Source organism: Arthrobacter sp. MOO21 (genome assembly GCF_057369995.2).
The window spans coordinates 3002599-3116314 of sequence record NZ_CM170671.2 but is presented as its reverse complement, the minus strand read 5'-3'; the positions used below and the strand labels follow the sequence as shown (position 1 = coordinate 3116314).

The 113716-nt window shown below is 66.9% G+C and carries 101 protein-coding genes, 1 tRNA gene and 2 pseudogenes (2 of these 104 running past the window's edge); 35 read left to right on the top strand and 69 right to left on the bottom strand.

Translation table 11 applies throughout. The annotated features are described in order from the left end of the window. Positions 1-819, bottom strand: partial view of an anti-sigma factor gene (locus AC2JAJ_RS14515; protein WP_486415373.1) — the 5' portion only. 48 nt of this gene lie to the left of the window's left edge; 819 of the gene's 867 nt are visible here — the first part of the coding sequence; its start codon is at positions 817-819; the stop codon falls past the left edge of the window. A gap of 7 nt (positions 820-826) precedes the next feature. Next, on the bottom strand, positions 827-1441 hold the full coding sequence (gene sigE, locus AC2JAJ_RS14510; RefSeq protein WP_486415374.1) for an RNA polymerase sigma factor SigE: 615 nt from the start codon (positions 1439-1441) through the stop codon (positions 827-829). 229 nt (positions 1442-1670) lie between these two features. Here sigE and AC2JAJ_RS14505 point away from each other — a divergent pair, with 229 nt between their 5' ends. Then, positions 1671-2303 (top strand): O-methyltransferase, encoded by a 633-nt coding sequence (locus AC2JAJ_RS14505; protein ID WP_221386595.1) that lies wholly within the window; start codon positions 1671-1673, stop codon positions 2301-2303. A gap of 57 nt (positions 2304-2360) precedes the next feature. Here the strand turns inward: AC2JAJ_RS14505 and AC2JAJ_RS14500 are convergent, their stop codons facing one another. From AC2JAJ_RS14500 to AC2JAJ_RS14485, 4 genes are all read right to left on the bottom strand, one after another. Beyond that, on the bottom strand, positions 2361-2528 hold the full coding sequence (locus AC2JAJ_RS14500) for a DUF3117 domain-containing protein (protein WP_102973820.1): 168 nt from the start codon (positions 2526-2528) through the stop codon (positions 2361-2363). Between the two features lie 232 nt (positions 2529-2760). Continuing rightward, positions 2761-4020 (bottom strand): putative hexosyltransferase, encoded by a 1260-nt coding sequence (locus tag AC2JAJ_RS14495; protein ID WP_486415375.1) that lies wholly within the window; start codon positions 4018-4020, stop codon positions 2761-2763. After that, entirely contained in the window at positions 4017-4403 is a 387-nt protein-coding gene (locus AC2JAJ_RS14490; RefSeq protein WP_501053172.1) for a DivIVA domain-containing protein, read from the bottom strand. The genes AC2JAJ_RS14495 and AC2JAJ_RS14490 overlap by 4 nt, the downstream gene beginning before the upstream one ends. An 81-nt stretch (positions 4404-4484) precedes the next feature. Continuing rightward, on the bottom strand, positions 4485-5267 hold the full coding sequence (locus AC2JAJ_RS14485; protein ID WP_486415377.1) for an LOG family protein: 783 nt from the start codon (positions 5265-5267) through the stop codon (positions 4485-4487). Positions 5268-5372: 105 nt separating this feature from the next. Here AC2JAJ_RS14485 and AC2JAJ_RS14480 point away from each other — a divergent pair, with 105 nt between their 5' ends. The 4 genes from AC2JAJ_RS14480 to AC2JAJ_RS14465 all read left to right on the top strand — a co-directional run bounded on the left by AC2JAJ_RS14480 (position 5373) and on the right by AC2JAJ_RS14465 (position 8656). Then, positions 5373-6128, top strand: coding sequence for an amino acid ABC transporter ATP-binding protein (locus tag AC2JAJ_RS14480; protein ID WP_026265670.1), 756 nt, complete (start codon positions 5373-5375; stop codon positions 6126-6128). A 68-nt stretch (positions 6129-6196) separates the two neighbouring features. Continuing rightward, positions 6197-7087 (top strand): glutamate ABC transporter substrate-binding protein, encoded by an 891-nt coding sequence (locus AC2JAJ_RS14475; RefSeq protein ID WP_486415378.1) that lies wholly within the window; start codon positions 6197-6199, stop codon positions 7085-7087. An 82-nt stretch (positions 7088-7169) separates the two neighbouring features. Further along, positions 7170-7820, top strand: coding sequence for an amino acid ABC transporter permease (locus AC2JAJ_RS14470; protein WP_486415379.1), 651 nt, complete (start codon positions 7170-7172; stop codon positions 7818-7820). Beyond that, entirely contained in the window at positions 7817-8656 is an 840-nt protein-coding gene (locus AC2JAJ_RS14465) for an amino acid ABC transporter permease (protein WP_486415380.1), read from the top strand. Before AC2JAJ_RS14470 ends, AC2JAJ_RS14465 begins: the two co-directional genes overlap by 4 nt. Positions 8657-8720: 64 nt before the next feature. On the opposite strand, the gene dapE is transcribed toward AC2JAJ_RS14465, so the two are convergent. After that, entirely contained in the window at positions 8721-9857 is a 1137-nt protein-coding gene (gene dapE, locus AC2JAJ_RS14460) for a succinyl-diaminopimelate desuccinylase (protein ID WP_486415381.1), read from the bottom strand. A 51-nt stretch (positions 9858-9908) separates the two neighbouring features. On the opposite strand from dapE, the gene dapD reads away from it, so the two are divergent. Beyond that, complete coding sequence (gene dapD, locus AC2JAJ_RS14455; protein ID WP_221386587.1) at positions 9909-10937, top strand: 2,3,4,5-tetrahydropyridine-2,6-dicarboxylate N-succinyltransferase; 1029 nt, start codon at positions 9909-9911, stop codon at positions 10935-10937. Between the two features lie 8 nt (positions 10938-10945). Then, entirely contained in the window at positions 10946-11803 is an 858-nt protein-coding gene (locus AC2JAJ_RS14450; RefSeq protein WP_486415382.1) for a transglycosylase SLT domain-containing protein, read from the top strand. Positions 11804-11832: 29 nt separating this feature from the next. On the opposite strand, the gene AC2JAJ_RS14445 is transcribed toward AC2JAJ_RS14450, so the two are convergent. Together AC2JAJ_RS14445 and AC2JAJ_RS14440 are read right to left on the bottom strand one after the other, a co-directional pair. After that, positions 11833-12444, bottom strand: coding sequence for a hypothetical protein (locus AC2JAJ_RS14445; RefSeq protein ID WP_221386585.1), 612 nt, complete (start codon positions 12442-12444; stop codon positions 11833-11835). A 123-nt stretch (positions 12445-12567) separates the two neighbouring features. Then, a pseudogene (locus AC2JAJ_RS14440) lies at positions 12568-13175 on the bottom strand (TetR/AcrR family transcriptional regulator). A gap of 102 nt (positions 13176-13277) precedes the next feature. Between AC2JAJ_RS14440 and galE the strand changes: the two are divergent. Further along, positions 13278-14291, top strand: a complete 1014-nt coding sequence (gene galE, locus AC2JAJ_RS14435) for a UDP-glucose 4-epimerase GalE (RefSeq protein ID WP_486415383.1) — start codon at positions 13278-13280, stop codon at positions 14289-14291. A gap of 90 nt (positions 14292-14381) precedes the next feature. Here the strand turns inward: galE and AC2JAJ_RS14430 are convergent, their stop codons facing one another. From AC2JAJ_RS14430 to fdxA, 3 genes are all read right to left on the bottom strand, one after another. Next, positions 14382-15668, bottom strand: a complete 1287-nt coding sequence (locus tag AC2JAJ_RS14430; RefSeq protein ID WP_056334606.1) for a citrate synthase — start codon at positions 15666-15668, stop codon at positions 14382-14384. A 225-nt stretch (positions 15669-15893) separates the two neighbouring features. After that, positions 15894-17048, bottom strand: coding sequence for a succinyldiaminopimelate transaminase (dapC, locus tag AC2JAJ_RS14425; protein ID WP_486415384.1), 1155 nt, complete (start codon positions 17046-17048; stop codon positions 15894-15896). A gap of 13 nt (positions 17049-17061) precedes the next feature. Further along, positions 17062-17388: a ferredoxin gene (fdxA, locus tag AC2JAJ_RS14420; protein WP_009356972.1), complete on the bottom strand. Its 327-nt coding sequence runs from the start codon at positions 17386-17388 to the stop codon at positions 17062-17064. 136 nt (positions 17389-17524) lie between these two features. Here fdxA and AC2JAJ_RS14415 point away from each other — a divergent pair, with 136 nt between their 5' ends. After that, positions 17525-17764 carry a putative acetyltransferase gene (locus tag AC2JAJ_RS14415; RefSeq protein WP_486415385.1) on the top strand — a complete coding sequence of 80 codons (240 nt, stop codon included), beginning with the start codon at positions 17525-17527 and terminating at the stop codon, positions 17762-17764. A gap of 52 nt (positions 17765-17816) precedes the next feature. On the opposite strand, the gene AC2JAJ_RS14410 is transcribed toward AC2JAJ_RS14415, so the two are convergent. Together AC2JAJ_RS14410 and typA are read right to left on the bottom strand one after the other, a co-directional pair. After that, positions 17817-18623, bottom strand: a complete 807-nt coding sequence (locus AC2JAJ_RS14410; protein WP_473696756.1) for a hypothetical protein — start codon at positions 18621-18623, stop codon at positions 17817-17819. 198 nt (positions 18624-18821) lie between these two features. Continuing rightward, entirely contained in the window at positions 18822-20750 is a 1929-nt protein-coding gene (gene typA, locus AC2JAJ_RS14405) for a translational GTPase TypA (protein WP_221386578.1), read from the bottom strand. A 261-nt stretch (positions 20751-21011) separates the two neighbouring features. Here typA and AC2JAJ_RS14400 point away from each other — a divergent pair, with 261 nt between their 5' ends. Then, positions 21012-21905 carry an SGNH/GDSL hydrolase family protein gene (locus tag AC2JAJ_RS14400; protein WP_486415386.1) on the top strand — a complete coding sequence of 298 codons (894 nt, stop codon included), beginning with the start codon at positions 21012-21014 and terminating at the stop codon, positions 21903-21905. 101 nt (positions 21906-22006) lie between these two features. On the opposite strand, the gene AC2JAJ_RS14395 is transcribed toward AC2JAJ_RS14400, so the two are convergent. From AC2JAJ_RS14395 to ychF, 6 genes are all read right to left on the bottom strand, one after another. Beyond that, a complete protein-coding gene (locus AC2JAJ_RS14395; protein ID WP_221386576.1) occupies positions 22007-23713 on the bottom strand; it encodes a dipeptide ABC transporter ATP-binding protein in 1707 nt (568 codons plus the stop codon). Positions 23714-23724: 11 nt separating this feature from the next. After that, on the bottom strand, positions 23725-24669 hold the full coding sequence (locus tag AC2JAJ_RS14390) for an ABC transporter permease (RefSeq protein ID WP_221386575.1): 945 nt from the start codon (positions 24667-24669) through the stop codon (positions 23725-23727). Beyond that, complete coding sequence (locus AC2JAJ_RS14385) at positions 24659-25588, bottom strand: ABC transporter permease (protein ID WP_221386574.1); 930 nt, start codon at positions 25586-25588, stop codon at positions 24659-24661. Before AC2JAJ_RS14385 ends, AC2JAJ_RS14390 begins: the two co-directional genes overlap by 11 nt. Positions 25589-25712: 124 nt before the next feature. Continuing rightward, the gene (locus tag AC2JAJ_RS14380) at positions 25713-27401 is read right to left on the bottom strand and encodes a peptide ABC transporter substrate-binding protein (protein WP_486415387.1); all 1689 of its coding nucleotides are present in this window, start codon (positions 27399-27401) and stop codon (positions 25713-25715) included. 288 nt (positions 27402-27689) lie between these two features. Continuing rightward, the gene (locus tag AC2JAJ_RS14375) at positions 27690-29450 is read right to left on the bottom strand and encodes an ABC transporter family substrate-binding protein (protein WP_486415388.1); all 1761 of its coding nucleotides are present in this window, start codon (positions 29448-29450) and stop codon (positions 27690-27692) included. An 86-nt stretch (positions 29451-29536) separates the two neighbouring features. Then, entirely contained in the window at positions 29537-30622 is a 1086-nt protein-coding gene (gene ychF / locus AC2JAJ_RS14370) for a redox-regulated ATPase YchF (RefSeq protein ID WP_221386571.1), read from the bottom strand. Between the two features lie 90 nt (positions 30623-30712). Here ychF and AC2JAJ_RS14365 point away from each other — a divergent pair, with 90 nt between their 5' ends. Next, entirely contained in the window at positions 30713-31957 is a 1245-nt protein-coding gene (locus AC2JAJ_RS14365) for a DNA recombination protein RmuC (protein ID WP_486415389.1), read from the top strand. 76 nt (positions 31958-32033) lie between these two features. Here AC2JAJ_RS14365 and AC2JAJ_RS14360 read toward each other — a convergent pair whose 3' ends face one another. Then, a complete protein-coding gene (locus tag AC2JAJ_RS14360) occupies positions 32034-33113 on the bottom strand; it encodes a 4-hydroxy-3-methylbut-2-enyl diphosphate reductase (RefSeq protein ID WP_221386569.1) in 1080 nt (359 codons plus the stop codon). A gap of 9 nt (positions 33114-33122) precedes the next feature. Then, a complete protein-coding gene (locus tag AC2JAJ_RS14355) occupies positions 33123-33974 on the bottom strand; it encodes a hypothetical protein (RefSeq protein ID WP_486415390.1) in 852 nt (283 codons plus the stop codon). Between the two features lie 162 nt (positions 33975-34136). Here AC2JAJ_RS14355 and xseA point away from each other — a divergent pair, with 162 nt between their 5' ends. Both xseA and AC2JAJ_RS14345 read left to right on the top strand, forming a co-directional pair. After that, positions 34137-35471, top strand: coding sequence for an exodeoxyribonuclease VII large subunit (xseA, locus tag AC2JAJ_RS14350; protein WP_501053171.1), 1335 nt, complete (start codon positions 34137-34139; stop codon positions 35469-35471). Then, a complete protein-coding gene (locus AC2JAJ_RS14345; RefSeq protein ID WP_221386566.1) occupies positions 35468-35686 on the top strand; it encodes an exodeoxyribonuclease VII small subunit in 219 nt (72 codons plus the stop codon). The genes xseA and AC2JAJ_RS14345 overlap by 4 nt, the downstream gene beginning before the upstream one ends. Positions 35687-35720: 34 nt before the next feature. Here the strand turns inward: AC2JAJ_RS14345 and AC2JAJ_RS14340 are convergent, their stop codons facing one another. The 6 genes from AC2JAJ_RS14340 to AC2JAJ_RS14315 all read right to left on the bottom strand — a co-directional run bounded on the left by AC2JAJ_RS14340 (position 35721) and on the right by AC2JAJ_RS14315 (position 41520). Then, positions 35721-36575: a polyphosphate kinase 2 family protein gene (locus AC2JAJ_RS14340; RefSeq protein WP_473696740.1), complete on the bottom strand. Its 855-nt coding sequence runs from the start codon at positions 36573-36575 to the stop codon at positions 35721-35723. 52 nt (positions 36576-36627) lie between these two features. Then, complete coding sequence (locus tag AC2JAJ_RS14335) at positions 36628-37848, bottom strand: pyridoxal phosphate-dependent aminotransferase (protein ID WP_221386564.1); 1221 nt, start codon at positions 37846-37848, stop codon at positions 36628-36630. 144 nt (positions 37849-37992) lie between these two features. Then, positions 37993-38955 carry an ABC transporter substrate-binding protein gene (locus AC2JAJ_RS14330; RefSeq protein ID WP_486415391.1) on the bottom strand — a complete coding sequence of 321 codons (963 nt, stop codon included), beginning with the start codon at positions 38953-38955 and terminating at the stop codon, positions 37993-37995. Then, positions 38952-39698 (bottom strand): ABC transporter permease, encoded by a 747-nt coding sequence (locus AC2JAJ_RS14325; RefSeq protein ID WP_486415392.1) that lies wholly within the window; start codon positions 39696-39698, stop codon positions 38952-38954. Before AC2JAJ_RS14325 ends, AC2JAJ_RS14330 begins: the two co-directional genes overlap by 4 nt. Further along, positions 39695-40420 carry an ABC transporter permease gene (locus tag AC2JAJ_RS14320; protein WP_486415393.1) on the bottom strand — a complete coding sequence of 242 codons (726 nt, stop codon included), beginning with the start codon at positions 40418-40420 and terminating at the stop codon, positions 39695-39697. The genes AC2JAJ_RS14325 and AC2JAJ_RS14320 overlap by 4 nt, the downstream gene beginning before the upstream one ends. Beyond that, entirely contained in the window at positions 40420-41520 is a 1101-nt protein-coding gene (locus AC2JAJ_RS14315; RefSeq protein WP_486415394.1) for an ABC transporter ATP-binding protein, read from the bottom strand. The genes AC2JAJ_RS14320 and AC2JAJ_RS14315 overlap by 1 nt, the downstream gene beginning before the upstream one ends. A gap of 215 nt (positions 41521-41735) precedes the next feature. Between AC2JAJ_RS14315 and AC2JAJ_RS14310 the strand changes: the two genes are divergently transcribed. Next, the gene (locus AC2JAJ_RS14310) at positions 41736-42755 is read left to right on the top strand and encodes a pirin family protein (protein WP_486415395.1); all 1020 of its coding nucleotides are present in this window, start codon (positions 41736-41738) and stop codon (positions 42753-42755) included. A gap of 40 nt (positions 42756-42795) precedes the next feature. On the opposite strand, the gene AC2JAJ_RS14305 is transcribed toward AC2JAJ_RS14310, so the two are convergent. Together AC2JAJ_RS14305 and AC2JAJ_RS14300 are read right to left on the bottom strand one after the other, a co-directional pair. Then, the gene (locus tag AC2JAJ_RS14305) at positions 42796-43671 is read right to left on the bottom strand and encodes a BadF/BadG/BcrA/BcrD ATPase family protein (protein ID WP_501053479.1); all 876 of its coding nucleotides are present in this window, start codon (positions 43669-43671) and stop codon (positions 42796-42798) included. A 158-nt stretch (positions 43672-43829) separates the two neighbouring features. Next, complete coding sequence (locus tag AC2JAJ_RS14300) at positions 43830-44813, bottom strand: LysR family transcriptional regulator (RefSeq protein ID WP_221386949.1); 984 nt, start codon at positions 44811-44813, stop codon at positions 43830-43832. A gap of 98 nt (positions 44814-44911) precedes the next feature. On the opposite strand from AC2JAJ_RS14300, the gene AC2JAJ_RS14295 reads away from it, so the two are divergent. After that, a complete protein-coding gene (locus AC2JAJ_RS14295) occupies positions 44912-46153 on the top strand; it encodes an MFS transporter (protein ID WP_486415396.1) in 1242 nt (413 codons plus the stop codon). Between the two features lie 138 nt (positions 46154-46291). After that, on the top strand, positions 46292-46795 hold the full coding sequence (locus tag AC2JAJ_RS14290; protein ID WP_221386558.1) for an Lrp/AsnC family transcriptional regulator: 504 nt from the start codon (positions 46292-46294) through the stop codon (positions 46793-46795). A gap of 22 nt (positions 46796-46817) precedes the next feature. Here the strand turns inward: AC2JAJ_RS14290 and AC2JAJ_RS14285 are convergent, their stop codons facing one another. Next, positions 46818-48062 (bottom strand): MFS transporter, encoded by a 1245-nt coding sequence (locus AC2JAJ_RS14285; RefSeq protein ID WP_486415397.1) that lies wholly within the window; start codon positions 48060-48062, stop codon positions 46818-46820. Positions 48063-48231: 169 nt separating this feature from the next. Here AC2JAJ_RS14285 and AC2JAJ_RS14280 point away from each other — a divergent pair, with 169 nt between their 5' ends. Together AC2JAJ_RS14280 and corA are read left to right on the top strand one after the other, a co-directional pair. Continuing rightward, a complete protein-coding gene (locus AC2JAJ_RS14280) occupies positions 48232-48708 on the top strand; it encodes an Lrp/AsnC family transcriptional regulator (protein WP_486416684.1) in 477 nt (158 codons plus the stop codon). Between the two features lie 10 nt (positions 48709-48718). Next, complete coding sequence (gene corA, locus AC2JAJ_RS14275) at positions 48719-49714, top strand: magnesium/cobalt transporter CorA (RefSeq protein WP_473696731.1); 996 nt, start codon at positions 48719-48721, stop codon at positions 49712-49714. Here the strand turns inward: corA and AC2JAJ_RS14270 are convergent. The 6 genes from AC2JAJ_RS14270 to galU form a co-directional block, all read right to left on the bottom strand. Beyond that, positions 49692-50432 (bottom strand): Pr6Pr family membrane protein, encoded by a 741-nt coding sequence (locus AC2JAJ_RS14270; protein WP_486415398.1) that lies wholly within the window; start codon positions 50430-50432, stop codon positions 49692-49694. The genes corA and AC2JAJ_RS14270 overlap by 23 nt on opposite strands. An 81-nt stretch (positions 50433-50513) precedes the next feature. Continuing rightward, complete coding sequence (locus tag AC2JAJ_RS14265) at positions 50514-50666, bottom strand: hypothetical protein (protein WP_486415399.1); 153 nt, start codon at positions 50664-50666, stop codon at positions 50514-50516. A 78-nt stretch (positions 50667-50744) separates the two neighbouring features. Continuing rightward, positions 50745-50820: transfer RNA gene (locus tag AC2JAJ_RS14260), tRNA-Ala, on the bottom strand. Between the two features lie 121 nt (positions 50821-50941). Next, positions 50942-51880 (bottom strand): hypothetical protein, encoded by a 939-nt coding sequence (locus AC2JAJ_RS14255; protein WP_486416685.1) that lies wholly within the window; start codon positions 51878-51880, stop codon positions 50942-50944. A gap of 105 nt (positions 51881-51985) precedes the next feature. After that, positions 51986-52606: a GNAT family N-acetyltransferase gene (locus AC2JAJ_RS14250; protein WP_486415400.1), complete on the bottom strand. Its 621-nt coding sequence runs from the start codon at positions 52604-52606 to the stop codon at positions 51986-51988. A gap of 4 nt (positions 52607-52610) precedes the next feature. Next, positions 52611-53516 (bottom strand): UTP--glucose-1-phosphate uridylyltransferase GalU, encoded by a 906-nt coding sequence (gene galU, locus AC2JAJ_RS14245; RefSeq protein ID WP_221386552.1) that lies wholly within the window; start codon positions 53514-53516, stop codon positions 52611-52613. Between the two features lie 112 nt (positions 53517-53628). Between galU and AC2JAJ_RS14240 the strand changes: the two genes are divergently transcribed. The 3 genes from AC2JAJ_RS14240 to cpaB all read left to right on the top strand — a co-directional run bounded on the left by AC2JAJ_RS14240 (position 53629) and on the right by cpaB (position 55736). After that, the gene (locus AC2JAJ_RS14240) at positions 53629-54249 is read left to right on the top strand and encodes a 5-formyltetrahydrofolate cyclo-ligase (RefSeq protein WP_486415401.1); all 621 of its coding nucleotides are present in this window, start codon (positions 53629-53631) and stop codon (positions 54247-54249) included. Between the two features lie 127 nt (positions 54250-54376). Further along, entirely contained in the window at positions 54377-54646 is a 270-nt protein-coding gene (locus AC2JAJ_RS14235) for an FmdB family zinc ribbon protein (protein ID WP_221386550.1), read from the top strand. A 355-nt stretch (positions 54647-55001) separates the two neighbouring features. Next, positions 55002-55736, top strand: a complete 735-nt coding sequence (cpaB, locus tag AC2JAJ_RS14230) for a Flp pilus assembly protein CpaB (protein ID WP_486415402.1) — start codon at positions 55002-55004, stop codon at positions 55734-55736. A 131-nt stretch (positions 55737-55867) separates the two neighbouring features. Here the strand turns inward: cpaB and AC2JAJ_RS14225 are convergent, their stop codons facing one another. From AC2JAJ_RS14225 to AC2JAJ_RS14195, 7 genes are all read right to left on the bottom strand, one after another. Further along, positions 55868-60154 carry an AAA family ATPase gene (locus AC2JAJ_RS14225; RefSeq protein ID WP_501053170.1) on the bottom strand — a complete coding sequence of 1429 codons (4287 nt, stop codon included), beginning with the start codon at positions 60152-60154 and terminating at the stop codon, positions 55868-55870. Positions 60155-60284: 130 nt separating this feature from the next. Next, positions 60285-61874 (bottom strand): glutamine-hydrolyzing GMP synthase, encoded by a 1590-nt coding sequence (gene guaA / locus AC2JAJ_RS14220; RefSeq protein WP_221386547.1) that lies wholly within the window; start codon positions 61872-61874, stop codon positions 60285-60287. Between the two features lie 93 nt (positions 61875-61967). Beyond that, positions 61968-62465, bottom strand: a complete 498-nt coding sequence (locus tag AC2JAJ_RS14215) for a DUF3817 domain-containing protein (protein ID WP_486415405.1) — start codon at positions 62463-62465, stop codon at positions 61968-61970. After that, positions 62462-63304 carry an SURF1 family protein gene (locus AC2JAJ_RS14210; protein ID WP_486415406.1) on the bottom strand — a complete coding sequence of 281 codons (843 nt, stop codon included), beginning with the start codon at positions 63302-63304 and terminating at the stop codon, positions 62462-62464. Before AC2JAJ_RS14210 ends, AC2JAJ_RS14215 begins: the two co-directional genes overlap by 4 nt. 83 nt (positions 63305-63387) lie before the next feature. Beyond that, positions 63388-63876 (bottom strand): PTS sugar transporter subunit IIA, encoded by a 489-nt coding sequence (locus AC2JAJ_RS14205; RefSeq protein ID WP_486415407.1) that lies wholly within the window; start codon positions 63874-63876, stop codon positions 63388-63390. Positions 63877-63913: 37 nt separating this feature from the next. Continuing rightward, on the bottom strand, positions 63914-65653 hold the full coding sequence (locus tag AC2JAJ_RS14200) for a glycerol-3-phosphate dehydrogenase/oxidase (RefSeq protein WP_221386543.1): 1740 nt from the start codon (positions 65651-65653) through the stop codon (positions 63914-63916). A 100-nt stretch (positions 65654-65753) separates the two neighbouring features. Then, the gene (locus AC2JAJ_RS14195; RefSeq protein WP_221386542.1) at positions 65754-66890 is read right to left on the bottom strand and encodes a GuaB3 family IMP dehydrogenase-related protein; all 1137 of its coding nucleotides are present in this window, start codon (positions 66888-66890) and stop codon (positions 65754-65756) included. Positions 66891-66939: 49 nt separating this feature from the next. Here AC2JAJ_RS14195 and AC2JAJ_RS14190 point away from each other — a divergent pair, with 49 nt between their 5' ends. After that, positions 66940-67545: a hypothetical protein gene (locus tag AC2JAJ_RS14190; RefSeq protein WP_486415408.1), complete on the top strand. Its 606-nt coding sequence runs from the start codon at positions 66940-66942 to the stop codon at positions 67543-67545. Here the strand turns inward: AC2JAJ_RS14190 and AC2JAJ_RS14185 are convergent. Both AC2JAJ_RS14185 and AC2JAJ_RS14180 read right to left on the bottom strand, forming a co-directional pair. Beyond that, entirely contained in the window at positions 67542-69401 is a 1860-nt protein-coding gene (locus AC2JAJ_RS14185; RefSeq protein ID WP_486415409.1) for an ABC transporter ATP-binding protein, read from the bottom strand. The genes AC2JAJ_RS14190 and AC2JAJ_RS14185 overlap by 4 nt on opposite strands. 18 nt (positions 69402-69419) lie before the next feature. Continuing rightward, on the bottom strand, positions 69420-70880 hold the full coding sequence (locus AC2JAJ_RS14180) for an HNH endonuclease signature motif containing protein (RefSeq protein ID WP_486415410.1): 1461 nt from the start codon (positions 70878-70880) through the stop codon (positions 69420-69422). Between the two features lie 342 nt (positions 70881-71222). Between AC2JAJ_RS14180 and AC2JAJ_RS14175 the strand changes: the two genes are divergently transcribed. Then, positions 71223-73916 carry a GH32 C-terminal domain-containing protein gene (locus tag AC2JAJ_RS14175; protein ID WP_501053169.1) on the top strand — a complete coding sequence of 898 codons (2694 nt, stop codon included), beginning with the start codon at positions 71223-71225 and terminating at the stop codon, positions 73914-73916. A 71-nt stretch (positions 73917-73987) separates the two neighbouring features. Here AC2JAJ_RS14175 and AC2JAJ_RS14170 read toward each other — a convergent pair whose 3' ends face one another. Together AC2JAJ_RS14170 and AC2JAJ_RS14165 are read right to left on the bottom strand one after the other, a co-directional pair. Beyond that, complete coding sequence (locus tag AC2JAJ_RS14170; protein ID WP_486415412.1) at positions 73988-74281, bottom strand: putative quinol monooxygenase; 294 nt, start codon at positions 74279-74281, stop codon at positions 73988-73990. Between the two features lie 58 nt (positions 74282-74339). Continuing rightward, entirely contained in the window at positions 74340-75338 is a 999-nt protein-coding gene (locus AC2JAJ_RS14165) for a LacI family DNA-binding transcriptional regulator (RefSeq protein WP_486415413.1), read from the bottom strand. A gap of 163 nt (positions 75339-75501) precedes the next feature. Here AC2JAJ_RS14165 and AC2JAJ_RS14160 point away from each other — a divergent pair, with 163 nt between their 5' ends. The 4 genes from AC2JAJ_RS14160 (at position 75502) to AC2JAJ_RS14145 (ending at position 79507) form a co-directional block, all read left to right on the top strand. Beyond that, entirely contained in the window at positions 75502-76617 is a 1116-nt protein-coding gene (locus AC2JAJ_RS14160) for a substrate-binding domain-containing protein (RefSeq protein WP_221386537.1), read from the top strand. 24 nt (positions 76618-76641) lie between these two features. Continuing rightward, positions 76642-77685: an ABC transporter permease gene (locus AC2JAJ_RS14155; protein ID WP_486415414.1), complete on the top strand. Its 1044-nt coding sequence runs from the start codon at positions 76642-76644 to the stop codon at positions 77683-77685. Next, on the top strand, positions 77682-78476 hold the full coding sequence (locus tag AC2JAJ_RS14150) for an ATP-binding cassette domain-containing protein (RefSeq protein WP_486415415.1): 795 nt from the start codon (positions 77682-77684) through the stop codon (positions 78474-78476). The genes AC2JAJ_RS14155 and AC2JAJ_RS14150 overlap by 4 nt, the downstream gene beginning before the upstream one ends. Positions 78477-78571: 95 nt before the next feature. Next, positions 78572-79507, top strand: a complete 936-nt coding sequence (locus tag AC2JAJ_RS14145) for a carbohydrate kinase family protein (RefSeq protein ID WP_486415416.1) — start codon at positions 78572-78574, stop codon at positions 79505-79507. A gap of 66 nt (positions 79508-79573) precedes the next feature. Here the strand turns inward: AC2JAJ_RS14145 and guaB are convergent, their stop codons facing one another. Both guaB and AC2JAJ_RS14135 read right to left on the bottom strand, forming a co-directional pair. After that, positions 79574-81085, bottom strand: coding sequence for an IMP dehydrogenase (gene guaB, locus AC2JAJ_RS14140; RefSeq protein WP_221386533.1), 1512 nt, complete (start codon positions 81083-81085; stop codon positions 79574-79576). A 267-nt stretch (positions 81086-81352) separates the two neighbouring features. Next, complete coding sequence (locus tag AC2JAJ_RS14135) at positions 81353-83422, bottom strand: acyltransferase family protein (protein ID WP_486416686.1); 2070 nt, start codon at positions 83420-83422, stop codon at positions 81353-81355. A 115-nt stretch (positions 83423-83537) separates the two neighbouring features. Between AC2JAJ_RS14135 and AC2JAJ_RS14130 the strand changes: the two genes are divergently transcribed. Continuing rightward, on the top strand, positions 83538-84506 hold the full coding sequence (locus tag AC2JAJ_RS14130; protein ID WP_486415417.1) for a DUF389 domain-containing protein: 969 nt from the start codon (positions 83538-83540) through the stop codon (positions 84504-84506). Here the strand turns inward: AC2JAJ_RS14130 and AC2JAJ_RS14125 are convergent. The 4 genes from AC2JAJ_RS14125 to AC2JAJ_RS14110 all read right to left on the bottom strand — a co-directional run bounded on the left by AC2JAJ_RS14125 (position 84475) and on the right by AC2JAJ_RS14110 (position 89316). Continuing rightward, positions 84475-85602: a flavin-containing monooxygenase gene (locus tag AC2JAJ_RS14125; protein WP_486415418.1), complete on the bottom strand. Its 1128-nt coding sequence runs from the start codon at positions 85600-85602 to the stop codon at positions 84475-84477. The genes AC2JAJ_RS14130 and AC2JAJ_RS14125 overlap by 32 nt on opposite strands. After that, the gene (locus AC2JAJ_RS14120; RefSeq protein ID WP_486415419.1) at positions 85599-85943 is read right to left on the bottom strand and encodes a hypothetical protein; all 345 of its coding nucleotides are present in this window, start codon (positions 85941-85943) and stop codon (positions 85599-85601) included. Before AC2JAJ_RS14120 ends, AC2JAJ_RS14125 begins: the two co-directional genes overlap by 4 nt. A 92-nt stretch (positions 85944-86035) precedes the next feature. Further along, positions 86036-87670 (bottom strand): helix-turn-helix transcriptional regulator, encoded by a 1635-nt coding sequence (locus AC2JAJ_RS14115; protein WP_486415420.1) that lies wholly within the window; start codon positions 87668-87670, stop codon positions 86036-86038. Between the two features lie 122 nt (positions 87671-87792). Continuing rightward, the gene (locus AC2JAJ_RS14110) at positions 87793-89316 is read right to left on the bottom strand and encodes an ATP-dependent DNA ligase (RefSeq protein ID WP_486415421.1); all 1524 of its coding nucleotides are present in this window, start codon (positions 89314-89316) and stop codon (positions 87793-87795) included. 66 nt (positions 89317-89382) lie between these two features. On the opposite strand from AC2JAJ_RS14110, the gene AC2JAJ_RS14105 reads away from it, so the two are divergent. Further along, positions 89383-89982 carry a dihydrofolate reductase family protein gene (locus AC2JAJ_RS14105; protein WP_486415422.1) on the top strand — a complete coding sequence of 200 codons (600 nt, stop codon included), beginning with the start codon at positions 89383-89385 and terminating at the stop codon, positions 89980-89982. Between the two features lie 125 nt (positions 89983-90107). Here AC2JAJ_RS14105 and groL read toward each other — a convergent pair whose 3' ends face one another. The 3 genes from groL to AC2JAJ_RS14090 all read right to left on the bottom strand — a co-directional run bounded on the left by groL (position 90108) and on the right by AC2JAJ_RS14090 (position 92725). After that, on the bottom strand, positions 90108-91718 hold the full coding sequence (gene groL, locus AC2JAJ_RS14100) for a chaperonin GroEL (protein ID WP_486415423.1): 1611 nt from the start codon (positions 91716-91718) through the stop codon (positions 90108-90110). Positions 91719-91797: 79 nt separating this feature from the next. Beyond that, entirely contained in the window at positions 91798-92091 is a 294-nt protein-coding gene (gene groES / locus AC2JAJ_RS14095) for a co-chaperone GroES (protein ID WP_003805290.1), read from the bottom strand. A 253-nt stretch (positions 92092-92344) separates the two neighbouring features. Continuing rightward, positions 92345-92725, bottom strand: a complete 381-nt coding sequence (locus tag AC2JAJ_RS14090; protein WP_486415424.1) for a hypothetical protein — start codon at positions 92723-92725, stop codon at positions 92345-92347. Between the two features lie 53 nt (positions 92726-92778). On the opposite strand from AC2JAJ_RS14090, the gene AC2JAJ_RS14085 reads away from it, so the two are divergent. Beyond that, entirely contained in the window at positions 92779-94017 is a 1239-nt protein-coding gene (locus AC2JAJ_RS14085; protein WP_501053168.1) for a THUMP-like domain-containing protein, read from the top strand. Positions 94018-94020: 3 nt separating this feature from the next. On the opposite strand, the gene AC2JAJ_RS14080 is transcribed toward AC2JAJ_RS14085, so the two are convergent. Continuing rightward, positions 94021-94851 (bottom strand): shikimate 5-dehydrogenase, encoded by an 831-nt coding sequence (locus tag AC2JAJ_RS14080; RefSeq protein ID WP_486415425.1) that lies wholly within the window; start codon positions 94849-94851, stop codon positions 94021-94023. Between the two features lie 44 nt (positions 94852-94895). Then, a complete protein-coding gene (locus tag AC2JAJ_RS14075) occupies positions 94896-96344 on the bottom strand; it encodes a glycoside hydrolase family 3 N-terminal domain-containing protein (protein ID WP_501053478.1) in 1449 nt (482 codons plus the stop codon). A gap of 374 nt (positions 96345-96718) precedes the next feature. Here AC2JAJ_RS14075 and AC2JAJ_RS14070 point away from each other — a divergent pair, with 374 nt between their 5' ends. Then, the gene (locus tag AC2JAJ_RS14070) at positions 96719-97870 is read left to right on the top strand and encodes a glutamate--cysteine ligase (RefSeq protein WP_473696712.1); all 1152 of its coding nucleotides are present in this window, start codon (positions 96719-96721) and stop codon (positions 97868-97870) included. A 78-nt stretch (positions 97871-97948) separates the two neighbouring features. On the opposite strand, the gene tsaD is transcribed toward AC2JAJ_RS14070, so the two are convergent. The 6 genes and pseudogenes from tsaD to AC2JAJ_RS14040 form a co-directional block, all read right to left on the bottom strand. Further along, positions 97949-99040: a tRNA (adenosine(37)-N6)-threonylcarbamoyltransferase complex transferase subunit TsaD gene (gene tsaD / locus AC2JAJ_RS14065; protein WP_486415426.1), complete on the bottom strand. Its 1092-nt coding sequence runs from the start codon at positions 99038-99040 to the stop codon at positions 97949-97951. Next, positions 99037-99519 carry a ribosomal protein S18-alanine N-acetyltransferase gene (gene rimI, locus AC2JAJ_RS14060; protein ID WP_501053477.1) on the bottom strand — a complete coding sequence of 161 codons (483 nt, stop codon included), beginning with the start codon at positions 99517-99519 and terminating at the stop codon, positions 99037-99039. The genes tsaD and rimI overlap by 4 nt, the downstream gene beginning before the upstream one ends. Positions 99520-99563: 44 nt before the next feature. Further along, a complete protein-coding gene (tsaB, locus tag AC2JAJ_RS14055) occupies positions 99564-100235 on the bottom strand; it encodes a tRNA (adenosine(37)-N6)-threonylcarbamoyltransferase complex dimerization subunit type 1 TsaB (protein ID WP_486415427.1) in 672 nt (223 codons plus the stop codon). Further along, on the bottom strand, positions 100229-100819 hold the full coding sequence (tsaE, locus tag AC2JAJ_RS14050) for a tRNA (adenosine(37)-N6)-threonylcarbamoyltransferase complex ATPase subunit type 1 TsaE (RefSeq protein WP_486415428.1): 591 nt from the start codon (positions 100817-100819) through the stop codon (positions 100229-100231). The genes tsaB and tsaE overlap by 7 nt, the downstream gene beginning before the upstream one ends. A gap of 40 nt (positions 100820-100859) precedes the next feature. Beyond that, positions 100860-102053 (bottom strand): annotated as a pseudogene (gene alr, locus AC2JAJ_RS14045) (alanine racemase); the annotation flags it as partial. 56 nt (positions 102054-102109) lie between these two features. Then, positions 102110-103201 (bottom strand): carbohydrate kinase family protein, encoded by a 1092-nt coding sequence (locus AC2JAJ_RS14040; RefSeq protein WP_221386517.1) that lies wholly within the window; start codon positions 103199-103201, stop codon positions 102110-102112. A gap of 91 nt (positions 103202-103292) precedes the next feature. Between AC2JAJ_RS14040 and AC2JAJ_RS14035 the strand changes: the two genes are divergently transcribed. The 4 genes from AC2JAJ_RS14035 (at position 103293) to AC2JAJ_RS14020 (ending at position 109063) form a co-directional block, all read left to right on the top strand. Then, entirely contained in the window at positions 103293-104732 is a 1440-nt protein-coding gene (locus tag AC2JAJ_RS14035; RefSeq protein WP_486415430.1) for a family 4 glycosyl hydrolase, read from the top strand. A gap of 76 nt (positions 104733-104808) precedes the next feature. Continuing rightward, positions 104809-106074 carry a D-inositol-3-phosphate glycosyltransferase gene (gene mshA, locus AC2JAJ_RS14030; RefSeq protein ID WP_473696706.1) on the top strand — a complete coding sequence of 422 codons (1266 nt, stop codon included), beginning with the start codon at positions 104809-104811 and terminating at the stop codon, positions 106072-106074. 78 nt (positions 106075-106152) lie between these two features. Further along, a complete protein-coding gene (locus AC2JAJ_RS14025) occupies positions 106153-107829 on the top strand; it encodes a formate--tetrahydrofolate ligase (protein WP_486415431.1) in 1677 nt (558 codons plus the stop codon). Between the two features lie 274 nt (positions 107830-108103). Continuing rightward, on the top strand, positions 108104-109063 hold the full coding sequence (locus AC2JAJ_RS14020; RefSeq protein ID WP_501053167.1) for a DUF559 domain-containing protein: 960 nt from the start codon (positions 108104-108106) through the stop codon (positions 109061-109063). Positions 109064-109300: 237 nt separating this feature from the next. Here AC2JAJ_RS14020 and AC2JAJ_RS14015 read toward each other — a convergent pair whose 3' ends face one another. The 4 genes from AC2JAJ_RS14015 to treY all read right to left on the bottom strand — a co-directional run. Continuing rightward, complete coding sequence (locus AC2JAJ_RS14015; RefSeq protein ID WP_221386512.1) at positions 109301-110386, bottom strand: inositol-3-phosphate synthase; 1086 nt, start codon at positions 110384-110386, stop codon at positions 109301-109303. 171 nt (positions 110387-110557) lie between these two features. Next, positions 110558-111598, bottom strand: a complete 1041-nt coding sequence (gene mgrA, locus AC2JAJ_RS14010; RefSeq protein ID WP_486415433.1) for an L-glyceraldehyde 3-phosphate reductase — start codon at positions 111596-111598, stop codon at positions 110558-110560. A 103-nt stretch (positions 111599-111701) separates the two neighbouring features. Then, entirely contained in the window at positions 111702-113468 is a 1767-nt protein-coding gene (gene treZ / locus AC2JAJ_RS14005) for a malto-oligosyltrehalose trehalohydrolase (protein WP_501053166.1), read from the bottom strand. Continuing rightward, positions 113465-113716, bottom strand: the 3' portion of a protein-coding gene (treY, locus tag AC2JAJ_RS14000; protein ID WP_486415434.1) for a malto-oligosyltrehalose synthase. The gene runs 2076 nt beyond the window's last position; 252 of the gene's 2328 nt are visible here — the last part of the coding sequence; the start codon falls outside the window, past its right edge; the stop codon is at positions 113465-113467. Before treY ends, treZ begins: the two co-directional genes overlap by 4 nt.

The following is a 113716-nucleotide window of genomic DNA, read 5'->3' as shown; positions in this document are numbered from 1 at the left end:
CATTTCCAGGGGTTCCTCCGGCGTCCCGGATGGTGCCTGCTGAATGGACGCGTCGACGCCTTCCGAGGCCGTCTCGGCCAGGCGCCGAAGGATGGGAACGGCGTCGTCGGCCTGGTCCGCCGGAAGGTCCGAGCGGTACGTGAAGGTCCGGCCGGCCGCCCGGTAGGTTGCAGACCAGGGCGAGGTGCCCCAGACCTGCAGGAGCCCGCCATCGGCACTGCTTTCAGGAGCCGCCGCCCCGGGGCTGACGGAGTGCTGTTCGGTGATGGTTGCATGGTGGAAGCCGTCACCGAGGCGCAGCTCTACAGCGGGCTGGCCCTCAACCACCAGCGCCCTGGCTGCCTCCAGGTGGAACCCCATGGCTTCCAGTTCGGGGCACGCCCACCCCTCGGAGCGCAGCCGGCCCACCTGCTCGGCATTCAAGGTCCTGCCGTCCGCGGGCGTTTGCGACGAGACATGGGAGAAAGCGGCTGTGCTTCCCGCGGCGTTGGCGGCCAGGGGATCGCCCGCTGCGGCGAAAGCCCCGACCGCGAGCACTCCGGCCGCCGCAACCGTTCCGCCGGTGGCCATGGCCAGTGCCCGGGCAGCAGTACGGGAGGGTCCGCCGGCATGGGCCGGAAGAGGTGCCTGGGCGGCGAGTTCGGAGGTGCGGGAGAGCAGCCGCTCGGTCAGGTCCTGGCTGGCCGGCGGAATGGGAGCCTCGCGGAGGCGTTCCAGGTATTGCCGTTCCCGGCGCACCGTGGCGGCACATTCGTGGCACGCCTGGAGGTGGCTGCTGGTGCGCTGGTGCCTGCCGCCGAAGGGGAACTGGGGCTTCATGCGCCGATCAGAGGATCCCGGCCATGCGCGGCATCGAGAGCTTGCGGCGGGTCTGCTGCGGGCGGGGGTCCCGGTGGGCGAGCTTTTCCCGGAGCATGGTCCGCCCGCGGTGGATGCGGGAGCGGACCGTCCCGAGCTTGACGCCCAGGGCCTCGGCCACCTCGTCGTAGGACAGCCCCTCCAGGTCGCACAGCACCACGGCGGCCCGGAAGTCCGGCGGCAGCTCCTCCAGTGCCGCCTGCACGTCCAGGTCAAGGTTGTTCAGCTCAAAGCTCTGCTCAGGTCCGGGCTCACGGCCGGGCAGCCGGGACTCGGCGTCCTCGGCAAGGGCGTCGAAGCGGATGCGGGTCCTTCGGCGCGCCTGGTCAAGGAAGAGGTTGGTGGTGATCCGGTGCAGCCAGCCGTCGAGCGTTCCGGGCTTGAAGTTCTCCAGTGACCGGAAGACGCGGACGAAAACCTCCTGGGTGAGGTCCTCGGCGTCGAACTTGTTTCCGGTCAGGCGGTAAGCCAGCCGGTAGACCTTCGCCGAATGGTTGGTGACCACTTCTTCCCAGGTGGGGCGGACCCACTCATCGTCGGGATTGTTTACTGCAGGGACAGGTGCCACAACTGAAGATGACATCGTCCACTCCCCTCGTGGAATGCTAACGCCCGGATACTGTTGACATCTCTGGTTCGGCGCCGGTCACCTTTTGGATGAGCGGATATTTATCATGTCAAACTTGGCTGGGAATTTCCTGACTGCGCGCAAACTTCAGCCTTGGGCGCAACGGCTGCTTCCACGGTGGGCCCGCCCGGACACAGTAGGCTTGGGGAGACACTCCCCCCTTCCGCCCAGAAAGCGATGATTCATGAGCGCCGACAAGTCCAGCAGCTGGTCCTATGCAGAAGATCTGCCCGCTGAGGATGAGGTCATGCTCCGGGCCAGGGAGCGCTCCTTTGAACTGGGTGTCAGTGCCATCAGTCCCGGCGTGGGCGCCGTCCTCACGGTCCTCGCGGCGGCGTCCAAGGCCCAGACCGCCGTCGAAATCGGCACCGGCGCCGGGGTGTCCGGCGTGTGCCTCCTGCGGGGACTTGGCCCCCAGGCTGTCCTGACCACCATCGACGTGGACGTGGAGCACCTGCGCGCGGCGCGTGAGGCGTTCGCCGAGGCCGGCAGCCCGGCCAACCGGACCCGCACCATTTCCGGGCGTGCGGGGGACGTCCTGCCGCGGCTCACCGACAGCGCCTACGATCTCGTCTTCATCGACGCGGACAAGCCCGGACTGCCCGGCTACGTGGAGCAGGCCATCCGCCTACTCAAGCGTTCGGGGCTGCTGGTCATCAATGACGCGCTGGACAAGGACAAGGTGGCCAACCCGGCGGGACGCGAGCCCAATACGGTAACCCTGCGGCAGGTGGGCAAGGCAATCCGCGACGACGAGCGGCTGGCGTCGGCAATGCTGCCCACCGGTGACGGCCTGCTGGTGGCCGTCAAGAAGTAGGCGCGCCGGAAACAGGACAGGGCCCGCAGCGCCAGCTGCGGACCCTGTCCGGCACAATTACTCGGTGACGCCTACCAGGCAGTCCTTCAGGTTGGCTGCCTCGGCAGCGTTCAGTTCGACCACAAGGCGCCCGCCGCCTTCGAGCGGGACGCGCATGATCAGGCTGCGGCCCTCCTTGGTGACTTCCATAGGGCCGTCGCCGGTGCGTGGTTTCATCGCCGCCATGAGGAATTTCCCTCCATTGTGTCCCAGGACTAATCAGCCCGGGCGGGCTGCGTCCGCATGTCGATCAGGCTGCGATGGCGGGGTGGATTCCCACCGCCAAGGCTGCGCGTTTTCTGAATGCTTATGTCCTTGCTTACCTATCATTATCCCGGAATTACCCGCACGTAGCTAATCGATGGACATTTCCGGCAAGCCGTAATTCCCCGCCTGACCTGCACCGAAGCTTCCTTTTCTAGGGCGGATAGTCCCCTCCGCCGGGCAGCTGCGCCCACGCCCACAACCACACGATCCAGACGATCTGCAGCAGCAGGAACATGGTGACCACGGCCCCCCGGTACGCCCTGGACCGGGAGAGCAGCGCCGCGCCCAGTGCCAGCGGAAACAGTGGCAGGAGCATCCTGAACGTGCTGGTCTGCGGATGCAGGAACACCAGCAGGTAGCCCATGTAGCAGGCGCACCAGATCCGCAGTTCGACGCCGAGCCGCACCACCGGCGGCACGAACAGCAGCGCGGTGAAGAGACCAGCGAATACCAGGGGCGCCAGGATGCCCAGCACGGGGCCGAAGAGGTCGACGCCGGCGTCGAACCAGGGCTTGAATGGCACCAGGTCGTGGCCACGCCACACGGTTTCAGTCTTGGTGTAGGCGAGCGGGTCACCGGTGGCAGCCCACGCCGCCGCCGGCCACGCCAGGGCTGACAGACCCGCGACGGCGGTAAGCCCGGCCAGCGCCGCCAGGTCCGCGAGGGAATGGGCTTCTTCGCCGGTAGCGCTCCGCCGCCCGCCCCTGAACCGCACCACGGCACGGATCACCAGCAGCAGGCCCAGGCAGGCAGCAAAGGGAACGCCCACCGGCCGGGAAAGGCACAGGAGGACCACAACGGGGATGGCCAACAGGTATTGCCGCCGCACCACCAGCAGCAGCGCCGCTGCCAGGAGCAGGAGCGACAACGGCTCGGCGTACGGAACCTGCAGGACGGCCGAGACCGGGAAGGTCGCGAAGAACGCCACCCCCCACATCGCCGGCCCGTGCGCGGCTTTGCACCGGAAGAGCGCGTACACCGCCAGCGCGGCGCCCCAGCCGGCCAGCATCGCGATGAGTGTCAGCGAGGCGGCCGGCTTCAACCCGGTGAGGCTGCTCAGTCCGCCGGCCAGCGCCGGGAAGAGGGGGTAGAACGCCCACGTGTTCTCCTGGACATTGCCGGCAGCATCCGTGGGCAGGACCGACGGATACCCGCCGGCGATGACCTGCCCGTACCAGCGGGCATCCCAGATGTTGATGAAGTTCCAGTAGTCCGGCTTCGGCGCGAACCACGGGTTGGCGCCCTGGTGCAGGGCCGCGGCCATGAAGATGAAGGCGCTGGCCAGGCGGGCGCTGCCATAGACGGCGGTGACCTGCAGCCACCACGGCCAGCCGCGGACAGCCGATGCCATCCGCTGGGCCAGCGCTGAGGCGGATACCAGGGGTGCCCGGCGCCGCGTCACCGTGCTCACTGTCCGCCCTTCCGCGCAGGTGCGCCTTCGCGCCCGTCCGCGGCAGGACCTTCGGAAATTCGCTCCTGGGCAGGCCCTTCACCCGTGGCCGCCCCGCCGTCGGACGCCGTCCGCAGCGCCGCCACCTGCCCGCGCAACTGCGCAACTTCGGCGTCCCTGGCGGCCAGTTGGTCACGCAGCTCATCCAGTACCTGGTCCACCTGGTCCATCCGGTATCCGCGCAGGCCGAGCGAAAAGCGCACCCGGTTGACGTCCTCCGGGCCGGCATGCGCCGGCAGCAGCACGGGAGGCAGGTTGGCAGGGGGCTCTTCGAAGGCGCCGTCCAGCAGTACGGGCAGCGGCGCACCGCCCTCCTTGCGGGACCGCCGGCCGAGCCGGCCCAAAGGACCGCCGCGACCAGGACCACGGCGAGGAAAACCAGAAAGAAACTCACGGTTCCATCGTGCCAGACCAGACCCCTGCGCCTACTCCGGCCGCTGCTCGCCGTTCAGCGCCGGACTGATGGCCCCGTGCAGGACGCGGTCCACGGCTTCGGCGGGGTCGTCGACAAGCTGGATGAGGTCGAGGTCCTTTTCCGAAACCATGCCTTCGGCCACCAGGGTCCCCTTGATCCATTCGATCATCGGTCCCCAGAAGTCGACGCCGAGGAGCACGATCGGGAACGAGGTGACCTTCCGCGTCTGCACCAGCACCATGGCCTCGAACAGTTCGTCGAGCGTGCCCAGGCCGCCGGGCAGCACGATGAAGCCCTGGGCGTACTTGACGAACATCGTCTTGCGGGCGAAGAAGTAGCGGAAGTTGATGCCCAGGTCCACCCACTGGTTTAGGCCCTGTTCGAACGGCAGCTCGATGCCCAGGCCTACCGACACTCCGTTGCCTTCAACGGTGCCGCGGTTGGCGGCTTCCATCGAGCCGGGACCGCCGCCGGTGATGACAGCTACTCCCGCCTCGGCAAGCTTGCGCCCAACTTCCACACCCATTTCGTAGTAGGTGCTGCCGGGTTTCGTGCGGGCGGAGCCGAACACGCTGACCGCTTTTCCGATGTCCGCGAGCGCGCCGAAGCCTTCGACAAATTCGCTTTGAATCCGCAGGACGCGCCACGGGTCGGTGTGCACGAACTGGCCGGGGCCCTTGGTATCAAGCAGGTGCTGGTCCGACATTTCCACCGCTGCCTGTTTGCGGCGCAGCTCAAGGGGACCTTTTCGGCGCGGCTGGGAATTCTTGGCCGGGTCTGCATTGATACTCATTCCCCTAGGCTAACCTCCAACTCCAGGTATCTCTTGAATCACGATCAGCAGGAACTTGGCGTGATTGGGGTCATAAGGCTGCGTTGTTCAACTAGATTCTTTCCTATGACTACTCATGTGCCCGGCGATGCTCTCGTCTCCCTGAACGCCGTTAACAAGCATTACGGCCAGTTGCACGTTTTGAAGGACATCAACCTCCAGGTCCGCAAGGGCGAGGTTGTTGTGGTCATCGGGCCCTCCGGCTCCGGTAAGTCCACCCTCTGCCGGGCCATCAACCGCCTGGAAACCATCGAGGGCGGAACCATCAGCATCGACGGCAAGGTCCTGCCCGAGGAAGGCAAGGAGCTCGCCCAGCTGCGTGCCGACGTCGGAATGGTCTTCCAGTCCTTCAACCTGTTTGCCCACAAAACCATCCTCGAGAACGTGACACTGGGCCCCATCAAGGTCAAGGGTGTTTCCAAGGCCGCCGCGGAGAAGGATGCCATGGCGCTCCTGGAACGCGTTGGCGTGGGACACCAGGCACCCAAGCTGCCGGCCCAGCTCTCCGGCGGCCAGCAGCAGCGTGTCGCGATCGCCCGTGCCCTGGCAATGAAGCCCAAGGTCATGCTGTTCGACGAGCCCACGTCCGCCCTGGACCCCGAAATGATCAACGAGGTCCTTGATGTCATGGTCCAGCTCGCCAAGGAGGGCATGACCATGATCGTGGTCACGCACGAGATGGGCTTCGCCCGCAAGGCCGCGGACCGCGTGGTCTTCATGGCGGACGGCCAGATCGTCGAGGACGCCACTCCCGAGGAGTTCTTCACCAACCCGAAGAGCGACCGCGCCAAGGACTTCCTGTCCAAGCTCCTCACCCACTGACCACCCGAACACCACACTTCAGTTCGCATCCAGGCCGGAAACCCACGGCCATCAATGAAAGGAATGTCATGAAGGCATTTATGTCCAGGCGGAAGTCCCTCGTCGTGGCGGCTACCGCTGCCCTCGCCCTGTCCCTGAGCGCCTGCGGCGGCGGCGGCGACTCAGGAGGCTCCAGCAACCCGAGCCCGGTCGAGAAGCCGACGTTCGCTGCAGGCACCACCATGGCGAAGCTCTCCTCTGCCGGAACCATCAAAATCGGCACCAAGTTTGACCAGCCCCTGTTCGGCCAGGTGGGCCTCGACGGCAAGCCCGTCGGTTTCGACGTTGAAATCGGTAAGCTGATCGCCGCCAAGCTGGGCATCGCCGCAGACAAGATCGAATGGTCCGAGACCGTGTCCGCCAACCGCGAGCCCTTCATCGAGCAGGGCAAGGTGGACATCGTCATCGCTACCTACACCATCAGCGACAAGCGCAAGCAGGTTGTCGACTTCGCCGGCCCGTACTACGAAGCAGGCCAGGCCCTGATGGTGAACAAGGACAACGACACCATCAAGAAGCCCGAAGACGTCAAGGGCAAGAAGGTCTGCTCCGTCACCGGCTCCACCCCGGCCGCCACGATCGTGGACAAGTACGGCGCCGAACTGGTCCCCGCCGCCACCTACTCCGCCTGCCTGGAGCCGCTGCGCAACAAGCAGGTTGAAGCCGTGACCACGGACAACGTGATCCTCGCCGGTTTCGTCGACAAGGAACCGGATGCCTTCAAGCTGGCCTCCGACGAAACCTTCACCAAGGAGCCCTACGGCATCGGCCTGAAGAAGGGCGACACCGAGTTCCGCAACTGGATCAATGACCAGCTGGAATCCTTCGAAAAGGACGGCTCCTACAAGAAGGCTTGGGAAGCCACCGCCGGTACGGTCATCAAGACCGCACCGAAACTCCCGGCCATCGACCGTTACTAAGTAGCGTCCACGCTGCCGGGGCCGCACAACAGCCCCGGCAGCACAGCTTTTAATCCGTCCACGCTTACAGCCGAAGGATCTTATGGACGTCATTCTTGAAAACCTGCCCCTGTACTGGGAAGGTTTTCTCCGCACACTTTTCCTCTCCGTCGTCTCCGGCATCTTCGCGTTGATCCTTGGTACCCTGCTGGCCGCGGCACGCGTTTCCCCGGTCGCGGCGCTGCGCGGTTTCAGCACCGTCTACGTGGAGGTACTCCGCAACACCCCCCTCACCATCGCGTTCTTCTTCGCAGCAGTCGTGCTCCCCCGCATCGGGGTCAAGTTCGAGCAGTTCGAGGTTGCAGCAATTATCGCCCTCAGCACCTACACGGCCGCGTTCATCGCCGAAGCTGTCCGCTCGGGTGTGAACAGCGTCCCGGTCGGCCAGGCCGAGGCCGCGCGCAGCATCGGCATGAAATTCGGCCAGGTGCTCTCGCTCATCATCCTCCCCCAGGCATTGCGGACTGTGATCCCGCCGCTGATCAACATCCTGATCGCCCTGGTCAAGAACTCCTCGGTGGCCGGCGCATTCTTCGTCCTGGAATTGTTCGGCTACGGCCGCCAGCTGGCCAACGCCAACGGCGACGCCGTCATCACCGTCCTGCTGGGCACCGCGTTCTTCTATCTGCTCCTCACCGTTCCGCTGGGAATCCTTGCCAACACGGTGGAACGAAAGGTGGCGATTGCCCGATGAGCTCCGTCCTTTACGACGTGCCCGGCCCCAAAGCCCGCCGGTTCTCCCTGATCGCCTCCATTGTCGGCGGCCTCCTGATCCTCGGCCTCCTGGCATGGATCATCATGACCCTCGCGCAGCAGGGCATCTTCGAAGCACGCCGCTGGCAGATTTTCACGCGCGCCGATGTGTGGCGGCTGCTCGGCAACGGCCTCGGCTCCACCCTCTCGGCGGCAGCCCTCGCCGCGGTCATCGCGTTCCCGCTGGGCCTGCTGCTGTGCCTGCTGCGCATATCGGACGCCGCCGCGATCCGTGTCCCCATGAGGGTCATCCTCGAGTTCCTCCGCGGCATGCCGGTGGTCCTGATGATGCTCTTCATCCTGCTGGGCTTCGGCACCTCCGCATTCATCGCCGTCGTGGCAGGCCTGGTGCTCTACAACGCGGCAGTGTTCGCCGAGATCATCCGCGCCGGCATCCAGTCCCTCCCCCGGGGACAGCGCGAGGCAGGCCTGGCCATCGGGCTGACCAGCTACAAGTCACGCATGCTGATCGAGTTGCCCCAGGCGATCCGGCGCATGATGCCCTCGCTGGTGGCGCAGATGGTGGTCCTCCTGAAGGACACCTCGCTGGGTTACATCGTGGCCTACGGCGAACTCCTGCGCGCAGTCCAGGTCATGGCGGACTTCCTGGGCACCCAGTACCTCTTCCCGATCTTCTTCGTGGCCGCGGCGATCTACATTGCCATCAACATCTCGGTCTCGCGGCTCGCTGTGTGGATCGAGCGGCGCGGCTCCAAGAAGGCAGCCGGCGGTACGGCCAAGGCCGAACCGGACGTCCTGGAGGCTGCGGCTCCGTAGTATTGGCGGCCGTCGACAAAAAGGTCCGGAATTCCCGCGGGAATTCCGGACCTTTTCGCTTGCGTCAGCCTGCCAGCCACTCCTGCAAGGCGCGCAGGCAGTTGCGGATGGCGTCGGCGTGGACGTGCTCGTTGTCCTTGTGCGCCAGCAGCGCATCGCCGGGGCCGAAGTTCACCGCCGGGATGCCCAGCTCGCTGAAACGGGCGACGTCGGTCCAGCCGTATTTGGGCTTGGGCTCGGCTCCCACGGCGGCAACGAAGGAGGCAGCAGCCGGGTGCTGCAGCCCGGGCCGGGCGCCGGCCGCTGCATCGGTGCGCACCACGTCAAAGCCCTCCAGCAGTTCGCGCACGTGGGCTTCAGCCTGGTCCGGGGTCTTGTCCGGGGCGAACCGGTAGTTGATCTCCACCACGCACCGGTCCGGGATGACATTGCCGGCCGTGCCGCCATTGATCTTCACCGCGTTGAGGCTTTCCCGGTAATCCAGGCCATCGACGTTGACCGTGCGCGGTTCGTAGGCGGCCAGGCGGGCCAGGATGGGTGCCGCGGCATGGATGGCGTTGCTGCCCATCCAGGCCCGCGCGGAGTGGGCAGCCTCCCCGGCAGTGCTCGCCTCGAACCGGCTGGTGCCGTTGCAGCCGCCCTCCACCGTGCCGTCCGTCGGTTCGAGCAGGATGGCGAAGTCCCCCTGCAGCAGGTCGCCGTGGTTGCGGACCAGGCGCCCGAGGCCGCTCTTCACCGCTTCCACTTCCTCATGGTCGTAGAAGACGAAGGTGACGTCGCGCCTTGGCTGCGCGCCGCCGCCGAACAGGCCCGCGGCCAGCGCAAGCTGGACCGCGACGCCGCCCTTCATATCGGTGGCACCGCGGCCGTAGAGGACTCCCTCCCCCGGCACGCCGGACTCCCAGCTGGAGGGGACGGTGCCTTTGGAGCCTTCGGCCAGGGGGAGCGGCACCGTGTCCAGGTGGCCGGCGAGGATGACCCGTTCGCTGCGGCCAAGTTCGGTGCGGGCAATGATGGCATCGCCGTCCCGCACCACGCTCAGCTCCGGGATGGCCAGCAGGGCCTGCTCCACGGCGTCGGCCAGGGCGCGCTCATTGCCGGAGACGCTTTCGATATCCATGATGGCTGCGGTCAGCAACGCCACGTCCTGGCGAAGGTCAAGGGTGTGCACGGACGGTTGGGGCGCGGTTTCTGCAGTCACGAAGCAAGTCTAGTTCGAACCGGCCACCCGGCCCTCGATAGACTGGGGCACATGACTGAAACCGCTTCTTCTGCCGTGCCCGAAACCTTGAACACCGCCGCCGGCGAACGCTCCGCGTATGGCTTTGGCGTGGCCACCATCTCCACAGCCGGCAGCGATGCCACCGTCCTGGATGTCTGGTTCCCCGCCCCCGCACTCGGTGTAGCGGCCGGGAACCTCCGCTCGGTGGAAAACGCCGATGAAGCCCTGGTGCAGATTGCCGAGAACGGCGCCGATGAGGACCGCGGTACCGAGCAGAAGGTGGTGTTCGTCCAGATCAACCTGGACGAGGCCCCTGCCGACACGGCAGACGCCTACCTGCGCCTCCACCTGCTCTCCCACCGGCTGGTCCGGCCCAACACGATCAACCTTGACGGCATCTTCGGCAAGCTGCCCAACGTCGTCTGGACCAACTTCGGCCCGGCCGCCGTCGAAGGCTTCGAACTGACCCGCGCCAGGCTGCGCCGCCGGGGTGCCGTCACCGTGTACGGCGTGGACAAGTTCCCGCGCATGGTGGACTACGTCGTACCCAGCGGAGTACGCATCGCCGACGCTGACCGGGTCCGCCTGGGCGCGCACCTGGCGGAAGGCACCACGGTGATGCACGAGGGCTTCGTGAACTTCAACGCTGGCACCCTTGGCACCTCCATGGTTGAAGGCCGCATATCGGCCGGTGTCGTCACCGGCAACGGCAGCGACGTCGGCGGCGGCGCCTCAATCATGGGCACCCTTTCCGGCGGCGGCAAGGAGAAGATCACCATCGGCGAGCGCGTCCTGCTGGGCGCAAACTCCGGCGTCGGCATCAGCATCGGTGATGACTCCGTGGTGGAAGCAGGCCTCTATGTCACCGCCGGCACCCGCGTGCGGGTACCGGGTCCCAAGGACGAGGTGGGCGAAGACACGACGAAGATCGTCAAGGCCGCGGAGCTTTCCGGCGTGCCCAACCTCCTCTTCCGCCGCAACTCCACCACCGGCGCCGTGGAGGTCCTCCCCCGCAAGGGCCAGACGGTCGAACTGAACGACGCCCTGCACGCCAACTGAATCCACCAGTGGCACGCAGACGCAGCCTGCGCCGCTTCGTGGTGCTGGTGCTGGCCCTCGCACTCGTGGCCGGCGGCATCTACACTGCGGTGTACTTTGTGCAGCGTTCCGAGACCCTGGTTTCGGAACGCTGCACCGCGACCGCGGGCAACCGGACGGCAGAACTGGCGCCGGACCAGGCGGTGTATGCCGCCCTTATTACTGCCGTGGCGGTGCGGCGCGGACTGCCGCCCCGGGCGGCGAGCATCGCGCTGGCTACGGCCATGCAGGAATCCAAGCTCCGCAACATCGGACACGGCGACCAGGCAGGACCCGATTCCCGTGGCCTGTTCCAGCAACGGCCCTCCCAGGGCTGGGGAACAGAGGCCCAGATCATGGACCCGTACTACGCCGTGAACGCCTTCTACGACGCCCTGGTCAAGATCCCGGGCTACGAGACGCTCGACATTACGGACGCGGCGCAGCAGGTCCAGCGCTCCGCGCACCCCCAGGCCTACGCCCAGCACGAAGACCTGGGCCGCGCGTTCGCCTCCGGCCTGACAGGGCAGACGCCGGAGGCGGTGCAGTGCACCCTCCGCTCTGCCACGGCATCCGGTGACACCGCCACAGTGGCCTCCGAACTGGACCTCGCGTACGGAGGCGTGGACGCCGAAGCAGCGGGAGGCGGCCTGGTGGTGGACGCCGGCGGAACCGAGGCTTGGTCCATCGCGCAATGGGCAGTAGCCAACGCCAAGGAACTCGCCGTCACCCAGGTGGACGTGGCAGGCCGGACCTGGCAGCGCAGCGGCGGGGACGGATGGCGGGAGTCGGGGGCACCGGACGGCCAGGTGCGCATCACCGTCAGGCAGGACGACGGCGGCAGCTGAGGGCCGCCGTCGTCCTGCCTGGCGCGGGGCTAGACGAGGATTTCCAGCACCGGCTGGACGTAGCTGCGGAACAGGTCGGGCTGGCCCATGAGTTGCTGGCTCATGATGATCTTGTCCGGTTCCAGGTACCAGGCGCGTTGTTCGTCCAGGGGAAGTTCGATGATGGTCAGCGTGAAGTCCCGGGCATCCCGGCCCACTTCCAGCAGCCGGTCGTCCACCATGTCCTTCAGCTGCTGGTCCGTTCCGGTGGCCACACGTTCGGCTTCCAGTTCGGCGTACTCGCTCCGGCGTTCACGGGCCCAGGTGAGGGCCGAACCGAAATGTGCCTGCAGGACCCGCTGAAGGGCCGGGGAGTTGCCGAAGGCTTCGAAACCGGGCGGGGACAGCTCCGGGGACGTCTGCGGGTGGGCCTTGAGAAGCTGCTCCCACCAGGCCTCCCATTCGGTTTTCAGGGCGCTCAGCCCGCCAACGTCTGCCGTCAGGTGGGAGTGGTCTGCGGAGCGGACTTTGGGTGCGGCATGGGACAGCATGGGCCGTCCCACTCCATTCAGGCCGGCCGCGTCCCGGACGTACAGGGCAATCATCATCGGCCCGGACGTGTCCGTGGTGATGTGCCACCCTGAACCGCTTGCATGCTGCATCCGAAGTCCTTCCCTGGCCTTACTCGTACCGGGCATTGTGGTCCGGTCCGGCCTACCCGGTTATCAGTCTATTCCCGCAGGCAATTCGCGGTAGTGCAGGACAGCCTGGCCAACGGGAGCAACCTACCGTGCCACGCCGTCCAGGTGCCGCTCCAGGACGTCGCGGCACATCTGTGCGGTCATCCAGCCCGGCTGCAGCAAAGCGTGCAGGCACAGCCCGTCAAGGGTGGCCAGGAGCCGCTCGGCTTCAAGCACCAGGCTCTCCTGCGGTTCGTCCTCCGGCAGCAGGGAAGCGATGACGGTGCCGACGATGGCCGCCACTTCCCGGTGGCTGCGGTCGGCCTCGGCGGAGAGAAAAGCCTTGATCCGTGCGGCATTCTTGAACGCCAGCCAGGCGCAGACCTCCACCGCGCTGTCCTCGTCCAGGGGCAGCATGCCACCCAGGAGGGTTAAGCAGCCTCCCGCTGGCCGGCACTCCCCCGTGCCGCGCCGTGCACCGCCGGCCACAGCCTTCCCAGCCGGGCCAGGATGCGGTCCACCACGGTTGCGAAGGAGAAGGCAAGCAGCTCCTCGCTGCCGGCGAAATAGTGCCGGACCGATCCCACGGCCAGGCCCGCCTCGTCGGCCACTTCCCGCAGCGAGGCCCGTTCCAGTCCGTCAACTGCGATGATGCGCAGCACGGCATCGACCACGTCCTGCCGCCGGACGTCTGCATCAACTAATTTGGGCACCATCCTTAATAGCACACTTGTGCTTTTATTGCCGTGTCACATGGCGCCCGGCATCCGGGACGCGGGGGCGGCGAAGAGGCGCCGTGGGATAGCGTTGGGGGCATGAAAATCTTGGTTACCGGGGGTACCGGCTACATCGGTTCCCACACTGTCTTGTCCCTTCAGGAAGCCGGCCACGACGTGGTGGTCATCGACAACCTGGTCAACTCAAGCGAGGAATCACTGCGCCGGGTGTCCGAACTGAGCGGCATGGCCGCCGCATTCCACAACGTGGACCTGGTGGACGAGGCCGCGGTGGAAAACGTCTTCGCCGGCAGCGGCATCGACGCCGTCATCCACTTCGCAGGCCTCAAGGCCGTCGGCGAATCCGTCCGGGAGCCGCTGAAGTACTACTACAACAACCTCGTCGGCACCCTGAACCTGATCCGCGCCATGGACCGGCACGACGTCCGCTCCATCGTCTTCAGCTCCTCAGCCACCGTCTACGGCGAACACAACCCCATCCCCTACGTCGAAAAAATGGAGATCGGCGCCAACAACCCCTACGGGCGCACCAAGGAACAGATCGAGGACATCCTCACCGACCTCGGCGCCGCGGACCCGCGCTGGCACATAGCCCTGCTGCGCTACTTCAACCCCGTCGGCGCCCACCCCTCCGGCCGCATCGGCGAAGACCCCCAGGGCATCCCCAACAACCTCGTCCCCTTCATCGCCCAGGTGGCCGTGGGCCGCCGCGACAAACTCATGGTCTTCGGCGGCGACTACGACACCCCCGATGGCACCTGCCTGCGCGACTACATCCACGTCGTGGACCTCGCCGAAGGCCACGTGGCCGCACTGAACCACATCACCGGCCGCACCGGCGTGTTCCGCTGGAACCTCGGCTCCGGCAAGGGCTCCTCCGTCCTGGAAGTCCTGCACTCCTTTGAAAAAGCCGTCGGCAAGCCCATCCCCTACGAGATCACCGACCGCCGGGCCGGGGACCTTCCCGCCTTCTGGGCGGACGCCGCCTCAGCCCTCGCCGACCTCGGCTGGTCCACCACCAAAACCGTGGACCAGATGTGCGAGGACCACTGGCGCTGGCAAAAGAACAACCCGAACGGCTACGCCTCCTGAGCCCAACCTCGTCGGTGCTTAACGCGGAACGGCCGCCCACCTGCGAAAGGTGCGCGGCCGTCGTCGTTAAGCCTGTTGTGGCTGCAGGGGTCAGCGGGCCGGGTAGTCGCGCTCCGGCTCGCCGATGTACAGCTGGCGCGGGCGGCCGATCTTGGTGTTGGGGTCGCTGATCATTTCGCGCCACTGGGCGATCCAGCCGGGCAGGCGGCCGATGGCGAACAGCACGGTAAACATCTTCTCGGGGAAACCCATGGCCTTGTAGATCAGGCCGGTGTAGAAGTCCACGTTCGGGTAGAGCTTGCGCTGGATGAAGTAGTCGTCGCTCAGCGCCTTCTCTTCCAGGCGCATGGCGATGTCCAGCAGTTCGTCGTTGCCGCCGAGCTTGCTGAGGATCTCGTGGGCGGTGGCCTTGACGATCTTGGCGCGCGGGTCGTAGTTCTTGTAGACCCGGTGCCCGAAGCCCATGAGGCGGACGCCGTCCTCCTTGTTCTTGACCTTCTCCATGTAGTCCTCGGGCTTGAGGCCCTCGGCCTGGATCTGGCGCAGCATCTTCAGCACGGCCTCGTTGGCGCCGCCGTGGGCGGGGCCGAAGAGGGCGTTGATGCCGGCGGAGACGGAAGCGAAGAGGTTGGCGTTGGACGAACCCACCAGGCGCACCGTGGAGGTGGAGCAGTTCTGCTCGTGGTCCGCATGCAGGATCAGCAGCAGGTCCAGCGCCTTGACGATGACGGGGTCCAGCTCGTACTGCTCGGCGGGGAGGCCGAAGCTGAGGCGCAGGAAGTTCTCCACCAGGTTCATGGAGTTGTCCGGGTACAGCATGGGCTGGCCGATGGACTTCTTGTGCGCGTAGGCGGCGATGACCGGCAGCTTGGCCATCAGGCGGATGGTGGAGACCTCCACCTGCTCGGCGTTGAACGGGTCCAGCGAGTCCTGGTAGAACGTGGACAGTGCGGACACGGCCGAGGACAGCACCGGCATGGGGTGCGCGTCGCGGGGGAAGCCGCCGAAGAAGCCCTTGAGCTCCTCGTGCAGCAGGGTGTGGCGCCGGATCTTCTGGTCGAACTCGTCCAGTTCTGTGGGCGTGGGCAGGTTGCCGTAGATCAGCAGGTAGGAAACCTCAAGGAAGCTGGAGTGCTGCGCCAGCTGCTCGATGGGGTACCCGCGGTAGCGCAGGATGCCCGCATCGCCGTCGATGTAGGTGATTGCCGAGGTGGTTGCTGCGGTGTTCATGAAGCCGGGGTCAAACGTCACGGCACCGGTCTGCTTCAGCAGCTTGGAGACGTCGTAACCTTCGTTCCCTTCAACAACCTGGATGCGCGGGAGCTTAAGCTCGCCACCTGCGTGGAGCAGGGTCGCAGCATTGTTGGTCTCAGTCATGGAGTCCCCTTCATGAGGCGCCTTTGGCCTCTGTCGAAAGCTTGATCCAACATCAGGTGAGCCGCGCACTGCACCTGAGAACACAGGTTCCAACACCCGGGCTGCCTTCTTGTAGAAAGCCACCATTGATCAGTTAAAAAGTACAGCTCCTTGGCGGGTGTCACTAATCCGCGACAGCCCCACACGGCCTAAAATGCACCCGATGTGGCGCGAGTCACAGTAATGTTACTTGCCGTCCTGCCCTGCGAGCCGGGCGACTGCTGCGTCGATCCGCTCGTCGGTGCCGGTGAGGGCCACCCGGACGTACCCGTTGCCTGCTTCTCCGTAAAAGACGCCGGGGCCCACCACGATGCCGCGCTCGGCGAGGCGCGACACGGTCTCCCACGTGCCCTCTCCCGCCGTCGACCAAAGGTACAGCCCGGCGTCGGACTCCTTGATTTCCAGGCCGAAGTCCAGCAGGGCGGGCACAAGCCGCTCACGCCGGCCGCGGTACAGGTCCTTCTGGGCTTCGACGTGCGCGTCGTCCCCGAGGGCAACACGCATGGCTTCCTGGATCGGGTAGGGCACGATCATGCCCGCGTGCTTGCGGCTGTTGACCAGGTTGGGCATCAGGTCCGGGTCGCCTGCCACGAACGCTGCCCGGTAGCCGGCAACATTGGACTGCTTGCTCAGTGAGTACACCGCCAGCAGGCCCTGGTGCGATCCGCCGGCCACGCGCGGGTCCAGGATGCTGGGGACGGGCTGGCCGCCGCGCTGGACATCCCAGGCACCCCAGCCCAGCTCCGCGTAGCACTCGTCCGAGGCCACCACGGCGCCCAGTTCGCGCGCCTGCTCCACCAGCGTCCTCAATGAGTCCGCGTCCCGCACGCTGCCGGTGGGGTTGCCGGGTGAGTTCACCCAGATCAGCCGAACCCGAGAACGGGTCGCCTCATCGAGTTCGTCCAGGTTGTCCGTGGCCACGGAGGTAACACCGGCCAGGGTAGCGCCAATATCGTAGGTGGGGTAGGCCACCTTGGGGCGGACGACGACGTCTCCGGGCTTCAGGCCGAGCAGCAGCGGCAGCCACGCCACGAGTTCCTTCGAACCAACCGTAGGCATGATGTTGCGTGGATCGAGGCCGGCCACTCCACGGCGGCGTTCGAACCAGCCCGCGATGGCTTCGCGCAGGGCGGGCGTGCCGTGGACCGTGGGATATCCCGGGGCGTCCGCAGCGGCTTTCAGGGCGTCCTGTATCAACGCCGGTGTGGGGTCCACGGGCGTCCCGATGGAAAGGTTGACGGCCCCGCCGGGGTGCTCCGTTGCCTTCGCCAGGTACGGCGCCATGGCCTCCCACGGGTAGTCGGGCAGATCCAGGCCAAACGGGTTCGCTGCTGCGGTCACTGTTTCCGTCCGGTCAGTGGTCTTGGTTCTGCGGGGGCAACGCGGCGATCATCGGGTGGTCCTTGCCCGTGTTGCCGATCTTCGCTGCCCCGCCAGGGGAACCGAGGTCATCGAAGAACTCCACGTTGGCCTTGTAGTAGTCGGCCCACTCATCGGGAGTGTCGTCCTCATAGTAGATGGCCTCCACCGGGCACACCGGTTCGCAGGCTCCACAGTCGACGCATTCGTCCGGATGGATGTACAGCGAACGCTCGCCTTCATAGATGCAGTCGACGGGGCATTCTTCAATGCACGCCTTGTCCTTGACATCCACACACGGCTGCGCGATTACGTACGTCACGTCCCTGGCCTCTCCACGTTGGGGTTCCGGCGTCCCGCCGGCTCTTGCATCCGGCGGCACGGCCGGAGTCTGACATCTGAGCCTATTATCTCCCAGCCCGTTACCGCGAACCTAGCCGGGACTCTAGTATGAACTGGTGAGTCAGCCAGTACCCCCGCCCGCCCGGTTCCTTTCCTCTGCAGCACCGGGAATCCGGGTCGTGGTGCGGTACAGGATCGAAGAAGGTTTCACCGACGCACTGGGCCACCTGGTGGCGTGCGACGCCGGTTCCTGCACCGTCCGTACCCGGCAGGCCGACGTCGTCATTCCCCTTGACCGCGTGGTTGCAGCCAAGGAGGTTCCGCCGGCGCCCCCACGGCGCACGGCCACGCGCTGAGCAAGCCTGTCACTGCGCAGGGACAGTCCCTGCTCAGCGAGCCACGCCTTCACTACGCACGTCGGTACGTCGCAAGGGCCTGCTGCACCATTAGCACGAACTCCCGGGGCTCACCCAGCAGCATTTCGAACGTCACGCGGAGCGTGGGCACGCCCCTGATAACGGTGATGTTCCACCGCCGCCTGTCCTCACGGTAGGCTTCACGGCTGCTGTGGTGTGCATAGCCATCCGTCTCAATCCCCACAATGCCGTCCACCAGGAGGTCCAGGTGGCCCATTCCCGGAATCTTGACCTGCAGCTCCACCGTCAGCCCGGCCTCCTCCAGCAGATAGCGGGCCATGGTCTCGATGATGGACCCGGATTGGGGCCGGATCCTTGCCACCAGCCCGCGGATGCTCTTTTCCCGGGCTGCCGGAAACTGTTCCCTTAACACTGCGAGCTGGATGAATCCCTTCTTGACCGCAGACTCAGCAATAGTCAGGCCCTCGAGCGGCGGCAGGCAACGCAGGGCTTGGCACGCAACGTCCAGGTGCGTCAGGGGCAGGCTGCTGCGGTGCACCACGCAACCCGGGACCGGTCTACCGTGCGGCGCCGCGAGATGTGGCAGGTGTGGAGTCTTGACCACCCAGAGCCCCGCGGCCAGGGCTGCCGTTACACAGCCGGGCACCGCATGATGGCGGGCGGCGTGGATCAGCACCGGATCCGCATGCGGCAGCGCATAGACTCCCCGTGCCAGCCTGAGGACGGAGCCGGAGAGGACTCCGGCTTCCAGGTTGCGCCGCGACACGCCCGCGCGAAGAAGGGAACTGGTGCCGGAGACTCCGCCCAAAGCCGCCAGGGCAACTGTGACATTTTGCATGGAAGCATGCTGCCCCACACAGGGGGCGGGAGCAGGGGCGGATTGAGCCTATGTGGAGAACCGTTACGCACACTGACGCAGAAGCTCATTGCGCAGGGGCTGTCCCTGCGCATTGAAACTGACTTTCAGTGAGCAGAGCCGGAACGCAGAATGCCACCGGCAATGGCGCCGGTGGCATTCTGTTCAATCAGGACTCTGCTAGGCCTTGGCGCGGGCGCGGTTGGCCTTGGCACGCTCGTTGGAGTCGAGGATGACCTTGCGGATGCGGATGGCTTCCGGGGTCACCTCCACGCACTCGTCCTCGCGGGCGAATTCGAGCGACTCTTCGAGGGTGAGCTCGCGCGGCGGCGTCAGGTTCTCGAAGGTGTCCGAGGAAGCGGCACGCATGTTGGTGAGCTTCTTTTCCTTCGTGATGTTCACGTCCATGTCGTCGGCGCGGGAGTTCTCGCCCACGATCATGCCTTCGTACACCTCGGAGGTGGGCTTGACGAAGAAGGAGCCGCGCTCCTGCAGGTTGATCATGGCGAAGGGGGTGACAACACCGGCGCGGTCGGCGACCATCGAGCCGTTGGTGCGGTATTCGATGGGGCCGGCCCACGGCTCGTAGCCCTCGGAGATCGAGGCTGCGATGCCCGCACCGCGGGTGTCGGTGAGGAACCGCGTGCGGAAGCCGATCAGGCCACGGGCCGGAACGATGAATTCCATGCGGCACCAGCCAGTGCCGTGGTTGGCCATGTTGGTCATGCGGCCCTTGCGGGCGGCCATCAGCTGCGTGACGGCGCCAAGGTATTCCTCGGGCACGTCGATGGTCATGTGCTCCATCGGCTCGTGGATCTTGCCGTCGATGGTCCTGGTGACAACCTGCGGCTTGCCCACGGTGAGTTCGAAGCCTTCGCGGCGCATCTGCTCCACGAGGATGGCCAGGGCGAGCTCGCCACGGCCCTGGACTTCCCAGGCGTCGGGACGCTCGGTGGGGAGCACCTTGATGGAGACGTTACCGATGAGCTCCTTGTCCAGGCGGTCCTTCACCTGGCGGGCGGTCACCTTGGCGCCCTTGACCTTACCGGCCAGCGGCGAGGTGTTGATACCGATCGTCATGGAGATCGCGGGATCGTCAACGGTGATCAGCGGCAGCGGCTGCGGGTTTTCGACGTCGGTCAGCGTTTCACCAATGGTGATGTCTTCGATACCGGCGACGGCGACAATTTCGCCGGGGCCGGCGGACTCGGCCGGAACACGCTCCAGTGCCTTGGTGGCGAGCAGCTCGGTGATCTTGACGGTCTTCAGCTCGCCGTTCTGCCGGGCCCAGGCAACCTGCTGGCCCTTGCGGAGGGTGCCGTTGTAGATGCGGAGCAGCGCCAGGCGGCCCAGGAACGGGGAGGCGTCCAGGTTGGTGACGTGCGCCTGCAGGACACCTTCCGGGTTGTAGGTGGGAGCCGGGATGTGCTCGATGATGGTTTTGAACAGCGGCTCAAGGTCCTCGTTGTCCGGGGCGGAGCCGTTGGCCGGCTGCTCCAGGGATGCGCGGCCAACCTTGGCGGCGGCGTAGACGACCGGAACTTCCAGGACCTTGTCCAGGTCCAGGTCCGGGACCTCGTCGGCGAGGTCGGATGCCAGGCCGAGGAGCAGGTCCATGGACTCGTGCACCACTTCATCGATGCGGGCGTCGGGGCGGTCGGTCTTGTTGACCAGCAGGATCACCGGGAGGTGCGCGGCAAGGGCCTTGCGGAGCACGAAGCGGGTCTGGGGCAGCGGGCCCTCGGAAGAGTCAACGAGCAGCACAACACCGTCAACCATGGACAGGCCGCGCTCCACCTCGCCACCGAAGTCGGCGTGGCCGGGGGTGTCGATAACGTTAATGGTGATGGTCTCGCCCTTGGAGGACGGACCGTTGTAGGCCACGGTGGTGTTCTTGGCCAGGATGGTGATGCCCTTTTCGCGCTCCAGGTCACCGGAGTCCATCACGCGGTCTTCGAGGTGGTTGTGCTCGGCAAAGGAGTTGGTCTGCTTGAGCATGGCATCGACCAGGGTGGTCTTGCCGTGGTCAACGTGGGCCACGATCGCGACGTTGCGCAGGTCACTGCGCGATGCAGTGGCTACCGCGGTGTTGGTGGTGGTTTCAGACATGCGTAATGGCTCGATTCAGTGGGTCAGCTGTAGCATCGCGACATTTCCAACTGGAACGCACGACGGATCCGGCCCTTAACACAGGGCACCTTGCTCCATTCTAGCCGGTGTGCCATTTATTGGCCTAAATTCCCTGCAGGCTCCGGGAGGCCCGAACCCGCATGCCGGGACGCCGGCCTGCGGGGCTGTGATGAAATTCACTCGCGGCCACTGCCCATGGCATGATTGCTGTGACTTAGACCACCACTGCCGGAGACAAAGATGCCGCCAGCAACGGACCGCACAGGCCCCTCACCTGCCAGGGCGTCAGCCCTTGTGCTGGCTGCCGTCCTCAGCCTTTCGGGGATTGCCGGACTCACCGGTTGCTCCGCTTCCCCTTCGCCGTCAGCCCTGCCGGCCAACGCGGCCGGCGCCCTGCCCGGCGCGGCCGGTGCCACGACGTCAGGCGCACCCGGCGTGACAGCGACCGCGAAAGTCCGCAACCCCTCCAACGGCAGGCTGGAAGCGGTGGTGCCCGACGTCGGCAGGACCGTCCTGCTGATCGGCGATTCCCAGTCGGAGCCGGCGGACGGCTGGCCGCGCCTGGGTCTCGCGGCCGCCGGGTACAACGTGTACTTCTGTGGCCGGGGCGGCACGGGGTTCGTTGCAGCCAACGGGTCCACCGGCAATTACATCGACGCGCTGCTGCGGGGCGACTGGCAACTCCCCTCGGGCACTCCGGCACTGATCGTGGTCGAAGGTGGCGGCAATGATGCCGCCAGCGGAGCGGCCAATGCCCGGATCGTGGAGAACGCGGAGCGCCTCATCGCCGAACTGCAGGGTCGTTATCCCGGAACACGGGTGGCCATGATCGGCACCCTGGCACGTGGAAAGGACGACGGCGGGGGGCGCCGCAGCGAGGTGGACGCCCTGTTGGGTTCCGTGGCGGCAGCCCACGGCCTGCCCTTCGTGTCCGTGGGCGACTGGCTGACGAAGTACGGGCTTGCGAAGGACCTGGCCGACTCGGTGCATATGAACTCCGACGGCCGCAGGGCGCTGGGAAGCCTCCTGGAGCGCAGGCTCCGCGAGCTGGGGCTGGACCGGAAGACGACGCCGGCCCCGGACCAGGCCCCCCTCGCTGCGGTCCCCCTCACCGGCAGCCCGCTTCAGGACTGACCATGGCTCCCGGGCGGCGGTAAGCGTTCCAACAAGCAAAAGGAAACGGCTGGAGCCGGAGCCCGAAGGCCCCGGCCCCAGCCGTGATCCGGACTGGTGCGCTACGCGACCTCAGGCGGAAGCATCAGCTTGGCACCCGGGATGGCGTTGAGCAGGGCCTTGGTGTAGTCCTGCTTCGGCGACTCGAAGACCTCGTCCGTGGATCCGGTCTCCACCAGGCGTCCCTTTTCCATCACGCAGACGTGGTCGGCGATCTGCCGGACCACCGCGAGGTCGTGGGTGATGAACAGGTACGTCAGCCCGAGGTTGGCCTGCAGGTCGGCAAGCAGGTTCAGCACCTGGGCCTGCACCAGTACGTCCAGCGCGGACACCGCTTCGTCACAGATGATGACCTCGGGGTCCAGCGCCAGCGCACGGGCAATGGCAACACGCTGCCGCTGGCCGCCGGAGAGCTCGTTCGGGTACCGCTGCATGGCGGACTGCGGCAGGGCCACCTGGTCCAGCAGGGTCCTGACCTTCTTCTCCCGGCTCGCCTGGTCACCAATCTTGTGGACCCGCAATGGCTCCTCGATGGTGCGGTAGATGTTGTACATCGGATCCAGCGAGCCGTAGGGGTCCTGGAAGATCGGCTGGACCCGCCTGCGGAACTTGAAAAGGTCGGCAGGCTTCAGCGCCGAGGTGTCCACGCCGTCGAACAGGATCCGGCCGTCCGTGGGCTTCTCAAGCTGGAGCACCATCTTGGCCACTGTGGACTTGCCGGAGCCCGACTCCCCCACGATCGCCGTCGTGGTGCCGCGCCGGACATCGAAGCTCACGCCGTCAACGGCAGCGAAATCCGTGGCCTTGCCCAGCCCAGAGCGGAGTTTGTACACCTTCCGCAGGTCCTGGATCTGCAGGAAGGTGTCCGGCTTCGCCGTCCCGGCTGCGGGAGCCAACAGGTCCGCCGTCTCCACGCCCTGTTCCTTGGCCACCTGGATGCGGCGGCTGGCAAGCGAGGGGGCCGACTCCACGAGCCGCTTGGTGTACGGGTGCTGCGGGTTGCGCAGGAGTTCCAGCGACGGCCCCGCTTCTACGACGCGGCCCTGGTACATGACCACCACTTTGTCTGCCCGCTCGGCTGCCAGCCCCAGGTCGTGGGTGATCAGCAGCACGGACGTGCCGAGCTCGGTGGTCATGGTGTCCAGGTGGTCCAGGATCTGCCGCTGCACGGTCACGTCCAGGGCCGACGTCGGCTCGTCAGCGATCAACAGGCGCGGCTGGCAGGACAGGCCGATGGCGATCAGGGCCCGCTGGCGCATGCCGCCGGAGAACTCGTGCGGGTACTGGTTGGCCCGCCGCTTGGAGTCCGGCAGTCCGGCCTGGGACAGCACCTTGGCGATGTCGTCCGGCCCGCTGGGCCGGCCGTTCGCGCGCAGCGTTTCCCGGACCTGGTAGCCGATCTTCCACACCGGGTTCAGGTTGGACATGGGGTCCTGCGGAACCATGCCGATGGTGTTTCCGCGCAGTTCGATCATGCGCTGCTCACTGGCGTGCGCAATATCCTCGCCGTCCAGCAGGATCTGGCCGCCGGACACCCTGCCGTTGTTGGGCAGGAGGCCGATGGCTGCCAGCGCCGTGGTCGACTTGCCTGAGCCCGACTCCCCCACGATGGCCACGGTCTCGCCCGGCATGATGGTCAGGTGGGCGTTGCGCACCGCCTGGACTTCGCCGCCACCGGTCTTGAAGGTGATGGCGAGGTCACGGATCTCAAGGAGCGGCCGTACGCCGGTGGTCCCGGCCTCATCGATGCGGATTTCTGGAGTTGTCATCTCTTTATCTCTCATCGCTGGCGGCTCTTCGGGTCAAGGGCGTCGCGCACGGCGTCGCCCAGCATGATGAAGCTCAGCACGGTGATGGACAGCGCCGCGGCCGGGTAGAGCATAATTTCCGGCCGGGTCCTGATGGACGCCTGCGCGCCGGCGATGTCGTTGCCCCAGGACATGATGCTCTGGGGCAGGCCGATGCCCAGGAAGGACAGGGTGGCTTCGGCCACGATGAACACTCCCAGTTCCAGCGTCGCCAGGACGATGATCGGAGCCAGGGCGTTGGGCAGGACGTGCCGGATCAGTGCACCAAACTTGGAGACACCCAGCGCACGTGCCGCTGTCACGAAGTCGGCGTTGCGCACTTCGATCACTGCGCCGCGGGTGATGCGTGCCATCTGCGGCCATGCCAGGAGCGAGATGACGAAAACCACGGTCCACACGCTCTTGTTCTCACGGAACAGGGGCAGCTGGGTGATCACCAGCGCACCCAGGACGAGCGGCAGGGCGAAGAAGATGTCACCGAGCCGGGCGAGCACGGCGTCGATCCAGCCGCCGTAGTACCCGGCGAGGGCACCGATGGTCACTCCGATGACCAGGACGCACAGCACCGAAAGCACACCCACCGACAGCGAGGCCTGGGTCCCGTGGATGACGCGGGAATAGACGTCGCAGCCCTGGAAGGTGAATCCGAACGGGTGCCCGGCGGTCGGGCCGCCTTCGGAGTTGGCCAGCTCGCAGTTCTCGTTCGGCGGCACCGAGGAGAAGAGCCCGGGGAACAGCGCGATCACAATGAGCATCAGGATGAGGATGGTCGAGATGATGAACAGCGGACGACGGCGGAGCTTGCGCCAGGCGTCGGCCCACAGGCTGAGGGGGGCTTGGTCGGTTTTGACCGCGTCCGTGGCCTGCAGCGGCGTCTCATCGATGGGGGCCACGAAGTGGCTGTTGTTACTGGTCATAGCGGATCCTCGGGTCAAGCCAGGCGTACAGGAGGTCGACGAGCAGGTTGGCCACGACGAACACCAGCACCAGCACGCTGACGATGGAGACGATCGTGGGGCCTTCGCTGCGGAGGACAGCCTGGTAGAGCTTGTTGCCGACTCCCGGTACGTTGAAGATGCCTTCGGTGACGATGGCACCGCCCATGAGGCTGCCAAGGTTGGCGCCCAGGTAGGTAACCACCGGAATCAGCGAGTTGCGCAGAATGTGCGCCAGCACGACGCGGGGCCGGGACAGGCCCTTGGCAGTGGCCGTCCGCACGTAGTCGGCGTTCATGTTTTCGCTGACCGATGCCCGGGTCAGCCGGAGCACATAGGCGAACGATACGAGGCCCAGGACCACTGCAGGAAGCAGCAGCGTGCCCCAGTTCGCGTTCGCGCCCACGGTTGGTTTGGCCCAGCCGAGCTGCACGCCAAAGACAAGCTGGAAAACAAAGCCCAGGACGAAGGTGGGCACTGCGATGACCACCAGCGACGCCACCAGGACGGTGGAATCGAACCAGCCGCCGCGGCGCAGTCCGGCGAACACGCCGAACAGCACGCCGAAGATGGCCTGGATTGCCAGTGCCTCGATGGCGAGCATGGCCGTGACGGGGAAGACGCGGGCCAGGCTTGCCGCGATCGGCTGCCCGGTGAAGTCGTTGCCCAGGTTGAAGGTGAAGAGGTTCTTCAGGAACAGTCCGTACTGGACCCAGAACGGCTGGTCCAGGTTGTACTGGCTGCGCAGGGTGTCGATCACGGCCTGCGGGGGCTGGCGGTCGCCGAACAGCGCCGCGATGGGATCGCCCGGGAGGGCGAACACCATGTAATAGACCAAAAGGGTGGTGCCGAGGAAGACAGGGATCACCTGGAGCAGTCGGCGCAGAATAAACCGGAGCATAGGATCACCTGCTTTCCGGAAGGATGCAAAACGGGTTCATGGGTGCCTTCCTGCCGATGCAAGCCAATGGGGGTCCGGCCGTAACCGAACCCCCATCAGCCTGTCGGCAAGTTAGATCTGGTGACTACTTGGCGGTGATGCCGTAGTAGAGAATTTCACCGTTCCAGCCGGTCTCGGCCTTCACGACGTTGTTGCTCCACACGATCGGGCGTGCCTGGTCCCAGAGCGGCAGTCCGGGAAGGTCCTGGAACAGGATTTCCTGCGCCTGGTTGAACTTGGTGTTGGCCTCGTCCGTGCTCTTGGCGGCCAGGCCCTCCTTGAGGAGCTTGTCGAACTCGGGGTTCGAGTACTTCTCGTAGTTGGAGGATGCGCCCGTGGCCCAGACCGGCCCCAGGAAGTTGTACAGCGACGGGTAGTCGCCCTGCCAGCCGGCGCGGGTCAGGCCCGGCAGCTGCTGGGACTTGCGCAGGTTCAGGACCTCTGCGAACTTGGCGAACGGCTGGATTTCAGCCTGGATGCCGAGGTTGTTCTTGAAGCCGTTGGCCACGGCGTCGATCCATTCCTTGTTGCCGCCGTCAGTGTTGGAGGCAATCTGGAGCGGCTTGGAGTTGTCGTACGGCTGGATCTTGTCAGCCTGCGCCCACAGGTCCTTCGCCTTGGCAGCGTCGAACTTCAGGACCTCGCTGCCCTTGATGCCTTCCTTGAAGCCATCGATGACCGGCGGAGCGTAGGCCTTGGCCGGGGTGCGGGTGCCGTTGAAGACCACCTTCGCGATTTCCTCGCGGTTGATGGCATAGGACAGTGCCTGGCGGCGCAGCTTGCCGGCTTCACCCTGGAAGTTCGGGTTGTAGCCCGGGATGTTCAGGGTGGAGTTAGTGGCTACCGGCTTGGTGGCGTTGCGGTCCGGGAAATCGTTGACGTAGGTCTTCAGCGCGTTGGACGGCAGGACGTCCGTGATGTCCAGGTTGTCCGACTGCAGGTCGGTGTATGCGGGGCCCGGGTCAGTGTAGAACTTGAACGTCACGCCGCCGTTCTTTGCGGGGCGGGTGCCCTTGTAGTCAGCGTTCTTGACCAGCGAGATGGACTGGTCGTGGACCCAGGAACCCTGCTTCTCGAACTTGTAGGGTCCGTTGCCGACGGGGTTTTCGCCGTAGGTCTTGGGGTCTGCCAGTGCTGCGGAAGGCAGCGGATAGAAGGCGGAGTAGCCCAGGCGCAGAGACCAGTCCGCTTCAGGCTGGGCCAGCTTGACGGTGATGGTGGAATCATCCGTGGCCTGCAGGCCGGTCATGGTTTCTGCCTTGGGCGCCGGGGTGCTGGTGGACTTGCCGCTGGCGTCGGTGGACTTGGTGACAGCCGAAACGTCCTCGTAGCCGGCGATGGATTCGAAGAAGAATCCGTTGTTCTGCAGGTTCTTGGAGTTGGCGGCGAAGTTCCATGAATCCACGAAGGTCTTGGCGGTGATCGCCTCACCATTGGTGAACTTCTGGCCCTGCTTGACCTTGATGGTCCAGTTCTGTGCGTCGGATGACTCGATGGATTCAGCAAGCGCGTTGACTGCCTTGCCGTTCGCATCGTAGCTGCGGAGGCCTTCGAAAAGCAGGTTTACGACGCGGCCGCCGTAGACCTCGTTGGTGTTTGCCGGCAGCAACGGATTTTGTGGTTCGTTGCTGTAGGCGGTGATGACCTTGTTCGGGTCGCCGGCAGCATTGCTGGCCCCGTCGGTGCTGCCGCCGCCGCCGGCGCCGCACCCGGTCAGGGCAAGCGCGGCGGCCGCCACGATGCCCAGTGCTTTGGAAGTGCGCGTAAAACGCATTCCGCCTCCTATGAGTTGTGGGAGATGTAACGGGAATTGTGCTTCCCCGCAGGTCAGACGCAGTTGTGCCCTGTGACGTGGCCTACATGTACGAGTAGCCTAACCGCACGAAGTCCAGATACTGGTACTCCGTTGCCAAACCGTGACCGGCGCGGTGAAGTGCCGTGGCCAGCTGACGGAAGTTATGCACGTCACATGCTACTCGCCGGTAGCCGGAACGGCGAATCGGATGCGTGAACGTTCCCGCGACGGGCCGGAACCTCCCCTTCCCGGGGGTTTAGCTGGCTGCTAAGCGAGCCGCCAATCCCAAACGTTCCACCACAGCCCGAGTGGACCCGCGCTCGTCTTCACGCCCGCTACCCGCGGACTGAAGGCGGTGGTTCCCGGCGTCTGGTACAGCGGCAGCCCGTAGGCGTCTTCCCATACCTGTTTGTCGATGTCAGCCAGCAGTTCGTCCTGTTTGCCGAGGTCCGTGGTGGTGGCCAGCTGTTCCATGATTCTGTCGGCGTCGGGATCCGAAAAGCCGGTGAAGTTGCTGCCCGCCCCGGTCCGGAAAATCTGCGGAATCCGGCTGACACCCGCGGCTGTCCCGATCCATCCCGAGATAACGGCGTCGTACCCGCCCCGGGTCTGCGATGCCGCCCAGTCCGCACTGGCCTGTCCGGCGTCGACCACCTGGAAGCCTGCCTTGGCCGCCGCGTCGCGGAGCAGGGCAAATGCCTTGGCCCGGTTGGGATTGTCCCGGTTGTAGAGGACCCGGATGGTGGGCGTGGCGCCATTCAGGAGCTTCCTGGCGGCCTCGAGGTCCACCTTCGCGTAATTCGAGGAGCCGTTGTTCCTGACCGTTTCGTCGTATTTGGGTTGTCCCGGCAGAAACACGTGCGAGTCCAGCGGTTTGGCGTCGGGCACTTGGCCGCCCACCACGGCGTCCACGATCTCCTGCCGCGGAATGGTCTTAAGGAATGCTTCGCGGACATCCTTATCCGTGAAGGGGCCGGAAAAGTTGAGATCCAGGTGGTCGTAGCCGGACTGCCTGTACCGCTCCACGGTGATGCCCTGCGCGGCCAGGGCGGTGAGCAGGTCGTCGTTTGCAGCGGAAGGCTGCGGCGAGATGATGTCCGCCTGCCCGTTGCGGATGGCGTCAACCGCGGCCGGCACTCCCCCGGTGAACCGGACGTTGATTTCATCCAGCCACGGCTCCTGTCCCCACACGTAGTCGCGGTTCCGGACCAGTTTCATGGAGACTTCCGGGACGATGTCACGGACGATGTACGGGCCGCTGGAGAGGTAGAGGGCCGGATCGTCGGGGATGGTCTTTGCATCGAACCCGGTGTTCCAGAAGTCGCTGACCTTCTTCAGGTCCGGGCGGGTCACCGGCTTTTCCGGGTTGCCGCGCGGCGTGTCCTTCAGCAGTTTGACCAGGTCTTCCTCGTCGTTCAGCCCGCTCTTGGCGGCGACGACGTGGGCAGGCATGCCGACGTCGAAGGCCACCTCCCAGTCCGCGTAGGGTGCGGAGTATTCAAGGGTGATGGAGCGGCCGTCTCCCCCAAGTTCCGGAAACACGGTGCCGCCCAGGCCGCTGGTGTCCGACGCAACCGAAAAGTACTTGGTGCCCGTGCCGGCGGCAGGGTCGACGTCGTCAAAATAGCCCGACCCGGCCGCCCAGGCCAGCAGGAGGTCCGCAGCCCCGATGGGTGCCCCGTCGGACCACTTGACGCCCTCGTTGACGGTGTACTTCACCTTAAGCGGCTGGTCGGAGACCTTCTCGTAGTGCCCGAACTTGTCGTTCCGCACCACTTTGGAGCTGTCATCGAGGAAGAAGAAGCCCGAATGGGTGGCGGCGCTGATCTTGGAGTTGATATCGGTGTTGCCACCAGCGCTGTACGGGTTGAACGAGGAGAAGGCGTTGACCTCTGCCACCGTCACGCTGCCGCCGCGTTTGGCCTCCCCCACCACCACGGACGGGGCGCTGCCGCCCGAACAGCCGGAAAGAACCAGGGCAGCCGCCAACGCGGCAACGAGCAACTTCATCAGACGCCGGACCGGCATGCCGCCTCCTAGTGTTTTCCCTCTCCGGAGGGGACGGGGTCGCCACCATGCACGCCCTACAGAGTCAGGATAAGCCGTTCGGGCCCTTAGACGTTGAAGCGGAACTCCACCACGTCGCCGTCGGCCATGACGTATTCCTTGCCTTCGATCCGGACCTTGCCGCGGGACTTGGCTTCGGCCATGGAACCGGCGTCGACAAGGTCCTCGAAGGAGACAACTTCTGCTTTGATGAAGCCGCGCTGGAAGTCGGAGTGGATGACGCCCGCTGCCTGGGGGGCCGTGTCGCCCTGCCGGATGGTCCAGGCCCGTGCTTCCTTGGGTCCGGCCGTGAGATAGGTCTGCAGGCCCAGGGTGTGGAAGCCGACGCGGGCGAGCTGGTCCAGGCCGGATTCGTCCTGGCCGTTCATTTCCAGCATCTCGCGGGCTTCTTCCTCGTCCAGTTCCACGAGGTCCGCTTCGAGTTTCGCGTCAAGGAAGATGCAGTCTGCCGGCGCCACGAGGGCGCGCAGTTCCTCCTGCTTTTCCGGGCTGCCCAGGATGGCTTCGTCGGCGTTGAACACGTAGATGAACGGCTTGGCCGTCAGCAGGCCCAGTTCCTTGAGGTGTTCCATCTCCAGCTTGTCGCTCTTGATGGCGGAGTAGATCGTATCGCCGCGCTCCAGCACTGCCTGGGCGGCCTTGATGGCGGCGAGTTCGGCAGCCTCCCGCTTCTTGATCTTGACCTCTTTTTCGATCCGCGGGATCGCCTTTTCGATGGTCTGCAGGTCGGCGAGGATCAGCTCGGTGTTGATGGTCTCCATGTCGGAGCGGGGGTCAACCTTGCCGTCCACGTGGATGACGTCGGGGTCATCGAAGACCCGGACCACTTCGGCGATGGCTTCTGCCTCACGGATGTTGGCCAGGAACTGGTTGCCCAGCCCTTCCCCCTCGGAGGCGCCCTTGACGATGCCGGCGATGTCAACGAAGGAGACGGCGGCGGGCAGGACCCGCTGCGAGCCGAAGATCCCGGCGAGCTTCTGGAGCCGCGGGTCCGGGAGGTTCACGACGCCCACGTTCGGTTCGATGGTGGCGAACGGGTAGTTCGCGGCCAGCACCTGGTTGCGGGTGAGCGCGTTGAAGAGGGTTGATTTGCCGACGTTGGGCAGTCCGACGATGCCAATAGTAAGAGCCACGAGGATTCATTCTACCCGCCGCGCCCCTGGAGGCAGTACCGGAGAATGTCACTGCCGGTGATTGTCAGGGCCCCGTGCAACAGTGAAGGCATGGATGCATTTGCGTTGATTCTGGCCCTTTTCATGCTGCTGCTCGGTGCCCTCGCCGGTGCCGCTGCCACCTACTTTTCGCTGCGCAGGAACTCTCGTGCCCTGGAGGCTGACTTCGATGAGGTTTCGTCCCGGCTCTCCGAGGTGAACGCCCAGTTGGCAGCGGCCGACGCCGAGCGGCGGCTTTTGGCGGCACAGAACCGCGAGCTGGGCGAAGCACGGTCGCAGGACGGCAGTGTGCTGCGCGCGCTGGCCCCCGTGGCGGAGAAGCTTTCAGCGGTACAGCAGCAGGTGGCACTGCTGGAGCGCGACCGGGTGGAACAGTACGGCCAGCTCGCGCAGCAGCTGCAGGAGGCCAGGCTGTCTGACGAACAGCTCATCAGGTCCACGCACGCCCTCGAGTCGGCGCTGCGGTCCAACAGTGCCCGCGGCCAGTGGGGCGAGGTCCAGCTGCGCCGCGTGGTGGAGGCCTCCGGAATGCTGCGGCACGTCGATTTCGTGGAGCAAGTGCACAGTGCAGGAGGCGACACCTCCGTGCGTCCCGACCTGGTGGTCCAGCTTCCCGGCGAGAAGCAGATTGTGGTTGATGCCAAGGTGCCCCTGGCCTCGTACCTGGAAGCCCAGGACATGGGGGCTGCCGCTGCCCATGCCGGACCGCCATCCGGTGGGGACCGGCCCGGGCCGCTGTCCGCGCAGGACCGCAGGACGCAGCAGGCGCTGCTGGCCCAACATGCCAAGGCCCTCCGGTCCCACGTGGATTCGCTCGGCAACAAGAAGTACTGGGACATCCCGGGCAACTCCCCCGAACTGGTGGTCTGCTTCATTCCGGCCGAGTCCATCCTTGCCGCGGCATTGGAGGCCGATGCCGGCCTCCTGGACCACGCCCTGTCCAGGAACGTGGTCCTGGCGTCCCCGGGCACCCTCCTGGCAGTGCTGAAGTCCGTCGCCTTCACTTGGCGCCAGGACGTGCTGACGGACAGCGCGCGGGAGTTGTTCGAGCTTGCCCGGCAGCTGTACGACCGCATGGGAACACTCGGTGAGAACGTCAGCAAGCTGGGATCCTCGCTGAAGACCTCCGTGGACCGCTACAACGCCATGGTGGGGACCCTGGAAGCACGCGTCCTGCCCACGGCCCGCAAGCTCAACACACTGGAGGAGTCCGGCCTGGTGACGCCCCCGGTAGTGGAAGTGACGCCCCGTGCGCTGGCGGCTCCGGAGCTCCAGGGCGGTGAGGAAGCCGCCTAGGAGAACATGGGTTGCAGCAGGGGCCGGGCAGTTGTTGGCTGCCCGGCCCCTGACGTTGCGGATGTGGTGGCTTGCCTTAGCTGCGGGGCCTGCGCCCTCCCAGTGCACGGCTGACGTCGCCGGCCTGCTTCAGGGTGGCCCGGAGCTCCTTCGGAAGGGAGAACAGCAGGTCTTCCTCGGCTGTGACCACTTCCTCCACAGTGCCGTAGCCGTAGTCGGCGAGCAGCCGCAGCACGTCCTGCACCAGGACCTCGGGAACGGAAGCTCCGGAGGTGACCCCCACCGTGGCCACGCCTTCAAACCAGGACTCGTCCACCTCGTTCGCAAAGTCAACGCGGTAGGACGCTTTGGCGCCGTACTCGAGGGCGACTTCCACCAGGCGGACCGAGTTCGAGGAGTTGGCCGAGCCCACCACGATCACGAGGTCTGCCTGCGGCGAGATCTTCTTGATGGCCACCTGGCGGTTGGTGGTGGCGTAGCAGATGTCGTCGCTGGGCGGGTCCTGCAACGTGGGGAACCGTTCCTTGAGCAGCCGCACCGTCTCCATCGTCTCGTCGACGCTGAGGGTGGTCTGTGAAAGCCAGATGACCTTTTCCGGGTCGCGCACGGTGACCTTGTCCACTTCGTGCGGGCCGTTGATGATCTGGATGTGCTCGGGAGCCTCGCCAGAGGTCCCTTCCACTTCCTCGTGGCCGTCGTGGCCGATCAGCAGGATATCGAAATCGTCCTTGGCAAAACGGACGGCTTCCTTGTGCACCTTGGTGACCAGCGGGCACGTGGCATCGATGGTGCGCAGCCCGCGGCTTTCGGCGGATTCCACTACTGCCGGGGAAACGCCGTGGGCGGAGAAGATCACCAAGGCGCCCTCGGGGACCTCATCTGTTTCGTCGACGAAGATGGCGCCTTTTTCCTCGAGCGAACTGACCACGTGGACGTTGTGCACGATCTGCTTGCGGACGTAGACCGGCGGCCCGTAGTGTTCCAGCGCCTTTTCAACCGCGATCACAGCCCGATCCACCCCGGCGCAGTACCCGCGGGGGGCGGCCAGCAGCACCTTCTTGGGTCCGTTGACCGGGGCTGCGGCGGCCACGTCCTCCGGCGAACGGCGCCTGCGGGGGATGGTGGGCATCGAAAGGGATACAGCCGAGGAGGTCATTGCTCCATGCTACCGGCTCGCCCGCGGCCGCATCCGGCGTGCGAACAACGTCACAATGCCCACCACCACCAGCACTCCCCCGCTGACCGCGGCGGCGGCGGTCCACGCCTGGAAGTCCGCGGCGGCAGCAGCAACGAATTCGTCACGGAACATGTTGGCCACGGCATTGCCCGTGTCGGCCGCCAGTGCCCGCGCCGCGCCCAGCTGTGCGCCGAAGGCCCACAGGGCTGCCAAAGCCAACGCCCCGGCCCCCGCGGCGAGAAGCACGGTTCCGCGGCGGCGTGCCGCGACGAGAGCCAGCAGGAAGGCGATGCCGGAACCCAGGGCCAGGATGTAACCCATGGGCGCGTATGTGGCCAGCTGTTCCGCCCACTGCCGCTGCGCTGGCTGGCCAACATTGATCAGCGTCTGCGCCGGCGGATCCAGGGGCAGGCCGGTGGCACGGGAGATCTCCCCGGAGCCAAGGACGACCAGCGGTGCGACGTCGAGGGTCAGCGTCGACGCGCCGGCGCCGCCGGTGGACTCCGCGCCCTGTTCCGGGAAGCTGAGGCGGTGGCTTCTGCGCAGCGTTTCCTCCCAGGCTGCCGGATAGCCGGGCAACCCGGTCAGCGACTCTGCCGCCTTCTCCAGCATTGGCTGGACCAACCCGGACAGGAAGCCCGGGACCGCTCCGGTGTCGATGGTTCCCACCGCGGCAGATGCGAGCTTTTTCTGGAACTCGGAGTCCTTGCCAAGCGGTGCCGCGAGCCGGACGAACCCGTCCTCCTGGACGATGGTCCGGTCCACCCACACGGCGGGAACCGCCACGGCGGCCAGGAGGAGGCCAAGCACGGTGGCAACGGCAGAAACGAAAGTGCGCACAGCAGGTCCTTTGGGGTTGGTGGCGGTAAAACCATCCTAGGCACGGTTGGTGGGCGGCCGCTGTCAGTCCCCCGTGCTACACGTTATGGATAAGGTTGATTGACCGCCCACAACAGTCGAAGGACGCCATGCCCGCAGTTCCAGCCCAGCAGGGGCAGCCGCATGTCTGAGCAGGCGTCACTTCCCGGCACCCCTCCCACTACCCTGCCCGCCACTGCCGCGGAGACCAGCCCGGACAACCCGTGGCCGCTGCAGTTGCTGTCCCAGAAGCTGAAGGCCCACATCGACCGGACCCCGTCCGCGTGGGTGGAGGGCCAGGTCATCGAGCTGAACCGCCGCGGCAGCAATGCCTACCTCACCCTTCGGGACGTGGACGCGGAGGTGTCCTTGCCGGCGTCGGTCTGGACCAAGGTGCTGGAACGGCAAAACCTTCCGCTGGAGCGCGGTTCGCGCGTGGTGGCGCTGCTGAAGCCGGAATTCTGGCTGAAGACTGGCCGGCTCAACATGCTGGTGCGTGACATCCGGCCGGTGGGCCTGGGAGACCTCCTGGCCCGGATCGAGCGGCTGCGCCAGGCCCTGGCTGCGGAAGGCCTGTTTGCCGACTCCCGCAAGAAGCCCCTGCCGCTGCTGCCGCACCGCATCGGCCTGATCACCGGCCGGGACTCGGATGCGAAAAAGGACATCCTGCGGAACGCTGCCCTGCGGTGGCCCGCTGTCGAGTTCGAAATCCGCGAAGTGGCCGTCCAGGGCAATACGGCGGTGGCGCAGGTTGTCCGCGCCCTGCGCGAGCTGGACGCGCGGCCGGAGGTGGATGTCATCGTCATCGCCCGTGGCGGAGGTGCGCTCGAAGACCTCCTGCCGTTCAACAGCGAAGACCTCATCCGGGCCGTTGCCGCAGCCACCACCCCGGTGGTAAGTGCCATCGGGCATGAGGCGGACCGGCCGCTGCTGGACGAGGTCGCGGACCTGCGTGCCTCCACCCCCACGGACGCCGCGAAGCGCATCGTCCCGGAAGTGTCCGAGGAACTCGCCGGGGTGCGGCAGGCACGGGAGCAGCTGCGCCGCTGCATGGAACGGCTGGTGGACCGCGAAGCGGACCGGCTGGCGTCCCTTCATTCCAGGCCGGTCATGGCGGCGCCGGAGGGATTGGTGACCGTCCGGGCGGAGGAAATCGAGCGGTTACTGCGGCGCTCCTCCGCGGCGGCGAACTCAACCGTGGTGCGTGCCGCCGACCAGCTGGAGCACCTGAAAGCCCAGGTCCGCGCACTCTCGCCGCAAAAGACGCTGGACCGGGGGTATGCCGTCGTCGAACTGGCCGGAGACCAGGCCGCCCGGATTGCCGAAGCCGGCCACGCCGTGGTGCGCCGCCCGGCCGAGGCACCGGCGGGGGCCGCCCTGTCGATCCGTGTGGCGGAAGGCCGCTTCGGCGCCACCTCCACCGGTGAGCTGCACCCAGGAAACCCAGACCATCACCAGGAAGTGGAAGAGAACGCATGACAGAACAGAAGCCCGGGTCCGACGTCGCAGCCCTCAGCTACGAGGAAGCCCGCGAGCAGCTCATCGCCGTGGTGGGACGGCTGGAGGCAGGCGGGGCGAGCCTTGAGGAATCCCTGGCCCTGTGGGAACGGGGGGAGGCCTTGGCTGCGCGCTGCGAGGAATGGCTGGAGGGCGCACGCAAGCGCCTGGCGGCCGCCCGTGACCAGCCGCTCTAAATCGTCAGCAGCACCGTCCCCAACAGTGCGTCGGTCAGGAGCGGGACACGAGTTTCCGTTCAGCGGCAACGTCGAATTCCGCCTTTGGCCACTTGAGGTTCATGCCTGACAGGGCGCCGAGCAGCAGCTGCTGGACAGCGATCCGGGCGAACCATTTCTTGTTGGCCGGAATGACGTGCCAGGGCGCGGCCGGCGTGCTCGTTTCCTCAATCGCGGCTTGGTAGGCGTCCATGTAGTCGTTCCAAAAGGCGCGCTCTTCCAGGTCGCCGTGGCTGTATTTCCAGTGCTTGGCGGGGTCGTCCAGCCGGGCCAGCAGCCGTTGCTTCTGCTCGTCCCCGCTGATGTGGAGCATCACCTTGACCACCGTGGTCCCGGAATCCCCAAGCCTGGCCTCAAATTCGTTGATGGCCGTATACCGCCGCTTGATCTCGTCCGGAGTGGCCCAGCCGTGGACCTTGTGGATCAGGACGTCCTCATAGTGGGAGCGGTCAAAGATGCCCATCATCCCTGCTGCCGGTACTTCCTTCTCGATCCGCCATAGGAAGTCGTAGGACTTCTCCTCGTCCGTGGGGGCCTTGAACGCCTTGAACTGGACGCCCTGCGGGTTCATTGCGGCCATCACGTGGTTGACGATGCCGCCCTTGCCTGCCGTGTCCATCGCCTGCAGGATCAGCAGGACCCGCTTCTTGCCGCCGAACCGGGATTCGGCGAACAGTTTTTCCTGCAGCCCGGACAGTTCGTCATCCATCTCCGCCAGCAGCAACTGGCCGTCGGCCTTGTTTCCGCTGTAACCGGGCGTCGAATCGGGATCCACCGCGGCCAGCGAGAACCCCTCGCCGGCACGAAGGGTTTCAGCCGGATCCTGGTCGAAGCCAACGATGCGGGCCATGGCAGTCCTTTCCCCAGAGGCACACGGACCCGGCGCGGCCCGTGAGCATAGGCTAGTTCCCCTGGTACCGGCTGAGGAAGTCCCCCATCCGGCCGATGGCCTCTTCGATGTCCTTGACATTGGGCAGCGTCACCATGCGGAAGTGGTCGGGGCGCACCCAGTTGAAGGCGCGGCCGTGGGAGACCAGGATCTTCTGCTCGCGAAGCAGGTCAAGGACAAACTTTTCGTCGTCACGGATGTGGAAGACCTCCGGGTCAAGGCGGGGGAAGAGGTAGAGGGCACCCCTCGCCTGCTGCGTGCTGACGCCGGGGATGGCGTTGAGCATGTCATACGCCTTGTTGCGCTGCTCCAGGAGGCGGCCGCCCGGGAGGATCAGGTCATTGATGCTCTGGTATCCGCCCAGTGCAGTCTGGATGGCATGCTGCGCGGGCACGTTGGCGCACAGGCGCATGTTGGCCAGGAGGTTGATGCCCTCAAGGTAGTCGGCAGCTTCCTTCTTCGGGCCCGAGATCGCCATCCAGCCGGCGCGGTAGCCGCACACCCGGTAGGCCTTGGACAATCCGCTGAAGGTCAGGCACAGGACATCGTCGCCGGTGAGCCCGGCCAGGTTCACGTGGACGGCGTCTTCGTACAGGATCTTCTCGTAGATCTCGTCCGCGAAAATCACCAGGCCATGCTTCTCGGCAAGGGCCACGATCCGCCTCAGCGTGGCTTCCGGGTAAACGGCGCCGGTGGGATTGTTCGGGTTGATGACCACGATCCCCTTGGTGCGCGGGGTGATCTTCGCTTCCATGTCCTCGAGGTCCGGCTGCCAGCCCGAATCCTCGTCGCACAGGTAGTGGACCGGCCTGCCGCCGGCCAGCGCCACGGACGCGGTCCACAGCGGGTAGTCCGGGGTGGGGATCAGGACCTCGTCGCCGTCGTCCAGCAGCGCCATCAGGGACATGGTGATCAGCTCGCTGACGCCGTTGCCCAGGTAGATGTCGTCAACATGGATGTTCTGGATGCCGCGGGTCTGGTAATACTGCGAGACTGCGGTGCGGGCGGAGAAGATCCCGCGCGAATCGCTGTAGCCCTGCGCGTGCGGCAGGTGGCGGATCATGTCCACGAGGATGGCGTCCGGCGCTTCAAACCCGAACGGCGCGGGGTTGCCGATGTTCAGTTTCAGGATCCGGTGACCCTCCGCCTCCATTTGCTGGGCGGCCTGGAGGATCGGTCCACGAATGTCATACAGGACGTTGTTGAGCTTGGTGGACTGCCGGAATTCTGCCATCCCTCAAATATGCCACAGGAAGGATGGACGGCCGTTGAGACCTCCGCCACACGGACGACGGCGGCTGCCGGACCTTTGCAAGTCCGGCAGCCGCCGTCGTCATCACCTGCCTGCCGCTTACCCGGGCAGGCGGGGACCCTGCCCCTACTTGACGATCCCCTTGTCCTTCAGCCATGCGGTGGCCGCCGCCTTGGCGTCCTGCTTCTGGCTGCCGCTGACGGCCCGGTTCAGGTTGATCAGGTCGTCGGTGGTGAGGGCGCTCGAGACCGAATTGAGCGCCTGCTTTGCCTTGTCCGTGACCTTTGCCTTGTTGTACAGCGGAAGGACCTGCTGGGCGATGAAGTTGTTCTTCGGATCCTCCAGCACCACGAGGTCGTTGTCAGCGATTGAGGGCGTAGTGGTGTAGATGTCGGCCACCTGCACCTTGTCCTCCAGCAGGGCCTTGAGGGTCACTGGGCCGCCGCCGTCGCTGAAAGGCTCCAGCTTCTTGGGCTCGCAGTTGTAGTTCTTCTTCAGGCCGGGCAGGCCGTACGCGCGCTCGGCGAAGGTGGCCGGGGCCCCCACAACGATCTCGCTGCAGACCTTGGCCAGGTCCTCGATGGACTTGAGCTGGTACTTCTCGGCCGTGGCCTTGGTAACCACCATGGCGTCCTTGTCCTCGGCCTTGGCCGCGTCCAGCACGGCGAGCCCGTCCGGCAGCTTGCCGGGCAGCGCCTTGATGATGTCTCCCGCGGAGACCTCGGTGGCTTCCTTGTCCACATACAGCAGCAGGTTGCCGCTGTAGTCCGGAACCACGTCCACGGACCCGTCCTGCACGGCCTTGAAGTAGACCTCGCGGGAGCCGATGTTCGGCTTGGTGGTGGCGGTGATGCCGTTGGCGTTCAGGGCGCCGGCGTAGAGCTCAGCGATGATCTGGCTTTCCGGGAAGTCGGCAGAGCCCACCACCAGGGAGGTTGCCTCCCCGGAAGCACCGCCGCTGGGAGCGGGTGTATTGCTCAGCGGGTTCGACGAACCACCGCAGGCGGACAGCGCCATCGCCAGGCCCAGCCCTGCGGCGAGGCCGCCGAATGTGCGCCTGCCAAGGCGCGGGGGACGGCTATCTTTCATGACTTACCTCCTTGTACGACAGTCTCCGCAACTACGGGGTCTGTGAGATCGACCGCAGCCTCCTGGCTGCGGTGGGACTGCTTTGAGGCCGCTGGTGTCAGGAACAGCCTCTGGAACAGGGACAGGACGAGGTCGACGGCGATCGCCAGCACCGCGATGAGGAGTGACCCTCCCAGCATCTGCGGAAAGTCGCTGAGGACGAGACCGTCGAAGAGGTAACGCCCCAGGCCGCCGAGGTTTATGTAGGCGACCACGGATACGGTGGCGATTACCTGCAGCACGGCGGTCCGGAAGCCACCGAACATCACCGTCAGCGCGTTGGGCAGCTCGGCCTTGAAGAGGACCTGCAGTTCGGTCATGCCCATGGCCCGGGCGGCGTCCACTACGTTCCGGTCCACGCTGGAGATTCCGGCATACGTGCCGGCGAGGAGGGGCGGCACAGTGAGGATGACGAGCGCCCAGACCGGTGGCATGAGCCCGATGCCGGCCAGGAGCACGAACAGCGTCAGCAGGCCAAGGGTGGGCAGGGCCCGCAAGGCCCCGGCCAGGGCGACGACGGCGACCCTGCCCTTTCCGGTGTGCCCGACGAACAAGCCGACGGGAACGGCGATGGCGGCGGCGATGAGCATCACCAGGCCGGTGTACTGGAGGTGCTCGGCGAGGCGGACGGGAATGCCCATGGAACCGGCCCAATGCTCCGGCTCACCCAGCCAGGCGAAGGTATCGGTGAAGACATTGCTCACGGGTTTTCGCCTCCGGTCCGGGACCGGGCCACGGGCCGCACTGTCTGCCCGCCGTCGCTGGGGGCCGCAACAGCCGGGCGTTGCCGCTGGCCGGCCCGTTCCCAGGGAGTGAGAAGCCTCTCCAGCAGGACGAGGACGGCGTCCATCAGCAGGGCGAGGACCAGGATTGCCACGATCCCCACCACCACCTCGGTGACGAAATCCCGCTGGAGGCCGTCAGTGAATAGCATGCCGAGGTTCCCGACGCCCAGCAGCGCGGCAACGCTCACCAAAGAGATGTTGCTGACCGACACCACCCGCAGGCCGGCGAACATGACCGGCAGGGACAACGGCAGGTCAACCTGCACGAACCGGGCCAGCGGTTTGAACCCCATGGCCTGGGCGGCCTGGCTGACGTCCGCGTCGACGGAGTCGAAGGCGTCCAGCGCGGCACGGACCAGCAGTGCAACAGCGTAGATAGTGAGGGCCACCACCACGTTCAGGGGGTCCAGGATGCGGGTCCCCAGGACGGTGGGCAGGATGATGAAGAGCGCCAGTGACGGGATGGTGTACAGCAGGGACGAAGCCGTCAGCACAACCGACCGGAGCGCAGCGTTCTGCCGGGCCAGCTGGGCCAGCGGAATGGAGATCACCAGCCCCAGGACCATGGGAATGAGCGCCAGTACGAGGTGCTGGCCGGTCCGCTCCAGGACCATGCCGCTGTTGGCCAGGAACCACTCCATCAGAGGGCAGCCTGCCGCAGCTGGCGCGCTTCTTCGATCAGCGCCAGGACCTCTCCGCCGCGGATGGTGCCCAGCACCCGGCCCTCGGCATCCACTGCCACTCCGAGCCCGGACGGCGAGGACAGCGCCGCGTCCAGGGCGCGGCGCAGGCTCTCCCCCGGACGGAACAGGGACCCGCCGGGCACGAGCTCCGTTTCGGTGCCGGGCGCTGACCAGCCCATCGGGCGCCGCTCGCCGTCCACCACCAGCTGCCAGCCGCCGGCAGCGGTGGAATCGGACTCCCAGCCGTTGGCGCCGCGGATGATCGTTGGCACAGGGTGGAGCGTCACGCCGTCGGACGCCGTGAAGCCAAGGTGCCGGAAGCCGCGGTCCCTGCCCACGAAGGAGGCCACGAAGTCGTTGGCCGGAGCCCGCAGGATTTCTTCCGGAGTTGCGTACTGCGCCAGTTTCCCGCCAGTGGCGAAGACCGCCACCTTGTCGCCAAGGGTCGTGGCCTCGTCGATGTCATGGGTCACGAAGACAATGGTCTTGGCCAGGTCCTTTTGGAGGCGCAGCAGTTCCTGCTGGAGCTCATCGCGGACCACGGGATCCACGGCGCTGAAAGGCTCATCCATGAGGAGGATGGGCGGGTCTGCGGCGAGCGCGCGGGCCACGCCCACGCGCTGCTGCTGGCCGCCGGAAAGCTGCGACGGGTATCGCTTGCCCAGCGTCTGCGCCAGGCCCACCACGTCCAGCAGCTCTTCTGCCCGTTTGCGGGCCTGCACCTTCGGGACGCCGTTCAGCCGGGGCACCGTGGCGATATTGTCCAGCACGGAACGGTGCGGCAGGAGCCCGGCGGACTGCATCACGTAGCCCATGGAGCGGCGAAGCTGCGCGGCGGGGACCGTGGTGACGTCCTTGCCGTCCACGGTGATGGTTCCGGACGTAGGCTCCACCATCCGGTTGATCATGCGCAGCGAGGTGGTCTTGCCGCAGCCGGAGGGGCCCACGAACACGGTGATGGCACCCTTGGCGATGGACATCGTCAGCCCGTCCACGGCGGGCTGGCCGCCCGGGTACTGCTTGGAAACGCTCTGGAACTCGATCATCGCCTGGTCCATGGTGCGCCACTTACCTGTTCTGTTGGACGGGCCTAAAGCACCGCGACATTGTCATCAGCACGCTGATAGTTACGGTAACCCAAACAGCGGCAGGCTTCACCGGATACGGGGCCAATCCGTGCAAAGGAATCCCTACTGTAACCATTCGGAGCGCCCGCCCGCGTGGATGGGCCGGCGCCGCGGCCGGGCAGGATGGACAGGCCTAGAGTGGGTGTGTGACCAACTTGGAAATTGCTCCCCAGCAGGAAGTCTGCCCCCCTGCCCCCGCAAACGGGAATCCGGGACCTTGCCTTCAACTGTGGCCCGAACGCGAGGTGCCGCTGGGCGGAGTGCGGGCCATGAACGTGAAACGGACCCTGCCGCAGCGCGGCCTGCCCACCATCGGGGCCTGGTGCTTCCTGGACAGTTTCGGACCGGACCGGACGGCCATGTCCGTACTCCCCCATCCGCACATCGGGCTGCAGACGGTGACCTGGCCGCTGGCCGGGAACATCCGGCACCGGGACAGCGTGGGCAGCGACGTCGTGGTGCGGCCCGGTGAGCTGAACATCATGACCGCCGGACACGGGGTTTCGCACTCGGAATTCGCGGTTCTTCCGCCAGCCGGCGCCGAGCTTCCGGTGCAGCGCGGCCTCCAGCTTTGGGTGGCCCTTCCTGACCAGCACCGGCACCGGCAGCCCGCCTTCGAACAACACCGGGCGCTGCCGGTGGCGAGCGGCGATGGTTTCACGGCCACTGTCATGGTGGGCGAATTTGCCGGCGCCGTGTCCCCGGCCACCATGTACTCACCGATCGTAGGCGCTGACGTCTCCTGCGAGGGCGCCGGCGTGCTGCCGCTGGACCCGCGCTTTGAGCATGGCATCCTGGTGCTCGACGGCGGCCTGGCGGTGGACGGGCAGGATCTGCCCGCCGGACCGCTGGGGTACCTGGGCACCGGCCGCAGCGAGCTCCCGATCCAGGCGGTCCCCGGTACCCGTTTCCTGCTGATCGGCGGCGAGCCGTTCGGTGAGGAGCTGCTGATGTGGTGGAACTTCGTGGGCCGCACGCACGACGAGGTGGAACAGGCCCGGGACGAGTGGGAAGCCCAGGCAGGCCTGTCCGACGCCGACACTGCTGCCGCCCGCTACGGTTTAGTGCCCGGCCATGGCCCCGAGGCCGGCGCGGAGGCAGGCCGCATCCCGGCGCCTCCGCTTCCCGGGGTCCGGCTGACGCCCCGCAAGCGCGCAGTGGATTAAGCGGGCCCGCGCCGTGGATTAAGCGGCCTCGCGCCGTAGATTAGGCCGGCTCGGCCACCAGCTCCAGCACGCCGAACACGGGTTCCTGGTCCAGGACCCTGACTTCCGTGATGCCGGCGGCGGCCAGGTTCCGGCGGAAGGACTCCTGCAGCGGCGCGACGTTCATGCCCAGGCCCCCGCCCAGGATCACCGGCCCGTTGAGGCCCAGCTGGCCCAGCACCTGTTCTGCCAGCGCGGCCAGGTCTTTTCCGGCCTGCTCCAGCAGCGCGGTGCTGTCCTGGTGTCCGGCGGCCGCGGCCTCCACCACGTGCCGCGCCTGCTGCGCCCAGAACCGCCTGCCCGTTTCCGGCGAGTGGAACAGGGCGATGAGTTTGTTCGGGTGGTCCAGCCCGCAGGCTTTCAGCAGGGCCGCGGTGAGCTGGTCGATAGGCAGGCCCTGGTTCATCCGGCGCAGGCTGTGCCGCACCGCTTCCCGGCCCAGCCAGTACCCGCTGCCTTCGTCCCCGAGCAGGTACCCCCACCCTCCGGCCCTTGCCTCGGCACCGCCGGCATTCCGGCCCCAGGCCGCCGAGCCCGTTCCGGCGATCACCGCGACTCCCGTGTCGGCACGGCCGGCGGCCAGCAGCAGGCGCGAATCGTGGACAACGGTGACCCTGGCGCCCGGGACGAGGGGCTGGATCAGTGCGGCCAGGGCTGCGGCGTCCTCGTCCGTATCGATTCCTCCGGACCCGGCGTACACCCGTGCCACGGGGCCGGCGCCGATCCGGGCGAAAAGGTCCGCCAGGTTTCGGGCCGCCTCCTCCCGGGTGACGTTCTGCACATTGGAGCTGCCGGCGGATTCATCGGCTACCGGGAGTCCGTCCTCGAAGCGGACCCCGTGCGTCTTGGTGCCGCCGATGTCCAGTCCGATGGTGATGCCCTGCAGCGGGCCGGAGCCGGGTGCGCTTTTGGTTCCGCCGGAGGCTGCGGAGGGGTCCTGGGTGTTTGTCACGTCACTGTTTGCCACGTCACAAGGGTACTTGGCCCGCGCGCTCCGGCGGCCGCGCACCCGTGGCAGGTCCCGCCGTCGAACCTTCACTGCGGCACGCGGTTTCCCTGCCTGACCAGGCCGGCCAGCAGGCCCGGCCCCTCGTTGGCCACCAGCTCACGGAAGAGCCGTACGGCCACAGGTTCGTTTTCCGGCTTCCGTCGCCGCCAGCTGACGCCAACCACCCGGAAGGCCAGCGCCGAGTCCAGCGGAACTTCCACCCACCCCAGGTTCCCCGTTTCTGGCCGCACCAGGCGCCCGGGAGCGTCGCCGCCCGGCGGAAGGATGCTGACGCCCAGGCCGGCGGAGACCAGGCCGCGGACCGTGTGTGAGTCTTGGCTTTCGAAGGCGATCCTGGGGCGGTACCCCGCCTCCCGGAAGAGCGCATCGGTGAGCGAGCGCAGCCCATAGCCAGGCTCGAGCGCGACGAAGGGCTCGCCGCGGAGGTCAGCCACCCGCGCCGCCCGCTGCCGCGCCAATGGATGTCCGTGATGCACCACCAGACGGAGCGGTTCCCGGTACAGCGGGGCAGTCCGAAGATTCTTCCCGGGTTCCGCCACGGGCGCCGTCAGGGCCAGGTCCGCCTCCCCCGACGCAAGCTCCGCGAGGCAAGTGCTGCGCGCACCCTGGCTGAGCCGGAACTCGGCTCCGGCGTGCCGTGCCCGGAAGGCACTGATCAGCAGGGGCAGGGTGGCCTCGCCGAACGTGTGCTGGAAGGACACGGAAATCCTGCCCCGAACCACCTCTGACTCGTTGCGCACCAGGTCCAGGCCGGCCTGGAATTCCGCGAGCGCCTGGCCGATGTAGGGCAGCAAGGTGCGGGCGGCAGGGGTGAGTCGGACGCCGCGGCCGTCCCGCACCACGAGTTCGGTCCCGACGGCGGCGCTCGCCCGGGCTACCGCCCTGCTCACCGTCGACTGGGGTACTCCCAGGAGTTCCGCGGTCTCGGTGACGTGTTCGGTGCGGCCAAGCTCGGCCAGTACCGGCAGGAGCGGAAGGAGCTGGGCCAACTGTTTCCTGTCCGGCTCCATGACCGCATCCACCCCTCCGCCACTCATCCTCTGTTGCTATCAGTTTTGCATGAATTATGCATTGGAAGCATCCATGGCCGCGGGTCTACGCTGGCGGGATGCCGCAGAACGCAGTCCCCGCCGCCAGTGGCGCCCTGCCCCGCTGGGACGGGCACGCCAAAGGATCCCGCGCCTACGGGCGGGTCCTTGCCGGCTTGTCATGTGCAGGCGTAGCCACCTTCGCCCAGCTCTACTCCACCCAGGCCGTCCTTCCGCTGCTGGCCGCCGACCTGGACATCTCGGCCGCGGAGGCCGCTTTGACCATCTCCCTGGCCACCGTCGGGCTGGCCGCAACCGTCATTCCCTGGTCGTTCCTGGCTGACAGGATCGGACGGGTCCGGGCCATGATGTGGGGCATCTGCGCGGCCACGGTCCTGGGGCTGATGGTCCCCCTGGCCCAGAATTTCGGCATGCTCCTCACGCTGCGGCTGCTCGAGGGGATGGCACTGGGCGGCATCCCCGCGATTGCCATCGCCTACCTCAACGAGGAGGTGACCAAGGCGCATGCCGCGCTGGCAGCGGGAAGCTACGTTGCCGGAACCACCGTCGGCGGGCTGGCCGGACGGCTGGTGGCCGGCCCGGTGGGCGAGCTCTGGGGATGGCGGGCAGCCGCGCTGGCCGTGTCCGTCCTCGCCACCCTTGCGGCCGCGGCGTTCCTTGTCCTGGTGCCCAAGGCCCGCGGCTTCACACCTGCCCGCGCCGCCGGCCTGCGCGCCGCGCTCGGAACCCTCGCAGGGCATGTGCGCAACATCCGGCTGCTGGCGCTCTATGTCCAGGCCTTCCTGATGATGGGTGGCTTCGTCGCCATCTACAACTACCTGGGCTTCCGGCTCTCCGGGGCACCGTTCGGCCTCCCGGCAACACTGATCAGCCTGATCTTCCTGGCCTACCTCTCCGGCACATTCTCCTCCCGCTGGGCTGCCGGGCTGACGGTGCGGTTCGGGCGGCGGAACGTGCTGCTGGCGGGGCTGGCCCTTGCCGTGGCCGGCCTCGCGCTTACCCTGACCCCGTTCCTGGTCCTGATCCTGTCAGGACTGGTGGTCTTCACCGGCGGCTTCTTCGCCGCGCACAGCATCGGATCCGGATGGACCGGCGCCATTGCCCGCACCGGCCGCGCCCAGGCTGCGTCCCTCTACAACCTTGCCTACTACCTTGGCTCCAGCCTCCTCGGCTGGGCGGGCGGCCTGCTCTTCCAGGCCTGGGGCTGGAACGCCCTGGCGGGGGCCGTCATGGTCCTGGCCTGCCTCACTGCGGCGACGGTCGCCGTCGTCCATCCAGCGACGGAACCGGCGACGCACTGACACCTCTCACACCCGTGAACTATTCCCTGTCCGTGACCAGCAGGAAGGGGCGGAAATTCGGCGGGACGGGCCCTTGGACACCGGTTGAAACCGATTCTGCGGTCTAGGATGAACAGAGGACCGTTGGAAGGAACCGCAGTGAGCACGAACGCCAGGAACGGCAGGCCAGGGCAGCACCTGGAACCACTGGACGCTATCGATGAACGGCTCCTGGCGGCCCTGGTGGCGGACGCGAGGATTTCCAACAAGCAGCTCGCTGAACTGGTGGGCATCGCGCCCTCCACGGCCCTGATGCGCACCCGGGCACTGTCGGAGCGCGGCATCGTCCAGGGCTACGAGGCGAAACTCAGCCTGTCCGCGATCGGCAGGTCTGTCCAGGCGCTGGTGGCGGTGCGCCTTCGGGCCCACGACAGGGACCAGATCGACCGCTTCACCGCCCGCGTGCCGCACCTGCCCGCGGTGCTGTCGACGTTCCACACCTCCGGCTCCGTGGATTACCTGCTGCACATCGCGGTCGGAAGCACGGAGGACCTGCGGGACTGGGTGCTGGACAACCTGGCCACGGACCCCGTGGTCGGCCACACCGAAACCACGCTGGTCTTCGAACACATCCAGGGCAACCACGGGCCGCTGCCGGACTAAGCCGTCCGAAGCGCCTGCGTGCCTAGGCCGGCCGCCGCCTGGCTGCCCCGGCCATGGTCACGGCGGAGAGCGCCAGCGCCGCCGAGCCGCAGACCAGCACAAAGCCCTGCACTGCGGCCGGTACCCCGAACATCCCGCCCGCCCAGCCGAGGCCCAGCACCGGGACGGCGCTGCCAAGGTACGTGATGACGTAGACGGTGCTGATGATCTGCGCGTGCCGTGCGGGCTCCACTTTCGCGGCCACGTCGTTGAAGACCGTGCGGAAGGCCACTCCCTGTCCCAACCCCGCCGCCGCAGCGGCCGCAATGAGCAGCAACGGGCTGTGCCAGGTGCCGGCCGCACCGAGCAGCATCACGGACACCCCCAGGACGGCCAGCCCGGCAGGCACGGCATGCCGTCCACGCACGCTCACCAGCTGGCTCAGCGCCGAGGCCCCCAGCGGCAGCCCGGCGAGCATGCCCACCAGCGGCCGGGACTGCGTGTCCAGGACCTGCGCGAAATAGCCGGGCGCCAGCGAGAGGCAGAAACCAAACACGGCGAAGCTGAGGAAGCCGACGCCGGACGCCAGCCAGAATGCGCCCCTCGCCTGGCGCGAAACGGACGGGCGGCGCGGAGCAAGCGCGTACAGGGGCCGTGACGGCGCCGGCAGCATGATCGCCGGACGGGCACGGATCAGGTACAGCGGAACCAGCAGCGCTGCCAGGAGGACCGAGTGGACGTAATAGGGTGCTGTGGTGGCGCCCGGAAGCTGCGACAGCAGTCCCCCAATGACAGGTCCCGCCGCCACTCCCCCGGAGGATGCCAGCAGCGTGAAGCGGGAAGCCCACTCAGGGCGGGAAGGCAGCAGTTCGCGCAGGGCCGCGGCGCTCGCGCCGGTTGCGAGGGCCACGGCAGTGCCCTGGAGCGCCCGGCCGGCGCACAACGCAGCCAGGGTCTGCGCTTCGGAGAAGATCCATCCCCCGGCCAGGCCGGTGAGCACTGCCACCAGGAGGGCGGCGCGCCGCCCGATGTGGTCAGACCAGTGGCCGGCCAGCAGCAGCGTGGCCACCAGCGCCAGCACGTAGCTCGCAAAAGCGCCGGTGACTTCGAGGCTGGACAGTCCCAGGCTGGCCTGCAGCAGCGGGTACAGCGGCGTAGCCATGTTGGCGCCCACCAGGAGCATGAAGATGACCGCGCCGGCCATGACCAGCCGTGCCGTAGTGGAAGCATCCCAGCCTGTGGCCGCGGCCGTTGCCGGACGCATTCGCAGTTCGCTGAAGACCGTCATGGTGCCGCCTTAGGGGTGGCCGCGGCGGGTAGTCCTTGTGGGAGCCCTTCGCGGATGGATCTATGATGATTCAAGAGTGCGGGAGGGCTGCCTGATCCGTCTGTTCTTGGGTTCGTAATTGCGCAGAATCATCAATTCTTGGCTGCATACATGATGGAGAGTGACGATTTTGAACAAGCTTGACCTCACCGACCTGAAGATCCTCCTGGCCCTGATCAGGGACCCGCGCATCCAGATCGGCGAGCTCAGCGAGGCGCTGGGCATCGCACGCAACACTGCCCAGTCCCGCGTGCGCCGCCTGCTGCGGGCCGGGGTGCTGCGCCCGGGTGGCCGCGAAGTGGACCTTGAGGCCGTGGGGTATGACGTGGTGGCGTTCGTGACCATCGAGGTTTCGCACCGCGAACTGGACGGCGTGGTGGCGGCTCTGCGGCTGATCCCCCAAGTCCTGGAAGTCCATGAGATTTCGGGGCGCGGCGATGTCTGGTGCCGGGTGGTGGCCACGGACACCCACAACCTGCAGGCGTCGCTGCGCCAGGTCCTGAGGATCAAGGGCGTCATCCGCACCGAGACGGTCCTGGCACTGCACACCCACATCCCGTACCGGACCGAGCCCCTGATCAGCGGCCTGAGCAGCGCCGGCCAGTAGGATTTCCTGAATGACCATCATCGACAACGCCGTGTACGTCAACGGTATGCGCCACGCCGAACCTGAAAGCCTGGAGCAAACCTTTGAGACTTTGGCCCAGCACGGCGGCATGGCGTGGATCGGGCTTTACCGGCCCACGGCGGACGAGATGGCGGCCGTGGCAGCGGAGTTCGGCCTGCACGGCCTCGCGGTGGAGGACGCAGTTTCCGCCCACCAGCGGCCCAAGCTGGAGCGCTACGACGACAATCTGTTCACTGTGCTGCGTCCTGCCCGCTACCTTGACGCGAGCGAAACGGTGGAATTTGGTGAGCTCCACGTCTTCACCGGCAAGAACTTTGTGGTGACCGTACGCCATGCTGAAACGGCCGGGGTGGCCCGGGTACGGCAGCGGCTCGAAGCACGGCCGGACCTGCTCCGCCACGGACCCGAAGCCGTGCTGTACGCGCTGCTGGACCGGGTGGTTGATGACTATGCGCCGGTGGTGGCCGGACTTGAGAACGACATCGACGAAATCGAGGACCAGCTTTTCAGCGGCGATTCGGCCGTGTCCCGCCGCATCTATGAACTCGCCCGCGAAGTAATCCAGTTCCAGCGGGCCATCCACCCCCTGCCGGAGATGCTGGACCAGCTGAAGCGGGGATTTGAGAAGTACGGCGTGGAGACCGAGCTGCGGCACAACCTGCGGGACGTGGAAGACCACGTTGAACGGGTGATTTCCCGGGCGGATTCGTTCCGTGACCTCCTGCAGAACGCCCTCACCCTGGACGGGACACTGACCGCCAACAGGCAAAACGAGGCCAGCGCCGAACAGAACGAACAGGTCAAGAAGATTTCATCCTGGGCGGCGATCCTCTTCGCGCCTTCGTTCGTGGCTGGTATCTATGGCATGAACTTTGACCATATGCCGGAGCTGCACTGGGCTTTCGGCTATCCGATGGCGCTTGGCCTGATGGTGGCAACGGGTGCACTCATGTACGCGATCTTCAAGAAGAAGGGCTGGATTTAGGCGGCCGTCCAACGGCGAGCCCCACCCGGGCGTTACCTGCCGCATGAACGAGCAGCGAGACCGCCAGGAAGGCGGCGAGGACTTCGGCCGTGACGCCCAAGACCCTCGCCCAGCCGCCCTCGAGCGTAGGGTCAAGGAAGTCGTAGACGTACCATCCGTCGAGGCCGCCACGGACCCACGAGAACACCAGGAATGCCACCGGGTAGCCCAGCCAGGCCAACGGCCGCCACCATGGACCACGGATGGTGCGGGTAACGAGGAGCCAGTCCAACGCCACCATCAACGGCGCCAGGCGGTGATGCGCCATTTGCGGCCAGTATAGGTCCCAGCTCCACCACGGCTCACCGGGCGGCGCCACCAGCACGATGTAGATGATGCCCGTCATCACCAGGTACAGGACCAAAGCACCGAACACATGGTCCCACCAGCGCGGCAGCCTGCTCCGCGGCCGGATCCCCGAGGCAAGCAGGACAAGCCCCAGGACAAGGTTCCCCTGGACAGTGAACTCCGAATACAACTGGGGAATGTCCACGTCGTTCCCGGGCAGGGTCGCATCAAAAGTCTTCTGGATGAGCGCGGCGAGCGCAAAGAGCCCGACCAGGATCCGGATGGCACGAACCCAGGGGCGGTCGGGGTGCAGGGCGCTGTTCGCGGCGAAGTTGCGACGGACCAGCGGTACCGACGGGGTGTGGCCCCCCGCCCGTTCTGTGAGGCTCATGGAGCAAGCGTGACGGGGTTTGCCGGGCGCGGACAGAGTCCTTTGGCAGTCGCTATGCCGGCCGGTGCTCCGTCTTCAGCGTCAGACGCTGGCCCTTCGCTTGAGCCAGCCCCAGACGCCAGTGGCGACGAAGAGGACAAGGCCGATGATCGCGAGCCAGAACAGGCCCTTCACGACAAAGCCCACAACGGACAGGATGAGCCAGATGACAAGAAGTCCAATAATGATTCCCATGGGCCCACTCTAGGCCGGTGAGGACGGGATGGCCCGCACATCAGGCTGCGTTTCGCCTGGGCGGAAGAACTGCATGGCTGGTGGAGCTAAGGAGATTCGAACTCCTGACCTCTTCGATGCGAACGAAGCGCTCTACCAACTGAGCTATAGCCCCGGAACTGGCCGCAGTCTGCGAGGTTTCCTGGCGGCTGCGGAGCCGGTGTCCCTAGGCTACAAATTTTCCCGGCGCAACGCCAATCGGCGCGCTTATCGACGGCCGGCTCCCCTCCGGGAGCCTACGCCCGGCGGCGCTGCAGGACGTCGTCGAGGTTGCTCAGGGCCCGCTGCGCCTTGGTGAGTTGCTGGGCTTCCGCGGACGCCACGGCGTCGGCCGGCGGGGCTCCCGCTGCGCCCTGCTTCAGGGACGGCTTCCCTACAGCCTTGGGAGCCTCCGGAAGCTGCAACGGTTCGGGGGCGGGGCGCTCAGCCTTTGCGGCCTCCACGTAGACGGGCTTCGGTACCTCCACCGGCTCCCAGGGAGTGCCGGCAACAGCACTGGGGGCGGCGGCAGCGCCCGGGGTGACCGCGGCGGCGCTGGGATCGCCGGCAGCGACGGCGACGGCGAGGGCCGCTTCCCGCAGCTCCATAACCGTCAGCGGCTTGACTTTGGGCTCGGCCGCCTCGGCGTCGAAAAGCGGGGATTCCGGGCGGGCAGGGGCCTGACCGGGTTTCGGCGGGACAGCCGGGGCTACATCCGGACGGCGGGCGGGGGCCGCACTCATGGCGGAGCGGAACGCGGCGTTCACCTTCGCCTTGCGGTCCCGGACGGCGAGCCAGCGCAGCACCGCTACCGACGCCGGAGTCACCACGGCACACGCCAGCGGCAGGGCGGGTGATCCCAGCCCGAAGGCGAGCAGCACGCCGGAGATGAACAGCGTCACCAGGGACAACAGCCCCACGAGGGCCAGGGCAGTGCGGCCGTAGCGGATACGGAACCGGGCCGGGGGTGCAGTGCTGGCAGCACCGGCAGCGGGTGCGGCACTCTTCCTGGGTTCCATGGCTTTCTCCTGCTGGGCGGCGACGTTCATTACCAGGCCGGCTGGCTGGTCCGGCCGTTCCTCGGCCTGCGTGTCCGCCAGATACTCACCGGCGGGCTGGAACTGGTGCCGGCGGTTCCGGAGGACGTAGGGGGCAACCCAAACAATCCAGAGCACGACGGCAACCACGAGGATCACTGAGCTGCTAAGGGGGAAGTCCACACTCAAAACCGTATGAGCATCGTGACTGCTCCTGCCGCATTAGCTGCGGTGTGTCGTGCCGCTGCTGGCAAATCATTGGATTTATGAAGGACGCGAGGCAAGCCAGCGCGCCAGGAGGCCCTCCGGGACTTCTTCCGACGTGAGGGCGAACGAGCGGTGGTCCGCCCATTCACCGTTGATGTGCAGGAAACGGGGACGGTACCCCTCGTCCCGGAACCCCAGTTTCTCCACCACCCGGAGGCTGGGTCCGTTCTCGGGGCGGATATTGATCTCCATCCGGTGGAGGCCAAGGGTGCGGAAGCAGTGGTCGGTGACCAGTGCAACGGAGGTGGGGGCTATGCCCCGGCCCGCCCTTGCCTTGTCCACCCAGTAGCCCAGGGTGGCCATCATCGCCGAGCCCCAGACAATCGACGACACGGTCAACTGGCCGACGATGACCGGCTTCCTGTGGCCTGGCGTCCACTCCGTGATCAGGAACGGCAGCGCGGTACCCTGGGCAGCCTGCGCATTGAGCGAGCGGACCATGTGCCGGTAGTCCGGCAGCCCGCCGCCCGGCTCGGGATTGGAGGCCTCCCAGGGCGCGAGCCACTCGCTGTTGCGGGACCGCACCTCGGTCCACTCCTTCTTGTCCCGGTACCTGATGGGCCGCAGGACGAGGTCGCCGCATTCCAGCGTAACGGGCCAAATGGGGCCAGCGCGCACGGCGTTATCCGGACAGGCCGGCAGCGAAGCCGGGCAGCCATTCACGAAGGCCCGGGCCCAGGTCATCGCTGTCGACGGCAAGCTGGATGCAGGCCTGGAGGTAGCTGAGCTTGTCGCCGGTGTCGTAGCGGCGGCCGCGGAACACGACGCCGTAGACCCCGTAACCCTCCCCCTCGCCGGACGCCAGTTCCTGCAAGGCATCAGTGAGCTGGATTTCGCCGCCGCGTCCCGGTTCCGTTTTTTCGAGGACATTGAACACAGCGGGGTGCAGCACGTAACGCCCGATCAGGGCCAGGTTGGACGGCGCTTCCTCCGGGGAGGGCTTCTCCACCAGCCGGTTCACGCGGACGTAGCCTTCGCCGTCGAACTCCTCAATGTCCGCGCAGCCGTAGGCACTGATCTGTGAAGGTTCCACTTCGATCAGTGCGACGACGGAACCTCCGGTCCTGGCCTGGACATCGATCATCGTGCTGAGGAGTTCGTCCCGGGGGTCGATGAGGTCGTCACCGAGCAGGACGGCGAAGGCCTCCTCCCCCACATGCTGCTTGGCCCTGAGGACGGCGTGGCCCAGGCCCAGGGGGTCACCCTGCCGGACATAGTGGATATCGCCCAGCTTGCTGGCCGCCTGGATGGCTTCCAGCTTCGCGGTGTCACCCTTCTCCGCCAGCATCGATTCAAGCGACGGCACACGGTCAAAATGGTCTTCGAGCGCGCGTTTGTTGCGGCCGGTAATCATCAGGACGTCGTTGAGGCCAACGTTGACGGCTTCCTCCACCACATACTGGATGGCAGGCTTGTCAACGACAGGAAGCATTTCCTTCGGCATGGCCTTGGTGGCGGGCAGGAACCGGGTACCCAGGCCGGCTGCAGGGATGACGGCTTTGCGGACCCTCGGGTTACTGGTAGTCACCGGACTAATCTAACGTCAGCGTCAAGTATTTCCGTAACCATCAAAAGCCCTGGCAGGCCCGCGGCAGCGCGCCGGAAGCCGTAAGCGCGGCGGGCACAGCAGGAAGGACACCATGCTTCAGGAGTCGAACACCATCAAGGACGGCATCCGTGCCGCACACAGGCGGCGCCGGGCCACCTTAACCCCGGGGCAACTCGAGTCCGCGGGCGCGGGGCTGGCACTGCACGGCGAAGGATGGGCAGGGTCTGTGACCGGCGGGCGTCCCGCCACCGTGTGCGTCTACCTCGGCGTGGGCAAGGAGCCTCCCACCCTGCCGTTGATCGCCGCCCTGCACCGCAGCGGCCACAAGGTCCTCCTTCCAGTGTGCGAACCGGGCCGGGAATTGAGCTGGGTGTTCTGGACGCCGGAGGTGGGCTACTCACGCAGCAAGTACGCGCCCATCCTGGAACCGGACGGCCCCCGGTATGGGCCTGACGTGGCCGGGGAGGCCAAGGCGCTCTTCATTCCGGCGACGGCGGTGGACCTCGCAGGCAACAGGATCGGCCAGGGCGGCGGATACTACGACAAATTCCTGGGGCACCTCGCCACGGCAGGGAAGGACATTCCGCTGGCCGCCGTGATCTACGACGAGGAACTGCTGCCTGCGGGCATGATTCCCGCGGAAGAATTTGACCGGCCGGTCCCGGCAGTCCTCCTCCCATCCGGGCTCCGCCGCTTGAACGGGGGCTCCTGAGCCGCGTCCGGCCCAGGACCCTCCCGGACACGGAGGATGCTAGAATTGGCACTCAGGCCCTGCGACTGCTAATGGTTCACCAAGTGGCAGCACGGGACCTCTCGTTTGCCCAAGAGGAGGAGCACCAGTGCCAACATATGCTTACGCCTGCAAGGATTGCGGCCACGCCTTCGACATCGTCCAGTCGTTCTCGGACAGCAGCCTGACTTCATGCCCTGAATGCAGCGGGACGCTGCGCAAGAAGTTCAACAGCGTTGGCGTCGTCTTCAAGGGCTCGGGCTTCTACCGCACCGACTCCCGCGACTCGAAGGGGAGTTCCGTCTCCCCCGCCCCTGCGGCGGCTCCGGCAGCTCCGGCGGCAACGCCCGCCCCTGCCCCGGCGGCTGCAGCAAGCTAGCCCACTCCGCCATACCGACGGCGGCCAGGGCGCGGTCGAGCGCCGGGCCGCCGTCGTTCGTGAGCAGTTCTTTTCGGCACCGTTTGTTTCCCCACCGGTTGTTTGCCGGCTCACTTGCTTTCCCGGCTCACTGCCTCGCCCCCAGTTGCCTCGCGGACCAATGGGAGCACCCCGCTCCTGGCTGGCCGCCCGCGCCATTGCGCGGGCGGCGTTTTGCATGGCGGCGTTTTGCATGGCGGCCTTTTGCATTGGCGGCATCGTGCTGTGAGCCGTGCCCGGCCCTGACACGGAGTATTGTCCACATAGCCGGTGTTCGACCTGTCGCGCATATTTCGCCCGGCGCTAGCGTGGGCGCATGTCTGCTCATCCGTTCCGCGCCCGTCGCGTCAATTCCCGCCTTACGGGCAACCCGCGTCCTTCCGGCCGCTCGCGCTCCCGGAACGGGCGCCTGCCAGTCCGCTTCGCCGCCTGGCTGAACCGGAACAGGCGCCTCGCCGCGGCATTGCTCTTCTGCGCCGCAGCAGCCTTGGCCGTCCAGCAGCTGACCCCGGCCCCTCTGACCACCGTTGCGGCACTCGCCGCTGCCCGTGACCTGCCGGCCGGAACCGCCCTCGCCGCATCGGACCTGGCGCCCGTGCGGGTGCCGCCAGGGGTGGTTGCCGAAGGCTTTCTCCAGGACCCGGCCAGCGTGGCGGGCAAACAGTTGGCGGCGCCGCTGCGCAGGGGTCAGCTCCTCACCGACGCGCAACTCCTTGGTCCCGGGCTCCTGACCGGGACCCCGCCGGGTTCGGCGGCTGTCCCCTTAAGGATGGCCGACGCCTCGTCCATCCAGCTGGTCGCGCCGGGCCAGTTGGTGAATGTGGTCCTCACCTCGGCCAATGGATTCGACCAGCAGGGCCCGTCAGAAGTGCTGGCCTCAGCCGTCCCCGTGCTGTGGACCTCGAACAAGGGCGGGCAAAGCGGACAGTGGCTGGGCACCACCGAGACGGATGGCCTGATTGTTGTGGCAGCAAGCCCTGAGCAGGCAGCCCGTCTTGCGGGAGCGTCAACCCGGGGCAGGTTGTTCTTTGTCCTGGTCGGACCAGCGTGAGCTGCCGCCGCGGCCGCCGGGCGCACCGGTCAGGCACCCCGCTGACGCGTCCACCCAGCCCAGGTTGTTCGTTGTCCCGGCCGGACCACCGTAAGCTGCCGGCGCCGCCGCCGGAGGTACCGGCCAGCCGGTCAGCCCCAGTGCGGCGGCTTCTGCTCCTTCAGCCAGGCATCGTGGTCATCGTCCCGGTCACCCCAGCTGCGGGCGTCGTCTTCTGCGGCCTTGGTGGGCAGGATGCCGCCAGGCACCCGGACAGGGCCTTGGGCCGCGGCGCCGGCCGCGTCGGCAGCCTCCGCGGTTGCGCCGTCCTGGGACTTATCTTCCTGCTTCATGTCTTCCTGCGACGTCTCTTCCTCTGCCATGGCACCGGCCTCCCTGCTGTCCTGTCGGGTCCGGACGTGCTCTCCCGCGCCTCCCGCGTCAGTGCCACGGTCTTCGCGGGACAGGCCCCGGTCCGCGCCCTCTCGGCCTGCATTGTCCCGGGCCGCACTGTCATGGGCTGGCTTGCCGCGACTTGCACCGTCCTGGCCGGCACCGTCCTGGCCCGCACCGTGCCTGGGCAGGTACACGGAACCCGCGGAGGGCGTATCCATACCATTGAGCGCCTGGTCGACGTCGTCGTCAAGGAAGCCGCCCGATGTCGTTGTCCGGCCCGGGAGCACCACTTTCTCCAGGCCGAGGTACCCGGCGATCCGGTCGGCGCAGGCCGATGGATCGGTGAACACCTCGATGGTCCACAGCGGCATGTACCGCCAGCCAAGCCGTTCCAGCAACTGCGGACGGAGCCTGCTCCGTTCCCGCACGCTCATGGTGCGGTACTGCTCGGTGCCGTCAGACTCGATCGCCACCGGCCAGGGAAGGTCGGCGTCGTCCTGGCCCATGGTGCTCAGGGGGTCTGCCGCGGCAACAACGTCAATGGCGCCGTCGTACTGGTGCCACACCCTGGCGCCGCGGGCCCGCAGCCGGTCCCCCAGGTCTGCCACCAGCGGATCGGCCCCAAGCGCCTGCTCACTCGCAGCCGCACGGGAGGCCGGCGTGCCGAGGTCCGTGTTGCCGGAAATTTCCCGGTTCAGCAGTGCATAGAGGTCCACGGCCCCATGTGCCAGGCGGGTGTGGTCCAGGTCCTCCGGCCGGAAGCACGTCAGCACATGCATGGACCGCCTGGCCCGCGTCATGGCCAGTGCAAACTTCTCCCTGCCACCTTCCGCGGAAAGCGGTCCGAAGCTGTGCAACGCCCGGCCGTGGGGAGTCCGGCCGAAGCCGGGCGAGAAGATCACGTGGTCGCGGACCAGGCCCTGCGCCCGCTCCAGGTCCACCACGCGGAAGGATTCCGGGCCTGCTCCGAAGAAGCCTGCCAGGCCGGGATGGTTGGAAAGCTGGAGCCGGATGGATTCACCAATCCTGGCAGCGTGCCGGAGGCTGGCGGTGACGACGGCCAAGGAGGTCCGGGGGCGCATGCGGGCGTGTTCGAAGACCAGCTCCACCACCCGGTTCACTTCGGCGACCACCGATTCCACACCCTCATGGTCTGCACTGGGAAGTCCGGTGCCGTCGGGGAGGTATTCCACCAGGAGGGACCGGTCCAGCCCCGTGGCGGACTGGCCTTCGGGCAGCCGGCGGAGGCCGCCGTCGTAGAAGTCCCTGCTCAGTTGCAGGACCAGGTCCTCGTCAACAGCGCGGTACACCACGTTCAGCCGCCATACGGGCAGGACTGCCGAGAGAGCGTTGAAGGCGCTCTCCACCCGCTGGTGGGCAGACTCGCCCGGCGCCAGGCGTTCGACGCCGACGGTGAAGGTCCGGGGACTGGCGATCCGGGCGTCCCCGAACGCGATGACCTGCCGTCCACGGGCAATGGACGGCAGGACCGCCTGCAGCGATGTGGCCTCGGCATCGAGGATCACGACGGCGTCGAAGTGCTGTTCGGCCGGGAGCAGCCCGGTCATGAGGTAGGGGCTGACAGACCATACCGGGACCAGGGTACCGATGAGGTCCGGCGCCTGGGCGGTCAATGCGGGCAGCGATACCCGGCCGTCCTTCAGCAGGCTGCGCAGGAGGTCGGCCTGGCGGGGCTGCGCCGCGATCGCGGTCCGCCACCGCTCCGCCAGGTCCCAGCGCAGGCGTGCCGCTCCGCTGGCAATGTGGGCGTTGTCCGCGAGCCGGTACTCAGCCTCAAGCTGGCGGAGGGCGTCGCCGTCGGACATGGCCAGGTAGTCGTCGCCACTGATCATGGCCTCAAGCGCGGACTGCCACCAGGCCAGCTCGAGTTCGGCGGCCACCGATCCTTCCGGCACTTCCCGCTCGGCGAGGTCGGCCAGGAGCTCGCCCAGGCCGTGCTCGCGCATGTTCTCCACCAGGAGGGTGCGTTCGGGCAGTGTCTTGAGTGTGTCGGTATCGGCCACCAGGCGTTCCAGGCGTTCCATCAGCTGCCCGTACGGGGCAGTGGCCAGGGAGCCGCCGGCTTCCGTGTGCCGCAGGGCCTCCCCCAGCTGGCTGAGCTCGCGGTCCAGGTCGCGGTACATCGCGTTCATCTCGGCAAGGCCGGACGGAACGGCGGGGTGCCGCTGCGTGGTGGCGTAGCCGGCCCAAAGCGCCCGCTGCTCCTGGACCAGGAGCAGCGAGGTGTGCAGGTCTGCGATGTGGACGCCGGGGCGGACGTATTCCTTGGCCACCCGGCGCAGCCGCGAGCGTTGCATGGAGGTCATCTCGATGCCCCGTTCGCGCCGCCAGGCAGAGGACGCCGTGGCGGAGATCAGGTCAGTCACCGGCCGGTCGAAGATGTCCGGTGTGAATTTGTCCAGGCTGCCGCGCACGGCGACGAGCAGTTCCAACTGCTCGCCCCACTCGGCGAACGATTCGCCGAGCCGGATTTCCGCATGCTCCGCCACAGCATTCATGCGCTCACGCAGGATTGGAAGACTCTTGGCAACGGAACGGACGAGGTCCTGGGCTTCCTCGGTTTCCTTGCGGGTCAGCAGCCTGGCCCCGTGCCACGGGCTGGTGGTGGCAGCCTTGCTGAAGCTGCCCAGCTCTGCGGCCCGCCGCAGCCTGGCCGCCAGTTCCTCGCGGTCCCGGATGCTGTCCAGGACGCTCCGCTTGAGCCTGACCATGGTGGCCGGGGCAGGGTGGATGGACGTGAGCTCCGCCAGCGACTGCATGGCCTGGTACGGTGAGCACCCCCACCGCTCCCTGACGTTGTGCAGCGACGCCACGTGGTCCATGAGCGCGTGCCGGTGCTCCGTCAGTGTGCTGTGCAGGTTTCCCAGCTGCGGTTCCAGGGACTTTTCGTTGCGGACAATGGCCCGGACCAGCTGGCCCTTCAGCTGCTGCGCGGTGACGTTCCCGGACAACTGGAACAGGATGGACTCGAGCCCCAATGATTCAAGCTGGCCGGAGACCTCGTTCAGGCTGGCCCGGCGGTCGCCCACCACCAGAACGGTCTTGCCGGCATCCACCAGGGCGCCGATCGTGTTGATGGCGGTCTGGGTCTGTCCGGTGCCGGGCGGCGTGCTGACCACGAGTGAGTCACCTGCGCGGGCGGCGTCGATGACGTACTGCTGGTCCCTGTCCGCGTCCAGCAGCAGCAGTTCGTCCTTGGGGTGCCGGCTGTCCAGCGGAGGAAAGCGGGAGGGGTCGGGTTCCTCGACATCCACCACCTCACCTCCGGCGGCGGTTGCCAGCGCGGAGATCAGGGGGTTGGAATCGTTGATCCAGGGGTCGTCGAGGTTTCCGGAGAGGTCCGCGAAAGTGGACACCAGCAGGTTGTGCTGGGTCTCGGCGCCGTGGATGGGCCGGATCAGTGTTGCCAGCCGGTCCAGGACAGGCTGGGGGTCGAACCGGGCGGTGCTGTAGGCCAGGCGGGTGACCGCGTTGACGTCGAAAACGATCCCGTGGACGTTCTTCAGATGCCGCACCAGCGCAGGGTTGATGTGCGCCTGCTCGGTCAGCTGGAGTTCGAAGTCGTCCTCCCCGGGGCGGACAGTCAGGGAGATGGCGGTGAGCATGACCGGCGCGGACACCCGCTGCGGCTTGCCCCCGACGGCGGAGGTCCACACCACGGTGCCGGCCGAAAGGTACCCTGCGTCGATTCCACGGTCGTTGGCGAGTTCGAAGATCTTGGACCGGATGTTCCGCGAAGCACGCGCGGCCACCACGTACTGCCGGCCGTCCCTGATCAGGGTGGACAAGCGGGTGCGGCGCCCGGCCATGAGCTGGGCCAGGCCTGACGGATGCGCCGACGTGAGGTCGATCGAACCTTCCGGCGTCTTGGTGAAGCGCAGCATCGTGTCCGCGCCGGTGACGGGTTTGAGTCCCGACAGCCATTTGCGAAGCTCTTCCGAGCCTTCCGGGTGGCCTTGACCAACTGACACTTCTGCCTTCTTTTCTGCGCTTGCACGTGACGCCCTGGACCATACCGGCATAGTTTCGAGAGTAGCCGCTTCGGTGCCGGTCTTGAGAGACCGCAACACTGGGGCAAGGGAAATTGGTGAGGATTTCACCGGGGAAAAGCAGTGGCCGGCCCCCGCTGGCGGAGGCCGGCCACTCAGAATGCTATTCCCACTCGATGGTTCCCGGCGGCTTGCTGGTCACGTCCAGCACCACCCGGTTAACGCCGTCCACCTCGTTCGTGATCCGGTTGGAGATCCGGGCCAGGAGGTCATACGGCAGGCGCGACCAGTCCGCGGTCATGGCGTCTTCGGAGGAGACGGGGCGGAGGACGATGGGGTGGCCGTACGTGCGCCCGTCGCCCATGACACCTACGCTGCGGACATCGGCCAGCAGCACGACTGGCATCTGCCAGACCTCGTTGTCCAGGCCCGCGGCAGTGAGCTCGGCGCGCGCGATGGCGTCTGCCTTGCGCAGGAGGTCCAGCCGCTCCTTGGTGACTTCACCGACGATCCGGATGCCCAGGCCCGGACCCGGGAACGGCTGGCGGCCGACGATTTCCTGCGGCAGGCCCAGCTGGGCACCCACCGCACGGACTTCGTCCTTGAACAGGGCACGCAGCGGTTCCACAAGCTCGAACTGGAGGTCTTCGGGGAGTCCGCCCACGTTGTGGTGGCTCTTGATGTTCGCCGCGCCCTCGCCGCCGCCGGATTCGACGACGTCGGGGTACAGCGTGCCCTGGACCAGGAACTTGATCTTCTCACCGTGGGCAGCGGCCTCGGCGATGATGGCAAGCTCGGCTTCCTCGAAGGCACGGATGAACTCACGGCCAATGATCTTGCGCTTGGTCTCGGGGTCGCTGACTCCGGCCAGGGCCGAGAGGAAGCGTTCCTGCTCGTTGGCGACGTACAGCTTGACGCCGGTGGCGGCCACGAAGTCGCGCTCCACCTGCTCGGCCTCGCCTTCGCGCAGCAGGCCATGGTCAACGAACACACACGTGAGCTGGTCGCCGACCGCGCGCTGGACAAGGGCGGCGGCGACGGCGGAATCCACGCCGCCGGAGAGGCCGCAGATCACCCGGGCATCCCCAATCTGCTGGCGGATGCGCTCCACCTGCTCTTCGAGGATGTTGCCAGTGGTCCAGTTGGGCTCGATCTTGGCGCAGTTGAACAGGAAGTTCTCCAGCACCTGCTGGCCGTAGGCCGAGTGCTTGACTTCCGGGTGCCACTGCACGCCGAAGAGGCCCTTTTCCTCGTTGGCGAAGGCAGCCACTTCCGCGCCCGCGGTCGTTGCCAGGACTTCGAAGCCTTCCGGCGCGCGGTGGACGGAGTCGCCGTGGCTCATCCAGGTCTTCTGGTGCTGGGGCATGCCCTCAAGGACGGAGCGGCCCTCGCCCAGGATGGTGGTTTCGGTGGATCCGTACTCCCGCAGCCCGGTCTTGTCCACCTTCCCGCCCAGGGCGTTGGCCATGGCCTGGAAGCCGTAGCAGATACCAAAGACGGGGACGCCTGCTTCGAAAAGGTCGGCACCTACGCTAGGGGCGCCGTCGGCATAGACGCTGGAAGGTCCGCCGGACAGGATGATGGCGGCGGGATTCTTGGCCAGGAGTTGCTCGGTGCTGTAGGTATGCGGAACCACTTCCGAATACACATTCGCTTCCCTGACGCGGCGGGCAATCAGCTGCGCGTACTGGGCACCGTAGTCAACTACCAGCACCGGCTTCTGGGAAGTCTGGGATGCAGTGGGAGTAGTCACCGTAATAGCCTACTTGGCGCCATTGCACCGGCGCACCTTGGGAGGCCGGGCTGTGACGGAGCAAACGTCCGGAAGAACCGGCGCAGCTGGGCGTCAGTACCGCTGCGGTGCCTGCGGATGGGCGGCCAGTTCCACTTCGACCTCGGCGTGGAACTTCTTCTCCACGATGAAGGACAGGAACGGCACCACGCCGCCCAGGGCCAGGAGGACCAGCTTCAGGAACGGCCAGCGCATCAGCGACCACAGCCGGAAGTTGGAGATCAGGTACACCACGTACATCCACCCGTGGACGATCAGGACCGTGACGGAAACGTTGACGCCGTTGATTACCCCCGGAGGTTCGGCGTCCGCGAAGCCGAAACCGAACGGCTGCCCGGTGATGGCATTGGTGCCGCCGGCGAACAGGTACTGCCCGAAGCCGTAGCGGGCAATGAGTTCGGCGCACAGCAAAAGCAGCATGGTGCCGGTGAGGTAGGCCATGACCTTGTAGAACTTCAGGGCCGAGCGGATCTGGGCCTCCGTGCCGCCGAAACGGCGCTTCTTGCCGGCGGTGGCCTGCGTGGACGGGTTGGCCGGTTTCGGATCAATCATGGCTGTACCTTCTGCTGGGGCGTTTCATGCTGTTCGGGTGTGGCGGAAGCTTCGGCTTCATCGAGGGCTTCTTCGAGGTCCCTGTGGTAGTCGTCCTTGACCAGCCGCCACCAGATGAAGAGGGCGAAGCCGGCGAAAACCACCCATTCGATGGAGTAGAAGAGGTTCAGCCAGTTGACGTGCTGTGCCGGCGGCTGTGGGCCGATGTCCAGCGGAAGCAGCTTTCCGGGCACGGCTGATGCACTGACGTCGGCGCCGTCCACTACTTCGGCTGTGGCTGAGACAAAGCCGGGGTAGCTGCTGACCTCCCAGTAGTTGATCAGTTCAGCGACGGATACCGCGGAGGCCTCGCCCGGCTGTGGCGCCTTGCCTGCCACGGGCGCTTCGGAAGGCAGCAGCCGGCCCGTCAGTTCCACGGTGCCCGACGGCGGGGCTGCCGCGTCACCGGGTGCGGCTACCCACCCGCGTGCCACCGGTATCCAGGTCTGGGGTGACGCTGCGGCTCCGGTCAGGGCGGGTGCACCATTGACGGCAAAGGCGGAGACCACCCAGTAGCCGCTCTTACCATCGTGGAGGCGGCCCGGGACAAGGACCTGCTTGTCGGGGCTGTAGGTTCCCTGGGCCGTAACCATCTGGTCGGCGACGCTGCCGTGGAAGAACTCCCCCGGCTGCAAGGTGGCGGTGAGCGGCTGGACCTGCTCCGTGGTCGGATTCACCGGCACCTCGGGCCGCGTGGAGCGCCCAAACTGCCACTGGCTCAGCAGCACAAAGACCCCGGAGAGGGCGATCGCAAAGATGAAGCCTGCGATCCATCGGGGCTTAAGGGCTGTTTTCCACACGTCTTAACCGTACTTCGTACTTCTGTAGAACAACTAAACGCTGGGAGGTCCTGCCCGGCAGGCGGAACCTTGGGGAAGCGTGCCTAGTGGTCGAAGAAAACCAGGCTTGAGTTGATGAGCTCGGCGATCACTTCGGCATCGTAGGCGCGGCGCAGCGACTCGCGGAAGGATTCCTTGGACAGTGACCGTGCCAGGGTGGCCAGCACCTCGAGGTGGTCCGAGAACGAGCTCGCGGGGGTGGCGATCAGCAGGATCACCGTGGCGGGACCGTCGGCCGCTCCGAAGTCCAGGGCGTGGCCGTACTTGGCGATTCCAACAGCGATTGAGGTTTGGGAGACGAACTCGCTGCGCGCATGCGGCAGTCCGATCCCACCCGGGAGCCCCGTGGCCAGCTGGTGCTCCCGGGCATTGACGTTCTTCAGGAACCCGTCAAGGTCCGATATGCGCCCCGCCGCGTACAGCCGCTCCGCCAATTGAGTGGTGGCGTCGGTCTTGTCCTTCGCCTCCATTTCGAGGATCACCATCTCAGCGGTGGTCAGGTGGGCGTCATACGGGTCCAGTGGTTCCACCAAGGCGTATCCCTTCAGTCGGCAGTGGGGCGGGCGCCCCTTAGCGCAAGGGCACGATGTCTTCCGCGCCCAGGCGGGCGGCGTCTGCGGATTCGTCGTCCGGCTGTTGCTGGCTGAGGCGTTCGGCCTCCACGCGGGCAAGGTAGTGCCGGACTTCGTTTTCGCGCTGCGCGTCACTCCAGCCAAGGACGTCACCCATCAGTTTAGCGACTACGGGAGCAGCAGACACGCCACGGTCCCAAGCCTCAATGGAGATCCGGGTCCGGCGGGTCAGGACGTCCTGTACGTGGCGGGCACCTTCGTGCGTGGCGGCGTACACGGCCTCCGCCTGGAGGTAATCGTCCGCTCCCGGGATCGGCTCGGCCAGCTCCGGGTTCTCCTCGATGATGGCGAGGACCTCAGGAGTCATGGAGCCGTACCGGTTGAGCAGGTGCTCGATCCGCGCCACATGGACCCCGGATTCCTCCGCTGTGCGGTTCCGGCGGTTCCAGGCTGCCCGGAAACCGCTGGCCCCAAGCAGCGGGATGGTTTCGGTGCAGCTCGGCGGGACACGCTCATCCATGGTGCGGGTGGCCTCGTCAACGGCGTCCTTGGCCATCACGCGGTACGTGGTCCACTTCCCGCCGGCAACTACCACCAGGCCGGGCACGGGGTGCGCCACCACGTGTTCGCGGGACAGTTTGGCGGTGGAGTCGTTTTCACCGGCGAGCAGGGGCCGCAGCCCGGCATAGACCCCTTCCACGTCCTCCCTGGTGAGCGGACGCTTCAGGACGCGGTTGACATGTTCGAGGATGTAGTCGATGTCCTTGCTGGACGCAGCCGGATGCGCCTTGTCCAGGTGCCAGTCCGTGTCCGTGGTGCCGATGATCCAGTGCCTGCCCCACGGGATGACGAACAGGACCGACTTTTCGGTGCGCAGGATCAGTCCCACCGTGGACTGGAAACGGTCCCGAGGCACCACCAAGTGGATGCCTTTGGACGCCCGGACCTTCAACTGGCCGCGGTCCGTGACCATGGCCTGCGTTTCGTCGGTCCACACGCCGGTGGCGTTGATGACCTGCTTGGCGCGGATCCTGAACTCCGTCCCGTCCTCGCGGTTGACCACCTTGGCGCCCACCACGCGCTCCCCCTCGCGAAGGAAATCCACCACGGCCATCTGGTTCACGGCATGGGCCCCGTAGTAGGCCGCGGTACGGACCAGGTTGGCCACGTACTTGGCGTCGTCCACCTGCCCGTCGTAGTACCGGATGGATCCTACGAAGGCGTCATTCTTCAGGCTGGGCGCGGCCCGGAGGGTCCCCCGTTTGCTGAGGTGCTTGTGGAACGGCACGCCGCGGCTGTGGCCGCTGGAGACGGACATCGCGTCATACAGCGCGATGCCGGCACCCACGTAGGGACGCTCGATGAAGGGCTTGGTCAGGGGGTAGAGGAAGGGCACGGGACGGGCCAGGTGCGGGGCGATCTCGGAGAGCAGCAGACCGCGTTCCTGCAGGGCCTCCTTGACCAGGGCGAAGTCCAGCATTTCCAGGTAGCGCAGGCCGCCGTGGATGAGTTTGGAGGACCGGGAGGATGTACCGGCGGCCCAGTCGCTGGCTTCGACGATGCCGACGCTGAGCCCGCGGGTCACGGCGTCGAGTGCTGCCCCGGCGCCAACGATGCCGCCGCCCACAATCAGGATGTCCAGCTCCTGGCCGGGTTCGGTGGTTGCGCGCAGCCGCTCAATGGCTGCTTCCCTGGCTTCAGGGCCCAGGACCCCGCCGTTTGCAGGAACACTCTTCATTGAACGCCTCCAGTGCCTCTAGTGCCGGTCGTAAACACACACTACTTGCTTGCGGCGCGCTTTGGGCAGGCCGGGAGGTACGCCTCCCGGCCTGCCCGCGTCAGTTGCCTTCGTACGGGGATACGACGACGTCGACCCGCTGGAATTCCTTCAGGTCCGAATAGCCGGTGGTTGCCATGGAGCGGCGCAGCGCGCCAATGAGGTTGGACGTGCCGTTGGTGTGGTGGCCGGGTCCGAAGAGGACCTCCTCCAGCGGGCCCACGGTGCCGACGTTGGCCCGGTCCCCGCGCGGCAGCTCCAGGTGGTGCGCCTCCTGGCCCCAGTGCCAGCCCTTGCCCGGCGCTTCCTCTGCCCGGGCCAGGGCACTGCCCAGCATGACGGCGTCGGCGCCCATCGCAATCGCCTTGACGATGTCACCCGAGGTGCCCATGCCGCCGTCGGCAATGACGTGGACGTAGCGGCCACCGGATTCGTCCATGTAGTCCCGGCGGGCGGCTGCGACGTCGGAAATCGCTGACGCCATGGGCGAGTGGATGCCCAGGGCGCGGCGCGTGGTGGTGGTGGCACCGCCGCCGAAGCCCACCAGGACGCCGGCCGCGCCGGTGCGCATCAGGTGCAGCGCGGGGGTGTAGCCCGCCGCTCCGCCCACGATGACGGGGACGTCGAGTTCGTAGATGAACTGCTTGAGGTTCAGCGGTTCATGGTTCTTGGACACATGCTCGGCGGACACGGTGGTGCCGCGGATGACGAAGATGTCGACTCCGGCGGCCAGGACGGTCTTGTAGTGCTCCTGGGTGCGCTGCGGGGTGAGGGATCCGGCCACGGTGACGCCGGCCTCGCGGATTTCAGCCAGGCGGGAGGTAATGAGGTCGGGCTGGATGGGCGCCTGGTACAGCTCCTGCATCCGGCCGGTGACTGCGGGGCTGTTGATTTCGTCCTGCAGGGCGGCGATCTCGTCCAGGACAGACTGCGGGTCCTCGTACCGGGTCCACAGGCCTTCCAGGTCCAGCACCCCCAGGCCGCCCAGGCGGCCGAGCGCGATGGCGGTCTGCGGGGACATGGCCGAATCCATCGGGGCGGCAATGACAGGCATGCTGAACTGGTAGGCGTCGATCTGCCAGGAGACGGAGACGTCCTTGGGGTCGCGGGTGCGACGGTTGGGGACGATTGCTATGTCATCCAGGGAGTAGGCACGACGCCCACGCTTGCCACGGCCGATCTCGATCTCGTAAGTCACTGCTCTAGGTTATCCCAGCAGCTGCAGTGCCTTTCGCTACAGTGGCTTGATGGGCAACCGCTGGATCTTCGACGGCCACATCGTAGGCATCGGCACGTCGTCGGGCCTGCGGGCGGTGGTGGGGATATGGCGGAACTCCGCCTTTGGGCCCTTCGCCGACGTCATGGTGCAGCAGCCCTCGGGACACCGGCAGCTGCTGGCACCCACGGAAGAAGTGGCCGCCTTTATCTCCGGCACCTACAGCTTTGACGAGGTGACGGTGGTTGAGCTTTCCGCCGCGCTTGCGGACCACGCGCTGGTGGTCGACGCCGGCCCACTGGTGATCCGGGCCGTGACCGGAGCCAGGACCTTGCTTGGGTCCGCACTGCGGGTCGTGCCGCGCGGGCTCGCAGTCCATCCGCGTTGGCTTTCTGCCGTCAGTCCGCTGGCTGCGGTGGCGGCCCCGGGGGCCCGCACCTACGGAACGGCCGGAAGCGGCAGGGTGGAGTACTACGGGGTGAGCGACCTGCACCGCGTCACCTCCGCCGTCGTCACCTGGGAAGGTGAGGACGCGGGAGCGCTGGCGCCCATCCGGCCGGCCGTGACATTCGGCTTCAGCAGCGTGCCGCCCCGGCCCAGCGTGGCGCGGGTGCGCACGACGGTGGTGGAAGCCTAGGTTCCTGACGGTTCCTCGACCGTCAGCTGGGACTCGAACATTCGGAAGTATCTGCCGCGCAGGGCCACCAGTTCCTTGTGCGTGCCCTGCTCGACAATCCTGCCGTCCTCCAGCATGTAGACGATGTCCGCTTTTTCGATCGTCGCGAGCCGGTGGCTGATGGCGATGATGGTGCTGCTGCGGTCGGCGAAGAGCCTGGTGAAGATCCGGTGTTCGGCCAGGGCGTCGATGGCGGACGTGGGCTCGTCCATCACCATGAACGAGGCATCGCGGTAGAAGTTCCTGGCCATGGCGAGCCGCTGCCATTGTCCGCCGGACAGGCCGCTCCCCTTCCGCCCGCGCGGATCCTCCATCCAGTTGCTGACGTGGTTGTCCAGGCCGTTGGGGAGCTTGTTGATGAAGTCCAGCGCCTCCGCGTCGGCGGCTGCCCGCCGGATCCGCGCATCGTCCCGGGGTGCCGCCACATCACCGAAGTAGATGTTTTCCGCCGCCGTGGCGAACTCGTATTTGAGGAACTCCTGGCTGAGGACCGCCAGGTGCCGGTGCCAGGAGGTGACGTCGACGGCAGCGAGGTCCACGCCGTCGAGCAGCACCTGCCCGGAGTCGGGTCGGTAGAGTCCGGCAAGGATACGGATGAGGGTGGATTTTCCTGCGCCGTTCTCGCCCACGATGGCGATGTGCTGGCCCTTCCGGATGGTCATGCTGATGCCCCGGATCACTTCGATGTCACTGCCGGTGTAAGTGAACCGGATGTCCTTCAGCTCAATTTCCCGGGGCGCTTCCAGCAGCGGCGGGGCATGTTCCGAGTGCACGGGCATGGCCATGAACAGCTCATAGTCCTTCAGGTTCGCCAGGTCCTCGTCGATCGAACTGAGGGATGACACCAGATTGTTGGCGGTGGACAGGGCGCGGCTGACAATCTGCTGGACATAGAGGAACTGTCCCACGGGCTGGGCACGGGCGATGATTTGCCCCACCACCCAGATCAGCGAGACCACCTCGGCACCGTACTGGAGCGCGTCTGCGGCCAGCTGCTTGGGAATGTACCGCCGCTGGTAGTCGAGGCGGCGCCGCTCGTCGGCGTCCCGCAGGCGAGCCCTCAGGTCCATGAGGAAGCTGACGATGCCGTACAGCCTCATCTCGGCAATGTGCTGCGGCCGGAGCAGGTTGGTTTCGATCATCCGGCGCTGCCGGCGGGAATCCACCTGGGTGTTCCAGTGCGCGATCTGCTCCCGGGACAGCTTGAACTGCAGGTACACGCTGGGCACGATGGCAACCAGGACGATCACTGCGATCCACCAGCTCACCAGCAGCAGGGCGCCAATGGCCAGGATGACCGACACAAGCTGGGTAAAGATGGCAGCGATCCGGTCCAGGACGCGGGCATACGAGTCCGAGAATCTCTTGGCGCGGTCGTAGAGGTCCACGGTCTCTTTGTCGTCGTAGCGCCAGAATTCAAGGGCGAGGAAGCGTTCGTACATCTGGTCACCCACGATGGCCCCCACCTTGAAGCTCATCAGCTGCTGGATGTAGCGGTCCACGCTGTTGAAGGCGCCCCAGAACAGGCCGAGCGCGGCGGTGACGATGACGTACACGATGGCCAGGCGCCCCGCACCGGTGTCGCCGGAATAGGCCGCAGCCAATGCCGTTGTGGTGAGGGACGCGAAAAACGTGGTGACCAACGGCAGAACGGCCGATATCAACGAGCCGAGCACCTTCATCACCACGGCGCCCGGAGATGCGCGGAAACTGACACGGAGGACCTGCGCCACGGCCCGGGCGTAGGGCTTCAGGGCCAGCCGCCGCTGCGGATCGCGCTTGGGGGTCATTTCCGCCGGATGGCGTGCTGGGGGCATGGAATCAGCCTAGCGCCGTCAGCACACGGCGAGGTGCTGGAGGAGTGCTTCTTCCAGGAGGCTTCGTTTCCCTGGCAGTATCCCCGGGGGCCAGTGGGTTGGTTCGGGGTCGGGTTGTTCGGGGTTGTAGTGGCGGCCGGTGGGTGAGGTCCAGCCGGGTGGTTCGTTCCTGGTGGCGGGGGTGGGGGTCCAGCCAGTGTTGTGTTTCAGGCGGTGGTGTTTCGGGCAGAGTTGTCCCAGGTTGGAGGCGCCGGTTTCTCCGCCGTGTTGCCAGGCGGTGAGGTGGTCGGTGTCGTTGTCCAGTGATGGGTTGGTGCAGCCGGGGAAGGTGCATTTGCGGTCGCGCATCCTGATCCAGCGTTTGATTGTCTCGGGGAGCCGGTAGCTCTTCCGCCCGATTTCCAGCGGTGCGCCGTCGCGGGGGTCGACGAGGACACGGTAGAAGGAGTCCGCCCCGTCCGCGACCAGCCGCCGTGCCATGGAGGCGGGAATCGGTCCGTGGCCGTCGAGTTCGGCGGGTTCATCGGTGAGGCCGAGGAGGGATAACACCGGAACCATAACCAGCACATCCGCCCTCGGGACGGGGACCTGGCCGGGGTCTGTGTTGTCCGAGTGGAGCGAGCTTCCGGCGCCGAGGAGCAGGCTGGCGGCGATGTCGGGGCGGAGTTGGGTGATGGTGCGTGGTTCGTCGGGTCCTTGGAGGCCGCGGGCGGTGGCGGTGGTGCGGTTCCAGATCGCGGAGGCGGTGTCGCCGGGGAGGTAGAGCGTCACCCGGGCCATGCCGTCCCGGTCGGGCCGGTATTCCATCCGCCGGTCGGCGGCTCCTTTGGTGTGGCGGGTCTCGATCGATTCGGGGTGGTGCCGTTCGCGCCAGGCGCGGGCCTTGGCCCGGAACCGTGACGGCACAAGTTCGCCGGGGGCGGCTCCGCGGGCAGGGTTCGGGGCGTCGGGGTCGAAGAAGTGCGCCACCAACGAGGCCGCACCGGCAGGGCTGAGGCCTTCGGTTTCATCCACGACGACCTTCGCGTGCTGCCACGACACCGCCCCGGCGGCCAGCGCGTCCATGACCGGCGGCAGCGAGCAGACCTGCTGCGCCTGGTGGACGAACGCACCCGCGGCCGCGGAGCTGATGGCCAGGACCCCGGCGATCTCCTCCACCGCGGACATCTCAGCGTAGGTGCGCTCCGGCACGGACGCCTCCGGCGGCGTCATCGCCTGCTGGATCGCGATGGAATCGGTCGCGTCCTGCGCTTTAGCGGCGGCAATCATTGCCTCCAGCTTCGAGTACCCGGCCAGCCGCTCCAGCCGAATCCCGTACTGCCGCTGCAACACATCCACCCGAGCACCGTGATCACCAGCGTCCGTACCAGCAGCGTCCCCGGAAGCGAGGAAAGCGTCCTCCGTGAACAGCGCATCAAGGGCAGCAACAGAGGCACGAACACCCGCCATCCCCGCCCCTGAACCGCCGCTGATTCCCATACGAACATCATCCAACGAGGCACCGACATTCAAAGCTGAAGCCCGTCTGCGGAGCCAGGGTGCCCCGCGGCGGGACGCCCCGACCGGCCGCACGCCGGCGTCGTATGTCCCTGCCGTCCCCCGGATGGACAGTTACCCGATGTGCATGACCGCTCAAGAGTGAACACTATATTGACGATCTTGACAACGGTGTCGAATTTGCAAAACAAGAAACTTGTGTCGCTCAGCAGGCTGCTGGAGCGGCGCCTTCATTGACTTGTCTTCCGGACTTAACCTACGCTCGGCGACGTATGACATCGTTGTCAATTTTCGAAACGCGCAACGAAGGGCGGTTTCAGCAATATGCACAGGAAAGAAAGTATAAGCATCCGGGTCTTTTCGGCGCTCACCCTGGCAGGGTCGATGCTGGCGGGAACATTGGCCGGCGGCGGGCCGGCGATAGCAGATAAGTCCGACGGGAATCCTCCGACCGTCACCACCACAGGAAGCGCCCTGGGCCAGGAGCCCTACCGGCCCGCGTACCATTTTTCGCCGGCAAAGAACTGGATGAACGATCCCAACGGGATGGTCTACTACAAGGGGGTCTACCATCTCTTCTTCCAGCACAACCCCTCAGGGAATACCTGGGGCAACATGTCCTGGGGACATGCCACCTCCACTGACCTGGTGCATTGGCAGGAGCAGCCCCTGGCCATCCCCACTGATGACCAGGAAGACGTTTTCTCGGGCAGCGTCGTGGTGGACACGAACAATTCATCCGGTTTCGGGACTGCGGGGAAACCACCGCTGGTCGCCATCTACACCAGCGCATACAAGGACGCTTCGCCGCACCGGGGGCTGCAGGCCCAGTCGCTGGCCTACAGCCTGGATGACGGGCAAACATGGACCAAGTACGGTGCCAATCCTGTCCTCAACAGAAACTCAGCCAACTTCCGCGATCCAAAGGTATTTTGGTACAGCACGTCCGACGGCGGCGGTTATTGGGTGATGACGGCCGTGGAGGCTCTGGACCACAAGGTACTGCTCTACAAGTCCACCAACCTCAAAGACTGGACGGCACTGAGCGAATTCGGGCCGGCCAACGCCACGGGCGGACTCTGGGAATGCCCCGACCTCTTCCCGCTGGCCGTTGACGGTGACCCGAGCAATGTCCAATGGGTCATGGTGGTCAACATCAACCCCGGCGGCGTCGCGGGCGGCTCCGCAGGCCAGTACTTCGTGGGCGACTTCGACGGCACCACCTTCACCTCGGACACCACGAAACCCAGCGATGCCCTGCCCGCCGGCACACCCATCGCGGGCTTCAACGACGGCACGTACAACGGCTGGACCGTGAGCAATGAACCCGGCAACTGGAAGAACGGGCCCTTCGGAGATGCTCCGGCCTCGGGAACCCTGCCAGGCCAGAACATCGTGGGCGGATTCGTCGGCACCGGCCTGGTCAACTCTTTCAACGACGGCGACTGGCCTCTCGGATCCATGTCCTCGCCCGATTTCACCGTGGACAGCGACTACATCAACTTCCTGGTCGGCGGAGGCCAGCATCCGCGGGTCTCCAACAAGCTCGACAACTCGCCGCCGCCAGGAGACCTGTTGTTCAACGGCTTCGAGGTCCCGGACGGCAGTAGCCTGGCAGAGGCCGGCTGGACCGGGACAGGCGACCTCGCGCCGTCATATCAGCCCGCCACGGCCGGAGGCGACTACTTCATCGGCGCCAAACGAATCAACACCTTTGAAACCGGCGCCGCCCCGGGGGACGACCGGCAAGGTACGCTGACCTCGCCCGAATTCACACTGACGAGGAACTTCATCAACCTGCTGGTGGGCGGCGGACACCGCAGTCCGGAGACAGGGCAGGTACTGGAGGCCCAACTGCTGGTGGACGGGAACGTCGTGCGCACCCTCTCAGGAGACGACGCCGGACAGCTCAACTGGAAAGGTTGGGACGTATCTGAGTTCACGGGCAGGCAGGCCAGGCTCCGAATAGTAGATCAAGCGACGGGTGGCTGGGGGCACCTCACGCTCGACCACGTCATGCTGACTGACCAGGCCGCCGTGCCCCGCTCCGACGAAACTACGGTGAACCTCGTGGTGGACGGCCAAGTGGTGCGGACCGCTACTGGCGCTAACAGCGAGGTTCTGGACTGGGCATCGTGGAACGTGGCTGAGTTCAGGGGCCGCTCCGCGCGCATCAATGTTGTTGACAACAACCGCTTCGGCTGGGGGCATATCCTCGCCGACGAATTCATGGCTTCCGCACAGCCTGCCTCGCCTCGCATAAATTCCTATGACTGGCTGGATTATGGCCGCGACTACTACGCCTCCGTTTCATTCGGCAATATGCCGGACGACAAGCGTGTAATGCTCGGCTGGATGAACAACTGGGACTACGCCAACAGCATCCCCACTTCCCCGTGGCGCAGCGCCATGTCTTTGCCCCGCGAGGTTGGCCTGACGCAGACGCCGGCCGGCCCGCGGCTCACGCAGCAGGCTGTGAAGCAGGTGGACGGACTTGCCCTCGCACCCAGCTACCAGAGCAGCAAAGACGAGGCCATCGCGCCGGGCACGCACATCCTGCCGTCCTCCGCGTCAGGAGACGTGCAGCGGATCGATGTCACCTTCGCTCCAGGGACAGCAGCCAAGTCCGGGATCACAGTGCTCGGGAACAGTTCATCGTCTACTGCCATCGGCTATGACGCCGCCACGAAAGAGCTCTACATCGACCGCGGAAACTCAGGCAATGTGGGCTTCCACCCGTTGTTCACGTCCCTCGATTCGGCACCGGCCAGTGTTGACGCCCAGGGAAACGTGACCCTCCGTGTCTATGTGGACAGGTCCTCCGTGGAAGTCTTCGCCCAGGGCGGATTGAGGACAATCACCGATCAGGTCTTCCCGGCAGAGGGAGCCAACCAGGTGGCCCTGTTCGCCGACGGCGGGACGGCGTACCTGAAATCGATCACCGTCACGCCGCTGAGGCAAGCCATGTTCCTCGACTCCCTGCACGCACTGAAGGCTGGAGGGAAGGCCCGGGGCTAAGCGCTGAGGTTTCGACAGGCTCAGCCACAGGTGTTCTATGGCTGAGCCTGTCGAACAAGGCTCGGGTGAAACTACTTCACCGGCTGCAACCAGGTCAGGACCGAGCCGTCCTCTTCGATGTGCCCAGCCAGTTCGGCGTTGAATGTGGCACCGTATTCTGCGGTGATGTGTTCCTGGAAGGCGTCGTCGTCACGGTACACCTCGAACACAAAGTATTTGCGCGGATCGGACTCGCGCGTGTAGGGGATGAAGAGCTCGTTACCGGGCTCACGGCGCACGTACTCGGTCAGTTCCCGCATCATCTCGGCGACGCGTTCTTCGCGGCCGGGCTTAACGGTGAATTCCGCATACAGGGTCTTAGTCATGGGTTCCTTCTTTCTTCGGGTGGTTGGGGTTTGGGCACGGTGCGCCACTGGCGGTGGTTCAGGTCGACGGCGGCAGTTCTCCCGAACCGCGCACGATGAGTTCCGAGGGGACGACGTAAGTCTGCGGAGCAGACTCGTCGCCGTCCATGCGGGCGAGCAGCCGCTCCGCGGCCAGTTTCCCGATCCGCTCGGGATGCTGGGCAATGACGGTAATCCCCGGCTCCATCATGTCGGCGAGCGTAAAATCGTCGAAGCCTACCAGCGCCACTCGATGATTCTCACCCCGTTCCCTGAGCGCCCTCATCACGCCAAATGTCACGAGGTTCTGGCTGGAGAAGATGGCTGTTGGCGGATTGGCTGAGCTGAGGAGTTCGTGTGCGGCCAGCCGGGCCGATTCCTCGTCGTGGAGGCCCTCGCGGACCGGGATGGTGGACGTTGCGACGCCGGCCCTGCCCAGCTCCTCGATAAAGCCCCTTCGCCGTTCCCTGGCCGTTTGGATATCCGGCCGGTCGCCAAGGTAGGCCACCCTGGTGTGCCCGTGCTCGAGGAGGTGGGCTGCAGCACGGGCGGAACCGGCCGCGTTGTCTGTCACCACGGCATCTGCTTCTATGCCCACCGGCTCGCGGTCGATAAAGACCAGGGGCAAGTCGCGGGAGTGCTCCGGGATGACGTAAGCCTGGCTCCTGGCGATCGGTGTGACCACCAGGCCATCAACCCGGCGGCCCAGGAATGCGGCTACCAAGGCCTTTTCCTTCTCGGCATCGTCATCGATGCTCGCCGCGAATACGGCTATGCCCCTCGCAGTGAGCGCGTCCTCCAGCGCGCGGTGGATCTCGCTGCTGAACGGGTTGGCAACACTTGGGAGCAACAGGCCGATGGACAGGGTCTTCCGCCCGGCGCGCCTTAGGCTTCCCGCCGCCATATCCAACTGGTAGTTCAACTGCCGCGAAGCTCCCAGGACCCGCTGGCGGGTCGCCTCAGAAACACCGGGCTCGTCATTCACCACCCGGGAAACGGTCTTTATGCCAACTCCTGCAAGCGCCGCCACATCACGCATGGTGGGACGATTCCTATTGACCCCAGATTGGTAACGATTAGACATCGTTGTCAAAACCTCGCTCTTCATCATTGATTCACGCTTGACTCTACCTTGTGACGTTGATTACATGGGCCATGACATCGTTGTCAGGCACGGTACGTGCCCTAACACAGGAGATTCAATGTTGAGTTCCAAGACCCCGCGGACCATTGCCGCCCGCTTCCTCGCTGCCGGCGCAGTCCTGACTCTCAGCACCCTCAGCCTCTCCGCCTGCGGCGGCACCTCGTCCGCCGGATCCAGCGCCGGCGCCTCCTCCGACAAGGTCGGTGTCTCACTGATCGTCAAGACCACGTCCAACCCCTTCTTCGTTTCCATGCAGGATGGCGCCAAGAAAGCGGCAGAAGCAGACGGCGTGGATCTCAAGCTCGCCGCCGGCAAGGCTGACGGCGACGAAGACACCCAGATCCAGGCGATCGAAAACGCCATCTCCAAGGGCGACAAGGGCATTCTCATCACGCCCAACGGCCCGTCCGTTGTGGACGCCCTGAAGAAGGCAAAAGACGCCGGACTGTTTGTCATCGCGCTGGACACTCCGCCAGACCCGGCCGACGCCGCCGACATCACGTTCGCCACCGACAACTTCGCGGCGGGCGAGCTGATCGGAAAGTGGACCGCCGCCCAGCTGGCGGGCAAGAAAGCCACCATCGCCCTGATCGACCTCTTCGACGACAAGGTTGTCTCCGTCGACTACAACCGGGACCAGGGTTTCCTGACCGGCCTTGGCATTGACACTGCCGACAAGAAAAAGAACGGCGACGAAGCCAAGGCCGGCAAGTACACCGGCGGCAAGGGCGGCGACTACGAGATCGTCGGAAACCAGGCTTCCCAAGGCGCGGAGGACGGCGGGCGGACCGCCATGGAAACACTGCTTTCTAAGAACCCGAACATCAACGTCGTCTACACCATCAATGAACCCGCAGCGGCAGGCGCCTTTGAGGCCCTCAAATCCGCCGGCAAGGAAAAGGACGTACTCGTGGTTTCCGTTGACGGCGGCTGCGCGGGCGTCAATAACGTCAAGTCCGGAGTCATTGGCGCCACCGCCCAGCAGTACCCGGTCAAGATGGCCGAGCTCGGCGTGAAGGCCATTGTGGACCTCGCCAAGACCGGCAACAAGCCGGAAAACTCGCCCGGCCTGGATTTCTACAACACCGGCGTCGAGCTGGTCACGGACCAGGCCGCTGACGGTGTCAAGAGCATCACCACCGGTGACGCCACCCAGATCTGCTGGGGCAAGTAAGGACGGACTGTGACAGGAGCAATTGTGACCAAGCAACAGACTGCCGGCCCGCCAGTTACCGGACCTGACCTGGCCGAAGAATTCCTCGACCGCCAGACCCCGCTGAGCCGGATCCGTAATGTCCTGCACCGCTACCCGGCACTCAGCCCGGCAATCGTGCTGCTCGTGGCGGTGGTGGTCTTCGGCCTCCTCAATGACCGTTTCCTCAGGTTCGAGAACCTTTCCCTGATCACCCAGCAGGTTTCCGTCGTCGGGACGCTGGCCATCGCGCAGACCCTCATCATCCTCACGGCCGGGATCGACCTCTCTGTGGGCGCCGTGATGATCCTGTCCTCCATGGTGGTGGCACAACTGGCAGTCAACAACGGCGTTCCCGCGCCGGTGGCGCTTCTGGGCGGACTCGTCGTGGGGCTGGCAGCAGGTGCGGCCAATGGGTTCCTGGTGACCAGGTTCCGGCTTCCGCCGTTCATCGTGACCCTGGGAACCCTGAACATCTTCATCGCGCTGACGCTGCTGTACTCGGGCGGTTCCACTGTCCGCGGCTCCAGCATGCCCGGGCTGCTCACGTGGATGGGCAGCACCTTTCCGGTAGGGCCCGTGCGCATCTCGACCGGCGTGGTGATGATGCTCCTGCTTTACGTGGCCATAGCCTTCATCCTGGGCAAGACCGCGTGGGGACGGCACGTCTACGCAGTCGGCGACGACAAGGAAGCGGCCCGGCTGGCCGGTATCCCCGTGAACCGCGTCCTGATGAGTGTCTACCTTGCAGCGGGCGCAGTCCTCGCGGTGGGCGCCTGGATCCAGATCGGCCGCACCAATGCGGCAAGCCCCAACGCGGGTGTGGACCTGAACCTCGACTCGATTACCGCCGTCGTGATCGGTGGAACCAGCCTCTTCGGCGGCCGCGGTTCAGTCTGGGGTTCCCTCCTGGGGGCCCTGATCGTGGGCGTCTTCCGCAACGGGCTGTCCCTGGCCGGGCTGGACGTACTGTTCCAGACCCTCGCCGTGGGCGTCCTCATCATCATCGCTGTGTCGATCGACCAGTGGATCCGAAAGGTGAAGTCATGACCTCCACCGAGCTTGAATCCGGCACCACAGAAACCCGCCAGCCGATCCTTCAGGCGCGCAACCTCGTCAAGACCTTCGGCAAGGTCGTCGGCCTGGACGGCGTCAGCCTGGACCTCTACCCGGGTGAAGTGCTGGCCATTATCGGCGACAACGGAGCCGGCAAGTCCACGCTCATCAAGTGCCTGACGGGCGCGGAAGTTCCGGATTCCGGCGAGCTTCACGTCTCTGGAAAGCAGGTGCACTTCAAGCGCCCGCAGGACGCCCGTGCCCATGGCATCGAGACTGTCTACCAGAACCTCGCGGTGTCGCCGGCGCTGGATGTGGCGTCCAACCTCTTCCTCGGCCGGGAGGAGCGCCTCCAGGGACCGCTTGGGAAGGTGTTCCGCGTCCTGGATACCAAGGGCATGCGCCGTAAGGCGAAGGAGGAACTCACCCGCCTCGGAATTTCGACCCTCCAGGATGTCACGGTCCCGGTCGAAAACCTTTCGGGCGGGCAGCGGCAGGCCGTGGCGGTGGCCAGGGCGGCCGCGTTCGGTTCCAAGGTGGTGGTGCTGGACGAGCCGACGGCGGCGCTGGGAGTGCGGGAGTCGAACCAGGTCCTGCAACTGGTCCGGGACCTCCGGGACCGCGGCCTTCCCGTCATCCTGATCAGCCACAACATGCCGCACGTGTTCGACGTCGCCGACAGGATCCACATCCAGCGCCTCGGCAAATGCGCCGCCACCATCACCCCGACGTCGCACAGCATGACGGACGCGGTAGCCATCATGACCGGCGCGGCCACGGCCTGACTGGCATTCAACATCCACCACCCGCCTTCCTCCGTGGACCTGTTCGCCTGCCCCGGGCGGCAGGTCCACGGCCTTCTTCACGAAAGTTTGCCCACATGACCCAAATCAATGGCCCTGGCGCCACTGCCGACGCCCCCGATGTCATCGTCGTTGGTGAAGCACTCGTCGACGTCATCAGCACTTCCGAAGGCACGGTGGAGCACCCCGGCGGTTCCCCGGCCAACGTCGCCTACGGCCTATCACGGTTGGGCGTGCGAACCAGCCTCCTGACCTCAATCGGCAACGACGAACGCGGCGCCCTGATCGAGCGCCACCTCAGCAGCGCCGGAGTCGCGCTGCTGCCCGGTTCAAAATCAGGAGGTCGGACGGCGTCCGCCACGGCAACGCTGGGTGCCGATGGCTCGGCCAGCTACGATTTCGATGTTTCCTGGGAACTGCAGCCCGTACACCCGGCCGGCCTTCCCAAGGTGCTGCACACGGGCTCGATTGCCAGTTTCCTTGCACCGGGAGCCAGTTCCGTCAGGAGCCTCCTGGAACAGGCCCACCGCGAATGCCTGGTTTCCTACGACCCCAATATCCGCCCGGGACTGTTGGGCAGCCACGCCGAGGCCCTGGCGATTTTCGAAGGCCTGGTTCCCTTGACGGACGTGGTCAAACTCAGCGATGAGGATGCCCAATGGCTTTACCCGGGCCTGCGTTTTGAGGACGCCGCTGCGCACATCCTGGGACTCGGGGCCGGCCTGGCCGTGATCACCATGGGCGGCCGGGGTTCGCTGATGGCAACACCCGTTACCCGGTTGCATGTTCCGGCCGTTCCAACCGATGTGTCAGACACCATCGGGGCGGGCGATTCGTACATGGCTGCCCTGATCTTTGGGCTGCTATGTCGGAGCACGGATGGTTTCGCGCCCTCCGTGCTGGAGACCCTGGGCAGGACGGCGTCGAAGGCCGCCGCGATAACGGTCGGCCGGCCGGGCGCCAATCCTCCGACCCTCGGGGAGCTGATGCCGGAACTGCAGCTAACCGTATAGAGGGCTTAAATGCGGGAGGAGGTGGGGACAAACTCCCCACCTCCTCCAGCAGTTAACCCTCCAGGATCAGCGCGAGCCGTAGTTCGGCGCCTCGACGGTCATCTGGATGTCGTGCGGGTGCGATTCCTTCAGCCCGGCCGAGGTGATCCGGACGAACTTGCCGCGGGCCTTCAGCTCGGGGATGGTGGGCGCACCGGTGTAGAACATGGTCTGGCGCAGGCCGCCCACCAGCTGGTAGGCCACCGAGGACAGCGGTCCACGGTAGGCAACGCGGCCTTCGATGCCTTCGGGGATCAGCTTGTCGTCGCCGGACACGTCGGCCTGGAAGTAGCGGTCCTTGGAGTAGGACGTGTTCTTGCCGCGGGACTGCATGGCGCCGAGGGAGCCCATGCCGCGGTAGGACTTGAACTGCTTGCCGTTGACGAAGATCAGCTCGCCCGGGGACTCGTCACAGCCAGCCAGGAGGGAGCCCAGCATGACGGTGTCGGCACCGGCCACCAGGGCCTTGCCGATGTCGCCCGAGTACTGCAGGCCGCCGTCGGCGATCAGCGGCACGCCCGCCGGAATGGCAGCCTTGGCGGATTCGTAGATGGCGGTGATCTGGGGAACGCCCACGCCTGCCACCACGCGGGTGGTGCAGATGGAGCCCGGGCCAACGCCCACCTTGATGCCGTCGGCGCCGGCGTCGATCAGTGCCTGCGCACCTTCGCGCGTGGCAGCCTGGCCGCCGATGATGTCCACGTGGGCAGCTACGGGGTCGGACTTCAGGCGGCGGATCATGTCCAGCACACCCTGGGAGTGGCCGTTGGCGGTGTCCACGAACAGGGCGTCGACGCCGGCATCGACCAGTGCCATGGCGCGCTCCCAGCCGTCCCCGAAGAAGCCGATGGCGGCGCCCACGCGGAGGCGCCCTTCCTCGTCCTTGGTGGCCAGGGGGTACTGTTCGGCCTTGGTGAAGTCCTTGGTGGTGATGAGGCCCTTCAGGCGGCCCTGCTCGTCAACGAGCGGCAGCTTTTCGATCTTGTTGGTGGCCAGCTTGTGCGAGGCTTCCTCGCGGCTGATTCCGACGTGCCCGGTGACCAGGGGCATCTTGGTCATGACGTCGCTGACCAGCCGCAGCGGGAAGTCTGATTCCGGGACGAAGCGGGTGTCGCGGTTGGTGACGATGCCCAGCAGGCGGTTGTCCTCGTCCACTACGGGCAGGCCCGAGACACGGTACTGGGCGCAGAGGTCGTCCAGTTCGCGCAGCGTGGCTTCGGGGCGGATGGTGACCGGGTTGGTGATCATGCCCGATTCGCTGCGCTTGACCCGGTCCACCTGGTCGGCCTGGTCGGCGATGGACAGGTTCCGGTGCACCACGCCGAGTCCGCCCTGGCGGGCCATGGCGATGGCCATCCGGGCTTCGGTGACGGTGTCCATGGCGGCGGACAGCAGCGGCGTCTGCACGGTGATGCGCTTGGAGATCCGGGAGGAGGTGTCAGCCTCGGAGGGGATGACATCGGTGTGGCCCGGCAGGAGCAGCACGTCGTCATAGGTCAGGCCGATGAAGCCAAAGGGGTTGTGTTCGGGCTCGGTCATGAGTGCGCCTCTTACCTTGGTTGCTGGGTCACGGGTAGGGGTTGCAGCCGATGACCAGCCCGTTATTACGGAACTGGCCTGTGCAGACGATCCTGCGGGACAACCGCGCGGGGCGGCGTTCCGGGGGCAGAAAGTGTTGAGTAAATATTAGAACCTCGGCGCCGATCCCCCTATTCCGCAGGGGTAATGTGAGCAACCGCACGCTCCCTGGCCCCATCGGCCAGCTCGAGGAACCCGAAGGGGGTGGGGCCGGACGGGCGGGAGGGATCAGCTCCAGCCCGTGGCGGCCAGCAGCCGCTGCTCGAACATGGGGATCATGGTTTCCACGTAGGTCCTGGTGAGGTGGTTGTCATCCTTGTAGACGTACACATTTCCGACCACTGCAGGGCAGACACCGCGGGCACAGATGAAGTCGCTCATGTCCATCAAGTGCAGTCCGGGCAGCTTGCCCCGGTAATTCTCCAGGGGCGATGGGTCCACCAGCGACTCGTTCAGGGACGGGTTGCATGCGGCAGCGTTGGCACCGTTCCGCTGCGCACATTCGGGCATGTTGAACGTGAACCGCGGGTTGTCCCGGATGCCCACGATCTCGATCCCGGCCTCCGCGAACGGCTTGACTCCTTCGAGGTAGCCGGGCACTTCCGTTTCGAACGGCGCCTCCTCATGGGTCAGGGAGGCGACGGTGAACACCGCGTCCGGGCGGTGCTCCATCACGTAGGCGGAACTGGCGCGGTTGTAGGCATTGCACTCGGCGGTCCGGGTGTCAGACTCCGCGCCGAACCTGCAGGCAGGCATCAGAAGGGTCACCAGTTCCCAGCCCCGGGCGGCGGCCACCGGCGCCAGCGCGGCGAGGTACTGCTGGGCGTGGGAGTCGCCCAGCACCACGATGCGTTTGGTCGACGGCTCTTCCGGCAACTCCTGCCGGCAGCCCTCGAGGATCGGATCACTGGTGGCGTTGGCGCCCGCGCAGGGGGTATCGATGCCGGCCCAGTCGTTGTCCAGCGCCGTGGGTCCCGGAATCGTCCGGGCCTTGGGCGCGGGCGAGTTTTCGTTTTCCGGGGTGAGCGCCAGGGCACCGGGCGTGAGCTCGCGGGGCTGGGCCGCCGTCGCGCTTTCCTCCTCGGTGAGCGTGGTCTGCCAGACGGCAACTGGCCCGGCCAGCACGGCACCGCAGGCAGCGATAACGACGGCGGTGCGCCAGGCCCGCAGTTTGGGCCAGTGCCATTCACGCAGCGGCTTTTCCACAAAGCGGGTGGTGAGGACGGCCAGGACAATCGACGCTGCGACAATGCCGAGGCCCTGGGTGAGGTTCGGCGCCTCGACGCCGGTGGCTGCGAGCGCCAGCACCAGGACGGGCCAGTGCCAGAGGTACAGGGCGTAGGAGTTGTCGCCGAGGGCGACGGCGGGACGGCTGCTGAGGATCCGGTCCACGCCGAACCGGCTCCCGGTCTGCCCGGCGACAATGATGGCGGCGGCGGCCAGCGTGGGCCACAGGGCAACGTAGCCCGGGAACGAGCGGTCCACCGTCAGGAGCAGCCCACAGGAGACCATGGCCACCAGCCCGGCCCAGCCCAGCACCACCCGCACTGCCCTGCCGGGCTTGAGGTGGGGCAGCGCCAGCGCCAGCAGCGATCCGAGGGCGAATTCCCAGAGCCGTGCCCTGGTGTCGAAGTAGGCGTGAGCCTGGTTGGTGGCGGTCTGCTCCACGGAGTATGCCAGTGAAACAACAAACAGTGCGCCGAAGACGAGCGCCAGCAGACCCCGGTAGGTCACCCCGTTAAGCCGGTGAAACCGGCGCAGGGCCACCAGCACCCCGGCGGTGCCCGCGAAGATCAGCGGCCAGAGGATGAAGACCTGCCCCTGGATGGAAAGGGACCAGAAGTGCTGCAGCGGGCTCGCCCCGGCGTGGTCCTGTGCGTAGTAGTCAACGGCGGCGTCGGCCAGGAGCCAGTTCTGGCGGTAGAGGAGGGACGCCCACGCCTGGTCGAGGACTTCGGGCCAGCGGCCCTGGGGCAGGATCAGCCAGGTGCCGGCCAGGACACCGAGGATGACCACGACGGCGGCGGGCAGCAGGCGCTTGAACAGGTGCAGCCAGTGCGCCAGGAGCCCGAAGGGGGCCCCGGCCTCGGCTTTCCGCACGAAGGACAGCGTGAGCAGGAAGGCCGATACCAGCAGGAAGATGTCGACGCCGCCGGACACGCGGCCCAGCCACACATGGTAGGCAACCACCATCAGCACGGCCAGGGCACGCAGGCCCTGGACCTCCGGGCGGAACGTGGCCTTCCGTGGGCGGGCGGAGGCATTGCAGGCCTGGCCGTGTGTCTCCTGGGTTTCCACAATCGACACTAAAAAACCCCTCGAATCCCCGGCCGGCCAAAGCCTTAAGCCTACGCACCGGCTGCAGCCAAGGCGAATCACACTATGCTGGGCCCAACCACGGAAGGGAGCCGGAGTGATTGTCCAGGTGCGCATCTGCGTCCCCGCGGAACTGTCGGAGGTGACGCTGCGGACCTGCAGGGAGCAGGCGGGAACCGCCGAAGTGGCGCTGGTCCGCGGCGGCTCGGTGGTGCCGGAGGGCGACCTGCTCGAGGTCCAGATACCCCGGGAATCCGTGGAGGAGCTGCTCGAGAAACTCGAGGTCCTCAAAGTACAGGAGGCGGGCTCGATCGTTGTGTCGATGCCTGAACTCGTCCTGTCCCGCCGGGCCGACGACGCGGAGCGGGCGGCCCCGGGCGACGGCGCGGATGCTTTGATCTGGGATGAGGTGTCCCGCCAAACGGGCGAGGACTCGCGGCTGACCTGGTCCTACCTGGCGTTCCTGGTGCTGGCCACGCAGCTGGCAGCGATCGGCATCGTGAACGATTCCCCGATCGCTATCGTCGGAGCCATGGCTGTGGGCCCGGAATTCGGCCCGCTGGCCGCCCTCGCCGTGGCGCTGGCCCGCCGGCAGTGGGCGCTGGGCAGGCGCGCCGCCCTGGCGCTGGCCGCGGGATTCCCGGTCGCCATGCTGCTGGCGGCGCTGACAGCATGGCTCTCGGTTCCCCTCGGGCTTTTCCCCCGCAACACCCTCGACACTGGATCCGCCGTCGAATTCATCTACCATCCCGGGCCCTATTCGCTGATCGTTGCGGTGCTCGCCGGAACCGCCGGAATGCTGTCGGTCATCGGCCGCCGCTCCGCAGCACTCATCGGCGTCTTTATCTCGGTCACCACTGTCCCGGCGGCAGGGTATGTGGCGGTGGCACTGGTGCTGGGTGAGTACCAGAAGGCGGCCGGTTCCGCGCTGCAGCTGCTGCTGAATTTGGTGGGCATCGTGGCAGCCGCCGTGGCGGTCCTCCTTTTCTACAGGGTGGTCACCAGGCGGCTGCCTGAATCGACGGCCCGGACGCTCAGGCGGCAGCTGCGGCGGACCCGCGGCTGACCGGGGGTTCCGCGGCCGGTACAGACCGGGGCATCTTCCGTGCCAGGTACCGGGCGTCGCGGCCCACCCCGGGCAGGGTGGCGGATGCGGCGGCGTACAGGAATTCCTGGCCCAGGAAGAACAGTCCGGGGGTATCAAGGGCGACGCCGCGGTGCTGGCGTGGCAGCGCACCGCCGTCGAGCAGCCCGGGATCGATCCAGCTGAAGTCATCCCGGAAGCCTGTGCACCAGATGACATTGGCCGCCTCCAGCCGGGCGCCGTCCGCCAGGACGGGCTGCCCGTCCTCCACGCCGGCCATCCGGGGCACGAGCCGCACGCCCGCCGCGGCCAGGTCCTTGGTCTTGGTCCTGATTAGCGGCGCTGCGTGTGCGGTGAAGGTGGGTGCGGCTTTCCGGCCCACGGGTGTCCCGAGGGTGAGCACGTGCAGGCCGAGGAAGCGCACCACAGGCAGGGCATAACGGGCGGCGGTCCGGCCGTGCTTCACCGGAAGTTCACCGGACGGCTTCCCTGCAACCGTCGTGGGGTGCGTCCGGGCCACTTCGAGGGCGATCTCGGCCCCGGAATTTCCCAGCCCCACCACCAGGACTGGACCGTCCTGCAACTGCCCGGGATTCCGGTACTGGCTGGAGTGGAGCTGGACCGTTGCGGATGCCAGCTCCACTGCGAAGCCGGGAACGTTGGGCGCCTGGCTCACCCCGGTGGCCACGACGGCGTTGCGTGCCTCCCAGCGGTGGCCGTTCGCGGCGGCAACGTAATGGCTTCCTTCGCGCCACAGGCGTTCCACCCGGGCGCCGTGGTGGACGGGCAGGCCGTTCTGTTCGGCGTAGCCCTCAAGGTAGTCCGCCACCTCGTCCTTGGTGGGGAAGGACAATGGGTCCGCCGGGAACGGTTGGCCCGGCAGGCCGTCGTACTTGGCGGGAGTGAACACCCGGAGCGAGTCCCACCGCTGGCGCCATGCGTCGCCGGAGCGCTGGTTGGCGTCGAGGATCAGGAAGTTCCGTTGTTGCTGCTTCAGGTGGTGGCCGAGGGTCAGTCCGGCCTGGCCGCCTCCGATGATGATCGTGTCCAGCATGCCGGTCACGTCGTTGCTGTTCATGGCTGTTCTCCTGTCGTTCTGGCGGGGATGCCTGCGGCTGAACCTTCCTGCCGCCCTGCCGCCGTAGTCCTGGCGCCGGCGCCAGTTTCCCTGTAGCGCAGCCACCAGGCCAGCATCAGCGCGGAGGCGAGGACGTAGGCGAGGTGGAGGACCCAGATGGGTCCGGCCGGGAGGTTGTAAACGTAGACGCAGTGCACCGCGTTGGCCAGGTTGCTCAGGACCAGGTTCCCCAGGCTGTAGGAAGCGAGGTCCCGTGTGCGTGCTGCTTTCACCAGCATCGGCAGCATCCCCACGGCAAACAGCACCGTGGAAAGGGTGCCCGCAAGGAGTGGAATGTTCATGCTTTGAGGCTATGGACCGTGCCGCATGGTCCGCGTCGGGCAAACCATGCAATTGCCGGGCGGAGCGAATGGGTAATTTTGCGCAGTCCGGTTCAGGGCGCCAGGCCGTGCTCGAAGGCATACCGGGTGGCGGCAGCCCTCGAGGAAAGATCCAGCTTCAGGAAGATGTTGCTGATGTGCCGGGCCACTGTCTTCTCGCTGAGGAACAGCGCGGCGGCGATGGCACGGTTCCCCTGGCCCGAGGCGACGAGCCGGAGCACCTCCGCTTCCCGGGCGGTCAGCGGCCCGGGAGTCCCGGCGTCGTCCTTCCGCATCAGCGAGGCCGTCCAGGCGGCGGCGGGCACAGCCCCCAACCCCAGGAATTCAGTATGGGCCGCTTCGAACTCCATTCCGGCCGACGTTTCGTCGCCGAGATCCCGGCAGGCCTGTCCGATCAGCACCCGGCACCGGGCAGCTTCATACGGAACCGCGAGCCCCAGCCACAGCTGCCAGGCCTGCCGAAGCGCTTGCGCGGCACCTCGCGGATCACCCTCCGCCAGCTTCACCGCGCCATCCGCCTGGCTGGCGACGGCACGCACCATCGGCCTGGGGCAGTCGCCGGCAAAGGCGGCCAGCTCTTCTGCGGCCTCCCTGGCCGCCTGGACGTCCGGCACGGCCAGTTCGATGTCCACCAGTGCCGGCAACAGATGCCGGCGGGTGGCAGTGTCCGCCAGCCCGGCGGCCCGGCGGATCATGGTCTGGGCCTGCTTCGCGTCCCCGCGGGCAAGTAGCAGCAGGGCAAGGCCCGGCTGGGGTTCGTACCCGCTGCTCGCCGCCCGGGTGAAGGAGGCCTGTGCCGCGTCCAGGTTGCCCGTGAGCCGCTGCACTTCCCCCTGCTGGTAGTAGCCACCGTACAGCGCCTGCGGATCACCCCTGCCGGAGCGTTCCTGGGCCATTCCCGCCGCGGCGAGTGCTTCTGCCCAGGCTCCATGCAGCCGGAAGATTTCTGCCCTGTGGGCCTGGCACTGACCGCTGAAGGGAACCATGTCAGGCCTGGCCGAGCACCACCGGTCCAGGGCAGCCGTCCACTCCATGGCCCGTTCCAGGTCGAATGCCACCTGGCAGTTCCCGATCACGGCGCAGTAGGCAATCCCGGACGGCACGGCAGACAATTCCCCCGTAGTGACAGCCACCATCACCTCATCGAACATCCGCAGCCCCTCCTCGGGACGGCCCAGTTCAAGGGTGGCCTGCCCCCTGCCCAGCAAGGCGAGCGCGGACAGATCCCTGTCCTGGAACCGCTGGCCGATTTCTGCGGCCCGGGAAAACAGCATCAGGGCGCCTTCCGGGTCTCCGCCGTAAAGCTTGCCCAGGCACGCCGGGATCAGGAGGAAGCCCTGGACGGCATCCGGCACGGGAAGTTCATCGGCCAGCCGCTGCCCCCGTGCCAGCCATCCCCCGGCCCGTGCACTTTCGCCGGTGTTCATCAGGTGCAGGGCCATCCAGGCGGCACATCGGGCAGCCCCCACGATGTCGCCTACCACCAGGTACTCCTCGTGGGCCCGGGTGAGCGATTCAATCCCGGTGGCGGCGTTGCCGGTCAGGATCTCCGCCGTGGCCAGGCGCTCGAGGTCCGCTGCCGGAAGCCCGCCCTGCCGGTCGGCATCCCGAAGGCTTTCGAAGGCTTCGGTCCAACGCTGCTCGCGGAACGCCGACCGGCCCTGGTCCAGGCCCGTCTCAGCTGTCACCTGGCCTCCTCTGTGGATACCACACCCCCAGCCGGCCCGCCGCCGTCGTTGCTTGCGGACTTGCCTAAGCGCCACGGTACGCCCGCGGAACAGCGGTGACAACGCCCCGGCCCATGGAGGAGCTAGGGGCGCAACAGCGCCCGCAGGGTCTGGATCGTGTCCGCCTCCGCCGCAGGCTTGTCCCCGCGGTAGCGCTTCACCCGGGCGAACCGGAGGGCAATGCCGCCCGGATAGCGCGGGGACTGCTGCACGCCGTCGATTGCCACCTCGACCACCGTGACGGGCTCCACCCAGACCGTGCCAGCCGTCCGCCGCACCTCAAGCTCCTGGAACCTTTCCGTCTGCCAGCGCAGCAATTCGTCAGTGAGGCCTTTGAAGGTTTTGCCCACCATCACGTAGGCGCCGGCCTCGCCGAACTCCCCCTCCGGGTCCAGGGCGCCAAGGTGCAGGTTGGACAGCAGCCCGGTGCGCCGGCCCGAGCCCCATTCACATGCGAGCACCACAAGGTCGTAGGTGAGCACGGGCTTGACCTTCACCCAGTGGGAACCCCGCCGTCCGGCCGCGTAAACCGATTCGACCGCCTTGACCACCACTCCTTCGTGGCCTGCGGCGAGGGCATCGCGCGACACCCGTTCCGCGACGTCGGGATCAGCCGTGATTTCTCCCGGGATCCGGTGCTCGGGAGCAATCCGCTCAAGCACGCTAATGCGGGTGGACAGCGGCTCGTCGAGCAGGTCGCGCCCGTCGATGTGGAGGACGTCGAAGAACCAGGGGTGAAGTATGGTGGCCCGCGCGGCGTCGGCGCCGAACCGCGACATGGTTTCCTGGAACGGGCGTGGCCCGCCGTCCTCGTCGAGGGCAAGCGTCTCGCCGTCGAGGATCACGTCGCGCACGGGCAGTCCCCTCACCACCTCCACTACCTCCGGCAACCGGTGGGTCACCTCGGCGAGGTTGCGGGTGTAAATGCTGACATTGTCGCCTGTCCGGTGCACCTGGATGCGTGCACCGTCGAGCTTGTATTCCACGGAGGCCTCCCCCGTGGCCACGAGGGCTTCCTCCGCGCTGCCGGCCGTCGCAGCGAGCATGGGCTGCACGGGCCGTCCAACCACAAGGCCGACGGCGGCAAGCTCGTCTGCGGTGCCCGTCAGCGCCAGCAGCGCGGTTCCGCCGAGGTCGCCGGAAAGCATGGCCGCGCGGCGAACAGCGTCCACGGGGCGGTCTGCGGCGCGGGCAACAGCATCCGTCAACACCCCTTCAAGGGCGCCGGTCCGCATCTCACCCAGCAGCACGCCGGCGATGAATCCCTGTTCGCGTCCGGTTGCTGCAGCCATCAATGCACGGAGGATCGCTGCCCGCTCCGTTGCGGACCCGGCGCCGGCGATGGCCAGCAGCCGGTCCAGCGCGTCATCCAGGTCTCCCACGGTGAGGCTTGCTTCGGTGGCCGGCTCTCCCTTGACCGCTGCCAGGCCCCGCCAGCCCACGCCTACCCGGCCCTGCCGCGGCTTGGCAGTGAGCAGCCCCACCGCCGTCGGGATCTCCGCCGGCTCGACCCGGCGCAGCAGTTCGGCAAGGGCCTCGACCTTCGCCAGCCGGGATCGGGTCGCGGCGACAGCTTCCGCGGTTTTTACGAGCTCGTCGAGCAGCATGGCACCAGTCTGCCACGCCCACCGGCAGCACTGGACAGGACGGGAGGCCAGTTCCAAAATGGGCGGATGGGCATCATCGTGGCGAACCTGTTCATCACCCTCGACGGCGTCTACCAGGCCCCGGGCGGGCGCGAGGAAGACACGGAAGACGGGTTTTCCTTCGGCGGCTGGCAGGCGCCCGTGTCCGACGACGAGGCGTCCGCCTCGATTGGCGCCGAGATCAGCCGGATTGATGCCCTGCTCCTTGGCCGGAAGACCTACGACATCTTTGCCTCCTACTGGCCGCACCAGTCCGGCGAGATTGGCGACGCCCTCAACCGGGTGCCCAAGTTCGTTGTCTCCAGCACCCTGGCGGACCCGGAGTGGGCGGGCACCACTGTCCTTCCCGATGCCCAGGCGGCAGCCGGGCTCCGCGAACAGTTCCAGCAGGTGCACATGTTCGGCAGCGGCGTCCTGATCCGGTCCCTGCTGGCGGCCGGCGTGCTGGACCGGCTGCACCTTTGGCTCTACCCGGTGGTCCTGGGGCAGGGCAAGCGCCTCTTCGACGCCGGAACGGTGCCCGCCAGCTTCCGCCTCACCGAGCCTTCGCGCACCTTCCCCAAGGGATCCGTGTCGCTGGTGTACGAACGTGCGGGGGATGTGCAGACAGCAGAGATGTCGCCCTAGCCATGCTTCGTCCCGAATAAACAAAAAACCGGCCCAGCAATGCTGGACCGGTTTTTCGACTGCAGGGCCCACGCCGTCAGGGTTCCCTGACCGAGCGAAGCGAGGTGAGGGAGACGGCGGGGATGTTAGTGGCTGTGGCCTGCGTGCTCGTCCTCATCGGCGGGCTTCTCCACGACCAGGGTCTCGGTGGTGAGAACCAGGGCCGCGATGGAGGCCGCGTTGCGGAGGGCTGCACGGGTGACCTTGACGGGGTCGATGACGCCCGCTGCGATCAGGTCCTCGTACTCGCCGGACTTGGCGTTGAAGCCGTTGTTGGTTTCGAGGTCCGCCACCTTGGAGGTGACCACGTAGCCGTCGAAGCCGGCGTTCTGGGCGATCCAGCGCAGCGGCTGCACCAGGGCGCGGCGGACAATGCCGACGGCAGCCGCGGCATCACCTTCGAGCGCGCTGACGGCAGCGTCCTCGTCCAGTGCCTTGAGGGCGTGGATGAGGGCAGAACCGCCGCCGGCCACGATGCCTTCTTCGAGGGCAGCGCGGGTGGAGGACACGGCGTCCTCGATGCGGTGCTTCTTTTCCTTCAGCTCAACCTCGGTGGCGGCGCCGACCTTGATGACGCCGATGCCGCCGGCCAGCTTGGCCAGGCGCTCCTGGAGCTTTTCACGGTCCCAGTCGGAGTCGGTGCGGGTCAGCTCGGCGCGCAGCTGGGCCACGCGGGCGGACACGTCCTCGGCCGAACCGGCACCGTCCACGATGGTGGTGTTGTCCTTGGTGACCGTGATGCGGCGGGCGGTACCCAGCACCTCCAGGCCAACAGTGTCCAGGCTCAGGCCCAGTTCCGGGGAGACAACCTGCGCACCGGTGAGGGTGGCGATGTCCTGCAGCATGGCCTTGCGGCGGTCACCGAAGCCGGGGGCCTTGACGGCAACAACGTTCAGGGTGCCGCGGATGCGGTTGACGATGAGCGTGGACAGCGCCTCGCCCTCGACATCCTCGGCGATGATGAACAGCGGCTTGGAGGCCTGCAGCGCCTTTTCGAGCAGCGGCAGGAATTCCTGGATGGAGGAGATCTTGCCCTGGTTGATCAGGATGAGGGCGTCCTCGAGGACTGCTTCCTGGCGCTCCGCGTCGGTGACGAAGTACGGGGAAAGGTAGCCCTTGTCGAACTGCATGCCCTCGGTGAGGACCAGCTCGGTCTGGGTGGTGGAGGACTCCTCGATGGTGATGACACCATCCTTGCCCACCTTGCCGAAAGCCTCGGCGAGGAGCTCGCCGATTTCGTCGCTCTGGGCGGAGATGGCGGCAACGTTTGCCACCTGGGTGCCCTCGACGGGGCGCGCGTTCTCCAGCAGGCGGGCGGCGACGGCCTCAACCGCAACCTCGATGCCGCGCTTGATCTGGCCGGGGGCAGCGCCGGCTGCCACGTTGCGCAGGCCTTCCTTGACCAGGGCCTGGGCCAGGACGGTGGCGGTGGTGGTGCCGTCACCGGCAACATCGTTGGTCTTGGTGGCTACTTCCTTGGCCAGCTGCGCGCCAAGGTTCTCGTAGGGGTCGTCAAGTTCCACTTCGCGGGCGATGGTGACGCCGTCGTTCGTGATGGTGGGAGCGCCCCACTTCTTGTCCAGGACGACGTTGCGGCCGCGGGGGCCGAGCGTCACCTTGACGGTGTTGGCGAGCTTATCGATGCCGGCCTCGAGGGACCGGCGGGCAGCGTCGTTAAACGCAAGCTGCTTTGCCATGGTTTTGTCCTTTCAAAGACAGAAACCCCGCACCGCCGGCCAGCATAAGCGTGGCCGGCAGCACGGGGATCCGAAAGAGTTACTTGACGACGATCGCCAGGACGTCGCGGGCGGACAGCACGAGGTATTCGGTGCCGCCCGTCTTGACTTCGGTTCCGCCGTACTTGGAGTAGATAACGACGTCGCCAACGGCTACGTCGACCGGAACGCGGTTGCCATCTTCGAAGCGGCCGGGGCCTACTGCAACAACTTCGCCTTCCTGCGGCTTCTCCTGGGCGGAGTCCGGGATAACCAGGCCGGAAGCCGTGGTCTGCTCGGCTTCGAGCGGGCGGACAACAATACGATCCTCAAGAGGCTTAATAGAGACCGACACTCGGACCTCTCCTTTTCGTCAGCAAATTCGTGGACTGGAAAGCTTTCCGCCGTAGCTGGCAAACCGTCGTCGCGGTGCCGGCAGCAGCCTGGCTGGCAGCTCTTCATGTGTTAGCACCCTCCTAGGGAGAGTGCTAATGAAGACTCTATGTAAGGGTTAGCACTCGGTCAAGGCGAGTGCCAACGTTTCGTCGTAGGCGTACGGCTCCGGGAACGTACGACGGCGGCCAGGCCGGCCTTAGGGGCCGGCACCCCTAGCGGCCCAGGTCGTCGAAGCCGACGTCCTCGCCGCCGTCGGCCCCGCCGTCGCCCTGGCTGCGCCCCCGGACGAGCAACCAGCCGGCCGCTGCTGCGGCGAGCACCGCGGTGACGAGGAAGAAGATGCTCCCTGTGCGCGCGCCGTCGTACAGCCCGCGGATGTCCCGGGCCTCCTGGGTGTCGTCGGAGATGTTGTTGCCGCCCACCGAATAGACGGTGGCGTTGAAGGTATCCAGGAGCAAGATGATCACCAGCAAGGCGATGCAGACCACGGCCACCACGGACGCGGCGATCAGCACGGGGCGGGCGAACCTCGCGACCCCCTGGGTCCTGGGCCGCTGTTCGCCGGACGGCCCGGAGGCTGCGCTCTCTTCCATGCTGTCAACACTATCGGCATCCCGGTACGTGCTCCTCCACTAGGCTGGAACCCATGGCTCACGCTCCCCAGGACCAGGTTGGACAGGACCAGATTGCACCGCTGTTGACCCCCGAAGGATGGGACCTGCTGGCGTCCCTGGGGCCCTACCGGGACGAGGATTCCTTTGCGCTCAATGCGGCCCTGCGGAAGGCCGGGCACCCGGCCGGGCTGGTGTCCGCGGTCCTGACGCAATCGCGGCTTCGGACCAAGGCGGAGGCGAAGTTCGGCGAGTTCGCCCGCCGGATGCTCTTCACCCAGGCCGGCCTGGAGCAGGCTACGCGGCTGAACGTGGCCGCGCACCACGCAAAGCGGTTCGCCGGCGCCGGGATCAGCCACGTAGCGGACCTGGGCTGCGGCCTCGGCGCCGACTCGCTGGCCCTGGCCGCCCTGGACGTGGCCGTCACCGCCGTCGAGATGGACGAAACAACCGCGGCGTGCGCCACCGTGAACCTCATTCCGTTCCCCAACGCGACGGTGGTCCACGCCGATGCCGCGGCGGTGCCGCTGGACGGCATCGACGGCGTCTGGCTGGACCCCGCACGGCGTGTCACCTCCACCTCCGGCACCAAACGGATCTGGGACCCCGAAGCTTTCTCCCCGCCACTGTCATTCGTGGAATCGCTGGCCGCGCAGGGGAAGGCCGTGGGCGTCAAGATGGGCCCCGGCATGCCGCACGACTCCGTCCCCGGGGGCTGCGAGGCGCAGTGGGTGTCCGTGGCGGGTGACGTTACCGAGGTGACACTGTGGTTCAACGCGGTGCGCAGGCCCGGCGTGCGGCGGGCCGCCCTGGTCCTGGGCCCCCAGGGGCCGGCGGAACTCACCAGCGGTGAGGACTTCGGCGCAGGCCCCCAGGCCCCGGTGGGGCCGGTGGCGGGCTACCTGTATGAGCCTGACGGCGCCGTGATCCGGGCAGGCCTGGTGGCCGACGTCGCGCTGGAACTGGGCGGGCACCTGGTGGATGAGCACATCGCCTACATCTGCGCGCCGGAGCTGCGGGACACGCCGTTCGCCAGGGCCTACAAGGTGCTGGACGTGATGCCGTACAACGTCAAGGCGCTCAAAGCCTGGGTCAAACGGGAGGGCATCACCGTGCTGGACATCAAGAAGCGCGGCACGGCGGTGACGCCGGAGGAACTGCGGAAGCAACTGCTTCCGGGCGGGAAGAACGCCAAAAAGGGCGGCAAAACGGCCACCCTGGTCCTGACCCGCATCGGCGAGGACCGGGTGGCCATCGTGGTGGAACCCGTCTAGCCCCTACTGGGCGCGCATGAACTCCTCGGCCGCCCGCACCTGCTCTGCCGTCGGCCGTACCCCCGTGTACAGGACGAACTGCTCCAGTGCCTGGATGGTGGCCACCTCGGCCCCCGTAATGACCGGCTTGCCCGCGGCACGGGCGGCCTGGATCAGGGGCGTCTCGGCCGGCAGCGCCACCACGTCGAAGACCAGCTTGGCGGCGTCGATCGTTGCGGCCGGGAAGGACGGGGCGTCAGCTTCCGCTCCCCCTGCCATACTCCCTGCCATACCGATGGGGGTGACGTTGATGATCAGGTCCGCCGTCCCGCCGTCGAGCGCTGCACGCCACGTGAAGCCGTACTGGTCCGCGAGCGCACGCCCCGCTGCCTCGTTCCGGGCGATGACGGTGACGTCGGTGAAGCCGCTGTCGCGCAGGGCTGCCACCGTGGCCTTGGCCATCCCACCGGAGCCCTGGACCAGCACGGAGTAGCCGGTGGGGACTGCATTCGTGGCCAGGAGCTGCTCGATGGCGGTGTAGTCGGTGTTGTAGGCCTTGAGATGCCCGTCCGTGTTGACGATGGTGTTGACGGAATCGATGGCCTTGGCCGAAGGATCCATCTCGTCCACCAGGGCGATCACGTCCTCCTTGTACGGCATGGAGATGGCGCAGCCGCGGATGCCCAGGCCCCGCACGCCGGCGATGGCCTGTTCCAGATTGGTGGGTGCGAACGCCTTGTAGATCCAGTTCAGGCCCAGCTGTTCGTACAGGTGGTTGTGGAACCGGGTCCCGTTGTTGCTCGGACGGGCGGAGAGCGAGATGCAGAGGGTCATGTCTTTATTCAGAATGGGCACCCCACCATTAAAGCGGTCCCGCCGGCACCGGTGGTCCCAGGGGGTCAGGCGCAGCCGGTTCCCGCCGGGTAGGGGCCGACGGCGGCGGGCAGCTTCCCGGGCGCGGGCGCCTTTCCTGCCAGCACGGCGGCCAGCGCGTCAAAGGCGGCGTCGCTGCGGCCGTAGAGCGCCAGTTTGACGGGCGCGGTGGAATCCTGCAGCGGCCACGGCGCGTCGAGGGCCACGGCGATGTCCCCGCCCGCAGGTTTCCCGCCATAGCCGATAAGGCTCACCAGCGGGCCGGAACCGACGGTGAGCCCGGCACGGGCGGCGGCGGCCTCGAAGCGTTCCCGGTCCCCCGGTCCCCCGCCGGCCACGCGCACCGAGCCGGGGACCAGCGCCCCCTTGCACGGACCGGCCAGGACGGTGACGGCCGACGCCGACACCCGGGCGGACAGGGCCGCTCCCCCGCCGGCCGGGGTGCCTGCGCCCGGCGTCCCTGCCGCCGGGGCGGTCCGGGCATGCCAGGTCATCAGCGTTGCCACCCGCCGGGCCGCCTCGTCCAGGCGCCCGGCGGGGAGGCTGCCGGATGCCAGGGCCTGGAGAATGGCCGCGTGGGCCTGCTCCACGTCGGCCGGCATTAAGAGCAGGTCGGCGCCCGCGGTAAGGGCCTTCACCGCGGCCGTGCCTGCGGGGTACTGCTTGTCCACCGCGCCCATGTTCAGGGCGTCCGTCACCGCCACGCCCTTGAAGCCCAGGCTGCGCAGGGCCGCGTAGTTTGGTGCGGAGAGCGACGCCGGCACGCCGGGTTCCAGCGCGGGCACGGCGATGTGCCCGGTCATGGCGATGGGCAGTCCGGCGGCGGCCGCCGCCTGGAAGGGTTTCCAGTCCCTTGCCTGGAGCGCGTCGACGCCGGCCGGCTGGACGGGCAGGCTGAGATGGGAATCCGTGGTGACGGAACCGTGCCCGGGAAAATGCTTTACGGTTGGCATCACTCCGGCGGCCAGCATTCCCTGGGAGAACGCCACCCCCTGGGTTGCCGCGGCGGCCGGATCGGCGGACATGGAGCGGGCACCAATGGTGGGATCCTGGGCGCCGATGGTGACGTCCGTGTCCGGCGCGAAGTCCAGGTTGAAACCCAGGGGCACCAGCTCCCCGGCCAGGCCCTTGCCGGCTTCCCGGGTCAGGGCTTCGTTGCCGGCCGCACCGTAGCTCATCGGCGCAGGCCACTCGGTCAGCGGCGCACCGATGCGCGCCACCATGCCGCCTTCCTGGTCCACGGCGATGATCCCGGGCCAGCGGCGGCCGTCGGCGGCCACTGCCTGCAGCAGCCGTTGGTTCAGGGCAGCCATGGCGGCCACGTCCACTTTCCCGTGCGGATCGCGCGGCACGTTGTCGCCCATGATGATGGAGCCGGCCAGGTGCAGGCGCTGGATGAGCGCCGCCTGGGCCTCCACCTGGTTGCCCTTGAAGAACGGGAGCAGGACCTGCCCGGCTTTTTGCTCGGGCGTCATGGCTGCCACGGCAGCGGCGGCTGCGTCCTCGTCCCGCTGCTCGGGGCCCCAGCCCAGGGGCCGGGAACCGGGATCAGGCGACGGGGAGGCGGAAGGTGGTGCCGGCGTCGTGCTTGCCGAAGGGGTGGGCGACGCGCCGCTGGAGGGCGCGGACGACGGCGGGGCGGGACTTGGAGCGGCGGTGCAGGAGGCCAGTGCCAGGGCTGACAGGGCCAGGATAACGGGGAGGGGTGAGGCCGGGCTGTGACGCAGGTACTGGAACGAAGCCATCAATACGATGCTACCCCTGCACTAGACTTGAACCATCCGTTCGCCTGCCGGCTGCAGCCTGTGAGCGGCACCAGCCAGCGGCAAACCGGACAGTTAGGAAGCGTGTGAAGATCGACTTCGCGTCATCGAGGCAGTCAACCCTCGGTGTTGAATGGGAGCTCGCACTGGTGGACGGGAAGACGGGCGAGCTCGCCTCCGTCGCCAACCAGGTGCTCCGCGGCGTCGCCTCCCGCCACCCCGAACTCAACGAAGACGACGAGCATCCGCACATCAAGCAGGAACTGCTGCTCAACACGGTGGAACTGGTCACCGGCATCTGCGACACCGCGGCGGAGGCCAAGGAGGACCTGAGCCGCTCGGTGGCCGCGGTCCGGGAGATCACCGATCCCATGGGTGTGGAGCTGTTCTGCGCCGGCAGCCACCCGTTCAGCCCGCCCCAGCTGCAGCCGGTGACGGACAAGGCGCGGTACGCCAAGCTCATCGACCGGACCCAGTGGTGGGGCCGGCAGATGGTGATCTACGGCGTGCACGTGCACGTGGGCCTCGACAGCCGGGACAAGGCCCTCCCGGTGCTGGACGGCCTGGTCAACTACTTCCCGCACTTCCAGGCGCTCTCCGCGTCCAGCCCGTTCTGGGGCGGAGAGGACACCGGCTACGCGTCCCAGCGGGCCCTGATGTTCCAGCAGCTGCCCACCGCCGGCCTGCCCTTCCAGTTCAAGTCCTGGGAGGAATACGAGTCCTACGTCCAGGACATGTTCACCACCGGCGTGATCGACACGATCTCCGAGATCCGGTGGGACATCCGGCCCGTGCCCGCGCTGGGCACCATCGAGATGCGCATCTGCGACGGGCTGGCCACCCTGGAGGAAGTGGGCGCCATCGCCGCGCTCACCCAGTGCCTGGTGGACGAGTTCTCCACCATCCTGGACAACGGCGGCACCATCCCCACCATGCCGCCGTGGCATGTGCAGGAGAACAAGTGGCGCGCGGCCCGGTATGGCATGGATGCCATCATCATCCTGGATGCGGCGGGCAAGGAGCAGCTGGTCACCGACCACCTCCTGGAAACGCTGAACCGGCTGGAGCCGGTGGCGGCCAAGCTCCGCTGCCCGGACGAGCTTGCCGACGTCGAGAAGATCATCCGCCGCGGCGCCGGGTACCAGCGGCAGCGCCGCGTGGCCGCCGAGAACGGCGGGAACCTGCAGGCCGTGGTCCTGGACCTGGTCAAGCAGATGCGCAACGGCCCCACCGCCTGACTTGCTCTATCAGATATGGCTCCTAAACCGGTGGTTTAGGAGCCATATCTGATAGAGCCACTGTGTGTTTCGCGGGGATCAGGCTGGCAGCGACACCGACGTGACGGGCATCGACGAGTCCGGGGCGAAGCCGATGCCGCTGGATTCCACGCTGGCCATCACCAGCTGGGCACCGAGGGCCGCCACCATGGCGCCGTTGTCCGTGCACAGGTCCAGCGGAGGAACGTGCAGCCGGATTCCGGCGGAGGCGCAACGCTGCCCCGTCAGTTCCCGCAGGCGTGAGTTGGCTGCCACTCCGCCGCCGAGCAGGACGTCCTTGATTCCGCGCTCCCGGCAGGCCAGGACGGCCTTGGACGAGATCACGTCCACCACGGCTTCCTGGAAAGCAGCGGCGATGTCGGCCACCGGGATCTCCTCACCGCGGGCCTCGAACTGCTCCACGCAGCGCGCCACCGCGGTCTTGAGGCCGCTGAAGGACCAGTCGTAGCGGTGCGGTCCGGGTTCTTCGGCGGTCCCCATGTACTTGGGCTGGGTCAGACCGCGCGGAAAGCGGATGGTCTTCGGGTTGCCGGTGCGGGCCATCCTGTCGATGGCGGGGCCGCCGGGATAGCCGAGCCCCAGGATGCGGGCCACCTTGTCGTAGGCCTCGCCCGCGGCGTCGTCGATGGTGGAGCCCAGGAGCACCACGTCGCTGGTGATGCTGTTGATCTGCAGGATTTCCGTGTGACCGCCGGACACCAGCAGGGCGCCAAGGTTCTCCGGCAGTTCCTGCTTGCGGCCGTCCCCGCGGCCGTCCAGGAGTCCGACGCCGACATGGGCCACCAGGTGGTTAATGGCGTAGAGCGGCTTTCCGGTGGCCACGGCCAAGGCCTTCGCGGCGCAGACGCCCACCATCAGCGCACCCGCCAGGCCGGGGCCGGACGTGACCGCAATGGCATCCACGTCCGCCAGCTTCACGCCCGCCTCGGCAAGCGCCTGTTCGAGGGTGGGGACGAACGCGTCAAGGTGCGCCCGGGAGGCGATCTCGGGAATGACCCCGCCGAAACGCACGTGCTCATCCATCGAGGAGGAGACGGTGTTCGTCAGGAGGGTGGTGCCGCGGACGATGCCCACGCCGGTTTCGTCACAGGATGATTCGATGCCGAGCACCAGGGGCTGGGTGCGGTTCATTGTTTGCCTGCTTCCGTTGTTTCCCCGGTATCAATGGCCCCCGTGTCCGGGGCGTCCGCGAGCTGGAGCCGCATGATCAGGGCGTCCACTCCGTCCCGGTAGTAGCGGCGGCGGACATGGATCTGCTCGAACCCGAACCGCACGTACAGCTTCTGCGCCCGCGGGTTGTCGGCGCGGACCTCGAGGAGGACGTCGGCGGCTCCCCTGCGGCGGGCTTCCGCTATCAGCCGGGTGAGCAGGGTGGTGCCGATGCCGCGGCCCTCGTAGTCAGGCACGACGGCGATGGTCTGGACGTCGGCGATGGGCTCGATGCACATCAGGCCGGCGTAGCCCACGATGCCGCCGCCGGCTTCCGCCACGAGGTAGCGGCGGGTTTCCGGCTGGGAGAGTTCGTCCAGGAACATCTGCAGGGGCCAGGCGTCGATCGGGAAGAGCCGCTGCTCGAGGGCTTCGACGGCGGGGACATCGTCCAGTGTCATGTCCCGGACGGTGACGTCCGCGGGGTGGGTATCGGGTGCCGTGCTCACAGGGCGCGCTTCCGTGGTCCGGGCACCTGGGCGTCGGATTCACGCAGGTACAAGGGCGTGGAGTCCAGCAGGGTGCCCCCGGATGCCAGCCGGGCCAGTGCGAACTGGCCAAGGTACAGGGCGTCGGGCTGCTCCTGTGCGAAGTCCGGATCGGCTTTAAGGGCGTCGGCGTAAAGGCCTGCACCCGCGCCGAACGCGGGCAATTGCGGCAGGTCCGCGGCGAAACCCACGTGCGGCCCGTCTTCCAGCAGGGGCAGCTGGCCGTCGCTGAGGCTGTAGCGGGCCCAGTAGACCTCTTTGCGCCGGGCATCGGTGACCACGAGGAATTCGGGGACTGCTGAGGTGGATTCGGCCACCTCCAAGGCCACCGCGTCCAGGCTCATCAGCCCATGCAGCGGCTTGCCCCACACGAAGGCCAGGGTGCGCGCCGTGGCAATGCCGGAGCGCAGGCCGGTAAACGGTCCGGGGCCAACGCCCACCACCAACGCATCGATATCCTGGCCCGTGACGCCTGCCGAAGCGAGCATTTTGTGGATCCCGGGGGCGAGTACCTCCGCATGGCTGCGGGTGTCCTCGGTGGAGAAACTGGCCACCACGGCCTCGGGGGCGTCATCGGAGACCAGGGCTGCGCTGGCCACCGCCGACGTGTCGATGGCGAGAATCAGCATGGGGCGCTCCTTTCGCGGCCGTCGAGGTCCGGAGCGGCCGTCCACCGGGGGCCGTACCCGCGCATCACGATGGTGCGCGGCTCGTCGGTGTCCTCTGCGTCAAAGTCGAGGTTTCCGGTACCCGCGGCGCCCAGGCCGATGGCGCGGAGGAAGTCGATCTCCAGCCTGCTCTCGCTGAGGTGCTCCACGCGGTCGTGGCCCCATTCCACCACCGTCACGGACGAGTCCATGGTGTTTTCGAGGTCGATGTCATCGATCTCTGCCGCAGAGCCCAGCCGGTAGGCATCCACGTGCACCAGGTCCGGGCCGCCGGGGCGCGGGCCGTCCGGCAGGTTGGGATGGATCCGGACCAGGACGAAGGTGGGCGAAATGACGCCCGGACGGACGCCCAGGCCCTGCCCCAGGCCTTGGGTGAACGTCGTCTTACCCGCGCCGAGCTCGCCGGACAGCACCAGCAGGTCCCCGGCCCGGAGTACCTCCGCCAGGCGTTCGCCGAACGCCTGGGTCTGGTCCGCCGTCGTTGCCGTAAACCTCTTTTCCCAGTTGGCTGCAGCGGGCTGGGCTCCTGCCTGCGGTGCGCTCATGCCGCCCCCGCCCCGCCCTGGAACCCGGCAAGGCCGGCACCGCGCCGGCATGCTCGTCCTCGTTGATGAAGCGCCGCGGAACCCGGGGACTGATCCGCGTCACGATTTCGTAGTTGATGGTCCCGGCCGCGCGGGCCCAGTCATCGGCGGTGGGCCCGCCGTCCGCGCCGTCGCCGAACAGCACCGCCTCGGCACCGGGCAGCCCCTCCCCGGCGTGCTCCGCACCGAGGTCTATCACCATCTGGTCCATGGCGATCCGCCCCACCACCGGGTACGTCTTTCCTGCCACCCGCACGGGACCGCCGGTGGCGACGCGTGGAACACCGTCGGCATAGCCCAGCGGAATCAGGGCAAGGGTGGTCGGCCCACTGGTGCGGTAGCGCAGGCCATAGGAGACTCCCTGCCCCTCGGGCACGTTTTTGCACTGCGAGACAAGGGTGCGCAGCGTCATGGCGGGGCGCAGGCCCAGTTCGGCGGACGTCTGTCCGTCGAACGGCGAGAGCCCGTAGATCCCCAGGCCCGCACGGACGAGGTCGAAGTGCGTGTCCGGCCGGGACAGCGTGGCCGGGGTGTTGGCAAGGTGCCGGACTTCCGGGTCCACGCCGGCATCTTCGGCGATGGCCACCGCTTCCCGGAAAGCAGCCACTTGCTGGTCCGTCTCGGGCCGCTCCGGTTCGTCCGCGACGGCCAGGTGCGAGAAGATCCCCACCACGCGCAGCAGGCCCTGGTCCTGGTATTCCACGGCTTCGCCCACCAGGCGGTCCCAGTCCTCCGGCGTGCACCCGTTGCGGCCCAGCCCGGTGTCCACCTTCAGGTGCACCCGCGCCGGACGTTCCTGTTCACGGGCCGCAGCGACGATCCGTTCCAGCTCCCACCCTGAGCATCCAATGTCGACGCCGGCGGCCACGGCGGCGCCGAAGTTGCTGTCGGTGGTGTGCAGCCAGGCAAGCAGCGGAGCGTCGATGCCGGCGGCGCGCAGCGCGAGCGCTTCGGAAATGTGGGCGACCCCCAGCCAGGAGGCGCCTGCCTGCAGGGCCGCGCGCGCCACGGGAACGGCGCCGTGGCCGTAGGCATCTGCCTTGACGACGGCCATGACTTTCGCCGGGGACGCGGCGGCGGCCAGCCGGCGGACGTTGTGGCGGATGGCGTCCAGGTCGATGACGGCGGACCGTTCGTGGTGGGGGTCGGGCCCCTGGGCAGCGCTGAATTCACCGGTTGTTGCGGGGTAGGTCACCTAACTGATTCTAGTCCGGGCACTTCCGGCCGAATAATCGCCGTGCCTGCCGGCCCTCACGCATCCGAAAGGTGCGCGATGGTGGCGGCCGCCCGGCGCTGGGCTCCGAGCGGAACATCCTGGAGGATGTCCGCCAGGAACGCGAAGCGCCGCAGCCACTGGCTCATCTGCCGTTCGGGGCGGGCGTTGGCGCGCTTCCACCAGTCCGCGATGTCCCCCCAGCCCGGGGCAGCCAATGATCCGCCCACCTCCTGCACGGCCAGCGACGCGCACAGGTTGGCGAACCGCAGCCGGTTCCCCAACGGCCAGCCTGCCAGGGTCCCCACGATGAAGGCGGCATCGAAGCAGTCGCCGGCGCCGGTGGGGTCATGGGCCTTGACCGGAAGCGACGGAACCCATTCCTCCTCCCCGGTCTCCGAGTCCACAGCCATGGCGCCCTGCGCCCCCAGGGTCACCACGGCCACGGGGAGCCGGTCCGCCAGCGCGTAGAGCGCGCTCCAGGGGTTGTCCTTGCCGGTCAGCGCCATGGCCTCGCGCTGGTTGGGCAGGAAGGCGTAGAAATACTGCAGGTTCTCGAGCCGCACAGGGGCCCACTCCCCGCTGGGATCCCAGCCCACATCGCCGAACAGCTTGACCCCCGCCGCCTGGGCGGACCGGGCCCAGGGTTCCACTTCCAGGCCCACCTCGGCAATGCCGGCGAGCGCCCGGGGAGGCTTTCCGATCAGCTCCGAGTTGCTCACCGGGGCAGAGTGGCCATGGGTCACCAGCGAGCGGTCCTGGTCCACGCAGAGCGACACGGTGACCGGCGAGTGCCAGCCCGGGACGCGGCGGGACAGGCTGAGGTCCACGTGCTCCTGGCCGGAGAGGATCTTCCAGTTGAAGTCGCCGTAGCCGTCATCCCCGAACGCGGCGGCCAGCCCGGTGCGCAGGCCCAGCCGGGCTGCGGCGATGGCCTGGTTTGCCACCCCGCCCGGGCAACTGCCCATTCCCTCGCTCCAGATTTCCGTCCCTGGTTCGGGCCCGTGGGGCAGGCCGGTGAAGATGATGTCCTGGAAGACCGTACCGGCCAGCAGCACGTCGAATCCCGGCTCGGCCGGTGACCGGACGGCGGCGAGGGGGTCGAACGGGCGGGCGGGAATCGCGTCCATGTTCGGCACAATACGCCGTGCCGGGAGGCTTCGGTAGGGGCCCCGGACGCGTAGGGGCGGCTCGGCTGCGGGCGGGCCTAGACTGCTGGGTATGCGGCTTCTGATTGCCGGCGGCGGAGGTTTCCGGGTGCCGCTGATATACCGGGCACTGGTGTCCGGCCGCTATGCCGGTTTGGTCACCGAACTGGTATTGCACGACGTCGAACCCGGCCGGCTGGATGCCGTCACCGCGGTGCTGCGCAGCATGCCCGGCGGGCAGAACGCGCCCTTGCGCCTCCACGCCACCACCGATCTTCGCGAAGCCCTGGCCGGGACAGAAGTGGTGTTCGCCGCCATCCGGCCCGGCGGCACGGCGGGACGCGTCGCCGACGAGAAGGTGGCGCAGCGCCTGGGCCTGCTGGGCCAGGAAACCACGGGGGCCGGTGGAATCTCCTACGCCCTGCGGACCATCCCGCACATGCTGGACCTGGCCCGGTTGATGCGGGAACAGTGCCCGGACGCGTGGCTGGTCAACTTCACCAACCCCGCCGGGATGGTCACGGAAGCGCTGCTCCCCCTGCTGGGCCGGCGGGTGGTCGGGATCTGCGACTCAGCGGGCGGCCTGGTGCACCGCGCGGCGCGGGCCGCCGGGATCACATTGCCGGAGGGATCGCTCGACGGCGTGGGCTACTACGGGCTGAACCACCTGGGCTGGCTGTACCGGCTGGAGTCCGGGGGCCGGGACGTGCTGCCGGACCTGCTTTCGGATGCCGCCGCCCTTCAGTCCTTCGAGGAAGGCAGGCTGTTCCCCCAGGAGTTCCTGGCGAACCTCGGCCTGCTGCCCAACGAGTACCTTTTCTACTACTACCAGGCCGGTGCAGCCCACCTGGCGATGCAGGCCATGGCCCGGACCCGCGGCGAGACCATCCACAGCCAGCAGCAGGAGCTCTACCCCCGGCTCGCCGCTGCCGGCGCGGAAGCGTACCGGCTGTGGGAGGAGGCGCGGCGGTCCCGGGAGGAGGGGTACCTGGCCGAGGCCCGGGGCGACGGCGAACGGCGGAATGAGGAGGACCTGGCCGGCGGCGGCTACGAGCGGGTTGCGCTGGCGGCCATGCGCGCGCTCTCCGGAAGCCCCGATGGAAGCCCTGCCGGTGGCGGCACCCAATTGGTCCTCAACACCCGCAACACCTTGCCGCCTGCCGTTGGAGAGGCATCCCCGCCCGCCACGACCAACCCGTCTGCTCCCCAACCCGCCATTCCCGGCCTGCCCGCGGACGCCGTCGTCGAAGTTCCCTGCGCTGTTAACGCCAGCGGTGCCATCCCGCTGCCCCAGGAGGCACCGGCCGAACCGCAGCTTGCGTTGCTCCGGCGCGTGAAGGAGGTGGAGCGGCTCACCGTCCAGGCCGCGTGCGAGGGCAACCGCGAGGCTGCCCTCGCGGCCTTCGCACGGCATCCGCTGGTGGACTCCGCGGACCTTGCCGTGCAGCTCCTTTCAGGTTACGAAGAGGTGTTCCCGGCGCTGGGGAAGATGTGGCAGGGCGGCGGGCGTTAGGGGAAGGAGTAGTGTTTTATCGAATGTCCACTTGCCCGGTTCCGCTGATGCGCGCCGGTGGCCGGAAGGAGGTCCCGTGGCACTGATCCGCAGGGTCGCTTTACTCTCCCTCCACACCTCCCCCATGGAGCAGCCGGGCTCCGGTGACGCCGGCGGGATGAACGTCTATATCCGTGAGCTCGCCTCGGCCCTGGCGGAGGCCGGCGTGGAGGTGGAGATCTTCACGCGCGCCACTTCAGCCGGCCAGCCCGCCGTCGAACATCCCGATCCCGGGGTTTGCGTGCACAACGTCCTGGCCGGGCCGCCCAAGAAGATCCCCAAGGAGGAGCTTCCCGGGCTGCTGCACGCCATGGTGGCGGAGATCGAACAGATCCGGAGCCGCCAGCCGCACGGGCGCTACGACGTCATCCATTCGCACTACTGGGTGTCCGGGATCGCAGGCCTGGAGCTGTCCGAACTGTGGGGTGTGCCGCTGGTGCACACGATGCACACCATGGCCAAGGTCAAGAACCTGCTGCTGGAATCCGGCGAACAGCCTGAACCGCGCCGGCGGGAGCTGGGTGAGCAGCGCATCGTGGATGGCGCCGCGCGGCTTATCGCCAACACCAGCGCCGAAGCGGCCGAACTGGTGTCGCACTACGGTGCCACCTACGACCGCATCGACATCGCGCCGCCCGGTGTGGACCTGGGCACGTTCACCCCGGCGTTCCGGGCCAGGTCCCGGGCGCAGCACGGCATCAGCCCGGACACCTTCCACCTGGTGTTCGCCGGGCGCATCCAGCGCCTGAAAGGGCCGCAGGTCCTGGTCAAGGCCGCCGCGCTGCTGCGCAAGCGCCGTCCCGACATCGACCTCCGGGTCACCGTCCTGGGGTCGCTGAGCGGCAACAAGGAGTTCAACCTTCGGTGCCTGGTCGCCGAGGCAGGAATGGACGACGTCGTCACGCAGCTGCCGCCAGTGAAGGCACCTGAGCTGGCGTCCTGGTTCCGCGCGGCCGACGTGGTGGTGATGCCATCCTTCAGCGAATCCTTCGGCTTGGTGGCCCTTGAGGCCCAGGCCTGCGGCACGCCCGTGGTGGCCACCCGGGTGGGCGGGCTTTCCCGGGCCATCTTCCACGGCCGCACCGGGCTCCTGGTGGACGGCCACCATGCCGCCGACTGGGCCGATGCGCTGGAAGCGCTGTACGACGACCCCGCCACGCGCGAGGACCTGGGGCGGGCCGCCGCCATCCGCGCCCAGAACTCCGGCTGGCAGCGCACGGCCGCCATCACGCTGGAAAGCTACCATGCCGCCGTCGACAACTACGTGGCACCCCGCCTGGCCCGGGCCGTTCCGGCTTCCTGATTTTCCTTCGTCCACCGACTGCCTGCTGTTAGCTTAGGGGCAGGTCTCCGGCGCCGGCCGGTGCAGGAAAGGACAAGGATGCCTGCTCTTCCCACGGATCTCGAGATAGCCCGCGCCGCCCGCATCCGGCCCATCGCAGAGATCGCGGCCGCCGCGAGGGTTAACGCTGATGCGCTGGAACAGTACGGGCGGTACAAGGCGAAGATCGATCCCGGCCGCCTCGCCGCGCCGGCTCCGCACGGGAAGGTGGTGCTGGTCTCTGCCATGTCCCCCACCCCGGCCGGCGAGGGCAAGTCCACCACCACCGTGGGACTGGCCGATTCCCTGGCCCGGGCCGGGCACAAGGTGATGATTGCGCTGCGCGAGCCCTCGCTCGGTCCGGTCCTGGGAATGAAGGGCGGGGCCACCGGAGGGGGTTATTCGCAGGTCCTTCCCATGGATGAAATCAACCTGCACTTCACCGGCGACTTCCATGCCATTACCTCAGCCAACAACGCCCTCATGGCCCTGGTGGACAACCACATCTACCAGGGCAACGCCTTGAACATCGATCCGCGCCGGATGACCTTCAAGCGCGTCCTGGACATGAACGACCGGGCGCTCAGGGAGGTGGTCATCGGCCTGGGCGGCCCGACCCAGGGTGTGCCCCGGCAGGACGGGTTCGACATCACCGTGGCGTCCGAGGTCATGGCCGTCTTCTGCCTGGCCACTGACCTGGCGGACCTCCGTGCGCGCCTCGGCCGGATCACGTTCGGCTACACCTACGACCGCGCCCCCGTCACCGTGGCGGATCTTGGGGTGGAGGGGGCTTTGACGCTCCTGCTCAAGGAGGCCATCAAGCCCAACCTGGTGCAGACCATCGCCGGAACCCCCGCGCTGGTGCACGGCGGCCCTTTCGCGAACATCGCCCACGGCTGCAACTCGTTGATCGCCACGCAGACGGCCCGGCGGCTGGCGGACGTTGTGGTGACCGAGGCCGGGTTCGGGGCCGACCTGGGCGCCGAGAAGTTCATGGACATCAAGGCACGGGTTGGCGGCCTGTCCCCCTCGGCGATCGTGGTGGTGGCAACGGTGCGGGCGCTGAAGATGCAGGGCGGGGTGGCCAAGGACCGGCTGGGCCAGCCCGACATGGCCGCGCTCGAGGCCGGCGCGGCCAACCTGCGCCGGCACGTGCGGAATGTGGAGAAGTTCGGCGTCACACCTGTGGTGGCCATTAACCGCTTCTCCTCGGACACTCCGGAGGAACTCGACTGGCTGCTGGCCTGGTGCGCCGCCGAAGGCGTGCCTGCCGCCGTCGCCGATGTGTGGGGGCGCGGCGGCGGGGGCGATGGAGGTGACGAGCTTGCCGCGCTGGTGGCGCAGGCCGTGGAGCGGCCCACCAGTTTCCGGCACCTCTATCCCCTGGAACTGTCCGTGGAGGACAAGATCCGGACCATCGCGCAGGAGATCTACGGTGCCGACGGTGTGGACTTCTCGGTGCCGGCGCTCAAGCGGCTGGCCGAGATCGAGCGGAACGGCTGGAGTTCACTGCCGGTCTGCATGGCCAAAACCCAGTACTCGTTCACGGACGACGCCTCCCGCCTCGGCGCCCCCAAGGGATTCACCATCCATGTGCGCGACCTGCTGCCCAAGACCGGCGCGGGCTTCATCGTGGCCCTGACCGGTGCGGTGATGACCATGCCCGGCCTTCCCGCCGTCCCGGCAGCCCTCCGGATGGACGTGGATGCGGAAGGAAACCCGGTAGGCCTCACCTGACGCCGCATCACCACCCGCCCCCTTCCCACCAACGCCCCATCACCAACCGCCCCCTTTCCACCAACCCCCTATCACCACCCGCCCCACATCCAACGACGCCCCATCACCACCCGCCCCCTTCCCACCAACCCCCTATCACCACCTGCCCCCTTTCCACCAACCCCCTATCACCACCCGCCCCCTTCCAAGGACGCCCCATCGCTAAGGACGGGGACCGGACAGCCCCTGTGGATAACTCCTGCAGCTGCTGCGCCTTCTGGGCCAGAATGCCAGCATGGATAGTCGAACTGATCTGCCACTGAGGTTTGCAAGCTCCCCGTTCACATTCGACTCCGCGCTTGCTGCTGGCGTGTCGGCAAAGAGGCTTCGCGGGCAGGACTTGGTCCATGTGAGCAGGAGCCTATACCGACCGTTGGCTTGGGACTTTGAGCTGCAAGCCGCGGCACGGGTCCTTTCCGAAGTTTCGCCGGGAGCTTGGATTTCACATGTCACAGCGGCACGTCTGCATTGTCTGGTGCTGCCCCCATGGCTATCGGATTCGACCGAGCTGCACCTGAGCAAACCCCAACAGCTGCCGCCGGTGCGCCGGAAAGGTGTGACTGCGCATACTGTCATCGCCGGACCCGACGAGATTGAATACGTCAACGGCATCCGGATCAGCACTCGTTCCCGCACATGGCTCGACATGGCAAGGCGACTGTCGCTGGCTGAGTTGGTCTGCCTCGGAGACCAACTCATTCGCATTCCTCGGCCGGAGTTTGAGGGGAGATCAGAGCCCTTCGATTCGTTGGACGGACTCCGCGCTCTCGTCGGACGGCACCCCAATCTTCAGGGCATCGTTCGCGCAAGGGAGGCCCTGGAATTGATGCGGGTTGGGGCCGACTCAGCACCGGAGTCCATGCTGCGGCTAGCCATGCTCGACGCGAATCTGCCGGAGCCTGACCTGCAAATCCCACTCCGATCGAATGACGCCGCCTCCCCTACTGCTGACTTGGGCTACCGTCACCGGCGCCTCGCGATTCAGTACGACGGCGACCATCACCTTTTAGAGGCCCAAAGGCTAAGCGACCGACGGCGTGACAAGGCATTCGAATCAGCTGGCTGGACTGTTCTGGTGTTCACCAAGGGCGATGCCGCTGACGGCTTCCACCGAGCCACCACGGCAATCAAGCGGCACCTTCGGTCGGCGTGGCTGGACCACGCCCATGCAGCCGGTTTTGCCGGTATCGGCTGACTCCGGGCGTGCCGATGGGACTCAGCCAGCAGGACCTGATAGAGCGTCCCGGGAAAGGGAGCAGAAGGTGATAGCGCGTCCCGGAAAAGACGGCAGGACGTGACAGCGCGTTATGGGAAAGGGGGTAGAAGGTGATAGCGCGTCGCGGGAAAGGGAGCAGGAGGTGATAGGACGTCTAAACGCAAGCGCTCCCCCACCAGGAGGTGAGGGAGCGCTTCGGGTAAAAGCTGTGAGCGGTTAGCGCTCCAGGTCGCCTCGGATGAAGGCTTCGACCTTTTCACGGGCGAGGTCGTCGTTGAACTGCTCCGGCGGGGACTTCATGAAGTAGCTCGATGCGGAGAGCAGCGGGCCGCCAATGCCGCGGTCCAGGCCGATCTTGGCGGCGCGGATGGCGTCGATGATGACGCCGGCGGAGTTCGGCGAGTCCCAGACCTCCAGCTTGTACTCCAGCGAAACGGGTGCGTCACCGAAGTTGCGGCCTTCGAGGCGCACGAACGCCCACTTCCGGTCATCAAGCCACTGCACATAGTCGGACGGGCCAATGTGGACATCCTTGGCAGCCAGTTCCGCCTCGACGTTTGAGGTCACGGCCTGGGTCTTGGAGATCTTCTTCGATTCCAGCCGGTCCCGCTCGAGCATGTTCTTGAAGTCCATGTTCCCGCCGACGTTCAGCTGGTACGTCCGGTCCAGGGTAACGCCCCGGTCCTCGAACAGCTTCGCCATCACACGGTGCGTGATCGTGGCACCGATCTGGCTCTTGATGTCATCGCCCACGATCGGTACGCCGGCGGCGGTGAACTTGTCCGCCCATTCCTTCGTCCCGGCAATGAAAACCGGCAGGGCGTTCACGAACGCCACCCCGGCGTCGATGGCGCACTGGGCGTAGAACTCGGCCGCTTCCTGGGACCCGACGGGCAGGTAGCAGACCATCACGTCGACCCGGGCATCCTTCAAAGCCTGGACCACATCGACCGGCTCCTCGGTGGACTGCTCGATGGTCTCCAGGTAGTACCGGCCCAGGCCGTCCAGGGTGTGGCCGCGCTGGACCGTGACACCGGTCGGCGGGACATCGGCGATCTTGATGGTGTTGTTCTCGCTCGCCAGGATCGCCGCGGACAGGTCGTGGCCAACCTTCTTGCCGTCGACGTCGAACGCGGCAACGAACTCCACGTCACCCACGTGGTACGGGCCGAACTCAACATGCATCAGGCCCGGAATGGTGGCCTTCGGGTCGGCGTCCTTGTAGTACTCAACGCCCTGGACCAGCGAGGCGGCGCAGTTACCCACGCCAACGATTGCAACACGAATCGGATGTGAAGACACGGAACTCCTTTGGGACGAACGTCAGCCGGCCGGGTATGGCTTCGCAGGAAGTACGACGGCGGCCGGCTGGCACGGCGCCGCGCGGCGCCTTTTCATACTACCCAACGCAGCGGGACCGGGCGCCGTGCGCCCGGTCCCGCATGTAAGAAAGCGTCCCTAAGGCGACAGCCGTCAGGCGTTCTGCTTCCAGAGGTTGATGTCCGATTCCACGGCGAACTCATCGATGGCGTTGAGCTCCTCGTCGGTAAAGCCGAGGTTGTTGATGGCGGAGAGGCTGTCCTCCAACTGCCGCACGCTGGAGGCTCCTATCAGGGCGGACGTGACAGGCGATCCCTTGGGCTGGTCCCGCAGGATCCAGGCGATGGCCATCTGGGCCAGGGACTGGCCGCGGCCTTCGGCGATCGCATGCAGGCCGCGGATCCGTTCCAGCTTCTCCTCGGTGATCAGGCCCTGGTCCAGGGATTTCTGCTGCGCGGCCCGGGAATCGGCGGGAATGCCGTTGAGGTACCGGTCGGTGAGCATGCCTTGCGCCAGCGGCGAGAAGGCGATGGAACCGGCCCCCACCTGGTCCAGGGCCTCGTACAGGTTGGGGGTGCCGTCCTCGGTCCAGCGGTTGAGCATGGAGTAGCTGGGCTGGTGGATCAGCAGCGGGGTGCCAAGTTCCTTGAGAATCCTTGCAGCTTCGAGGGTCTGCTCCGGCGTGTAGGAAGAGATGCCGGCGTAGAGTGCCTTGCCCGAACGGACGGCGTAGTCCAGGGCTCCCATGGTTTCTTCCAGCGGGGTTTCGGGGTCCGGCCGGTGGCTGTAGAAGATGTCCACGTAGTCCAGGCCCATGCGCTGCAGGGACTGGTCCAGGCTGGAAATGAGGTATTTGCGGGAGCCCCATTCCCCGAACGGGCCAGGCCACATGTAGTAGCCGGCCTTAGTGGAGATGACGAGTTCGTCACGGTAGGGCTTGAAATCGTCACGCAGGTGCCGGCCAAAGTTGGTTTCGGCCGATCCGGCCGGCGGCCCGTAGTTGTTGGCGAGGTCGAAGTGGTTGACGCCAAGGTCAAAGGCGCGGCGCAGGATGGCGCGCTGTTCGTCAAACCGCTTGTCGTCCCCGAAGTTGTGCCACAGGCCCAGGGAGATGGCTGGGAGTTTGAGGCCGCTGCGGCCGACGCGGCGGTAGGGCATGGATTCGTAGCGGTTCTCCGCTGCTGAATAAGTCATACGTTCCATCCTGCCAGTTGTGACCCGCGCTACAGGCGCCGGCGAAATAGTTTCGCCGCGGGCAGTACCCGCGGCGAAACTTTTAGCCAGAAGACGTGGATGGTCAGGACTTGAGGATTGCGGCGCTCCAGGGCGCGAGGGCGAGCGACCCACCGTCCAGTCCGACGGCCTCGTCCGTTGCCAGGAGGACATCTCCGGCGGCGTCGAGGCGGACTTTGGCGTCGGTGAAGTTCACCAGTACCTCGACTGGTCCACGCCGGAACCGCATCCAGCCCGCATCGTCGTCGTACGACACCTCTGTCCCACCGAACCCCAGCCCGGCCAGCTCCGGGTGCGAGCGGCGGAGGGCGGTCAGTGACCGGTAGAGCTCCAGGAGCCGGGCATGCTCACCGCTGCCGGCCTCTGCCCAGTCCAGCTTGGACCGGCGGAAGGTTTCCGGATCCTGGGGATCAGGCACGACGGCGGGATCCCACCCCATGCGTTCGAACTCCTTGATGCGCCCTTCCGCGGTGGCCTTTCCAAGCTCCGGTTCGGGGTGGGACGTGAAGAACTGCCAGGGTGTGGATGCCCCGAACTCCTCGCCCATGAACAACATCGGCGTGAAAGGTGAGGTCAGCGTGAGGACCGCGGCCACGGCCAGCTGCCCGTAGGACAGCGACTGCGAGAGCCGGTCCCCCGTGGCCCGGTTGCCGATCTGGTCGTGGTTCTGGTTGCAGACCACCAGAGCCGCCGGGTGCACCAGCGAGGCATCGATGGGCCGGCCATGGTGCCGGCCGCGGAAGCTGGAGTAGCTGCCGTCATGCAGGAACCCGTCCTTCAACACCTTGGCCAGCACGCCAAGGGATTCGAAATCCGAGTAGTAGCCTGTGGTTTCGCCGCTGACGTTGACGTGGACGGCGTGGTGGAAGTCGTCGCTCCACTGCCCCGCAAGGCCGTACCCGTTGGCGTCCCGGGGATAAAGCAGGCGCGGGTTGTTGAGGTCCGATTCGGCAATGAGCGTCTTGGGCAGCCCAGTCTCCGCCGAGATGGCTTCTCCCAGGGCTCCCAGGTCTTCCAGGATGTGCACCGCCCGCTCGTCGCGCAGGGCATGCACGGCGTCGAGCCGGAGCCCGTCCACGTGGTAGTCCCGCAGCCAGAGCGCTGCATTGTCCAGGATGTATTCGCGCACTACGTCCGAGCCGGGCCCGTCGAGGTTGACCGAGTCGCCCCACGTGTTGGCGTCGCCCTGCTTGAGGTAGGGCCCGAACTTGGGCAGGTAGTTGCCGCTGGGCCCCAGGTGGTTGTACACCACGTCCTGGATGACGCCCAGTCCTGCCGCATGGGCAGCGTCGACGAACCGCTGGTACGCGGCCGGGCCGCCGTAGCCTTCGTGCACGGTGTACCACTGGACGCCGTCGTAGCCCCAGTTGTGGGTTCCGTTGAAGCCGTTGACCGGCAGGAGTTCCACGAAGTCGATGCCGAGGTCCGCAAGGTAGCCCAGCTTGCCTGCCGCGGCGTCCAGGGTTCCCGCCGGCGTGAAGGTGCCCACATGCAGCTCGTAGATCACCGCTCCCTGCAGGTCCTTCCCGCGCCAGCCGGAATCCTGCCACGCGTAGGCGGCGGGATCGTAGGTCCGCGACTGTTCATGGACGCCGTCCGGCAGCCGGCGGGACCGGGGATCCGGGATGGGGGTGGTGTCGCCGTCCAGCAGGTAGGCGTAGTCCACGGCGCCGTCAGCAGGGGCGTCCGGTGCCGTCCACCACCCTTCAGAACCGGGTGCCGTCTCCTTCTTCCGCATGGGGTACCGCCGGTCATCGGCCAGCAGGATGACGGACTCGGCGGCCGGCGCCCACACATCAAAGCGCTCAGGTCCAACGTTGACCAGGGTCATGCCTTTTCTCCATCCACGGGTACCAGCAGGGCCACGGGGTAGGTACCCAGGACCTCCGCCACGGAAACAGGGCCTGGCCCGTACACGGCCCCGGTGAGTTCGTCACGCATGGCCGTGGGAAGTTCGACGGCGGTGTCCCGCCAGCCGCCCCCGGCTTCCAGTCCGGCGGGGAGCCGCGTGGCCAGGGTGAGGGCACCCGGGGACGCGCCGGCACCGCGCGAGAAGGCCAGCAGGTGTCCGGCAGCCGC

Excerpts from the sequence above, each read along its gene's own strand:
- AC2JAJ_RS14470 (WP_486415379.1), top strand. The coding sequence starts at position 7,170 with ATGGACGTCATTCTTGAAAACCTGCCCCTGTACTGGGAAGGTTTTCTC.
- AC2JAJ_RS14020 (WP_501053167.1), top strand. The coding sequence starts at position 108,104 with ATGGATAGTCGAACTGATCTGCCACTGAGGTTTGCAAGCTCCCCGTTC.
- AC2JAJ_RS14025 (WP_486415431.1), top strand. The coding sequence starts at position 106,153 with ATGCCTGCTCTTCCCACGGATCTCGAGATAGCCCGCGCCGCCCGCATC.
- AC2JAJ_RS14035 (WP_486415430.1), top strand. The coding sequence starts at position 103,293 with ATGCGGCTTCTGATTGCCGGCGGCGGAGGTTTCCGGGTGCCGCTGATA.
- AC2JAJ_RS14215 (WP_486415405.1), bottom strand. The coding sequence starts at position 62,465 with ATGATTGATCCGAAACCGGCCAACCCGTCCACGCAGGCCACCGCCGGC.
- AC2JAJ_RS14110 (WP_486415421.1), bottom strand. The coding sequence starts at position 89,316 with ATGCTGCTCGACGAGCTCGTAAAAACCGCGGAAGCTGTCGCCGCGACC.
- AC2JAJ_RS14465 (WP_486415380.1), top strand. The coding sequence starts at position 7,817 with ATGAGCTCCGTCCTTTACGACGTGCCCGGCCCCAAAGCCCGCCGGTTC.
- AC2JAJ_RS14295 (WP_486415396.1), top strand. The coding sequence starts at position 44,912 with ATGCCGCAGAACGCAGTCCCCGCCGCCAGTGGCGCCCTGCCCCGCTGG.
- tsaE (WP_486415428.1), bottom strand. The coding sequence starts at position 100,819 with ATGAGCGCACCGCAGGCAGGAGCCCAGCCCGCTGCAGCCAACTGGGAA.
- AC2JAJ_RS14085 (WP_501053168.1), top strand. The coding sequence starts at position 92,779 with ATGGCTCACGCTCCCCAGGACCAGGTTGGACAGGACCAGATTGCACCG.
- AC2JAJ_RS14180 (WP_486415410.1), bottom strand. The coding sequence starts at position 70,880 with ATGGGAATCAGCGGCGGTTCAGGGGCGGGGATGGCGGGTGTTCGTGCC.
- AC2JAJ_RS14335 (WP_221386564.1), bottom strand. The coding sequence starts at position 37,848 with ATGGCAGAATTCCGGCAGTCCACCAAGCTCAACAACGTCCTGTATGAC.
- AC2JAJ_RS14480 (WP_026265670.1), top strand. The coding sequence starts at position 5,373 with ATGACTACTCATGTGCCCGGCGATGCTCTCGTCTCCCTGAACGCCGTT.
- AC2JAJ_RS14390 (WP_221386575.1), bottom strand. The coding sequence starts at position 24,669 with ATGACCAGTAACAACAGCCACTTCGTGGCCCCCATCGATGAGACGCCG.
- AC2JAJ_RS14265 (WP_486415399.1), bottom strand. The coding sequence starts at position 50,666 with ATGGGAATCATTATTGGACTTCTTGTCATCTGGCTCATCCTGTCCGTT.
- AC2JAJ_RS14320 (WP_486415393.1), bottom strand. The coding sequence starts at position 40,420 with ATGGAGTGGTTCCTGGCCAACAGCGGCATGGTCCTGGAGCGGACCGGC.
- dapD (WP_221386587.1), top strand. The coding sequence starts at position 9,909 with ATGACTGAAACCGCTTCTTCTGCCGTGCCCGAAACCTTGAACACCGCC.
- AC2JAJ_RS14315 (WP_486415394.1), bottom strand. The coding sequence starts at position 41,520 with ATGGACCAGGCGATGATCGAGTTCCAGAGCGTTTCCAAGCAGTACCCG.
- AC2JAJ_RS14040 (WP_221386517.1), bottom strand. The coding sequence starts at position 103,201 with ATGGACGCGATTCCCGCCCGCCCGTTCGACCCCCTCGCCGCCGTCCGG.
- AC2JAJ_RS14400 (WP_486415386.1), top strand. The coding sequence starts at position 21,012 with ATGCCGCCAGCAACGGACCGCACAGGCCCCTCACCTGCCAGGGCGTCA.
- tsaD (WP_486415426.1), bottom strand. The coding sequence starts at position 99,040 with ATGAACCGCACCCAGCCCCTGGTGCTCGGCATCGAATCATCCTGTGAC.
- groL (WP_486415423.1), bottom strand. The coding sequence starts at position 91,718 with ATGGCAAAGCAGCTTGCGTTTAACGACGCTGCCCGCCGGTCCCTCGAG.
- AC2JAJ_RS14380 (WP_486415387.1), bottom strand. The coding sequence starts at position 27,401 with ATGCGTTTTACGCGCACTTCCAAAGCACTGGGCATCGTGGCGGCCGCC.
- AC2JAJ_RS14160 (WP_221386537.1), top strand. The coding sequence starts at position 75,502 with ATGTTGAGTTCCAAGACCCCGCGGACCATTGCCGCCCGCTTCCTCGCT.
- AC2JAJ_RS14105 (WP_486415422.1), top strand. The coding sequence starts at position 89,383 with ATGGGCATCATCGTGGCGAACCTGTTCATCACCCTCGACGGCGTCTAC.
- treZ (WP_501053166.1), bottom strand. The coding sequence starts at position 113,468 with ATGACCCTGGTCAACGTTGGACCTGAGCGCTTTGATGTGTGGGCGCCG.
- guaB (WP_221386533.1), bottom strand. The coding sequence starts at position 81,085 with ATGACCGAGCCCGAACACAACCCCTTTGGCTTCATCGGCCTGACCTAT.
- AC2JAJ_RS14165 (WP_486415413.1), bottom strand. The coding sequence starts at position 75,338 with ATGCGTGATGTGGCGGCGCTTGCAGGAGTTGGCATAAAGACCGTTTCC.
- AC2JAJ_RS14340 (WP_473696740.1), bottom strand. The coding sequence starts at position 36,575 with ATGGCCCGCATCGTTGGCTTCGACCAGGATCCGGCTGAAACCCTTCGT.
- AC2JAJ_RS14185 (WP_486415409.1), bottom strand. The coding sequence starts at position 69,401 with ATGCCCCCAGCACGCCATCCGGCGGAAATGACCCCCAAGCGCGATCCG.
- galE (WP_486415383.1), top strand. The coding sequence starts at position 13,278 with ATGAAAATCTTGGTTACCGGGGGTACCGGCTACATCGGTTCCCACACT.
- rimI (WP_501053477.1), bottom strand. The coding sequence starts at position 99,519 with ATGACACTGGACGATGTCCCCGCCGTCGAAGCCCTCGAGCAGCGGCTC.
- AC2JAJ_RS14485 (WP_486415377.1), bottom strand. The coding sequence starts at position 5,267 with ATGAGTATCAATGCAGACCCGGCCAAGAATTCCCAGCCGCGCCGAAAA.
- AC2JAJ_RS14500 (WP_102973820.1), bottom strand. The coding sequence starts at position 2,528 with ATGGCGGCGATGAAACCACGCACCGGCGACGGCCCTATGGAAGTCACC.
- AC2JAJ_RS14075 (WP_501053478.1), bottom strand. The coding sequence starts at position 96,344 with ATGACGCCCGAGCAAAAAGCCGGGCAGGTCCTGCTCCCGTTCTTCAAG.
- mgrA (WP_486415433.1), bottom strand. The coding sequence starts at position 111,598 with ATGACTTATTCAGCAGCGGAGAACCGCTACGAATCCATGCCCTACCGC.
- AC2JAJ_RS14285 (WP_486415397.1), bottom strand. The coding sequence starts at position 48,062 with ATGACGGTCTTCAGCGAACTGCGAATGCGTCCGGCAACGGCCGCGGCC.
- AC2JAJ_RS14190 (WP_486415408.1), top strand. The coding sequence starts at position 66,940 with ATGGGCAACCGCTGGATCTTCGACGGCCACATCGTAGGCATCGGCACG.
- AC2JAJ_RS14395 (WP_221386576.1), bottom strand. The coding sequence starts at position 23,713 with ATGACAACTCCAGAAATCCGCATCGATGAGGCCGGGACCACCGGCGTA.
- AC2JAJ_RS14090 (WP_486415424.1), bottom strand. The coding sequence starts at position 92,725 with ATGGAAGAGAGCGCAGCCTCCGGGCCGTCCGGCGAACAGCGGCCCAGG.
- AC2JAJ_RS14445 (WP_221386585.1), bottom strand. The coding sequence starts at position 12,444 with ATGCAGCATGCAAGCGGTTCAGGGTGGCACATCACCACGGACACGTCC.
- AC2JAJ_RS14175 (WP_501053169.1), top strand. The coding sequence starts at position 71,223 with ATGCACAGGAAAGAAAGTATAAGCATCCGGGTCTTTTCGGCGCTCACC.
- cpaB (WP_486415402.1), top strand. The coding sequence starts at position 55,002 with ATGTCTGCTCATCCGTTCCGCGCCCGTCGCGTCAATTCCCGCCTTACG.
- sigE (WP_486415374.1), bottom strand. The coding sequence starts at position 1,441 with ATGTCATCTTCAGTTGTGGCACCTGTCCCTGCAGTAAACAATCCCGAC.
- AC2JAJ_RS14270 (WP_486415398.1), bottom strand. The coding sequence starts at position 50,432 with ATGAGCCTCACAGAACGGGCGGGGGGCCACACCCCGTCGGTACCGCTG.
- AC2JAJ_RS14505 (WP_221386595.1), top strand. The coding sequence starts at position 1,671 with ATGAGCGCCGACAAGTCCAGCAGCTGGTCCTATGCAGAAGATCTGCCC.
- AC2JAJ_RS14375 (WP_486415388.1), bottom strand. The coding sequence starts at position 29,450 with ATGCCGGTCCGGCGTCTGATGAAGTTGCTCGTTGCCGCGTTGGCGGCT.
- AC2JAJ_RS14410 (WP_473696756.1), bottom strand. The coding sequence starts at position 18,623 with ATGCAAAATGTCACAGTTGCCCTGGCGGCTTTGGGCGGAGTCTCCGGC.
- AC2JAJ_RS14385 (WP_221386574.1), bottom strand. The coding sequence starts at position 25,588 with ATGCTCCGGTTTATTCTGCGCCGACTGCTCCAGGTGATCCCTGTCTTC.
- AC2JAJ_RS14145 (WP_486415416.1), top strand. The coding sequence starts at position 78,572 with ATGACCCAAATCAATGGCCCTGGCGCCACTGCCGACGCCCCCGATGTC.
- typA (WP_221386578.1), bottom strand. The coding sequence starts at position 20,750 with ATGTCTGAAACCACCACCAACACCGCGGTAGCCACTGCATCGCGCAGT.
- AC2JAJ_RS14125 (WP_486415418.1), bottom strand. The coding sequence starts at position 85,602 with ATGAACAGCAACGACGTGACCGGCATGCTGGACACGATCATCATCGGA.
- AC2JAJ_RS14170 (WP_486415412.1), bottom strand. The coding sequence starts at position 74,281 with ATGACTAAGACCCTGTATGCGGAATTCACCGTTAAGCCCGGCCGCGAA.
- AC2JAJ_RS14365 (WP_486415389.1), top strand. The coding sequence starts at position 30,713 with ATGGATGCATTTGCGTTGATTCTGGCCCTTTTCATGCTGCTGCTCGGT.
- corA (WP_473696731.1), top strand. The coding sequence starts at position 48,719 with ATGACCATCATCGACAACGCCGTGTACGTCAACGGTATGCGCCACGCC.
- AC2JAJ_RS14360 (WP_221386569.1), bottom strand. The coding sequence starts at position 33,113 with ATGACCTCCTCGGCTGTATCCCTTTCGATGCCCACCATCCCCCGCAGG.
- tsaB (WP_486415427.1), bottom strand. The coding sequence starts at position 100,235 with ATGCTGATTCTCGCCATCGACACGTCGGCGGTGGCCAGCGCAGCCCTG.
- AC2JAJ_RS14345 (WP_221386566.1), top strand. The coding sequence starts at position 35,468 with ATGACAGAACAGAAGCCCGGGTCCGACGTCGCAGCCCTCAGCTACGAG.
- AC2JAJ_RS14300 (WP_221386949.1), bottom strand. The coding sequence starts at position 44,813 with ATGGAGCCGGACAGGAAACAGTTGGCCCAGCTCCTTCCGCTCCTGCCG.
- AC2JAJ_RS14225 (WP_501053170.1), bottom strand. The coding sequence starts at position 60,154 with ATGCCGGTATGGTCCAGGGCGTCACGTGCAAGCGCAGAAAAGAAGGCA.
- AC2JAJ_RS14150 (WP_486415415.1), top strand. The coding sequence starts at position 77,682 with ATGACCTCCACCGAGCTTGAATCCGGCACCACAGAAACCCGCCAGCCG.
- AC2JAJ_RS14120 (WP_486415419.1), bottom strand. The coding sequence starts at position 85,943 with ATGAACATTCCACTCCTTGCGGGCACCCTTTCCACGGTGCTGTTTGCC.
- xseA (WP_501053171.1), top strand. The coding sequence starts at position 34,137 with ATGTCTGAGCAGGCGTCACTTCCCGGCACCCCTCCCACTACCCTGCCC.
- AC2JAJ_RS14240 (WP_486415401.1), top strand. The coding sequence starts at position 53,629 with ATGCTTCAGGAGTCGAACACCATCAAGGACGGCATCCGTGCCGCACAC.
- AC2JAJ_RS14475 (WP_486415378.1), top strand. The coding sequence starts at position 6,197 with ATGAAGGCATTTATGTCCAGGCGGAAGTCCCTCGTCGTGGCGGCTACC.
- AC2JAJ_RS14330 (WP_486415391.1), bottom strand. The coding sequence starts at position 38,955 with ATGAAAGATAGCCGTCCCCCGCGCCTTGGCAGGCGCACATTCGGCGGC.
- AC2JAJ_RS14200 (WP_221386543.1), bottom strand. The coding sequence starts at position 65,653 with ATGAAGAGTGTTCCTGCAAACGGCGGGGTCCTGGGCCCTGAAGCCAGG.
- AC2JAJ_RS14430 (WP_056334606.1), bottom strand. The coding sequence starts at position 15,668 with ATGACTGAGACCAACAATGCTGCGACCCTGCTCCACGCAGGTGGCGAG.